The sequence below is a fragment of the Megasphaera sp. An286 genome (assembly GCF_002163455.1).
Taxonomy (GTDB): Bacteria; Bacillota; Negativicutes; order Veillonellales; family Megasphaeraceae; genus Megasphaera; species Megasphaera stantonii.
The window spans coordinates 57,672-139,167 of record NZ_NFIY01000005.1 but is presented as its reverse complement, the minus strand read 5'-3'; the positions used below and the strand labels follow the sequence as shown (position 1 = coordinate 139,167).

Annotated in this window: 67 protein-coding genes and 1 other annotated feature (1 of these 68 running past the window's edge); of the genes, 63 read left to right on the top strand and 4 right to left on the bottom strand. The window is 52.9% G+C overall.

Annotated features, from left to right (window positions below; translation table 11 throughout):
- From B5F80_RS04115 to bcp, 11 genes are all read left to right on the top strand, one after another.
- Positions 1–1,216 (top strand): outer membrane insertion signal (locus tag B5F80_RS04115; RefSeq protein ID WP_239386300.1); only part of this gene is annotated, 1,216 nt, incomplete at its 5' end.
- 424 nt (positions 1,217–1,640) lie between these two features.
- The gene (locus tag B5F80_RS04110) at positions 1,641–3,011 is read left to right on the top strand and encodes an S-layer homology domain-containing protein (protein ID WP_087477552.1); all 1,371 of its coding nucleotides are present in this window, start codon (positions 1,641–1,643) and stop codon (positions 3,009–3,011) included.
- Positions 3,012–3,266: 255 nt separating this feature from the next.
- A complete protein-coding gene (locus B5F80_RS04105) occupies positions 3,267–4,547 on the top strand; it encodes a glycosyltransferase (protein ID WP_087477551.1) in 1,281 nt (426 codons plus the stop codon).
- 83 nt (positions 4,548–4,630) lie between these two features.
- Positions 4,631–5,389: a glycosyltransferase family 2 protein gene (locus B5F80_RS04100; protein ID WP_087477550.1), complete on the top strand. Its 759-nt coding sequence runs from the start codon at positions 4,631–4,633 to the stop codon at positions 5,387–5,389.
- Positions 5,390–5,403: 14 nt separating this feature from the next.
- The gene (locus B5F80_RS04095; RefSeq protein ID WP_087477549.1) at positions 5,404–6,537 is read left to right on the top strand and encodes a glycosyltransferase; all 1,134 of its coding nucleotides are present in this window, start codon (positions 5,404–5,406) and stop codon (positions 6,535–6,537) included.
- A 5-nt stretch (positions 6,538–6,542) separates the two neighbouring features.
- Positions 6,543–7,718 carry a glycosyltransferase gene (locus tag B5F80_RS04090; RefSeq protein ID WP_087477548.1) on the top strand — a complete coding sequence of 392 codons (1,176 nt, stop codon included), beginning with the start codon at positions 6,543–6,545 and terminating at the stop codon, positions 7,716–7,718.
- A 30-nt stretch (positions 7,719–7,748) separates the two neighbouring features.
- Positions 7,749–8,897 carry a glycosyltransferase family 4 protein gene (locus tag B5F80_RS04085; protein WP_087477547.1) on the top strand — a complete coding sequence of 383 codons (1,149 nt, stop codon included), beginning with the start codon at positions 7,749–7,751 and terminating at the stop codon, positions 8,895–8,897.
- Positions 8,890–10,149: an O-antigen ligase family protein gene (locus B5F80_RS04080; RefSeq protein ID WP_087477546.1), complete on the top strand. Its 1,260-nt coding sequence runs from the start codon at positions 8,890–8,892 to the stop codon at positions 10,147–10,149. Before B5F80_RS04085 ends, B5F80_RS04080 begins: the two co-directional genes overlap by 8 nt.
- Positions 10,136–12,196: an LTA synthase family protein gene (locus tag B5F80_RS04075; protein WP_204246339.1), complete on the top strand. Its 2,061-nt coding sequence runs from the start codon at positions 10,136–10,138 to the stop codon at positions 12,194–12,196. The genes B5F80_RS04080 and B5F80_RS04075 overlap by 14 nt, the downstream gene beginning before the upstream one ends.
- Before the next feature lie 123 nt (positions 12,197–12,319).
- Positions 12,320–14,161, top strand: a complete 1,842-nt coding sequence (locus B5F80_RS04070) for an LTA synthase family protein (protein WP_204246338.1) — start codon at positions 12,320–12,322, stop codon at positions 14,159–14,161.
- Positions 14,162–14,174: 13 nt separating this feature from the next.
- On the top strand, positions 14,175–14,630 hold the full coding sequence (bcp, locus tag B5F80_RS04065; RefSeq protein WP_087477543.1) for a thioredoxin-dependent thiol peroxidase: 456 nt from the start codon (positions 14,175–14,177) through the stop codon (positions 14,628–14,630).
- 51 nt (positions 14,631–14,681) lie between these two features.
- On the opposite strand, the gene lgt is transcribed toward bcp, so the two are convergent.
- Positions 14,682–15,479 carry a prolipoprotein diacylglyceryl transferase gene (gene lgt / locus B5F80_RS04060; protein WP_087477542.1) on the bottom strand — a complete coding sequence of 266 codons (798 nt, stop codon included), beginning with the start codon at positions 15,477–15,479 and terminating at the stop codon, positions 14,682–14,684.
- Between the two features lie 141 nt (positions 15,480–15,620).
- Here lgt and B5F80_RS04055 point away from each other — a divergent pair, with 141 nt between their 5' ends.
- The 10 genes from B5F80_RS04055 (at position 15,621) to B5F80_RS04010 (ending at position 29,673) form a co-directional block, all read left to right on the top strand.
- The gene (locus B5F80_RS04055) at positions 15,621–17,306 is read left to right on the top strand and encodes a glycosyl hydrolase family 18 protein (RefSeq protein ID WP_087477541.1); all 1,686 of its coding nucleotides are present in this window, start codon (positions 15,621–15,623) and stop codon (positions 17,304–17,306) included.
- 84 nt (positions 17,307–17,390) lie between these two features.
- Positions 17,391–19,868, top strand: coding sequence for a leucine--tRNA ligase (gene leuS, locus B5F80_RS04050; RefSeq protein WP_087477540.1), 2,478 nt, complete (start codon positions 17,391–17,393; stop codon positions 19,866–19,868).
- 74 nt (positions 19,869–19,942) lie between these two features.
- A complete protein-coding gene (locus tag B5F80_RS04045) occupies positions 19,943–20,557 on the top strand; it encodes a CoA pyrophosphatase (protein ID WP_087477539.1) in 615 nt (204 codons plus the stop codon).
- A 386-nt stretch (positions 20,558–20,943) separates the two neighbouring features.
- Positions 20,944–22,086, top strand: coding sequence for an acyl-CoA dehydrogenase (locus B5F80_RS04040; protein WP_087477538.1), 1,143 nt, complete (start codon positions 20,944–20,946; stop codon positions 22,084–22,086).
- Between the two features lie 88 nt (positions 22,087–22,174).
- Entirely contained in the window at positions 22,175–22,978 is an 804-nt protein-coding gene (locus tag B5F80_RS04035) for an electron transfer flavoprotein subunit beta/FixA family protein (RefSeq protein ID WP_087477537.1), read from the top strand.
- A 22-nt stretch (positions 22,979–23,000) separates the two neighbouring features.
- Positions 23,001–24,020 (top strand): electron transfer flavoprotein subunit alpha/FixB family protein, encoded by a 1,020-nt coding sequence (locus B5F80_RS04030; RefSeq protein ID WP_087477536.1) that lies wholly within the window; start codon positions 23,001–23,003, stop codon positions 24,018–24,020.
- 157 nt (positions 24,021–24,177) lie between these two features.
- Positions 24,178–24,395, top strand: a binding site (T-box leader).
- A 33-nt stretch (positions 24,396–24,428) separates the two neighbouring features.
- Positions 24,429–26,336, top strand: a complete 1,908-nt coding sequence (gene thrS, locus B5F80_RS04025) for a threonine--tRNA ligase (protein WP_087477535.1) — start codon at positions 24,429–24,431, stop codon at positions 26,334–26,336.
- A 236-nt stretch (positions 26,337–26,572) separates the two neighbouring features.
- Positions 26,573–27,907: an S-layer homology domain-containing protein gene (locus tag B5F80_RS04020; RefSeq protein ID WP_343224275.1), complete on the top strand. Its 1,335-nt coding sequence runs from the start codon at positions 26,573–26,575 to the stop codon at positions 27,905–27,907.
- Between the two features lie 111 nt (positions 27,908–28,018).
- On the top strand, positions 28,019–28,888 hold the full coding sequence (ylqF, locus tag B5F80_RS04015) for a ribosome biogenesis GTPase YlqF (protein ID WP_087477534.1): 870 nt from the start codon (positions 28,019–28,021) through the stop codon (positions 28,886–28,888).
- Entirely contained in the window at positions 28,885–29,673 is a 789-nt protein-coding gene (locus B5F80_RS04010) for a ribonuclease HII (protein ID WP_087477533.1), read from the top strand. The genes ylqF and B5F80_RS04010 overlap by 4 nt, the downstream gene beginning before the upstream one ends.
- An 88-nt stretch (positions 29,674–29,761) precedes the next feature.
- Here the strand turns inward: B5F80_RS04010 and B5F80_RS04005 are convergent, their stop codons facing one another.
- Complete coding sequence (locus tag B5F80_RS04005; RefSeq protein ID WP_087477532.1) at positions 29,762–30,715, bottom strand: magnesium transporter CorA family protein; 954 nt, start codon at positions 30,713–30,715, stop codon at positions 29,762–29,764.
- Between the two features lie 304 nt (positions 30,716–31,019).
- Here B5F80_RS04005 and B5F80_RS04000 point away from each other — a divergent pair, with 304 nt between their 5' ends.
- The 7 genes from B5F80_RS04000 to B5F80_RS03970 all read left to right on the top strand — a co-directional run bounded on the left by B5F80_RS04000 (position 31,020) and on the right by B5F80_RS03970 (position 41,789).
- Positions 31,020–31,706 carry a DUF554 domain-containing protein gene (locus tag B5F80_RS04000; RefSeq protein WP_087477531.1) on the top strand — a complete coding sequence of 229 codons (687 nt, stop codon included), beginning with the start codon at positions 31,020–31,022 and terminating at the stop codon, positions 31,704–31,706.
- Between the two features lie 41 nt (positions 31,707–31,747).
- Positions 31,748–35,293, top strand: a complete 3,546-nt coding sequence (gene smc / locus B5F80_RS03995) for a chromosome segregation protein SMC (protein ID WP_239386301.1) — start codon at positions 31,748–31,750, stop codon at positions 35,291–35,293.
- A gap of 2 nt (positions 35,294–35,295) precedes the next feature.
- Complete coding sequence (ftsY, locus tag B5F80_RS03990; RefSeq protein ID WP_087477529.1) at positions 35,296–36,240, top strand: signal recognition particle-docking protein FtsY; 945 nt, start codon at positions 35,296–35,298, stop codon at positions 36,238–36,240.
- A 12-nt stretch (positions 36,241–36,252) separates the two neighbouring features.
- Positions 36,253–36,735 (top strand): YhcH/YjgK/YiaL family protein, encoded by a 483-nt coding sequence (locus tag B5F80_RS03985; protein WP_087477528.1) that lies wholly within the window; start codon positions 36,253–36,255, stop codon positions 36,733–36,735.
- A 145-nt stretch (positions 36,736–36,880) separates the two neighbouring features.
- Positions 36,881–37,462 carry a TetR/AcrR family transcriptional regulator gene (locus B5F80_RS03980; RefSeq protein WP_087477527.1) on the top strand — a complete coding sequence of 194 codons (582 nt, stop codon included), beginning with the start codon at positions 36,881–36,883 and terminating at the stop codon, positions 37,460–37,462.
- Positions 37,459–38,625, top strand: a complete 1,167-nt coding sequence (locus tag B5F80_RS03975; protein ID WP_087477526.1) for an efflux RND transporter periplasmic adaptor subunit — start codon at positions 37,459–37,461, stop codon at positions 38,623–38,625. Before B5F80_RS03980 ends, B5F80_RS03975 begins: the two co-directional genes overlap by 4 nt.
- 11 nt (positions 38,626–38,636) lie before the next feature.
- Positions 38,637–41,789, top strand: a complete 3,153-nt coding sequence (locus B5F80_RS03970) for a multidrug efflux RND transporter permease subunit (RefSeq protein ID WP_087477525.1) — start codon at positions 38,637–38,639, stop codon at positions 41,787–41,789.
- A gap of 218 nt (positions 41,790–42,007) precedes the next feature.
- Here the strand turns inward: B5F80_RS03970 and nadE are convergent, their stop codons facing one another.
- Positions 42,008–43,909, bottom strand: a complete 1,902-nt coding sequence (nadE, locus tag B5F80_RS03965; protein ID WP_087477524.1) for an NAD(+) synthase — start codon at positions 43,907–43,909, stop codon at positions 42,008–42,010.
- A gap of 208 nt (positions 43,910–44,117) precedes the next feature.
- Between nadE and B5F80_RS03960 the strand changes: the two genes are divergently transcribed.
- From B5F80_RS03960 to B5F80_RS03910, 11 genes are all read left to right on the top strand, one after another.
- Positions 44,118–45,875: a B12-binding domain-containing radical SAM protein gene (locus tag B5F80_RS03960; RefSeq protein ID WP_087477523.1), complete on the top strand. Its 1,758-nt coding sequence runs from the start codon at positions 44,118–44,120 to the stop codon at positions 45,873–45,875.
- A gap of 3 nt (positions 45,876–45,878) precedes the next feature.
- A complete protein-coding gene (locus tag B5F80_RS03955; protein ID WP_087477522.1) occupies positions 45,879–46,832 on the top strand; it encodes a TIGR01212 family radical SAM protein in 954 nt (317 codons plus the stop codon).
- Between the two features lie 77 nt (positions 46,833–46,909).
- On the top strand, positions 46,910–47,812 hold the full coding sequence (locus B5F80_RS03950; protein WP_232818723.1) for a PhoH family protein: 903 nt from the start codon (positions 46,910–46,912) through the stop codon (positions 47,810–47,812).
- A gap of 14 nt (positions 47,813–47,826) precedes the next feature.
- A complete protein-coding gene (gene ybeY / locus B5F80_RS03945) occupies positions 47,827–48,300 on the top strand; it encodes an rRNA maturation RNase YbeY (RefSeq protein WP_087477520.1) in 474 nt (157 codons plus the stop codon).
- Complete coding sequence (locus B5F80_RS03940) at positions 48,300–48,698, top strand: cytidine deaminase (RefSeq protein WP_087477519.1); 399 nt, start codon at positions 48,300–48,302, stop codon at positions 48,696–48,698. The genes ybeY and B5F80_RS03940 overlap by 1 nt, the downstream gene beginning before the upstream one ends.
- 9 nt (positions 48,699–48,707) lie before the next feature.
- Complete coding sequence (gene era / locus B5F80_RS03935) at positions 48,708–49,610, top strand: GTPase Era (protein WP_087477518.1); 903 nt, start codon at positions 48,708–48,710, stop codon at positions 49,608–49,610.
- A 12-nt stretch (positions 49,611–49,622) separates the two neighbouring features.
- Positions 49,623–50,963 carry a hemolysin family protein gene (locus B5F80_RS03930; RefSeq protein WP_087477517.1) on the top strand — a complete coding sequence of 447 codons (1,341 nt, stop codon included), beginning with the start codon at positions 49,623–49,625 and terminating at the stop codon, positions 50,961–50,963.
- Positions 50,950–51,678 (top strand): DNA repair protein RecO C-terminal domain-containing protein, encoded by a 729-nt coding sequence (locus tag B5F80_RS03925; RefSeq protein WP_087477516.1) that lies wholly within the window; start codon positions 50,950–50,952, stop codon positions 51,676–51,678. Before B5F80_RS03930 ends, B5F80_RS03925 begins: the two co-directional genes overlap by 14 nt.
- Positions 51,679–51,805: 127 nt before the next feature.
- A complete protein-coding gene (locus B5F80_RS03920) occupies positions 51,806–53,143 on the top strand; it encodes an MATE family efflux transporter (protein WP_204246337.1) in 1,338 nt (445 codons plus the stop codon).
- Positions 53,144–53,174: 31 nt separating this feature from the next.
- Positions 53,175–53,576: a CGGC domain-containing protein gene (locus tag B5F80_RS03915; protein ID WP_087477515.1), complete on the top strand. Its 402-nt coding sequence runs from the start codon at positions 53,175–53,177 to the stop codon at positions 53,574–53,576.
- 302 nt (positions 53,577–53,878) lie between these two features.
- Positions 53,879–54,994 carry an alanine racemase gene (locus B5F80_RS03910; protein WP_087477514.1) on the top strand — a complete coding sequence of 372 codons (1,116 nt, stop codon included), beginning with the start codon at positions 53,879–53,881 and terminating at the stop codon, positions 54,992–54,994.
- Between the two features lie 76 nt (positions 54,995–55,070).
- Here B5F80_RS03910 and B5F80_RS03905 read toward each other — a convergent pair whose 3' ends face one another.
- The gene (locus tag B5F80_RS03905) at positions 55,071–56,627 is read right to left on the bottom strand and encodes a nitrite/sulfite reductase (RefSeq protein WP_087477513.1); all 1,557 of its coding nucleotides are present in this window, start codon (positions 56,625–56,627) and stop codon (positions 55,071–55,073) included.
- Between the two features lie 250 nt (positions 56,628–56,877).
- On the opposite strand from B5F80_RS03905, the gene secA reads away from it, so the two are divergent.
- The 24 genes from secA to B5F80_RS03790 form a co-directional block, all read left to right on the top strand.
- Entirely contained in the window at positions 56,878–59,352 is a 2,475-nt protein-coding gene (secA, locus tag B5F80_RS03900) for a preprotein translocase subunit SecA (RefSeq protein WP_087477512.1), read from the top strand.
- Between the two features lie 87 nt (positions 59,353–59,439).
- Positions 59,440–60,577, top strand: a protein-coding gene (gene prfB / locus B5F80_RS03895) for a peptide chain release factor 2 (RefSeq protein WP_239478010.1) whose coding sequence is annotated in 2 segments (ribosomal slippage) — positions 59,440–59,511 and positions 59,513–60,577 — 1,137 coding nt in all. Because the reading frame shifts where the segments join, the coding sequence is not laid out codon by codon here.
- Positions 60,578–61,264, top strand: a complete 687-nt coding sequence (locus B5F80_RS03890) for an LmeA family phospholipid-binding protein (RefSeq protein WP_087477510.1) — start codon at positions 60,578–60,580, stop codon at positions 61,262–61,264.
- Between the two features lie 13 nt (positions 61,265–61,277).
- On the top strand, positions 61,278–63,335 hold the full coding sequence (locus B5F80_RS03885) for a DUF5693 family protein (RefSeq protein ID WP_087477509.1): 2,058 nt from the start codon (positions 61,278–61,280) through the stop codon (positions 63,333–63,335).
- The gene (gene csaB, locus B5F80_RS03880; protein ID WP_087477508.1) at positions 63,328–64,464 is read left to right on the top strand and encodes a polysaccharide pyruvyl transferase CsaB; all 1,137 of its coding nucleotides are present in this window, start codon (positions 63,328–63,330) and stop codon (positions 64,462–64,464) included. Before B5F80_RS03885 ends, csaB begins: the two co-directional genes overlap by 8 nt.
- A gap of 38 nt (positions 64,465–64,502) precedes the next feature.
- Positions 64,503–65,189 carry a cell division ATP-binding protein FtsE gene (gene ftsE / locus B5F80_RS03875; protein ID WP_087477507.1) on the top strand — a complete coding sequence of 229 codons (687 nt, stop codon included), beginning with the start codon at positions 64,503–64,505 and terminating at the stop codon, positions 65,187–65,189.
- Positions 65,179–66,066 (top strand): permease-like cell division protein FtsX, encoded by an 888-nt coding sequence (ftsX, locus tag B5F80_RS03870; protein ID WP_087477506.1) that lies wholly within the window; start codon positions 65,179–65,181, stop codon positions 66,064–66,066. The genes ftsE and ftsX overlap by 11 nt, the downstream gene beginning before the upstream one ends.
- Before the next feature lie 3 nt (positions 66,067–66,069).
- Positions 66,070–67,263, top strand: a complete 1,194-nt coding sequence (locus tag B5F80_RS03865) for a M23 family metallopeptidase (RefSeq protein ID WP_087477505.1) — start codon at positions 66,070–66,072, stop codon at positions 67,261–67,263.
- 12 nt (positions 67,264–67,275) lie between these two features.
- Positions 67,276–68,430, top strand: coding sequence for a S41 family peptidase (locus B5F80_RS03860; protein ID WP_087477504.1), 1,155 nt, complete (start codon positions 67,276–67,278; stop codon positions 68,428–68,430).
- 181 nt (positions 68,431–68,611) lie between these two features.
- Entirely contained in the window at positions 68,612–69,883 is a 1,272-nt protein-coding gene (gene obgE, locus B5F80_RS03855) for a GTPase ObgE (protein WP_087477503.1), read from the top strand.
- Positions 69,884–69,897: 14 nt separating this feature from the next.
- Complete coding sequence (locus B5F80_RS03850; RefSeq protein WP_087477502.1) at positions 69,898–70,191, top strand: YhbY family RNA-binding protein; 294 nt, start codon at positions 69,898–69,900, stop codon at positions 70,189–70,191.
- 12 nt (positions 70,192–70,203) lie between these two features.
- Positions 70,204–71,334 carry a glutamate 5-kinase gene (gene proB / locus B5F80_RS03845; protein ID WP_087477501.1) on the top strand — a complete coding sequence of 377 codons (1,131 nt, stop codon included), beginning with the start codon at positions 70,204–70,206 and terminating at the stop codon, positions 71,332–71,334.
- A gap of 12 nt (positions 71,335–71,346) precedes the next feature.
- Complete coding sequence (locus B5F80_RS03840; protein WP_087477500.1) at positions 71,347–72,594, top strand: glutamate-5-semialdehyde dehydrogenase; 1,248 nt, start codon at positions 71,347–71,349, stop codon at positions 72,592–72,594.
- Entirely contained in the window at positions 72,594–72,755 is a 162-nt protein-coding gene (locus B5F80_RS11340) for a hypothetical protein (RefSeq protein ID WP_162860315.1), read from the top strand. The genes B5F80_RS03840 and B5F80_RS11340 overlap by 1 nt, the downstream gene beginning before the upstream one ends.
- On the top strand, positions 72,742–73,383 hold the full coding sequence (gene nadD, locus B5F80_RS03835) for a nicotinate-nucleotide adenylyltransferase (RefSeq protein ID WP_087477499.1): 642 nt from the start codon (positions 72,742–72,744) through the stop codon (positions 73,381–73,383). Before B5F80_RS11340 ends, nadD begins: the two co-directional genes overlap by 14 nt.
- Positions 73,341–73,943 (top strand): bis(5'-nucleosyl)-tetraphosphatase (symmetrical) YqeK, encoded by a 603-nt coding sequence (gene yqeK / locus B5F80_RS03830; RefSeq protein WP_087477498.1) that lies wholly within the window; start codon positions 73,341–73,343, stop codon positions 73,941–73,943. Before nadD ends, yqeK begins: the two co-directional genes overlap by 43 nt.
- On the top strand, positions 73,936–74,943 hold the full coding sequence (locus tag B5F80_RS03825; RefSeq protein WP_239386299.1) for an LCP family protein: 1,008 nt from the start codon (positions 73,936–73,938) through the stop codon (positions 74,941–74,943). Before yqeK ends, B5F80_RS03825 begins: the two co-directional genes overlap by 8 nt.
- A 27-nt stretch (positions 74,944–74,970) precedes the next feature.
- Positions 74,971–75,348, top strand: a complete 378-nt coding sequence (rsfS, locus tag B5F80_RS03820) for a ribosome silencing factor (protein ID WP_087477497.1) — start codon at positions 74,971–74,973, stop codon at positions 75,346–75,348.
- 1 nt (position 75,349) lies between these two features.
- Positions 75,350–76,216 carry a S1-like domain-containing RNA-binding protein gene (locus tag B5F80_RS03815; RefSeq protein WP_087477496.1) on the top strand — a complete coding sequence of 289 codons (867 nt, stop codon included), beginning with the start codon at positions 75,350–75,352 and terminating at the stop codon, positions 76,214–76,216.
- Positions 76,217–76,382: 166 nt separating this feature from the next.
- Positions 76,383–77,423 carry a rod shape-determining protein gene (locus tag B5F80_RS03810; protein WP_087477495.1) on the top strand — a complete coding sequence of 347 codons (1,041 nt, stop codon included), beginning with the start codon at positions 76,383–76,385 and terminating at the stop codon, positions 77,421–77,423.
- A 2-nt stretch (positions 77,424–77,425) separates the two neighbouring features.
- Positions 77,426–78,346, top strand: a complete 921-nt coding sequence (mreC, locus tag B5F80_RS03805) for a rod shape-determining protein MreC (protein ID WP_087477494.1) — start codon at positions 77,426–77,428, stop codon at positions 78,344–78,346.
- On the top strand, positions 78,343–78,852 hold the full coding sequence (mreD, locus tag B5F80_RS03800) for a rod shape-determining protein MreD (RefSeq protein ID WP_087477493.1): 510 nt from the start codon (positions 78,343–78,345) through the stop codon (positions 78,850–78,852). The genes mreC and mreD overlap by 4 nt, the downstream gene beginning before the upstream one ends.
- 16 nt (positions 78,853–78,868) lie before the next feature.
- Positions 78,869–80,740, top strand: a complete 1,872-nt coding sequence (gene mrdA / locus B5F80_RS03795; RefSeq protein WP_087477492.1) for a penicillin-binding protein 2 — start codon at positions 78,869–78,871, stop codon at positions 80,738–80,740.
- A gap of 39 nt (positions 80,741–80,779) precedes the next feature.
- On the top strand, positions 80,780–81,496 hold the 5' portion of the coding sequence (locus B5F80_RS03790) for an AAA family ATPase (protein ID WP_087477491.1). Its footprint extends 288 nt past the window's final position; the window shows 717 of its 1,005 coding nt (coding positions 1–717); the start codon lies at positions 80,780–80,782; its stop codon lies off the right edge, out of view.

The following is an 81,496-nucleotide window of genomic DNA, read 5'->3' as shown; positions in this document are numbered from 1 at the left end:
AGGCGTCATCCAGGGCGTAGACGGCGAATACTTCCAGGGCCAGCGCAACATCACCCGTTATGAAGCCGCTGAAATGGTAGCAAAAGCTATGGCTCACATGGACAAAGCTACGGTTGAACAGCGCGCTTTGATCAACAAATTGGCTGATGAATATGCTGACGAACTGAACAACCTCGGCGTTCGCGTATCGAACCTCGAAAACAAAGTCGGCAATGTTAAATTCACTGGCGATGCTCGTCTCCGTTATTTGTACCAGAACGGCGTAAAAGATAACGATGATTCTTGGCAGTATCGTATCCGCCTCCGCGGCACAGCTACGATTAACGACCGCACGACGGCTACGTTGGGCGTAACGACTAACAACCAGGGCTTCGGTGATAATGGCAGTGCTCAGGAAGACGAAATTGCAGCTGATATCATTAAAGTAGACTACAACTTCGGTAGCCCGAACTGGATGTTGACTCTCGGCCGTGATACGGACTGGATGCTCGGCGGTTCCAACTCTTACGGTTATCAGTATGGCGATACGATTGATCTCGCGCAGTTGAAATATAACAACGGCAAGATTGGCGTAACGGCAGCCTATGGTAAGTTGAAGGAAGGTAGTGGATTCTTCGCGGGTGGTCTTGATGACGCAGATGAAATGGTTGATGGCGTCAAGATGGCTTATGGCGAAGTAGAAGGTTACTTCGGCAATGGTTCTGCAGCTGGTGTATATTATGCAAACTTTAATGGTGGAGATTGGTTTGGTACTCAGACCGATGAAGGCATGGTATGGGATCGGTTTAATGGCGACGATCTTTGGGGTGCATATGCCAGCGTAAACTTTGGTTCCAAGTGGAATGTCCTCGCTAACTATGAACACGTTAACCTGTTAGATGGCCGTGAAACCATTACAGGTGATGATAGCGCTGACGTATGGATTGGCAAGTTGACTTATGGTAAAGCTTCTATGGCTCAGCCGAAATCCTGGGATATCTGGGTTGAATACATCGACGCTGAAGATGGCGCATTCCTCGGTGGTTCCACGAACTCTTGGAGATTTGGCAACTACATGGATAACATGACGTCTTGGGGCGCAGGTATCGACTATGTATTCGCTAAGAATGCTATGTTCAGTGTAATGCAGTCCTTCGCAACGGATACCAAAGATGGCGAAACAAATAACGATTTGGAAAAAGAACAGACTCGTGCTCAGTTCCAGTTCGCTTTCTAATTTCATCTTTTAAGAAACAATCAAAGGCCGCCCGGAAACGGGCGGCCTTTTGTTTGGTATTGATGTATATTCTTAAAACAAAACCATGGATATGCTGCAAAGGAATGTGTGAAAAAAGTTAAAGATAGTACAAGTCTATCTTGCTTATGAATAATTTTCTTGGCCTGTATAGTTAAAAAATTACTTTTTGATTTACCATTTTTTGACAAAGTAAAGATTTTCTGGTAAAATACTAATTAGAGTTGCGGTACAATCGGTTGTAGGCGTGGCTCGTATAGAGTGAAACATGGTACAATGTGAGGCAGTAAAAGAGAGGAAACTAGGACAACTCGCCAATGACCCCTTACAGCGTATATGGGACGCTCGATTGTAACGGTGTAAGACGTGTATATCACAGTTTTTATCGAAAAGAGGTCATTTCACAATGAAAGCAAAAGTATTAGCAGCATTGGCAGCAACGATGGCAGTAAGCGCAACGTGTGCATTCGCAGCTAACCCGTTTGTCGACGTACCGACGGACAGCTGGGCATACAAATCCGTAGTAGAATTGGCTGACGCAGGCGTCATCCAGGGCGTAGACGGCGAATACTTCCAGGGCCAGCGCAACATCACCCGTTATGAAGCCGCTGAAATGGTAGCAAAAGCTATGGCTCACATGGACAAAGCTTCCGTTGAACAGCGCGCTTTGATCAACAAATTGGCTGACGAATATGCTGACGAATTGAATAACTTGGGCGTTCGCGTATCGAACCTCGAAAACAAAGTCGGCAACGTTAAATTCACTGGCGACGGCCGTCTCCGTTATCGTTATCAGGGTGGCGAAACTGGTAAGAAAAATGATAATTCTTGGGATTATCGTATTCGTCTTCGTGGCGCTGCTCAGGTTAACGAACGCACAACGGCTACGTTGGGCGTAACAACGAATAACCACAGCTTCGGCGAAAATGGCAGTGCACAGGACGACCAGATTGCAGCCGATATCATCAAAGTCGATTACAATTTTGGCGGTAAAAACTGGCTCCTCAGCCTCGGTCGTGATGCTGACTGGAAACTCGGCGGTCCTCGCTCCTATGCTTATCAGTACGGTGATACCTTCGACCGCGCTGAATTGAAATACCAGAACGACAACTTCGCTGTAACGGCTGGCTATGGTAAATTCAAGGAAGACGGCGGTAACCTGTATCATGGTGGATTCGCTGGACAAGATAAAACTGAAGACGATTTAGGTTTTGATGGTTTGAAGATGGGCTACGGCGAAATCGAAGCTTTCTTTGGTAACAATTCTGCTGCTGGTGTGTACTACAGCCAGTTTAATCGTAGTGGAGATAATGATTTGGGCAATGCTTCGGCTGAAGAATACACTGCAGATAACCTCTGGGGCGTATATGCGAATGTAAATATTGGTTCCAAGTGGAATGTTTTGGCTAACTACGAAAGCATTGATAAGAGCGGCACAAGCTTGACAACCGGCAATGACGTAAGTGATCCGGACGTATGGATTGGCCGTGTAATGTACGGCAAAGCTTCCATGGCTCAGCCGAAATCCTGGGATATCTGGGTTGAATATATCGATGCTGAAGACGGCGCATGGCTCGGCGGTTCCACTGGTTCGTGGAGAAACTTCGGTTCCCTTGATAATATGTCTTCTTGGGGCGCAGGTATCGACTACGTCATCGCTAAAAACCTCAAGTTCAGCTTCATGCAGTCCTTCGCTACGGATATGAAAGATACGCCGACTGATAAAGGTCAGACGGATGACGAACTGACTCGTGCAGAAATCACCTTCGCATTCTAATTGAATCCTTAGGTTATACACAAAAGACTACTCAGCAATGGGTAGTCTTTTTGTTTTGTCTTTATTGAATTTTGCTGCAGGTATTGATACAATGTACATAAATGTGAAAGTGTAATATCCCTAACGGCATTTTTTGGTAATATGATGAATGGACATAGGAAAAAGTTCTTTAGGCGTCGTTTTAGATTTTAAATGCTGGAACTAGTAGTGTTGTTTTTATCTTTCCAGTAAATTTTTGGTATAGAGGGTATCAGTATGAAAAAAATCATGTTGATTGATGAATTTAAGCTGGTGAATTATGCAGGCGGCATCGAGCAGGTGGTCTGCGGCTTTGCAAATGACTTTGTGCGGCGTGGATATGACGTAACGCTAGTTTCTCTGGATCGGGAAAAGGGAGTGCCGTTTTTTCCACTGGACGAAAGAGTTTCTTTTATTAATTTGTGCTATGATATTGGCGGCCTATACTTTACGCCTGCATATTTTTGGTCAAAGCTGAAAAAAGAATTTGTTCGTCTCTTGTATGGCCCAGGTTTGATTTCTAAAGGAAAGAAAGTGAGAGATCCTAAAAAGGAATACTACTATAATGAATTTGAGCGGCGCTTGGCATTAGTATTTGCCAAAGATATGCCGGATATTATCCTGACTTCCAGTGCGACAAGTACGGCTATTGTAATGAATATTTTGCACAACAAATTTAGTGCCCCCCCCGTGGATAAAAATATTTTATACAGAGACAATGTGTCTTATGCTGTCCGAAACGTAAAAAAGCCAATGATTGTTACTATGTGCCATATCAATGTCAGTAATGCTATAAGAAATGCTACGCCAATTCAAATTCATGCTTGGAAAGAGTCAGCTTGCGTATCTGTTTTGATGCAAAGCTATGTCGAACAGATGAAGCGTATTGGCATATCGTCTGTGTACTGGATGCCTAACGCGGTAAATCAAGTGTTCTTTGACAGGCGAGCTGATTTATCTGTTTGTCACCACAAGATTGTTTGTGTAGGTCGTATAGAAGAACACCAAAAAAGACCGCATTTGTTAATTCAAGCTTTTGGGAAGATTGCGAAGCGATATCCTGAATGGAGTCTTCATTTATATGGCGAGCAAAGCAATGCTCATTATGTAAATCGATTAAAAAAATTGGCAGATGAATATCAGGTGACTGACAGGGTGATTTTTGAAGGACCGAGCAATGCAATTGTCGATCATTTGCAAGAGGCCGATATCTTTGCATTTCCCAGTTCCGTTGAGGGGTTTGGCATTGCCTTAGCCGAAGCGATGGCAGTAGGGCTTCCTGCCATAGGGTATCGCTCTTGCGGTGCGGTAAATGAATTGATTATAGACGGAGAAAATGGCTTTTTATGCGATGATGGAGTCGATGATTTTGCCAATAAGTTAGCCATGCTCATAGATAACCAGGCGTTGCGGATTCAGATGGGAGAAAAGGCGCGCCAATCCATGCAGATATATTCACCTCAGCGTATTTGGGATAGATGGGAATCTTTATTAAACTCTCTAATTGCAACGCATTAGAAAGGGCTCGAAAGAGCCTTTTTTGGTTTTAACTTACGTGAAGAAATGATATAATATCTTATATAGCAGAAGAGGTGTTGTATATGCCGAAAATTACCGCATTAATTTTAGCGAAAAATGAAGAAAGCAATATTCGCGACTGTATAGAGAGCGTGCAGTTTGCCGATGAAGTATTAGTTATTGATGATTTTAGTACGGACAGCACGAAAGAAATTGCCGAGAGTATGGGCGCAAGAGTTTTGCAGCGCAGCATGAACGGCGATTGGGGAGGCCAGCAAACCTTTGCCATCCAGAATGCGGCGAGCGAATGGGTGTTATTTATTGATGCCGACGAGAGAATTTCAGGGCCGCTGGCCGAAGAAATTTTAGAGGTGGTAAAGCGAGGAGAGAAGTGCGCATATTGGATTATGAGGGAAAACAAATTCCATCATAACCAGGCAACGCACGGCGTATTGCGCCCAGACTATGTCAATCGTTTATTTCCGGCAGCAGGATCATACGTAACGGGATATGTTCACCCGACGATTGTAACGCCATATCCCAACAAAAAATTGAACCATATCATGTACCATTATACATATGATAATTGGGATCAGTATTTAAATAAATTAAACAATTATACTCGATTGGCTGCGGAAAAATACAAAGAGCAAAATAAGAAATGCAGCTTTATAAAGGACGTAATGTTTCGCCCCCTATGGGCGTTTATCAAAGTATATTTTCTTAATTTAGGCTTCTTAGATGGCAAAATGGGCTGGGTATTATCGGTAAATCATTATTTTTATACCATGAATAAGTACGTCAAATTATATTATCTGTATAAAGACAATGGTAAGTTATAGTGTGAGGAAAAGATATGCGAGTAGCTATTTTGGAATCAATTGTCATGCCGGCTGGACATGAAGTTGAATTTGATAGAATTTTAGTCGATGAGTTAAAACGCCAGGGCCATACGCCTGTATTTTTTGTGCCTGAACGTTTTCCGTTCAAGCTGGATTATCATTGCGATGTCGATTATTTAACCGGCGGAGAGGTTGTTACCTATGCGGGTGCCGGCAAATTGAAGAAGATATTTCTCTCTATACGCAGAGAACGGCGGAGAATTGCCTGGTTTAATTCGGCGTATGAAAAAGCCTGCGCAGGAGCCTGCGACGCGATTATTATTCCTACGGGCACATGGCGATACATCCGCACGGTATTGAATAGTAAGCTAAAAGATTCTCCTGTACCCGTATATATGATTTTTCACGGGATTAATCCGCATGAGCAGCCGAAATTTGAAAAGCAGGCGCGCCGTGTAGAAGCGTATAAGCAAGTTCATTTGAAGGTCATCACTTTGCGGGATGATTTCCAGCATAGCGGCCTTACGAACGTCGATTTAATTGCGCCGCCTGTGTTCAAGCCTCAGGATATGCCTGTTGATACATCTCTGCATATTACGCCGCCTGTCAAAATTGGCTTTTTCGGGCAATTCCGCAAGGAAAAGAACTTAGGCTTCTTTTTAGACGCGTTTACGAAAGCGAAATTTTCTGTGCCAGTAGAGCTTATCGTCCAGGGGGCGACGGCGAAGCCGGAAGATGGAGAAATTTTTGATAATTATGCCAAAGAATATGCAGATTATAAAAATATTACTTTTTGGCATAAAAATCTGATTGGTTTGGAATGGCAAACAGCGCTGCTCAGCGTTGATGCCATCATGATGCCGTATGCAGCTGAACGATATCGGTATCATTGGGGGGCCATGTTGTTTACGGCGATCGGTTTTTACAAGCCCGTATTAGCGTCGCCGGAATTAAATCCGGAAGTATTAGCACAATATAAAATAGGCATGGCAGTAGATTTACGTTCTGTCGATTCTTTTGCAAGGCAGTTGGAACAATTTGTAGAGGATTTAGTAAAGAATGCTTCACTGTATAGAAAGAATTTGGAGTTGGCTAATGCAGCGTACAGTCATGAAGCGCTGGTTCAGAATATATTGCGGCGAGGTTGATATACATGAAGATTTTGTTAGCTAATTTAACCAAAATGGTAGATGATAGCGGCGGGCTGGCCAAAGTAACCTGTGAATTTGCTAATGAGATGAAGCGACGCGGGCATGAAGTATCGCTCGTATATAGCGATGTGCAGACGGGAGATTTTTATTATCCGTTGCATGCCGGCATTCCAACAATGGATATTCGTCATTACAAAGGACAAGAAATACCATATCCGTGGTATTTAAAGATAAAACGGGAGTTTTTCCGTATGTTTAGCAAACAAAAAGCAAGAACGGTTAATAATGACTTTGCAGAAGCGTACTTATTGCAAAATTTGCGGGATGTATTGGAAACGATTCAGCCGGAAGTCATTGTTTCTTTTCAACCGGCAGCTAGCAAGATGCTGCTTTGCGATTTAAAAACGACAATTCCTGTCATTACGATGAGTCACGGCGATCCGGAAGATTATTTTCATATTTATCCTAAAGAAGAAATTCCCGCTCTTGAAAAAAGTGCTGTCTGCCAAGTATTGCTGCCTTCCTTTGCGCAGCATATCCTGACGCATCTGCCGAATGCCAAGACCGTAGTTATTGGAAATGCTATACCCCAATATGAGGAACAAGCTGATTTGATGGCGGAGAAAGACCAGTATAAAATTTTATTTTTAGGAAGATTGTCGAAAAACCATAAACGTCCGCATTTATTAATTGAAGCTTTTGCGAAGATTGCCGATGAGTTTCCGAATTGGATTGTAGAGTTATGGGGGGCAGAAGACGGAAAAGCCTATTATAAAGAACTGCAACTCATGATAAAAAAATATGGATTAGAGAACCGCGTTTTTTTAAGAGGTGCTACAAAAAATGTGGCAGCTGTTTTAAAAGAAGGCGATATCTTTGCCTTTCCCAGCGCGTATGAAGGCTTTGGCCTTTCTTTAGGCGAGGCTATGAGTATGGGCCTGCCGGCTGTAGGATATCGGAACTGCAGTGCTGTTAATGAATTAATTCAAGATGGCAGAACCGGTTTTTTATGTACAGACAATTCTGGTGATTTTTCACAAAAATTGTGTATATTGATGGAAGATAGATTATTGAGAGCCAAAATGGGTTCAGCAGCTAGGTTGTCAATGAAAATATATGCGCCTAATATCGTGTGGGATAGTTGGAATAGTTTATTACATAAGGTAGTTCATTCATAAGGTTATTGTTGTCATGTCAAGGAGTAAAAAATGAAGGTTGGAATATTTATAAAAAATTATGCCGTAGGCAAGCGTTTTGATAAATCTGGCGTCCCCAATAAAAGCGGCGCTGAATTTCATGCTGAAAATCACGCCAAACTTTTATTAGAAGCCGGTGACAGCGTCTTTATCATGACAAAGAAGAATAATTGGCTGACAAAGGGGCGCGAATGTATTGATAATATTGATGTCGTTCGGTTGCATGCCCCTGTTCGATGGATGGAATCTGTAATTAGGTTATTGACTACCCATTCGAATACAGATTGTATTTATATATTAGGTACGCCCAAATTTTCCGTTTGGGCTATTTTATGGGCTAGATACATGCACAAACCGACTACCTTAGTTTTAACTAGTAAATCAGAAATTTTCAATAAAAAGGATGGATGGCGGTATCGCATATTTGCTGCATGTGATAATTATATTGCTATTAGTCGTGAAATTGCTCATGGACTTATAGAAGCAGGCGGCGTCTCTAAAGAAAAAATCCATATATTACCGCAAGGCGTTGATACTACTGCACGATTTTTTCCTGTTACTCAAGAACTTAAAACTCTGTTAAGGAAACAGTATAATATACCTGTTAATCGACCGATTGTTTTGTTTTGTGCGCGTGTCGTACCGAATAAAGGTATACGCATAATGCTGAAGGCTTGGGAGATTGTTCATAAAAAGTCTCCTAATGCGATTTTGTTAGTGGTTGGTGGGGGGATTACTGACTTAATTGATGAAATTAAGACCTTTGGGAAAAATTGTGCTGATGACAGTATTATTGTTACAGGAGAAGTAGACAGAACTGATGATTACTATAAAATGGCCGATGTTTATTTTTTTCCATCAGAATTTGAAGGACTGCCTACGACTTTAATGGAAGCTATAGCAACAGGACTTCCGTGTGTAGCATCAGATATTGGCGGGAACGAAGATTTGATAAAACCAAGTGGTGCAGGGGTATTGATTGATAAATTCGATTTTGAAACCTTTGCTAAAGAAATTTTGTTTTTGTTAGAACATGAAGAACAAAGAAATGCATATTCTAAATGCGGAAGAAGATATGCTGAAAAATACTTAGATTGCCATTTGTTATTCAGTTCATTGCGTAAGATTTTATTGAATGACTTGGAGCATTTAGATGAATAATTTGTGGTCAAGTATTTCTTTGAAAAAGGAATACATAGAAAAAGGAATAGTATTTCTAATAGTTTTTTTCTTGTCAGGAAATATATCTAATGCTCCTATTAGTATTTCTATGGGTCTTGGGGGCGCGTATATTATCTATGATTGCATAAGGAATCGGAGTCTTAAACGTTTTTTTTGTCCCTTGAAGATATGGCTGGGACTAGGAATTTTTTTAGGAACTGTTCTCTTAGCTTCTATTTTGTTGTTTGATATTTCTAGTATTAGAATTGCTGTTAAGTATGTTTACTGGTCTCTTCCTTTTATTTTGATAATATATTTTTCCAAACAGGTGGATACTAAATATGCGGCTATTTGGGGAGTTGCTTTTTCTATTTTTATTACAAGTATATATTCTTTTTATCTGTACTTTTCATTGCCATATGATGCGGCATTACCTTATGGCCGAAGAATTGGCGGATTTGCTGCAAATCCTAATTTCTATGCGGTTTTACTTGTTGAAACACTCCCTATTTTAATTTTATCAATCTGGGATGAACGAATTAAAAAATCTAAAGTTTGTATAGCTGTTTTTGCTGTAATTGGCATATTGGGTGTAGGAGCGCTGCTTTTGACTGGCTCTAGAGGAGGAATATTAGGATTTACTGGTGCTTTTATTATTACGCTTTTTGTTTTTTGTGCTTTTAAGAAACGAATAAAAATGTTTATACTTATTGCAATGGTGGTTTTGGGTGGGATTTTAGTTATTGCGAATATAGGATTGGCAGGCGGTACCGTTCGTTCTTACGATATGGAAAGAGTCTATTTACTAAAATCCAGTATAGAGATGTGGACGGATCATAAGATAATAGGCGTTGGATTAGATAATTGGGCGGATGAATATCAGCAGCACTATATCCAACCAGAAGCGAAAGAACCCAATCTAGTGATCCCTCATAATACCATTGCTTGGTTCTTTTCAAGTACAGGAATTATTGGTGGGATAGGGTATTTATTTTATGTTATATACGTATTGTATATCATGTTAATGTACATAAAAAAGTATGGAATGAATTATTATATTTTGGCAGGCATATGGCTGTGGCTTGGTGTAAACTTACATGGTATGGTAGATGTTGGTATTACTATGAAAGGATCAGCACGATTAGCGGCCTTAGGTATTGGACTTATGATGGCGGAGATTTTAAAACAAGAGGCCTTTACTAAAAAAGATAGAATATATACTTGTTTAAAAGGAGTAGATGGGAGAAAATAAGATGTTTGAATATTTCTATTTTTCTATTCAACAAGACATAAAATTATTCTTTTTGTTTCCAGTTCTCTGTGCTATTTTTCGAAGCGTCTTCATATATATATATAATCCGTATCCGTCTTTTAAGGGAAAAGGGGTTAGTCTTTTTGAATGTTTTAGATATGGCTTTTGGTGGGGAATGGATTTTAACGCCTACATGTTTTTGATTCCATTAGTATGTATCTCTTTACCTGCGGCGTTTTTATCTTTTTTTGTAATTTATGGAGATATCTTGCGTAGCGTTATAGGCGTGATATATGCAATTATTCTTTATGCAGCATTTATGGGAAAAATGATTTTTTATCGCCATTTTCATGATACTTATAATTACCTCGTTCGTATGGGTAAGAATGCAGAAAAACACAATTTAGTTGATATCTTTTTTAACCAAGATCATGGGTCGGCTATTTTATTGGGGTATATTCCCTTTATCATAGTTATTTCCTTAGCTTGTTGGGGTATTCAACAATTACCGTCTATTCCTTATCCTGTATTTGATTCCGTTATTTTCCAATATGCTTTCAATGTGCTAGTATTTTTGGGGTGCATTATTGGTTTTTATTGGTTTCGCTTTGGGGGAACCTTAAACCATCGGAATAAGCCTGAATGGGATACGATTCCTTCTATTGTGAAAGAAGATACGTTTTTAGCAAGAGCCTGCATTGATGATCTTGTCGCATTAAAATTGGTTTATAAACGTCCGATAACAGAAGAATTGCAACGCAGCGATTCGGAATTAAAAGTGGCTATATCTCGTATCGTTCCAGCTGAGCATCTTAAGGATTGGGAAGACTTTAGGAATCCGGTATATGCCTTCCAGCGCATAACTAGAGGCCCGCTTATCAATAAACCTAAACACATTTTTTTTATCGTAGGAGAAAGTGTGCCGCAATGGGCGATGGATCCGATGTACGGGGATTTACATGTTCTCGATGGAAGCCGTGCAATAGTAAAAGATATTCATACGGTTTATTTAAATAATTTTCTGCCGGCAGGAAATGTTTCGCGTCCTTCTATTGTGTCGCTTATGACAGGGATTTATGATGCTCAATTAGAGCTGAATGAGAATGAAGCTTTTTGGCATGGTACGTTGCCGACCACTTTTGCAGGACAGATGAAAAAGTTAGGTTACCAGACGATTTATTGGTATGGCGGTAATGCATCGAATGGGAATTTTAATCATTTTGGAAAAGCCCAAGGATTTGATCGTGTGGAAAGTGCGACAAGCTTTTGCGGAGACGATGCGCCGCGGACATGGGTTGGTGTATATGACCATGTATTTTTGAAAAAAGCTGGTGAAATGATAAAAACACTGGACCACCCTACATTTCATTTTATATATACTACGTCAAATCATGGGCCATATAAGATTCCTAGTCATATCTTAGACTTTCATTCAAATGACTTATTGGCACATGTTGGTGAGGATATTCGAAATGATAAAGAGCGATGTGATGCATTAGCAACGGCATATTATGCTGATCAGGCTGTTTTTAATTTTATTAAGGAAATGAAGGGGTGTTTTCCTGATAGTTTATTTATTTATACAGGGGATCATTCCGCTTTATATGCTACTTTAAGTAATTCATCATTGGTTCCGCGGGACTATAGCTTTAGAGAATTGTACTGCACCCCTTTGCTTATTAATCATCCTCAGCTTTCTAAAAATTTGTTTGGAAATAATACTATTGGTACACATTTAAGTATTATACCAACGGTTATAGAGTTAATTGCTCCTAAAGGTTTTACATATTATTCGCTGTATCCTTCATTGACAGAAGAGCAGCCAGATGGCCTGGTTACCCCTAAACAATGGATAACTCCGAACGAGTTAGGCGAAATTGCTTCAAAAAGAGCTGAAACTCTGGGTGAGTCCACTCCTGAAGAAAAAGAAAAGTATGAAGTGAAAGATGATACCTATATTACGCAGGCATCTGATATGGTATCATTGACTGCGTGGATGATCAGGCATAGAGACACGTGTCTGGATGCTATTGAGAATGGAGAGTAGAATCCAATAAAGATAGTTGTGGTTAAATTTATAAGAATGTCTTTGAGGTGATTTGCGTTGCAGCGTTTTTTGCATTACATACAGCAGGACATAAAATTCTTTATATATTTAGAATGCCTGATTATGGTATTTCGTATTGCTTTTTTAATGGTCTATTCTAACCAATTATCTGACGTAACTGTGACAGAGACCTTGAATGCTTTATGGCTCGGCTTGCGTATCAGTTTAAAGACGACGGCGTTTTGGACGGCGTTTTCGCTGCTGTTTGCAACTTGTGTCGGAACGTTTTGGCGCAAATGGCCGGCTGATAGGATTCGTGTGGTGTTAGGCAGTATTGCTGTGTCTGTGATGACGCTACTGTTTATGATACGGATTCCCTATTATCAGGTATTTCATAATACGTTTGATATTATGGTATTTAACGGCATGAAGGATGACCGGCAGGCTATTTGGCAGACTATGGTTGAGCAGTACCAGTTGTGGCCCCGGTTCATCGGGGCTGTTGTGCTGGCAGCTGTGTGTATTTGGGTATGGAAGCGTATTGCTCAAACGAAAACATGGCAGCCGCAGCGTCATGTTCGCCTTATTACGGCAGCAACTATCGTTTTGCTCCCGGTCTTCGCCGTGTTTTGCAGGTTTGGCGGCGGTTTCAGTATGGATTCCGGCGTGCCATGGGAAAGTGCGGCCCGATTTAAAAATCATTTATTAAACGAAGCAGTCTTAGATGACGGGCAAGCGCTATACCGGGCTCGCGCTATGCATAAGCGGGCTAATGAAACGGCATTGCGTCCTATTACGGTAGCCGAGATGCGAGAGGCGATTCTGCGTTTGGGAGGGAATCCTCAGGCCAAGACGATTGACGATGCCTTTTTGCGGCGTACGCAGTCTGTGCCGCTAGCCCGGAAGCCGCGGCAGGTAATCATTATTTTGGGTGAAAACTACGCCGTATGGCCCTTGCTGCCAGAGTATCGTCCGCTGGGCTTGACCAAGACGGGAGAACGGCTGGAACGTGACGGCGCATATACATATCATTTTTTAGCTAACGGCAATGGAACGATGACGTCGCTGAACGGATTTTTGACGGGCTTGCCTGATGTTGGGATTTATTCTAATTACGTTATGGGAAAGAACGGTGATGTAGATCAGCTGGGTATTGCGCCGCTTATGAAGCAGATGGGCTATAAAACGGTATTTTGGTATGGAGGGATGAAAAGCTGGCAGGATATTGGCGAATTTACGCGTCTGGAAGGCTTTGATGAATTTCATGGCGCCGACGAAATGAGCTCGCAGGACGGTAAATCTTCCTGGGGTGTGTCGGATGAGGCCTTGTTTCAAGCTGTTCGGGAGTATATGGAACACGATGATGGCATGACCTTCCACTTTATTTTGACAACAACAAACCATCCACCTTTTGCGTACGACGTAGATTCCAAGGGGTTCCCAAGAGAAGAAGTGTCAGCGAAGTTGCCTCCGGCGATTTCTAACAATAAAGAAACTGTTGATCAATTAGGTCATATTTGGTATGCTGACCATGTAATGGGATTGTTTATCGACGAGGTAAAACAAATGGAGCCTTCGGCTTTGTTTGTCGTGACTGGAGACCATGCGGAGCGCTTTAATTTTGCTGCTGACGTATCCCTCATGGAATTGAGCGGTATTCCGTGCTATTTTTATGGTGACGGCCTGACGAAAGAGGTGATTTCGCCGGATGTAGCGGGCAGTCATCTGCAGATTGCGCCGACCTTGGCTGAGCTGATTTTGCCGACGGGCAGTTTGTATGAATCCATCTTACCGCCGCTGATGAAGTCGAATCGGGCTTTTAATCATCGCCTAGTGATTGAGGACGGCGTTATGCAGGAACAGAAGAATTTAGCTGATGAAGAGTTCAAGGCTTATATTGAAGCTGCGCGGACCGTAGCTATTTGGCGGATTACAAAAGGAAACAATATCTCAGAATCAGAATAGAGGAGGCAGGAACATGTTAGAAGTAGGGACGAAAGCGCCGGCGTTTACCTTGCCGGACCAGAATGGCACTATGGTGTCCTTGAGCGATTTTGCCGGGAAGAAGGTCGTGCTGTATTTTTATCCTAAGGATAACACGTCGGGATGTACGAAGCAGGCCTGCGGATTTGCTGAATTGTATCCCCAGTTTGAGGAAAAGGGAGCTGTCGTACTGGGCGTCAGCAAGGACAGCGTGGCGTCGCATAAGAAGTTTGAGGAAACTTACGGCCTGCCCTTTACGCTGTTGTCCGACCCGGAGCTGACGGTGATTCAGGCTTACGACGTGTGGGTGGAAAAAAGCATGTACGGCCGTAAGTACATGGGTGTCGAGCGCTCGACCTATTTAATTGACGAAGACGGAGTCATCGTCAAGGCCTTCGGTAAGGTACGGCCTGGCGACAATCCGAAAAAGATGCTGAAAGAAATAGAGTAATGTAAAAGGAAGCCGGCTGCGGGATGCAGACCGGCTTTTCCTATGCACATATTATGAGTTTTGGATGCTGTCTTTGGTGTCTGTTGTGCCTTTCCACTGGAGAAGCACGAAGATGATGAAGGCGGCAGCAAAGGCGACGATGCTGGTCAGCTGGGCTGATTTGAGGCCCAGAGTCAGATTGACGTAGTCGCCGCGCAGAAATTCCAGAAAGAACCGTTCCGCTGCGTAAAGCATAACGTACAGGCAGAAGACCTGTCCTTTTTTATGGGGAAAACAGCTGTAGAACAATAAAAGAATGAATACGAGGACGTCGAGCTGGCCTTCCCAGACTTCTGCCGGCCATAGGGGCTGGCTGCCGTAGGTTCGATAGGCCAGGGTCGTTTCGGGATAGACAATGCCGAAATTTCCGCCTGTGGGATGACCGAAGGCATCGCCGTTCATGAGGTTGGCCATGCGGCCGACGGACTGGCCGAGAATGATGGCCGGTGCGATGAGGTCGGCAAAAGCCCAGGTGTCGATGTCGTGGCGGCGCGTGTACCAGTAGCCGGCGACAGCTCCGAATACCAGGCCGCCCTGGATAGCCATGCCGCCCTGCCAGACGAAGGGGATTTCCAACAGGTGGTTGTGATAATAGGCCCAGTCGAAGAAGAAGACGTCCCAAAGGCGGCCGCCGACGATGCCGGCTAGGCCGCAGCAGAGGGTAAAGTCGAATATGTGGACGTGCCAGCCCCGGCCATCCCGCTTCGTGATGTAGTAGGCTGTAATGCCGGCGGAGATGATGCCGAGCATAAATAACAATCCGTAGGCCCGGATTGGGAAATCGCCGATAAAAAAGAGATATTGATGCAATAGAATAGCCTCCTTTGATGTTTTATACTTTCTCTTTATGGTATAATAGCCATGCAGTATACCTAGAGAGGAAAATTGCATTTTTTTCATTATACCTGATTTCAGAGAAATTTCCACCTGTTTTGCAAAAGGAGGGTGTCTATGAAACATACATCGCGGCTGCGGACGCTGTGCCTGGCGTCGCTGCTCGCCGTGTCTCTTCAAGTTGTCGTGGCGGCGTCCGGCGGAGAGGCCGTATCGGAACAAGCCGTGTCGGACCGCGGGCCGTGGGCTGCCATTCCGCGGGCAGCCATACCGGCAGCGGCGGAACATCCGGCGTCTATGGCGATTCGGGAAGAAGAAGGCCGCTGGCTCGTATCGGAAAAAGCTTTGCAGGAGTATGGCCTGTACAAGGCCGATGCCAAGAAGGGGACGTATTGGCTGCGACTGCCGCCGGCAAAGGATGGATCCGTCTTATGGAAGGATATGCAGGCGGCGCTGCGCCTGCCTGCGCGGCAAAGTGACGGCGAAACGAGTCTGAATATACGCCGTATTTATCGCACGATGGGCCTTTCCCTGACGTGGGAAGAGGGGAAGCGGGAGCTGATGCGGCCTGTGTCTCCTACCCGTCTCGCTCCGATGCTGCGTCCTTTGGGTGACAGCCATAGAGCGGCGGAGGCAAATACTAAAACAGATAACAAAAAAGAGAAAAAAAAGGACAAAAAGAGCCGGAAGAAGCTGGCACAGGAACGGAAGATGGGAGTAGTCTTGTTTTGGGATCCTCTCATGCAGGGAGATGAAAACCTGCCGTCCCTGGATACGGCGCAGCCCGTCATGTCGCCCTGCGCTTTCCGCCTGACCGATCAGGGCGTAGCGCTGCGGCACGATGATTTCGCCATGCTGGCCGACGCTTATGCTGCGAAGGGCTACGCCATGTGGCCCCTCATTGACAATAATTTCGACCCGGCCCTGACCCATGCCGTATTGAGCGACGACAAGCTCCAGGATACGATTATTAAAGAACTGATAGGCTATGCACTGCTGTACGATTTCAAGGGCTACAATATTGATTTTGAAAACATCAACTATGATGATAAGGACAGGCTGACGGCGTTCGTAGGACGCCTGAGCCGGGCCTGCCGGGCTTATGGGCTGAAATTGTCCATGGATGTGACTCCTATATCGAACAGCATGAACTGGTCCCGCGTATACGATCGGGCGGCCTTAGCGCCGCATCTCGATTACCTGATGATCATGGCCTATGACCAATTCAGCCGTACGAGTGACATAGCTGGCCCCGTAGCATCGTATCCTTGGGTAGAAAAAGCCGTGCAGAACGTGACGGCTATCGTGCCGGCGGAAAAGGTTGTCCTGGGCATGCCGCTGTACATGCGCCTGTGGTATGAAACGACGGAAGAACAGGACTTGCCTCTGGATATCAATGAATGGCCGCCTGTTGCCGGGACGGAGGGAGCGGCTGAGAAGAACGCTGCGGCAGAGGTTTTGGCGCCGCAAAGGAAGAACGAGGCGAAGGGCAAGACGGCCGTTTCCAAAGAGGCGAAGCCGAAGAAGCCGGTGCTGCTGGTACGGACGCTGCCCATGTCGGCCAGCGGACTGCTGCTTGAAAAATACAAGGACTACGTTACGTGGAACGACGAGCTGGGCCTGTACTACATGGATTTGCCCCTGACGACGGGCCGGGTCCAGGTATGGTTTGAAGATGAAAAGTCCTTGACGGAAAAAGCTAAATTAATTACGAAATACAACCTCGGCGGCGCAAGTTTTTGGAGAAAAGGCTTCGAAGCGCCCCATTTTTGGCAGAGTTTTGCTCCGCAAGAATTGACTTGACGGCACGGGAACACTATAATAAGAAGAAGACCCTGCAGCAGCGCGGCACCGCCCACTGTACGCAGCGATAGGAGGCATAAGTAATTGGAAAAATATATTCCCCAAGAAATAGAAAAGAAATGGCAGCATAAATGGCTGGAAGACAAGACAGACCGTTGCCCCGACGACAACGGCAAGCCGCCGTATTATGTACTGGAAATGTTTCCGTATCCTTCGGGCAATCTCCATATGGGGCATGTCCGCAACTACACCATCGGCGACGTCATCGCCCGCTACCGCCGCATGAACGGCTACAACGTCCTGCATCCCATGGGCTACGACGCTTTCGGCATGCCTGCTGAAAACGCGGCTATCAAACACGGCACGCCGCCGGCAGATTGGACGTTCAGCAATATTGAAAACATGACACGCCAGCAGAAGGCCCTCGGCCTTTCCTATGACTGGGACCGCGAAGTGGCTACGTGCCATGAAAAATATTATAAATGGACGCAGTGGATTTTCGAGCTGCTGTACAAGCGCGGTTTGGCATACCGCAAGGAAGCCAAGGTAAACTGGTGCGAAAAGTGCAACACCGTACTGGCTAACGAACAGGTCATCGACGGCTTGTGCTGGCGCTGCGATTCGCCTGTCGTCAAAAAGGATCTGAAGCAGTGGTTCTTCAAAATCACCGATTATGCCGACCGCCTTCTCGACGATTTGAAGCTCCTTCCCGGCTGGCCGGAACGGGTTAAAACGATGCAGAAAAACTGGATTGGCCGCAGCGAAGGGGCGGAATTTTCCTTTGAAATCCCGGAAATCGGCAAATCCATTCCCATGTTCTCTACCCGCGTGGACACGATTTTCGGTGTTACGTACATCGTGCTGGCTCCGGAACATCCCTATGTAGAAGAGCTCATCAAGGGCCGGGAAAACGAAGCGGAGCTTCGCGCCTTTATTACGCGCATGAAGAACATGAACGACATCGAACGGACGTCGAACGACGCCGAAAAAGAAGGCATGTTCACCGGCGCTTACGCTGTCAATCCCCTGAATAACGAACAAGTGCCGATCTGGATTGCCAACTACGTCCTGGTAGATTACGGTACGGGCGCTGTCATGGGCGTTCCGGGCCACGACCAGCGCGACTGGGAATTCGCTAAGAAATTCAACCTGCCTATCCGCTTAGTCGTACAGAATAAAGATATGAGCCTCGATTTGAATACGATGGAAGGGGCGTACCACGACCCGGGCGTTCTGGTCAACTCCGGCGAATTCAACGGCCTGACTGACGAAGAAGGCCGCAAAGCCATTACGAAATGGCTCGTCGACCACAACCTCGGCAAGGGCACGGTCAACTTCAAGCTCCGCGACTGGCTTATTTCCCGTCAGCGCTATTGGGGCGCGCCGATTCCTATTATTTACTGCCCGAAATGCGGCGAACAGCTCGTGCCGGAAAATCAGCTGCCGGTTAAGCTGCCGACGGATGTCCAGTTTACGGCCGGCGCCGTATCTCCCTTGGCGACGAGCGAAGAATTCGTTCACTGCACCTGCCCGAAATGCGGCGGCCCGGCGACGAGAGAAACCGATACGATGGATACCTTCGTCTGCTCGTCCTGGTATTTCCTGCGCTATACCGACGCCCGCAACGACGAACAGGCCTGGGACCCGAAAAAGGCCAACCACTGGATGAATGTAGACCAGTACATCGGCGGCATTGAACACGCGATTCTGCACCTGATGTACTCCCGTTTCTTCATGAAGGTCTTCCACGACGCCGGCCTCGTCGACAATGTAGAACCGTTCGAACGCCTTCTGACCCAGGGCATGGTCCTCATGGACGGCAGCAAGATGTCGAAATCAAAGGGCAACGTCGTATCGCCGGAAGAAATCCTCGCCAAATACGGCGCTGATACGGGCCGGCTGTTTATCCTGTTTGCCGCGCCGCCGGAACGTGACCTCGAATGGTCCGATCAGGGCGTAGAAGGTTCGTACCGTTTCCTCAACCGAGTATGGCGTATCGTCCACCAGTACATTGACCTGGCTAAGAACGGCGAAAGGGACCGCGATTTGACGGAAGCAGAAAAGGCGCTTCGCCTGCAGGAACATAAAACCATCGCCAAGGTGACGGAAGACGTCAAAGGCGTAGACGGCGACTATGCGCTGAATACGGCTGTCAGCTCAATTATGGAGCTGGTAAATGCCATGTATGCCTATGTCGGCGCCAATACATCTATCCGCAGCGACGTTGCCTTAGAGGTCAACACCAATCTCTTAAAGCTCCTGGCTCCCTTTACGCCGCACATTACAGAAGAATTGTGGCAGATTGCCGGCTTTGAAGGCAGTGTTCACGAACAGGATTGGCCGGAAGTAGATGCTGGCGCTTTGGTCGTCGATGAAATCGAACTGCCTGTCCAGATTAACGGCAAGGTACGCGAACGTATCACTGTTCCCGTTGAAATCGGTCAGGATGAATTGAGGGAAAAGGTATTGTCTATGCCGCGTGTCAAGGATTTCACTGACGGCAAGACAATCGTTAAATTTATCGTTGTACCTAAAAAAATCATCAATATCGTCGTAAAATAAAGGCGGCAATATATGAAGTATAGAGGAGGATGTCTGAACGGCATCCTCTTTTTTTTGCAATGAGGAGGAAGGTCATGGATGAGTTCAAGCCCTGGCCGGAAAGAATTGTCCGGCAGAATCCCTGCATGAATACAGTGCTTTGCGCTGTACTGGTACCTATTGTACGCATTGACGGTGAAGAGCATGTAGTCTTTGAGGTGCGGAGCAGCAAGTTGAGCTGGCAGCCCGGTGATATTTGTTTTCCCGGCGGCGTCATAGAACAGCGTGACGCCAGTCCTCTGGAGGCGGCACTGCGGGAGACGCAGGAGGAATTAGGCGTAGGATTGCCGCATATCCGGGTCTGGGGGCCATTGGATTACGTAGAATCGCCTGTAGGTGTGAAGATATATCCCTTTGCGGCCCAGCTGGATACGACGAATTTCGTTGTCAGCCGGGGAGAGATAGACCATCTCTTTACGGTGCCTTTGGCATGGTTTAGCGGCCGTAAGCCAGAGGTTGCCCAGGTTGAGCTGGCTACGAGGCCGGGGCCGGGATTTCCCGCCGGTCTGCCCGTGTCGGGACAGGCAGGGTGGAAAAAGCGCAGCACATATAATGTGCTCTTTTACTATTATAAAGAATACAAAATTTGGGGAATTACGGCCCAGATTCTTGACAACTTCCTGGGGATTCGTGCTATAATAAACACATAGCTTTCCTTAATTTTCGTATGACGTATAATTTATCATGCGTAATGTTAAAAGTGGAACAAGCACAGTGCTGCACTGCCTTTTCGTCTGCCGAAGCACGGCGAGACGATTAGCACATTTATCTTATAGGTTGAATCATTCCGGCATTTGTCAAGGTAATTTTTTAATTTTTTTCTAAGTAGTCCTAAAAAGTCTGGATACACGACAAGGATTACAAAATGGCATAATTATATTGTTCCTTAAGTGACATTTGCTATTGATTTAACATGTGAAAAGTTGTACAATTCAGGTGTAAGCACTTAAAGGTTGTGTATATGTGCCCCAAACAGTATGCACTGCACGGGAATGTTTCACTATTCACACTATTATTTAAGGAGAGTGGAAGTATCATGAATTTTAATTTAACAGATGTACAACAGGAATTTGTAAGATTGGCTAAAGACTTTGGCGAAAAGAAATTGGCCCCGACGATTACGGAACGCGACCATCAGGGCATTTTCGATCGTGCTCTCGTTGACGAAATGCTCGGCCTCGGCTTGGCTGGTGCTTATTTCGAAGAAAAATACGGCGGCGCTGAATGCGACGTATTGAGCTACATCCTGGCCGTTGAAGAATTGGCTAAATACGATGCTGGTATGTCCATCACCTTGTCCGCTCATGTATCCCTCTGCATCAACCCGATTTGGCAGTTTGGTACGGAAGAACAGAAAGAAAAATACCTGCCCGGCTTGATCGAAGGCACGAAACTCGGCGCATTCGGCTTGACAGAACCGAACGCTGGTACTGATGCTTCCGGCCAGCAGACCGTTGCTACGAAAGACGAAAACGGCGACTACATCCTGAACGGCTCCAAAGTATTCATCACCAACGCCGGCGAAGCTGACGTTTACATCGTATTCGCTATGACCGATAAATCCCAGGGCACGAAGGGCATCAGCGCCTTCATCATCGAAAAAGGCTGGGAAGGCTTCACATTCGGCAAGAAAGAAGACAAATTGGGCATCCATACTTCCCAGACGATGGAATTAGTATTCCAGAACGTAAAAGTTCCGAAAGAAAACCTCCTCGGCGGCGAAGGCAAAGGCTTCAAAGTTGCTATGATGACCTTGGACGGCGGCCGTATCGGCGTTGCTGCTCAGGCTCTCGGCATTGCAGAAGCTGCTTTGAACGATGCAGTTGAATACTCCAAACAGCGTGTTCAGTTCGGCAAACCGCTTTGCAAATTCCAGTCCGTTTCCTTCAAACTGGCTGACATGAAGATGAAGATTGAAGCTGCTCGTAACCTCGTTTACAAAGCTGCATTCAAGAAACACGAAGGCCAGCCGTTCACGGTTGACGCTGCTATCGCTAAGAGATTCGCTTCCGACGTAGCTATGGAAGTTTCCGTTGAAGCTGTTCAGATCTTCGGCGGCTATGGCTACAGCGAAGAATATCCGGTTGCTCGTCATATGCGTGACGCTAAGATCACTCAGATCTATGAAGGCACCAACGAAGTTCAGTTGATGGTAACATCCGGCGCTTTGTTGCGGTAAGCAATTTTTAAGGTTTATGATACGGGCTTGGTCTGAAAAGACCAAGCCTGTTGAATAAAAAGATACTTTTTTTAGGAGGCAAACGTAAATGGAAATATTGGTATGTGTCAAACAAGTTCCGGACACAGCAGAAGTTAAGATTGACCCCGTAAAACATACCGTCATTCGTGCTGGTGTTCCTAACATTTTCAACCCCTTTGACCAGAACGCTTTGGAAGCAGCTTTGCAGTTGAAGGACAATCAGGGTGCAAAGGTTACTGTCCTTTCCATGGGTCCCCCGCAGGCAAAAGACGTATTGCGCGAAGCTCTGGCAATGGGCGCTGACGACGCTTATCTCCTGACAGACCGCAAAGTTGGCGGCTCTGATACATTGGCTACAGGTTATTGCTTGGCTCAGGCTGTTAAAAAAGTTGCTGAACTCAAAGGCATCGAACAGTTCGATATCATCCTTTGCGGCAAACAGGCTATCGACGGCGACACGGCTCAGGTTGGCCCGCAGATCGCTTGCGAACTCGGTATTCCTCAGATTACATATGCTGCCGAAATCAAAGTTGAAGGCACGACTGTAACGGTTAAACAGCAGAACGAAGAAGGCTACATCGTAACGGAAGCTCAGTTCCCCGTTTTGATTACAGCCGTTAAAGAATTGAACGAACCGCGCTTCCCGACCATCCGTGGTACGATGAAAGCAAAACGTCGTGAAATTCCTGAATTGTCTGCTGCTGACATCAACGCTGACGAATCTCAGATTGGTTTGAGCGGTTCTCCGACAAAAGTTCGTAAGATTTTCACACCGCCTCAGAGAACACAGGGTCTCGTTATTAACGAAGAAGACGCCCAGGTAGCAGTAGATCAGTTGATGGCTAAATTGACTGAAAACAAAATCATCTAATTTCTAAGGAGGAACAGTGAAAATGGATTTAGCAGAATACAAAGGCGTATATGTAATCGCTGAACAATTCGAAGGCAAATTACGTAACGTATCTTTCGAACTGTTGGGCCAGGGCCGTAAATTGGCTGACGGCATCGGTGACGAAGTAGGTGCGGTACTGATTGGTTATAACGTAAAACCGTTGGCACAGGAACTCATCGCTCATGGCGCTCACAAAGTATATGTATATGACGATGAAAAATTGGCTAACTACAACACAACGGCTTACTCTAAAGTTCTGTGCGACTTCTTCCATGAAGTTAAACCGAACGTATTCCTCGTAGGCGCTACGAACATCGGCCGCGATCTCGGCCCCCGCGTCGCTAACTCCCTGAAAACGGGCTTGACGGCTGACTGCACGGGTCTTTCCGTTGACGAAGACGGCAAGACGATCGTTTGGACTCGTCCGGCTTTGGGCGGCAACATCATGGCTGAAATCATTTGCCCGGATAACCGTCCGCAGATGGGTACTGTTCGTCCGAACGTATTCAAAAAACCGGAAGCTGATCCGAGCGCTACAGGCGAAGTTATCGAAATGGAAGCAAAACTTTCCGACGCTGACTTCATGACGAAATTCGTTGAACTCATTAAAATGGGCGGCGAAGGCGTTAAGATCGAAGAAGCTGACGCTATCGTTGCCGGCGGCCGCGGCATGAACGGCGCTGAACCGTTTGTTGACGGCGGTATCCTGAAAGAATTGGCAGACGTATTGGGCGGCGCTGTCGGCGCATCCCGTGCAGCTGTTGACGCTGGCTGGATCGACGCTCTCCATCAGGTTGGCCAGACAGGTAAGACTGTTGGCCCGAAACTCTACATCGCTTGCGCTATTTCCGGTGCTATTCAGCACTTGGCAGGCATGACGGGTTCTGACTGCATCATCGCTATCAACAAAGACGAAGATGCTCCGATCTTCAAAGTTTGCGACTACGGTATCGTTGGCGACGCTTTCGAAGTAGTTCCCAAACTCACAGCAGCTATTAAAGCAGCCAAAGGTATGGCATAATACCTAGATTTCCATAAGCCTAAAAAAGGACTGTCTTCGGGCAGTCCTTTTTACGTAGCTGCAGTTCTTTAAGTTCTTAATTTGAAGTAAAAAAAGACTAAAGTTTCTTGACAAGGTACATCGTACGTCGTATAATTTACGCATACATAGAAATATGTAACAAGCCTTGAAAAGGACATGATATTTTCAGCGGCTTTATCAGAGAGGGGCATAATTGGTGTGAGTGCCCTTAAAGCGTGAAAGTGTTACCCCCTTGGAGCTAATCGCCGGAAGTTGCAGTACGGCGGTTCGGTCGCCACGTTATAGCGTTTGAGTACATCGGTATTTTACTGATGAACTAGGGTGGAACCACGTGAGCATGCTCTCGTCCCTTGAGGACGGGAGCTTTTTTATTAAGGAGGATGTATTATGGCAGAATTAGTGTTAAAAGACGGCAGCAAAAAAGTATTTGCCGACGGCATTTCGTTGTATGATGCCGTAAAAGAGCTGAGCAACAGCTTGGCTAAGAAAGTATTGGTAGCGAAAGTCAATGGAGACGTAACGGATTTGCGGGAAACCATCGTCGACGGTTCTACCGTTGAATTCCTGACTTTTGACGCCCAGGAAGGGAAGGACACGCTCCGCCATACGGCATCCCATATCATGGCGCAGGCCGTTCAGCGTTTGTTCAAGGATGTTAAACTCGCTATCGGCCCGTCCATCGAAAACGGTTTTTACTACGATTTCGATACGGAACACCGGTTTACGCAGGAAGATTTCGCCTCCATCGAAGCAGAAATGGAAAAAATCGTCAAAGAAAATCTCGCTTTGACGAAAGAAGTCGTATCCCGCGACGAAGCGCTGAAAATGTTTAAAGACGCCGGTCAGGACTACAAGGTAGAATTGATTGAAGACCTGCCGGAGGGCGAACAGATTTCCTTATACCGCCAGGGAGATTTCGTCGATTTGTGCGCAGGACCGCACTGCGAAACGACGGGCCGGGTCAAAGCTTTTAAGCTGCTGACGGTGGCCGGTGCGTACTGGCGCGGCGATGAACATAATAAGATGCTTCAGCGTATTTACGGCACGGCTTTCGAAAAGAAAGACGACTTGGATGCATATCTGCACATGCTGGCTGAAGCGGAAAAGCGTGACCATCGTAAATTGGGCAAGCAGCTCGACTTGTTCAGCTTCCACGAAGAAGGCCCGGGCTTCCCGTTCTTCCACGCAAAAGGCATGGTTCTCCGCAAGACGCTGCTCAAATTCTGGTATGAACTGCACGATGAAGCGGAATACGACGAAATCAGCACGCCGACGATCCTGAGCCGCCACCTGTGGGAACAGTCCGGTCACTGGGATCATTACCGCGATAATATGTACTTCACGACTATCGACGACGAACCGTACGCGATTAAGCCGATGAACTGCCCCGGCGGTATCCTCGTATATAAGAGCGACGTCCATAGTTATCGCGATTTCCCCATGCGGATGGCTGAGTTAGGCCTGGTTCACCGCCATGAGCTCCACGGCGCCCTCCACGGCTTGTTCCGCGTTCGCTGCTTCACCCAGGACGACGCCCACATCTTCATGCTGCCGAGCCAGATGGAAGAAGAAATTTCCGGCGTTATCGACTTGTTTGACAAGGCTTACAACGTATTCGGCTTGGAATACCGCGTCGAATTGTCCACTCGTCCGGAAGACTCCATGGGCTCCGACGAAATTTGGGAATTAGCGACGAGCACCCTGCGCAAGGTATTAGAAGACAGAAACATTCCGTACCAGGTCAACGAAGGCGACGGCGCTTTCTACGGTCCGAAGCTCGACTTCCACGTCAAGGATTCCATCGGCCGTACTTGGCAGTGCGGTACGATCCAGCTTGATATGCTCATGCCGGAACGCTTCGACATGACTTATGTCGGCGAAGACGGCCAGAAGCATCGCCCGGTCATGGTACACCGTACCTGCTTCGGCAGCATCGAACGCTTCCTGGGCATCCTCATCGAAAACTATGCTGGAGCCTTCCCCGTATGGCTCGCTCCGGTACAGATCAAATTCCTGCCCATTTCCGATAAGCATTTGGCCTATGCTTTGGAACTGCGCAAGAAATTCAAGAAACTGGGCATCCGCGTAGAAGTAGACGAAAGCAACGAAAAGATCGGCTACAAGATTCGCAAGGCTCAGATGGAAAAGGTTCCGTACATGGCTATCATCGGCGACAAGGAAATCGAAACGAATACCTTGTCCCTCCGCGACAGAGCAAAAGGCGATCTCGGCGCAAAACCGGTCGACGAAGTCGTCGCTCATATTCAGGAACTGACGGCTACGCGCAAAGGATAATAGCATAGGATATACGTTAGGGCGTGCCCGTGCAGGGCATGTCCTTTTCCTATTACAAAACGGTTCGTCTGGCCATACTTTTTCTCATTTCATAGTTGACAAGATCGGATATATCAGGCAAAATAAGTAGCGTTGTGTCTTCATAGGGCGTACAAGCCGCGTGGCATGCGACGGCTGGAAATGCTGCGTACGGAGTGGAGATAGAACGCACTATACGTTTGAAATGAGGGTTATACATGATGAAGAAACTAATCGCTATGGCGGCGGCCAGTATCCTGACAATGGGCATGACGAGTGCCGGTGCTGCCAATCCCTTTGCCGACGTGCCTGCCGACAGCTGGGCTTACCGCTCTGTGGCGGAGCTGGCTGAGGCCGGCGTGATTCAGGGCGTAGACGGAAATTATTTTCAGGGAAACCGTTCCATTACGCGGTATGAAGCGGCTGAAATGGTCGCTAAGGCCATGGCTCATATGGACAGGGCGTCGGTAGAACAGCGGGCCGTGATTCACAAGCTGGCCGACGAGTACGCCGAAGAGCTGAACCGCCTCGGCCTTCGCGTCGCGGCTTTAGAGAACAAGGTCGGCAATGTGAAGTTCAGCGGCGACGCCCGCTTCCGCTATCGCTATCAGAATTCTGCAGGCAGCCGCGTCGGCAAGGAAAATGACGATTCCTGGGATTACCGCATCCGCCTTCGCGGACAGGCACAGCTCGACGAACGGCTGAAAGCCACCGTAAGCATCAGCTCGGACTGGCAGAGCTTCAGTGAAAACGGCGCGGTCAGCGGCGGCACGAACGACGCCTTTGCCGACGCCCTCAAAGTCGACTACGAGACGGATTCCTTTTATCTGAGCCTCGGCCGGACGGATATATACAAGATCGGCGGCCCGCGCAGCTATGGGTACACGTACAGCGATATTTTCGACCGTGCTGAAGGGCAATACCGTACAGATGCTTTTGCTCTTACGGCGGGCTACGGCAAATTCAAAAAGGGGAATGTCATGGCCGGCAGCGTCCAAGGCGATGATTCCATCAACGGCGTAAAGACCGGCTACGGCGAAATCGAAGCTTTTTTTGGCAGCGATTCGGCTGCCGGCGTATATTATAATGATTTCAATACGACTGGGAACGGAGAAGCCAACAGGGATTTTAACGCCGACTCCTTATGGGGCGCCTATGCCAGCGTCAACATCGGCTCGAAATGGAATGTATTGGCTCAGTATGAACGCACGAACTTAAACCATGATACGAAATATACGCACGACGACGGCTCTGCCGACTTGTTCATCGGCCGCCTGATGTACGGGAAATCAAGCATGGCAATCCCGAAATCGTGGGATATCTGGACGGAATACATCGACGCAGAAGACGGTACCTGGCTCGGCGGCTTTACGACGTCGTGGCGCTTCGCCTCGCAGATGGACAATCTGACGTCATGGGGCGTCGGCGTCAACTATGTATTTGCCAAGAACGCCATGTTCAGCGTCATGCAGTCCTTCGCTACGGAAGCCAAGGCCGGCGGCATGGCTGATCCGGAAGAACAGACGCGGGCAGAATTGATTTTCGCATTCTAAGCGGAAGAACCCGGCGCGGCGGACAAGTCGCGCGAAGGCCGGCTGCCAGTTGACGGCAGGGACAGAATCTCCTACAATAGAAACGAAACACAGACAAAAGAGAGGTACGTTATGATTATCAACTGGTATCCCGGCCACATGGCGAAAGCCAGGCGGCTGATAGAAGCAAATCTGAAGGTCATCGACGTTGTCATCGAGCTCGTCGACGCCCGCATCCCCATGAGCAGCACCAACCCCATGATAGCCAGCCTCATCGGCCAGAAGCCGTCGGTCGTCGTCATGAACAAGGCCGACTTGGCCGACCCGGACATGGTCAGGGAATGGGTACAGTATTATAAGGAGCAGGGACGCATCGTGCTGCCCTTAAACAGCAAGGATGGCAAGGGAGTCAAGCAGCTCGTCGCCTTGGTGCGCAAGCTGGCCGAGCCCAAGCTGGCCCATTGGCGGGCCCGGGGGCTGAAGAACCGTTCCGTGCGGACGATGATTCTCGGCATTCCCAACGTAGGCAAGTCGACGCTCATCAACAAGCTGGCCCGGCGCAGCGCCGCCAAGACGGCCGACAAGCCGGGCGAAACGAAGGGCAAGCAGTGGGTTCACATCGGCGATCAGCTCGACCTTCTCGACACGCCGGGCGTATTGTGGCCTAAGCTGGAAAATCAGGTCAGCGCCTATCGGCTGGCCGCGACGGGGGCCATTTCCGACACGGTATTCGATATGGAAACGGTCATTACCCAGCTCATTGAAGAATTGAGCCGGTTTTACGTCGACGAGCTGCTGGCGCGATTTAAGCTGGACGCGTTGGGCGCCGCGCCCTTGGAAACGATTGAAGCTATCGGACGCAAGCGGGGCTGCATCGTAGCAGGCGGCGTCGTCGACATGGAGAAGACATATAAGCTCATTTTGAAGGAATACCGAGAAGGCAAAATCGGCCTGATTTCCCTGGACCGCTGCGGCGAAGATTTTGGGGGCGGCGAATCATGATCGACATCGGGCAGTTAAAGACTGCCGATATTAAAGCCCTGCTGGAACAGAATCCTGCCGACATCATGGCCCTGCTGCAGGCGATGAAGGAAGACCGCCGCCTTTCCGTGCAAAAATTGGCGGATACCTATATCCGCCGCAAGATGAAGGAAGAAGCCGAACGGGAACGGGTTATGCACATGTATTCCCTGGAAACGGCCTATTATAACGACGGCATATACCACGTCGCCGGCATCGACGAAGCCGGACGAGGCCCCGTGGCCGGGCCGGTCATGATAGCCGCCGTCATATTGCCGCCTTACTGGGAATGTCCCGGATTAAACGACAGCAAAAAGCTGTCGGCGGCGAAACGGGACGCATTGTATGATAAAATCATGGCCGAAGCCGTGTCCGTGTCGTGCGTTGCCAAGTCGGAGCAGGAAATAGACGCCCTCGATATTTATCACGCTACGATGCAGGGCATGTACGAAGCAGCGGCCAGTCTTGCCGTGCCGGCTGAAGCCGTCCTCATTGACGCCATGCCCTTGAAGGACCTGGCGGTGCCGCATCAGTCCGTCGTCCACGGCGACAGCCAGAGCGCGTCTATTGCGGCGGCTTCGATTATCGCCAAGGTGACGAGGGACCGGGTCATGATGGAATACGACGAGGCTTATCCTCAGTACGGCTTTGCCGTCCATAAAGGCTATTTGACGCAGCGCCACATCGACGCCATACGGCAGTACGGGCCCTGTCCTATCCATCGGCGCAGCTTTGAGCCGATTAAGAGCATGACGGCAGGACAATAATTTACTTTTGAACACAAAAAAAGCTGGTCATCACCGACTGCCTGTTTCGGCAGCGGCGAGGCCAGCTTTTGCAGTATACAATTGTTTGTCAGAATAAATCCTTTCGCCACAGCATAAAGACGGCGCAGAGGGCACAGAAAAAGGCGATGGCAATGACGTATACGAAGCCCATGACATTGTTGGCAAAGGGCAGGGGGACGTTGATGCCCCAAAAACTGAAGATGATCGTCGGCACGGCCAGGATAATCGTGATGGATGCCAGGAATTTCATGACGATGTTCAGGTTGTTGGAAATGATAGAGGCAAATGTATCAGACATGCTCATGAGGATGTTGGAGTACATTTCAACCATTTCGATAGCCTGCTTGTTTTCGATGATAACGTCTTCCAGCAGGTCTTCGTCTTCTTCGTACATCTTCAGCAGGTGATGGAGAGACGTGTTGCGGCGCAGGCGCATGAGACGCTCCATGACGATGCCGTTGCCCCGCAGGGCCGACGTAAAGTAGGTCAGGGACTTCTGTAATTCCAATAAGAGGAAGAATTCCTTGTTGCGCATGGAATGGCGCAGGATATCTTCGATATCGTCGGTGCGGTGGTTGATCTGCATCAGGTATTTTAGGAACAACGTGGCCGAGCGATAGAGTATCTGGAACAAGAAACGCGTTTTTTTGAAGGTATAAAACAGAGGATATTTATTTTCCGTGAACGCGCGCATGACTTCCGTTTCCTGGATGCACAGGGTGATGATGAAATCGGGCGTGATAAAGATGCCCAGCGGCAAGGTGTCGTAGCTGTCCGTTTCCAGAATAATCGGGATGTTGATGACGACGAAGATGTAGTTGTCTTCTAATTCTACGTGAGAACGTTCTTCCGTATCCAGAGCGGTCTTCAGCACGTCCGTCGGGATTTCCGTTACCATCGATACGAGCTGTAAGTCTTCCGAATCGGGATTTACGACGTCGATCCATGAGCCTTTTTCCGCAGACACCAGGGAAATATTATTTTCCAGGTGGCCGTTATTGTGTTTGTATACTTGAATCATGGCGCTTCTCCGTTTCCTCTTAGTTTAGCGGACTTTCGAATCCAAATTCTAATATAATCATAAATATCTATCAAGTCAAGGGAAAGGGGCAGATTTTAAACGAAATGAACTGTAAATTTAGGGTAAACGGGGAAATGGAAGAGGCTGGCCGTCCGCCGCGGCGAAGGCAGAGAATAGACTACACGAACAAGAGAGAATTTGTTATAATGAGTAAGTATATCTTTTTGCAAGACGCGCCGCGAGGCGAAGGAATTCGAAAGATACGTACAGAGAAGCTGCGGAAGCAGCAAAAGGGGGATATATTGTGATTGCTGTAATTATCAACGGGGCAGCGACCGCTTTGGGCGCCGTGCTGGGCGTCATATTGAAGAAGGGCGTGCCGGAGCACGTATCGAAGGCCGTCTTTTCGGCCATCGGTCTGTGCCTGGCCGTCATGGCGATTCAGGGCGCCATTCAAACGGAAAACATACTGCTCATGGTGTTGTCCATCGCCATCGGCGTGGCCGTTGGGACGGTGTTGGCTATCGAAGACCGGATGCAGTCCTTCGGCCTTTGGCTGCGGAACCGCATGAAAGCCGGCGGCGATTCGAACTTTGTCGAGGCCTTCGTCACCTTGTCGGTCATGCAGGTCGTCGGCGCGATGGCTATTTTAGGGCCTATTCAGGCAGCTCTTTTAGGAGATACGACGCTCTTATATTTGAAATCTACCATTGACGGCATATCGGCCTTTATTTTCGGAGCGTTGTATGGAGTGGGCGCCGTGCCGGTAGGCATCGTCATCATCGTATACGAGCTGGCCGTGTATGCCGCGGCGTCCCTGCTGTCGCCCCTCATGACGCCCGATGTCATCCGCGAGCTCAGCGCCGTAGGCAACGTCATGATCCTGGCTATCGCCTTGAACATGATGGGCTTGACGAAGCTCAAGGTGGCCGATTATACGCTGGGTATGGTTGTTCCTATCATATATTATAACCTTATTGTATTGTTTTAAGAAAACTGCCGCGAGGAAAGAGGAACGGTCCATTGCGATTAGTGAAAATGGAGCTGCGGGGATTTAAATCCTTCGCAGACAAAACGACACTGGTATTTGACAAAGGCATAACAGCGATTGTCGGGCCGAACGGAAGCGGCAAGAGCAATATTTCCGACGCCGTCCGCTGGGTCATGGGCGAGCAAAACGTGCGCCAGCTCCGCGGGCAGAAGGCGGAAGACGTCATTTTTGCTGGCACGGAAAGGCGGCGGCCCCAGGGGGCGGCGGAGGTGTCGCTGTATTTTGACAACAGCGACGGCACGCTGGACGTAGACTTTGCAGAAGTCGTCGTGACGCGGCGTCTGTTCCGATCCGGCGACAGCGAGTATTACATCAACAAGCGTCCCTGCCGGATGAAGGACATTCACATGCTCTTTGCCGATACGGGCATCGGGCAAGATTCTATGGCCGTCATCGGGCAGAACCGTGTTGACCGCATCCTGAACAGCAAGCCCGAAGACCGGCGCATTATCTTTGAAGAGGCGGCCGGTATCAGCCGCTATAAGGGCCGCAAGCAGGAAGGCCTGCGGAAAATCGCCGAGACGGAGCGAAATGTCGAGCGTATCCGCGACATGATGGCCATGCTGGAAGACCGCCTGGGGCCCATGAAGGAACAGGCCGAAACCTTGCGGACCTTCCGCGAATTAGACGCAGAGCGCATATCCTACGAAGGGACGCTGACCCTGCAGGAACTGCGCAACTGCGAACGGCTGCTGGAAAAGGCGGAAAACAACCGCCTGGCCGTGCTGACGGAACGGCAGGACGTCGTGAAGGCGTTGGCCGAAGCCGAAGAGAAGCGCAGTACCCTGATGGCCGCTATGGAGCGGGAAGGGGAGACGATGCGGCGACTCGACAGCGAAGCCCGACAGGTCCATACTGAACTGGACGGCATGAAAAGCCGCCGCGAAGCTTTCGTCCAGCGCAAGGAAGCGCTGAAGGAAAGGGGCACGGAGCTGGATCGGGAAGAACGGGACTGGCAGAAAAAGAAGGAAGACGCTGCTAAGCGCGGCCTGGAGCTGCAGGAATTGTCGGCTCAGAAGACGGCGGAGCTGGCTGCGGCCAGGAAAGGCCTGGCCCTGACGCAGGCCCTGTTCGGCAAGGCGGAAGAGCAGGCCCGTCAGGCTGCGGCTGAGCTGGAAAAGGTAACTGCGTCTAATTCGGACCGCCAGCAGAAGCTGTTTGTCCTGCGGCGCGATGCAGAAGAACTGCGGCGGCGCCTGCAGGAAAATGGAGAACGCTGCGATGAGCTGCAGCGGGCCGTAGGGGCGCAGCAGGCGGCGCGGAAAGAAGCCGAGCGGCGCTGCGGCGACGCGGCGGCGCAGGAAGAAGCCCTGCGGCAAGAAGCGTCAGCGGCTGAAGGGGCTGCAGCGTCCAGCCGCAGCCAATGGGAAGAAGCTGCGCAGGCGCTGCAGCGCATAGAAGATACGTACCGCCGCCAGCGAGGTCAGGAAGACGCGCTGGCTCAGCGCATCCGCGTGCTGGAAAGTATGGAGCAGGAGCACGAAGGGGCAGGCCGTCCGGCTAAGGCCGTTTTGGACGCCAAGACAGGCTGGAGACGCCAGGTGTGCGGCCTCGTCGGAGAACTGTGCCGCATACCGCCGGCCTACGCCGCGGCGCTGGACGTCGCCTTAGGCGCGGCGTCCCGGTACATCGTGACAGAAGACGAACAGACGGCGAAGGCGGCCATTGCCTATTTAAAAGACCGCCGAGCCGGCCGGACGACATTTTTGCCCCTCGATACGGTGAAGGAACGCCGGCGGACCCGTGACGAAGAAGCGGCAGCCCAGGAGCCGGGCATCATCGGATTTGCCAGCGATATTTTGACCTATGACGCGGCCTATGCCGGTATTTTTGCGTCGCTTTTGGGAAAGACCCTCGTCGCCGATTCGGTAGACGCCGGTTCCCGGACGGCGCGGAAATATGGATACAGGCTGCGCATCGTCTGCCTGGACGGCACACAGTTCAACGCTGGCGGTTCTTTGACCGGCGGCAGCCTGAAGGCCAAGGAAGGCTCCCTGATCAGCCGGCGGGCTTTGCTGGAAGACTTAAAGGAACAGGCCGTCCAGCTTCGGGCGGCCAAGGAACGGACGGCTGCCCAAGGGCGCGAGACGCGCTGCAAAGCAGACGAGCTGAAACGAGCCCTTGACGAACAAGACGAGCGGAGCCGCGCGCTGCAGGTAGAGCTGCAGAAGCGGCAGTGGCAGGCTGCGTCGGCTCGTCAGGAAGCGGAGAAAGCGCGGAAAGAACTGCAGCGCCTCGACGGGCAGGCAGAGCAGCTGCAGCAGGTGCGGGCTGATATGCAGGCCGAGCTGGTGCGGCAGGAAGAGGCGTTGGCCATCCTGGAACAGACGCCGGCAGAAAATACGCAGGAATTGGAAGCGGCGCGGACGGCGGCCTTGCAGGAAGCGGAGGAATGCCGTCAAACCCTTACGGAGCGGCAGATTGCCGTGGCGACGCTGGAAGAACAGGTACGCCAGGCGGGAGAGCAGCTGCGCCGGCACTGCGAAGAAACGGCGCAGCATGGCCGCGACGGCGAAGGGCTGTCCGACCGGCGGCGCGAATGGCAGGCCCGCTTGACGGAAACGGAAACGCTGCTGCAGGAATTGACGGAAAAGGTTGCCTTGAAAGAACGGGAAACGCAGCAGAAGGATGCGGAAAAAGAAGGATTTTACCGCGACAGGGAAGAAAACTTCCGGCAAAGCCAGACGCTGGAGCAAGCCCTGACGGAGCTGCGGGAACGGGAACGGCTGTGCAGCGAGCGCCTCAGCGCCGCCAACGTGCAGCTGGAAAAATACAGCGGCGACATACGCCGCGGCGAAGAACTGCTGGCCCTGCAGGGCCTGACGCGGCAGGAAGCGATGGAACGGCGGCGCGACGGCTCGCTGAAAGAGCTCCACGACCGCGTGGCCGACTTGAAGCGGCGCATTGCTGAGCTGGGGCAGATCAACGGCAACGCTGAGGAAGAATACCGGGCGGCACTGGCGCAGCAGGAATTTTACCAGAAGCAATGCGCCGATTTGCAGGAATCGAGGGCCAAGCTGGAAGACATCGTCGCCGAAATCGACGACGCTATGACGGCCCAGTTCCGTCAGGCTCTCGGCGAGATCGGCGGCCATTTTCAGCAGATTTTCAGCCGCCTCTTCGGCGGCGGCCAGGCTAAGGCCGTGCTGACGGACGAGCAGGACGTGCTGAACGCCGGCATCGAGATCATGATTCAGCCGCCGGGAAAGAAAAAGCAGCAGCTGTCCTTGTTGTCCGGCGGCGAACGGGCTCTGACGGTCATCGCCCTGCTCCTAGCCTTCCTGGCTTATCATCCGGCGCCGTTCTGCCTCGTCGACGAAGTAGACGCGGCCCTGGACGAGGCCAACGTCGAGCGCATGGCCCGCTATTTGAAAAATTACAGCGGCGCGACGCAGTTCATCGTCATTACGCACCGCCGCAAGACGATGGAAGCTGCCAATACGCTGCAGGGCGTGACGATGGAAGAACGGGGTGTATCCCGGCTATTAACTGTTAAAGTAGACGAACTCTTAGAGAAAGGAACGTAATCATGGGCTTTTTTTCAAAATTGCGCAAAGGTCTGGAAAAGACGAAGAAATCATTTATTCAGAATATTGAAACGGTCGTCCGCGGCTACGCCAAGATCGACGACGAAATGTACGAGGATTTGGAAGCGGTCATGCTGACCAGCGATATCGGTGTCGAAACGACGGATTACCTGCTGGGTAAAATCAGAGAAGGCGTCAAATCGAAAGAGATTCGCGACGGAAACGACGTCGTTCCTTATTTGGAAAAATGCGTTGTCGAGCTGTTGGAGGAAAACGCCGAGCCCATGCCGGACCGGACGGGGACGACGGAGGTCATCTTCATCGTCGGCGTCAACGGCGTCGGCAAGACGACGACTATCGGCAAGCTGGCCAAGTATTACACCCAGCAGGGGAAAAAGGTCATGCTGGCCGCCGGCGATACGTTCCGCGCCGCTGCATCGGAGCAGCTGACGATTTGGGCCGAACGGAACGACGTGCCTATCGTAAAGCATCAGGAAGGGGCCGACGCGGCGGCCGTCGTGTTCGACGCTACGGCTTCGGCTAAGGCCAGGGGCATCGACGTACTCCTCGTCGATACGGCCGGACGGCTTCACACGAAATCAAACCTCATGGAAGAGCTGCGGAAGATGGCCCGCGTGGCCGGCCGCAACATCGACGGCGCGCCTCATGAAACGCTGCTGGTCCTCGACGCGACGACGGGACAGAACGCCGTCAGCCAGGCCAAGCTGTTCGGCGATGTCGTGCCCCTGACGGGCGTCGTGCTGACCAAGCTCGACGGCACGGCCAAGGGCGGCATTATCTTGTCTATCAAGCGGGAATTGGGCGTGCCTGTCCGCTGGGTCGGCGTCGGCGAAGGTGCTGACGACCTGCGGCCCTTCGACGCGGCTCAATTTGCCGATGCGCTGTTCGATAAAAACGTAACGCAGCGGGAACAGGAAGAAGACTAGGAGGGACGAGCTATGTACGTAGGTAACTTAAAGCAGTGGGAAAAAGAAATTCCGTATGTGCCGGCGGGTTTAGCCCGGTGGATAGAAAAGCTGGCGTCATACGATTTGGCTTCGCTGGCACCGGGCCGTCACGACTTGGGCGACGGCAACTACATGAACGTCGACGTCGGCGAAACCCATCCGGCGGCGGAGCGGACGATGGAAGCCCATCGCGAGTACATCGACATCCAGACGGTCATTGAAGGAGACGAAATCATCGGTTATCAGCCCATTCGCAACGCCGGCGCCGTCGTGGAAGACCGCTCGGCGTCCGATGCCTGGTTTTATAATCCCCGCATTGGCGAAGATACGGTAATTCGCATGGTCCCGGGAACCTTCGCCGTCTTTACGCCTGCCGACGGCCATCGCTGCCTCTGCGCTCCCGACGGAGAGGGGAAACCGATTAAAAAGGCCATCATGAAAATACGCATTGCGTCTTTGGGAAAGACATACTAACGGATGGCCGTCGGAAACTTAAAAAGAAATAAAAGTTTTCATCACCCAGATAATTTCTATTGACTAATAAGATAGAGTATATTAAACTATAAATTGGTACTGAGTTTTCATTTTTAGTTTACTACACTACATAGGATGTGTTGAAATGGCGGCAGATATTCGAGAAAAGATCATTGCCGAAGCTTTGCATGAAATCAACCGCCGCGGTGCGGATTTTCATATGGATGATTTGGCTCGAAACCTTCGCATCAGCAAGCGCACGCTGTACGAGCATTTTTCATCGAAGCAGGAAATTATTGAGAAATCGATGCTTTCTTTAATCGACGACATACATGAACAGCATGTGGCCCTGCTGGCGAATACGGAGATGACGACGGAAGAAAAAATCATAAACTTCTTCAACGTAAAGACGCATTATATCTCTGTCCTTTCCGTTCGCAAGACCGATGAAATCCTGCGCAAGATGCCCGAGGTCTGCGCCGCGCTGGAAGAACGGCGCCGCATGGATTGGGCGCTGCTGAGCCAGTTGTTCGAACAAGCGCAGCAGGAAGATTCCTTTAAGGAAGTCGATAAGTTTCTTCTGATTCACATGCTGCACAGCGCTTCCGATGATATATTGGAATACTTCGACGAGTCGGAACATGAATCTTCTTTTTCCGAATATATGGAAAAATGTATCCGTGTAATTTTATACGGAATAAAAAGACAGGAGGCAAGTAACGAATGATACACAAACATAAGGTATTCACGATGGGCGTGACGGTGCTGACTGTCGCGTCGTTATTGGCAGGGTGCGGCTCTCAGGAGGCCGGGCAGAAGGCGCCTGTCGCCGTCAATACGTATAAGGTAACGGCGGAAGACACGCCTGTGCGGGCCGAGTACAGCGGCACGGTCATTGCGACGGATAAGGTTCCTGTACGCGCTAAGATTTCCGGCCGCGTCGTTGAAAAATACGTGCAGGGCGGCCAGCAGGTCACGGCGGGGCAGCCTTTATTCCGTATCGACAGCCGCGAATACGATGCGGCTTTGGAAAACGCCAAGGCCAACCGGGCTCAGGCTGCGGCCAATCTGGCCAATCAGCAGCTCAACCTGCGCCGGTATCAGCAGCTGGTCGAGCAGGACGCGATTTCCGTTCAGACACTGACGGATCAGGAAGCGGCGACGCGGCAGCAGCAGGCTGTGCTGGAAGCCAACGACGCGCTGGTGCAATCTGCTCAGGATAACGTCGACGATACGATCGTATACGCTCCGTTCAGCGGCAAGCTCAACGTCGACGACGTAGCCGTCGGCACGTACGCTACAGCCGGCCAGACCGACTTGGTGACGATTTCTACGTTAGATCCTGTGTACGTAGAATTCTCCGTCAGCGAAGCGGAATACCTGCAGATGATGAAGAAGCGGTCGGACGAACCGGGCAGCTGGGGAGACCATCTGCAGCTGCGCCTGAGCGACGGCTCTATGTACGCCTATGAAGGCCACGTCGTGCAGATTAACCACGGCATGGACGGCAATTCCGGCTCCATCATTATCAAAGCGCAGTTTGAAAATCCGCAGAACCTCCTGATTCCGGGCTTGTACGCTACCGTCGTTTCTGACACACAGGTACAGCAGCACGCCGTCATGGTTCCGCAGCGTGCCGTACAGCAGACCCTGGGCCGCTACTTCGTCTCAGTCATCGACAGCGAAGGCAAGGCGCAGAATAAGCCCGTTACGCCGGGTCAGAAGGTCGGCAAGTTCTGGATTATCAACGAAGGCATCAGCGACGGCGACCTCATCATCGTCGACGGCTACCAGAAAGCTACGGGCGGCGCGACGCTCGATCAGCACTTGCTGACAAAAGCCGAAATTGAAAGCGGCTCCGATATAGCTGTGAAAACAGAAAGTAAATAGGGGGCGAGAGAGTGATATCAAAATTCTTTATTGACAGGCCGATCTTCGCCATCGTCATATCGTTGATCATATCGATTGCTGGTCTCTTGGCGATGATGTCCCTGCCTGTCGCAAAATATCCGAACGTTACGCCTCCGCAGGTCAGCGTGTCCGCGACCTATACAGGCGCTAACGCCGAAGTTATCAGTGATACCGTCGCCAGCGTCATCGAACGCCAGATGATCGGCGTCGACGACATGGTAAACATGTCCAGCTCCAGTAACGACAGCGGCCGGTATTCCCTGACCGTCCAGTTCGAAACGGGCAGTAACGACGACATGGACACGGTTAATACGCAGAACCGCGTCAGCCAGGTTCAGGCGACATTGCCGCAGGAAGTTACGGCAACAGGCGTTACGGTCCAGAAATCGACGAGTTCTACGGCTATGGTTTTCGCCTTGTATTCCCCGAACGGTACTTATGACGCCACGTTCATGAAGAACTATGCAACGCAGTTCTTTATGGATGCCTTGAAATCCGTTTCCGGCGTCGGCAACGTCGAAGAATTCGGCTCTGACTACGCCATGCGTATCTGGATGGATCCGCTGAAGATGAATATCCTTCAGGTTACGCCGACGGATATTATTTCCGCTATTGAAGGCCAGAATATTCAGGCTGCCGTCGGCTCCATCGGTTCGCAGCCGACGACAAACAATCAGACGTACCAGTATACGATGCGCGCTGAAGGCCGTCTCCAGACTGCCGAACAATTCCGAGATGTCATCGTCCGTACCAATCCGGACGGAACGATGGTTCGCGTCGGCGATGTCGCCACGGTAGAATTGGGTGCAAAGGATTATAACGTGGAAGGCAACTTCAACGGCCAGCCTCAGGCCGGCTTCATGGTCAGCCTGACGTCAGACGCCAATGCTATGCAGACTGTAAGCGGCGCGCGGGAAGTATTGGAAGAAGCTAAAAAATCCTTCCCATCCGACTTGGATTACCGTATTATTTACGACAGCACGAAGTTCGTATCGGCGTCTATCAACGAAGTTATTCACACCTTTGTGGAAGCGCTGCTCCTCGTAGCGGCTATCGTATACTTGTTCCTCCAGAGCGGTCGGTCGACGCTGATCCCGCTGATCGCCGTTCCTGTATCGCTGCTCGGGACCTTTGCCTGCTTTACGATTTTAGATTTCTCCATTAATACCCTGACCTTGTTCGCCATGGTTTTGGCCATCGGCCTTCTCGTCGACGATGCCATCGTCGTTATCGAAGCTGTCGAATATGAAATCAAGTACAACAACAAGGGGCCGAGGGAAGCGACGATCATCGCCATGCAGAACGTACAGAACCCGGTTATCGGCGTTGCCTGCGTACTGGCGTCCGTATTTATCCCAGTCGGCTTCCTGAGCGGCATGAGCGGTATTTTGTACCGGCAGTTTGCCTTTACGATTGCTATTTCCGTGGCCATTTCGGCCTTCGTCGCCCTGACGCTGACGCCGGCCATGTGCGCCTCTATCCTGAAGGTTCATAAACCGACGGAAAATCCGAAAGGCATCTTTAAATTTTTCCAGCAGTTCAATCGTGCTTTTGAACGCATGACGAACTGGTACGGTATCCGTCTGGTGCACTTGAACCGGCGCATCAAGTGGAGCGTCGCTTTCCTGATTATGATTTCCGGCATTTCCGGATTCTTGTTCACCATCATTCCGACAGGCTTCGTGCCTTCGGAAGATAACGGCTTCGTCATCGTCAGCACGACCTTGCCGGAAGGCACGTCCCAGACGATTACCAAGCAGATTGCCGTCGATTTGGGCAACTGGATTGAACAGCAGCCCGGCGTTACGCAGTCCATGAATATCGTTGGCTACAACATGCTGGCCGGCGGCGCTAAGACGAATGGTGCGACGGCTTTCGTCGGCATGGAAGACTGGGATCAGCGTAAAGATCCGAGCATGTCCGTCGACGCGCTGGTAGGCAAGATCATGGCGCACGGCGCGCAGATTCCCCAGGCTTCGGTCGTCGCCATCAACCCGCCGCCTATTGACGGCATGGGCATTTCTGCCGGCTTTACGCTGCACATCGAAAACCGCGGCGGCCACACGACAGACGAATTGATGGAAACGGCCAATAAGTTCATCGCCGAAGCGGCGAAACGGCCGGAAATCGGTTCCGTCTATACGGCCTTTTCCAACGATACGCCGGGGTATTACCTCGACGTAGACCGCGACATGGTTGCCAGAGAAGGCGTATCCATGAGCTCTGTATACCAGACATTGCAGTCTTTCTACGGCTCGTACCAGATCAATGACTTCACTATTTTCGGACGTAACTTTAAGGTCGTCATCCAGGCGGCTCCGCAGTTCCGCGAAACCGTCGACGGCAACAAGAACCTCTACGTCCGCAATTCCAATAACGAGCTCATTTCCGTGGCCAACTTCGTACGGCCCCGTCCGATTGGCTCGGCTTCTATTATCACTCGTTTCAACGACTATCCGGCCATTAAGATCATGGGCGCTCCGGCTGCCGGCCAGAGCTCCGGCGATGCGCTGAAAGCCCTGCAGGAAGTCGCCGCCGATACGCTCGGCGAAGGCTACACCTATGAATGGGCCGACATGAGCCGTGAAGAAGTCGAAGCCGGCAACAAGACGATTTACGTCTTCGGTCTGGCTATCCTCTTCGTATTCCTCGTATTGGCAGCCTTGTACGAAAGCTGGAAGGTACCTTTCGCCGTACTGTTCAGCGTGCCGGCCGGCTTGTTCGGCGCGACGCTGTTCACGTACATCTTCGACCAGACGAACAACATTTACTTCCAGATCGGTATTCTCGCCGTTATCGGTTTGGCGGCTAAAAACGCCATCCTGATTATCGAATACGCTAAAGTCCGTGTCGATGAACGCGGCATGGATCCCGTATCGGCAGCGATTGAAGCGGCGAAGATTCGTCTCCGTCCTATCGTCATGACGTCCCTGGCCTTCGTCGTAGGCTCTATCCCGTTGGCTCTTGCTACGGGCGCCGGCGCGGCATCCCGTGTCACCATGGGTATCGTCGTCGTCTTCGGTACGTCTATGGCGACGATTCTGGGCGTATTCCTCATTCCGATGCTGTTTATCCTCGTTGAAAAAATCGGCCATCAGCCGGTGAAGAAGAAACAGACCATCGGCAGATTAGGTGATATGTAAGAGTATTGTATCTGCAGCTTCCCTTTTGACTGGAAGGGCGATACTGGATTTACGTTTTTGGCTCAGCGGTGCTGCCTTGTGCAGCACCGTTGGCTGAAAGCGCAGAAAAGGAGTTCTCGTGGGTATGTTCCCGTGAGAACTCCTTTTCTGTATGCTCAATACGGTGTACGACAAAAAGCCGCATCGCTGCGATGCGGCTGTATGCGTCGTATATGCAGTTATCTGCCTTGCAGCAGTTTTTCTTTTAATTCCAAATAGCGCGTCGTATAATACGGCTTGAGCTGCGATTCCCGCAGGTCGTTGCCGAAGGAACGGCGGCTGACGGATAAGATTGGCGGGCATTGAATGCGCTTGGCGACGGCAAAGCCGGCGATGAGGCGCCACCATTTTTCCAAGTCGGCGATGAAGGACGCCGCGTCGGGAAAGAGGTCGCGCACCTTGATGGGGCAGCCGATGTGTTCTTCCAGCGTGCCGTCGGCATACCATTGGAGAATCGACTCCGGCGTCGCCCGCTGCCACCGTTCGATGAAGGCGGCGAAGAGGTAGTCGTGATAGGGATACACCAGGGGGTCGCCCTGGCCTTTGGTGATGTCCTGATTGGAAGACAGCTCGGCGCTGGGGACGATGTCGATAGAGCCGCGGGGAATGACTTCCCGTTTGAACACTTCGTCGTTCAAGTACCGGGCCAGGTCGTAGACCTGATGCTTCCACAAATCGGCCGTCGCGGCCAGGAAGCCGGCGCTGTCGCCGTACAGCGTAGCGTATCCGACAGACGATTCGGCCTTGTTGGCGTTGCAGGTGAAGACGCCGCCGAAAGCGGCTGCCGCTGCGGCCAGAATACGGCTGGAACGGTCCCGGGCCTGGATGTTTTCTTCAATGAAGCTGGTCATCTCCAGACGGCCTGCTTCGACGTCGTTTTTATATAATACGGCGTCGCTGAATTGGCGGCGCGTCAATTCCAGGCTGTCCTGTACGGGAATGACCGTATACAGGCAGCCCAGGTTATCGGCTAACTCCTTAGCCAGGCCCTTGGTCATTTCCGAGTTGTAGCAGCTGGGCATGTTGACTAAGAGGATGTGTTCCGGCGGAAGGACTGTGGCGTATAAGGCGGCGTTGACGGCCGAGTCGATGCCGCCCGATACGCCGATGACGACGTGATCCAGGCCGAGGGAGCCCATAAAGGATTTCAGGCCGTAATGCAGGCTGGCGTAGATGTCGGCCGTGCTGCCGCGCTGTTCGTTGACGTGGACCGGCGACGTGAAGACGTGGTTCTGCTCGTCGTATTCGACGATGGCCAGCTCTTCGCCGAAGGCGGCGCATTCGTAGTGAAGGCGGCCGTCCTTGTCGTAGGCGCTGCTGGAACCGTCGAAGGTGTAGACATTTTTGCCGTTGTTCTGGATGCCCGTGCAGTTGACGTATACGGCGGGCTTGCCGATTTCGCCGATGGCCTTGCCGAACAGGCGGTGACGCCGCTCCGTCTTGCCCTGCGTAAAGGGAGAGCTGGAAATGTTGACGAACAGGTCGATATCGTACGTATTGCCTAAGTACGACATGGGCTTGAAGGGATAGTTGTCGTCCCAGCTGTCTTCGCAGATGAGCGGGCCTACGCAGAGCTTCCGTCCGTCGGCGAAGGCGATGTGGACGGGCGACAAAAAGTCTTCCGGAAAGGCGCGCCGCTCCTGGGCCACTTCCATGAGGGATGTGAAATAGCGGATGTCGCTGAACTCCCGGTAGTTGGGAAGGAGCGTCTTGATGTAAAACGGATAGGGCGACCGTTCCGGCGACAGGAGCTTGCCGTCGCTGGCGATGAACATGGCGTTGTACTTGCGGGTCCGGCCGTCTAAGTTGACCCGGCCCGGTTCCTTGGCTACGTTGCCGTAGACGACGGTAATTCCTTCTGAAGCGGCCTGGATTTCTTCGCCGAAGCGGACGCAGTCGTCGATGAAGTCGGGCTGATCCCAGACGTCGCCGATAAAATAGCCCGGAATCGAAAGTTCCGGGAAGATAATCATGTCGCAGCCCTGCTGCTTAGCCTTGGAGATGGCTTTTTTCATGGCGGCGGTATTGAAGCGCGGGTCGCCGGCATGTATATCAAGCTGGGCGAGAGCAATTTTCAGCATAGATATGCCTCCCTGATAAATAATTTCATACCTATTATTATACTCCATAGGCGCCATTGTGAATAGAGAGGGCGGAAGATACGCCGCGTATGCCCGACAGGTCTAAGGCGACTGTGCAAAATCGCATAGCCTCATAGGGTGCGAAAAGGAGCGGCATGTAGTATAATTGTAGTGATATTACTTTCTGACTGAAGGAAAGAAGACTTACATGAACACGTTATTGACTATCTTAAACGCCAAGTTCATCCATTCCTCCCTGGCGCTGCGCTGCCTTTATACGGCGTGCCGCCGGCAGGGCGTCGCGGTGAAGACGGCGGAATATACGATCAATCAGCATGCCTATGACATTCTGCGCCGCATTTCCAAGTTCGACGCCGATATCATCGGCTTTTCCTGTTATATATGGAATATCGAAATGACCTGCCATATCATTTCCCTCATCAAGCAGGTGCGGCCGCAGACGATCGTCTTTGTCGGCGGGCCGGAAGTGTCCTATACGGCAGAGGAGATATTGCGGGACCATCCCGACATTGATTACGTACTTCAAGGTGAGGGAGAAGATATGGTGCCGGCCTTTCTGCAGGCCTTAGCGCGAGGCGAAGACGGGACGGCTGTACCGGGCGTTATGGGACGAGTCGGAGGCCAGATTCAGGGCAGTGATGCCTATCAGGAAGTGGCCGAGCTGGACCGTCTGCCCTTTCCCTATGAGGGGCAGGATTTTTCCCTGCTCGACCATAAGATCATGTATTACGAAAGCTCCCGCGGCTGCCCGTTTCACTGCCAATACTGCCTGTCGGGCATGAACGACGCCGTCCGCTTCCGCTCCGTGCCCCTCGTGCTGCAGGAGCTGGAACAGTTCGTCGCAGCCGGCGTGCATCAGGTCAAATTCGTCGACAGGACCTTCAACTGCAATCCGGCCCACTACCGGCCGCTGCTGCGCTATATGATTGGCGTGATCGAAGATATCAACTTCCATTTGGAAATCGAGCCGGGCCTGCTCATGGACGAAGACCTGGAGCTGCTGGCAGCGGCTCCTAAAGGGCGCATCCAGCTGGAGATGGGCATTCAGTCGACCCACGAGCCGACGCTGCAGGCTATTCGGCGGCACAACGACTGGCCGCGCATCGAGCATATTATGGAACGGCTCTTGGCATGCGGAAACATCCACCTGCATCTGGATTTGATTGTCGGTCTTCCTTATGAGGATTTCAGCCGCCTGCGCCAGTCGTTTAACGATATATACGCTCTCAGGCCCCACAAGCTGCAGATTGGTTTTTTGAAGCTCCTCAAGGGCTCGGGCATCCGCCGCGATTACGGCGGCGACTACCGCTATGACCCGCAGGGGCCTTACGAAGTGCTGGAAACGACGTGGCTGCCTTATGAACGGGTGCGGTACATGAAGGTCTTTGAGGACGTTTTTGAACGAACCTATAATTCGGGAAAATTTACCTGCCTTTTGTCCTATGTATCCCGAATCTACGCCCGGGATTATTTTGCCTTGTACGAAGGCCTGACCGATGAATGGCTGGCCCTGGGGTACGACGAGCAGGCCCTGTCGGACGAGGGGCTCTGCCAGTTCTTGTGGCATTGCTGCCGGGACAGGCTGGGCCTGACGGAAGAGCAGCAGGCTGTCGCGGCGGACTTGCTGGCCCTGGATATGCAGGTATGCTTCCAGTTCCGCTATCATGCCGGCTTTTTGGGCTGGCAGGAAGCCCCTCGCGAAGAGACGGACGCCATGTTCCGCGACGAGGAATGGCTGCGCCAGTATGTGCCCGATTACGTTTTCACGAGCTGGCGCGACGTCAAGATGCGCTGCCGCATCTGGCCCGTCGGTAGGGATACGCTGGACGAGCTGCGGCGCTATACGGCCGTTCCCGAAGGAGGAGCCTATGTTCTGGCAGAAAAACGAAAGGGCGGCGTATCGTGGCAGGTCGTGCCGCCTAAACACAGTACAGGGGAATTATAAGATATGAACGAACGATATAATGTATATTCGACGTATTTGAAAGAACGGTACGGCGAAAAGGTATATAAGCTGCCCATCAGCATTCCCGATACGTGCCCGAACCGCGACGGCACGCTGGGCACGCGAGGCTGCGCCTTCTGCGGCTCCATCGGCGCAGGGTATGAAAACCTGCCGGCCGACATGACCATACAGCGGCAGATAGAGGCCAATATCGCCCATATCCAGCCTAAGTATAAGGCCAATAAATTCATCGCCTATTTCCAAAATTTCACCAATACCTATATCCGGCCCGACGTGTTCCGCCAATACCTCATCGAAGCCTGCCGGCCCGACATCGTCGGCATCGCCGTCGCGACGCGGCCGGACTGCGTCAATACGACGTATTTTGATATTATGGCGGAAATCAAGGAGACCTACGGCGTAGATATTCTCGTCGAGTTCGGCTTGCAGACGGTCAACTACAAGACGCTGCAGAAAATCAACCGGGGCCACACGCTGGCCGAATACATCGACGCCATGATGATGATACAGGCCTATCCCTTCCGCAACTGCACCCACGTCATATTGGACTTGCCCTGGGATACGATGGAAGACGTCGTCGAGACGGCCAAGATTATTTCCGCCCTGCCGACGCACGAAATCAAGCTCCACGCCCTGTACATCATCAAGAATACCGTCATGGCCGACTGGTACAAGGCCGGGGAGATACAGCTTATTTCCGCCGAGGAATACGTAGATCGCGTCGTGACCTTTTTGGAATACACGCGGCCGGACATCGTGTTCCAGCGGCTCATCGGCCGGGCGCCGAAGGAGGCGACGGAATTTGCCAACTGGGGCATGGGCTGGTGGAAAATCCGCGATATGATCGACGCTGAGCTCGCGCGGCGCGACACCCGTCAAGGAGCGAAATGCACGTACCTTCACGGAAAAGCCGTGCGGAAATTTACAGATTACTAACAAAGGGGACATGACCATTGCCTATGGAAAAACGATTTATCTTTTCGGACTTGTCCGAGGCCAAAGCCGTGCTGGGCATGAAGGACGAATTTTTAAAGACCATACAGAAGGAATTTCCTGACTGCCGCATTGCCTCCCGCGGCGACGAAGTGATTATCGTCGGCGGCGAGCCCGGCGTCAGCCAGGTGGAGACGGTGCTGCGCACGCTGCGGTACCTGTACCGGGAAAATACATACATGACGACGCAGCACGTGCGCTACTCGTCGTCGCTGATCAAGCAGGGAAAGGAAGACCTGCTCCAGTCTATTTACGGCGACACGGTCAGCATTTCGGCCCGGGGACGGCTCATCAAGCCCAAGACGGCGGGACAGAAGCAGTACGTCGATTCCATACGGAAAAATCTCGTGACCTTCGGCATCGGCCCGGCCGGCACGGGCAAGACCTACCTGGCCGTAGCCTTGGCGTCGTATTATTTGAAGAACCGCGAAGTAGAGCGGATTATCCTGACCCGCCCGGCCGTAGAAGCCGGCGAAAAGCTGGGCTTTCTGCCCGGTGATTTGCAGGAGAAGATCGACCCGTACCTGCGGCCCCTTTACGATGCCCTGGCCGATATGTTCGGTTACGACCAGTTCCAGAAAATGGTGACCCGCAATATCATCGAGGTAGCGCCGCTGGCTTACATGCGCGGCCGGACGCTGGAGGAATCGTTTATCATCCTCGACGAAGCGCAGAATACGACGAAGGAGCAGATGAAGATGTTCCTGACCCGTATGGGCAACCATTCCCGCGTCGTCGTCAACGGCGACGTCACGCAGATAGACTTAGTAGACCGCAAAATGTCCGGCCTCATCGAAGCCCAGAAGGTTCTGCAGAACGTCCGCGGACTGGGCATGGTGTACTTTACCGACGAAGACGTCGTCCGTCACGACATGGTCGGGCGGATCATACGGGCATATGAAGATTTCTATAAAAAAGAATAGAAAGGTGGACCAGTATGAATATCAACATCAACTACGAAGACCCGTCGTTCCAGAACGACACGTACGAACAGGTAATCGAGCAGGTATGCCAGGAAGCGGCACTCGTGTACGGCTTGGGGCCTAACGCAGAAATCAGCGTTCTCTTGTGCCACAACGAATACATCCACGAGCTGAACAAGCAGTACCGCCAGATTGACCGTCCTACAGACGTCCTGTCCTTTGCCCTGAACGAAGGGGAAGACGACGGCTACGACGGCCCCGACGCGGCCCTTTTGGGCGACATCGTCATTTCCCTGGAAAAGGTGCAGGAGCAGGCCGAAGAATACGGCCATTCCTTCGAACGGGAGCTGGCCTATTTGACGATTCACGGCATGCTGCACATCCTCGGCTACGACCACATGGAGCCTGACGACAAAGCGGAAATGCGCAAGGAAGAGGAATTTATCCTCCACCGCCTGGGTTACGTCCGTCAGGGAGAAGAATTATAATGGACGGGGAAACCGTCCGCCTGCTCATCGAAGCGGCGAAAAAGGCCAGGGAAAGGGCTTATGCCCCGTACTCCCAGTTTTACGTCGGCGCGGCGGCTCTGGGAGAAGACGGCGTTATATATGCGGGCTGCAACGTAGAAAACAGCTCGTACGGCTTGTCGTGCTGCGCCGAGCGGAACGCCATATTCCGCGGCGTCGCCGCCGGCTGCCGGAAGTTTGAAGCCGTTGCCATTGTCGGCAACGCTGATGATACGATGCCCTGCGGCGCGTGCCGGCAGGTCATGGCCGAATTCGGCGTGTCTTACGTCGTCGCGACCTGCGCCGACGGCGCCTACCGGGTACTGGCCCTTGAGGATTTGCTGCCCTTTGCCTTTACACTACAGGAAGAAACGGAATAAGGAGTATATATGGAAGAAAAAACTACGTTTAAATCGGGATTCGTCGCCGTCGTAGGTCGACCGAACGTCGGCAAGTCGACGCTCATCAACCGCATCATCAAGCAGAAGGTATCTATCGTGTCCGATAAGGCTCAGACGACACGCAACCGCATTTTGTGCATTCACACTGACGAAGACTGCCAGATCGTGTTTCTCGACACGCCGGGTATTCACAAGCCGAAGCACAAGCTGGGACAGTTCATGGACGAAGCGGCCTACCAGTCCCTCAAGGACATCGACGCCGTGCTGTTTCTCATTTCGGGCAACGAAAAGAAGGGCCCCGGCGACATGTTCGTCCTCGACAAGGTCAAGGACGCCGGCGTTCCCGTATTCCTCATCATCAACAAGGTCGATTTGATGAGCAAGGAAGAGATTTTCCAAAAAATTACGGAATACAACGCCCTGTATCCCTTTGAACAGATTATCCCCATATCGGCCCTGAACGGCGACAACGTGGACGCCGTACTGGACGAGCTGAAAAAGATACTGCAGGAAGGGCCGAAGTATTTCCCCGACGACATGATTACGGACCAGCCTGAACGGCTTCTCGTCGCGGAAATCGTCCGGGAAAAGCTGTTCCGCTGCACGCGCGACGAAGTGCCCCACGCCATCGCCGCCTACGTGGAAGAGATGAAGCCCCGCGGCAGAAACAAGGTGTACATCCGCCTGACGATTTACGTCGAACGGGATTCGCAGAAGCGCATCGTCATCGGCAAGAACGGCTCGGTTTTGAAGGAAGTGGGCGAGCAGGCTCGCCGGGAAATCGAAAACCTGCTGGGGTCGTCCGTATTTTTGGATATTTGGGTTAAAGTAAAGCACGACTGGCGCAACAAGGCGTCGGCCCTCAGCGAGTTAGGCTATAAGAACGAATAGGAGAGATGACTTATTGAACCGCAACTATTGCTGGAATGTTTTGTGATTTACTGCGTATGCGTCCTTTGCAGCGCCGTCTGCGTTACGGGGAAGTTTGCCTTCGCTCAGCTGCGCCGCGAATACATCGAAGAATTGGTGGAAGACGGCGACGAGAGCGCCAAGCCCCTGCTCAAGCTGTACGATAACCCGACCTTGTTTTTAGGCACGGCCCAGCTGGGCATGGCCCTCTTCGGCCTTGTCGGCGGCGCGACGATCTATTTCGCCTTGTATAACGGATATGGCCAGTTTGTGCAGTACGCCGGCGAAGCGTGGATTGTCTGGGCGGCCTACGCCGTCGTCTGCGTCGTCCTGTGCGGCATCGCCTGGGTATTTGGCGAGCTCATTCCCAAATCCATCGGCCTGCAGCGGGCAGAACGGAGCCTGAAAACGATCCGGCCGCTGATACAGCCGTGGAGCCGGCTGCTTTACCCGCTCATCTGCCTGGGCAACTGGCTGGGCAAGGCCATTCTCCGCGGCCGCGATCTCGAGGTGACCAATGAAATCGACATGGCCCACTCGGAAGATGAAATCCGCATGCTTGTCACGGCCAGCCACAAGGAAGGGAAGATCGACCAGGTAGAAAGCGAGCTCATCGGCAACGTCTTTGATTTTGCCGACCGGCTGGCCCGGGAAATCATGATTCCCCGGCAAAATATCGTCTGCCTGTACCTGGAAGATACGATGAGCCAGCACATCGCGACGATACGCCAGTCCCGCCATACGCGGTATCCCTTGTGCGAAGAAGACAAGGACCATATTTTAGGGCTGATACACATCAAGGATTTGATGGATTTGTACATGCACAAGCAGACCAACCTCCGCCAAATCAAGCGGCCTATCCTGATGGTTCCGGAAATCATGCCGGCGTCTAAGCTCCTGCAGCTCATGCGGGCCCGGCGGACCTATCTGGCTATGGTCGTCGACGAATACGGCAGTACCGTCGGCCTCATCGGGCTGGAAGATATCTTGGAAGAGCTGGTCGGCAATATTAAGAACGAGCACAGCATGGAAAAAGAAGAAATCCAGCCTTTGGCAAACGGTGCCTATGAGTTTGCCGGCACCGTATTGCTGGAGGACGTAGAAGAGCTGCTTCACATACCTGTCGAAGAAGACGTCGATACGGATACCATCGGCGGCTATGTGTTCAACGTGCTGGGCCATACACCTGTCGTCAAGGAAGAGGCCATTATCGGGACCTATCGCTTTGTCGTATTGGAAATGCAGCGGTTCCGCATTGCCCGCCTCAAGGCCATGCCCATACCGCCGGAAGAATTGCCGCCGCCAGAGGGGGAAGGGGAGCATGATAAGGAGTAACCATATATTCCGCCCGGTCCGGCCGTACGACGGACTAATCCTTCAAGTTCAGAAGCGGGGAAAGCAGCGGATCTTGTCTGTCTTTACCCGGCAGGAAGGGCTGCTGCGGCTGTTTGTATCCGAGCGGAGCCGCGGCCGCAGCGGCTCCGGGGCTTTTATGCCTTTGGGGGAGATTACCTTTGATGCGGCCGAGCAAGGCGATATCCTATCCCTGCGGGAATACGAATGCCGGGGAAACGAGGCCATGATGAACCTGACGTGGGATCACTACGTGTATTCGCAGATCTTCGTCGAAATGGTCCTGCACCTCATACCGTACCGGCAGGTCGACGGCGGCGTGTACGGCCTGCTCCTGCGCTACAGCCGCCTGTTGGCGGCCAAGGACCCGCGGGTCCTGACGATTATCGCCGGCTGGCAGCTGGCCGGACTGGCTGGGTTTTATCCCGATGTCGATACGGTGCGCGTGTTTTCGTCTCCCTATGGTCAGGAGGGCTATTACTTCGGCGACGAAGGACTGGCGGACATGCAGGAAGAGAAGCTGACGCCGGAGATCCGGCAGCTTTGGAAGCGCCTGCTGCAATACCGCTGGGAGCGGGAGGAGACGCTGCGCTTCAGCGCGAAGGGCTTAGCGGCACTGGAACGGCTGCTGTACAGCTACGTCGAGCAATGCAGTGAAAAAAAGCTGCAATCGTTAGTATTGCTGGCGCGTCCGTAAGAACGGTGAGAAAGAATACTCTTTCGACGCCGTTCTTTTTGTTTTTCTTGTCTTTTAGCCGGCCTATGGTATAATAAGGCTATTATTTTTTTTTGCGCCTATCATGGCGAAAGATAAAGGAGGGCATATGGTCAAAAATATGACGGCAGGCAGCCCCATACGCCTGATCTTGTCTTTTACCGTTCCCCTGCTGATTGGGAACGTATTTCAGCAATTTTATAATATTGCCGACATCATCATCGTCGGACGGACCATCGGCGTCCATGCCCTGGCGGCAGTCGGAGCGTCGGGACCGTTGTTTATGGCCCTGCTGGGCCTGACTATCGGCCTGACGTCGGGATTTTCCGTCGTTACGGGGCAGCGCTTCGGGGCAAACGACGACGAAGGCGTGCGCCGTTCCGTCGCCATGTCGGCTATGCTGGCCGTCGGATTGACGGTCTTGCTGACGACGATTGCGGCCTGGCAGATGCCTCTGCTCATGGAGCTCATGAATATTTCCGACGAGCTCTACGCCGATTCGTACAGTTATATCATCATCATTACGTACGGCATCGTCGCCATGATGATGTACAATCTCCTGGCTTGTATCTGCCGGGCCTTAGGCGACAGCCGTACGCCCTTGTATTTTCTCATCTTGTCGTCTGTCCTGAACGTCGTTCTGGCTCTGGTATTTATCATGCAGTTCGGCTGGGGCGTGCCCGGTTCGGCTATCGCCTTGGTCATTGCTCAGGGTGTGTCGGCCTTGCTGTGCTTCTGTTATATGCGCCGCCGCTTCCCCATGCTGCGACTGCGCCGCGGCGACTGGGCCTTCGACAGGGAATTTGCTTGGCAGCACCTGCGCCTGGGCCTGCCCATGGCCATGCAGTTCATGATTATTTCCCTGGGAATTTTAGCGATTCAGTCGGTCTGCAATACCTTTGGCCCCGAAACCATTGCGGGCTTCGTTTCGGCGACGCGGATTGAACAGCTGGCGCTGCAGCCTATGATTTCCTTCGGTATCGCCATGGCCGTCTACTCGGCGCAGAATTACGGCGCTCAGAAATACGACCGCATCCGCAAGGGCGTCCGCCAGTGTTCCCTCGTGTCGCTGGGCTTCTGCCTGTTTGCCATTGGGGCCATGCTGTTTTACGGGCAGGAGCTGATTTCCGTCTTTACGGCAGAGCACGACGACCTGCTCCTGCAGCAGGCCATGCTGTACTTGCACACGTCTGTGCCCTTTTATATTTTTCTCGGGCAGATCTTTGTCTACCGTAACGCCTTGCAGGGCATGGGGATTTCCAGCGTGCCGCTCATCAGCAGCATCATCGAGCTGGTGTTCCGCGGCTTGTCGGCCTTCGTCTTGGCCGGTATGTGGGGATTTTTCGGCATCTGCTGCGCCAGCCCGATCTGCTGGGTCGCGGCCTGCCTGTTTACGGCGGGAAGCTATTTCTACGTGCAGCATACGATGCGAAATCTCAGAAGGTAGTTGTGTAGTTGTTTTATGAGGAGGAATGGATATGAGCAAGCTCGTCGTCGTCATTCAATGTCATTTGGTCATGAACCGCTGCAGCGGCTATCCCTGCATGGATGCATTTTACAAGCGAGAAGGCGCTTTTGCGTCCTATGAAGAAGACGTCCGCTACATGCCTGTTACCTGCGGCGGCTGCTGCGGCGCCGAAGTAGCGGCCAAGCTGGAAAACCTGACGAAGCATTTAAAGCGCCGCGGCGAACGAAAGGAAGACGTCGTCATCCATTTCGCTTCGTGCGTCTGTTCCGATAACTCCCATCGGCCGCCTTGCCCCCATTTGGATTACATGCGGCAAATCGCAGAGCGCAAAGGCTATTCCGTCGTCCTGGGCTCGTATATATCGAACGCGGCGACGAAAAAGCGGGAAGCTGGGATTTATAAAACGTTTTAATATAGATAGAACAAAACAGAGCAGAGCAGCGGAAGATGCAATAGCAATGGCTGCTCTGTTTTTTTCTAGATACAATATATTTTTATTAAGTTTAATTTTATTTAATTAATAATTGACAAATGAAATTATATTTAATATAATCGGCTTAAATAAAATGTGCTTAAAAAATGACTAGGAAAAACTTGCCTTAGTGTAGAAGGGCTGTATTGACAGCACATTTACGGTTTAACAAAAAATAATTGATTACATTTTTTACTGTATTTGTACAAGAAGGATTTGTACAAGAAGGGAGATATGTGAATATGAAAATTGATCAAGTGTATACGCCGGCTATTTTGTTGAATTTGGATTATATGGAACATAACCTGAAGAAGTACGCTGACTTGGCTGCGGCGCATGGAAAGCAGATTTGGCCGATGGTCAAGACGCATAAGAGCACGGAACTGGCGTTATTGCAGCAGCAATATGGTTGCACGGGATTTTTGTGCGGCACGCTGGACGAAGCGGAAGCCTTGTGCGCCGCAGGCATCCAAAATATCATGTATGCCTATCCCGTAGCGACGAACGTGTCTATCGATCGGGTCATCGCCTTGTCGCAGAAGTGCAATTTTATCATCCGCATTGACGGGGAAGACGCGGCTAAGGCAATTCAGGAACAGGCGGCTAAACAGGGCGTTTCCGTGCAGTACACGATTATTGTAGACAGCGGCCTTCACCGCTTCGGTGTGGCTCCCGATAAGGTCGTTCCCTTGGCCGACGCGTTGAAAGCCTGCGACCATCTGGTATTTAAGGGGATTTCTACCCATCCGGGCCATGTATACGGCGCATGCAGCCATGAAGATCTGGCAGGCTATTGCGAAGATGAAGCCCGCAGCATGGCAGCGGCGGCAGAAGCGCTGAAAAAGGCAGGCTATACTGTGGATATCATTTCCAGCGGTTCTACGCCTACCTTTGCCCAGAATATTGCCGACGAGCACATCTCCATCTATCATCCGGGCAACTACATCTTCAACGATACGATTCAGTTGTCTACGCAGACCGCTTCGGAAGAAGAATGCGCGCTGTACGTACTGGCATCTGTCGTGTCCCATCCGTCGGAAGACTTGTTTATCTGCGATGCCGGCACGAAATGCCTGGGGCTCGATCAGGGAGCCCACGGCAATACGTCTATCGTAGGGTACGGCACGGTCAAGGGCCATCCGGAGTTATGCGTAGACGGGCTGTCAGAAGAAGTAGGGAAAATTCACGTCAATGGAAAAACTGATTTGAAGGTCGGCGATAAGATCTGCATCATTCCGAATCACTCCTGCTCGACGGCGAACTTTACCAATTACTTCATCGGCGTCCGCGGCGATGAGGTAGAACGGCTCGTCGAAGTGGATATCCGCAGCAACGCGACGAAAAAGAATGTAAAATAATCATGCCGAAGGCAATATAAAGAAGCCGGGAGAGCCCATTCGTTTGGGTTCTCCCGGCTTTTGCCGTTTAGATATGTTATTCGAAGGAAGAAACCAGCGACGCAAACTCATCGGTATGGGCTCCGTACCATTCGTCAAAGGTTTGCCCCTTGGTTTTCAGCGTTTCGGCCAAGGCCGTCAGGAAGGCAGGGATGTTGTCTTCCGTAATGACGCCGATTTGCGTGCCGAAGCGTTCCTGCGTCGGCGTCGCATAGGTGCCGCCGGCAAAGACCGTAAAGGCCGGCTTCATATCGCCGTCCACTTTTTTAACTGCGCCGCGCAGGCCGATGGCGCCGATCTGTTGGGCCGCGCACGACGAGGGACAGCCGGAAATATGCAGCTTGGGCAGGTACGACGTGTCGACGCCGCTGCCGCGCAGGGCCTTGACTGTGCGCAGCCACATGCCGTGGGAATCGCGCAGGCCTTGCTGGCAGATGGCCGCGCCGATGCAGCAGACCGATTTTTCAAAGGTATTTTTCGCCGTGTCCTCTTCGGTGATGGCGGCGAAGGCGATGGCTTCTTCCGCGGTCAGGTTGACGGCGTAGAGCGATTCGTCCGTGTTCAGGCGGAGTTCTGCATCTTCAACGTCAGACAAGAACTGCAGGGCCTTCTTGAATACGGTCATGTCCGGCGTGCCGCCGAGGGGATGATATTCTACGTAGTAGAGGTTATCCTGCTTCTGGCTGTGGATGCGGGCGATGTTCGGCTTGGCCGAGGACGGCGCCTTCTTGGCTACGACGTATTCCTGAGGAATAAAGGAGAGGTCTTTTTCCTGCGATTTTTCCAGGAAGGTCTGGAAGGTCTTGCAGAATTCTTCGTCGCCGAGATTGACTGGCATGAAGCGGGAACGGGCTCTGGCTCTGTTCTTATAGTCGCCGTGGGCCATGAACATTTGGGCGAAGGCGTCGATATAATACAAAATTTTTGTCGGCGCGACGTCTTCGCCTACTTTGACGCCCAGGCGGGGATTGGCGGCCCCCAGGCCGCCGGCAGCATAGACGTCGAAGGTACCGTTTTTCTTGGCTAAGAAGCCCAAATCCTTGAAGGTGGCGTGGCTTTCGTTGTCCGTGCCGTTGGAAAAGGCGATTTTATATTTCCGCGGCAGGTGCAGTTCCGGAATGATAGTGAGGACGTACGAGGCTGCTGCGTCGACGTAGGGCGATACGTCGAAGAATTCCTTCGGGTCTACGCCGCGGAGCGGGCTGGCCGTGATGTTGCGGGGGTTGTCGCCGCCGCCTCCGATACAGTAAATGCCGTGCTCCAGGCATTCCTTATATAAGGATAAAATAGATGGGCCGTCCATCTTGTGATACTGAATGGCCTGGGCTGTCGTGAAATGAGCCAGCTGCACGTGATACGTATCGATGGCCCGGGCTAAAAAGGCAATCTGGTCCTTTGTAACGCGGCCGCCGGAGAACCGCATGCGCAGCATGCCGCTGTTGCCGCCCCGTTCGGCGTAGCTGCCGTATTTTCCGGAAATGCCCTTATATTGGCCTGCCGGAAGTTCCTGGCGGAAAAAAGCCTGACAGGCGTCTTCAAATTCGGGATATCTGTCTTGAAAGGTCTTTTTTGTTTCTTCAGAGATGGTTATCATATATGCCCTTCTTTCTAAGAGATAACTAGTCATATCCACATAAAATCGATGCAGGTGATATGGGTACACCTATATTGTACCAGAAAATCATGTATAGAATAAGTAAAAAATGTAAAAAGATGAGGCGCAGAGGGAACGATGAGAGGGGGAAAGGGCAGAATGTATTGTCATTTAGGGCCTGGTTTGATAAAATATACAATTGAATATAAATATGTATCAATAACTTAGTTGCAATTGGAGGGCTTATTACGTGTTTAATAAAATAATGCAGAGACTGCTCGGCAATAATACCGAACGCGAATTAAAGAAGATGTGGCCTATCGTCCATCATATTAACGATTTAGAACCGAAGCTTACGGCCTTGAGCGATTCTTCGCTGCAGGAGAAGACCTTTGAATTCAAGCGCCGCCTGGCCGAAGGGGAAACGCTGGACGATATTCTGCCTGAAGCCTTTGCCGTCGTGCGCGAAGCGTCGCGCCGCGTCCTCGGCATGCGCCATTTTGACGTGCAGCTTTTGGGCGGCATTGTCCTGCACCGCGGCGACATTGCAGAAATGCGTACGGGCGAAGGCAAGACCCTCGTCGCAACGCTGCCCGTCTACTTAAACGCCCTGACCGGCAAAGGCGTCCACGTCGTCACGGTCAACGACTATTTGGCCACACGCGACAGCGAAGAAATGGGTCAGATTTATAAGTTCCTGGGATTGTCCGTCGGCCTTATCGTCCACGACCTGACGTATGAACAGCGCCGCCGCGCCTATAATTCCGATATTACGTACGGCACGAATAACGAATTCGGCTTCGACTACCTGCGCGACAACATGGTCATCAGCAAGGACCAGATGGTACAGCGTCCCCTGAACTACTGCATCGTCGACGAAGTGGACTCCATCCTCATCGACGAAGCCCGTACGCCGCTTATTATTTCCGGACCGGGAGAAAAATCGACGGACTTGTACTATACGCTGGCTCACATCGTCAAGACCTTTGAAAAAGAAGACTACACGATGGACGAAAAGCAAAAGACCATCGCGCCGACGGAAAGCGGCGTCGCCAAGGTCGAAAAGATGCTGGGCATTAAGAATATGTTCGACAACGACCACCTCGATTTGAACCACTTGGTCATTCAGGCCCTGCGGGCCCGCTTCATGATGCACCGCGATAAGGATTATGTCGTCAAAGACGGCGAAATCGTCATCGTCGACGAATTTACGGGCCGCCTCATGTTCGGCCGCCGCTACAGCGACGGGCTCCACCAGTCCATCGAAGCGAAAGAAAACGTCAAGGTTCAGGGCGAAAGCAAGACCTTGGCGACGATTACCTTCCAGAACTACTTCCGCATGTACGATAAGCTGGCCGGCATGACCGGTACGGCTAAGACGGAAGAAGACGAATTCAATAAGATTTACAAGCTGGATGTCTACGTTATTCCGACGAACAAGCCGGCTATCCGCAAGGACCTGCCCGACGTCATCTACAAGACGAAGCACGCCAAATACCGGGCCGTCGTCCGGGAAGTCAAAAAGCGCCACGAAACGGGCCAGCCGATCCTCGTCGGCACGACGTCTATCAGCCAGTCGGAAATCATCAGCCAGCTTCTGAAAAAAGAAAACATCGTCCACAATGTGCTGAACGCCAAGTATCATGAAAAAGAAGCGGAAATTATCAAGGACGCCGGCCAGATGAACATGGTCACCATTGCGACCAACATGGCTGGCCGCGGCACGGACATCAAGCTCGGCAAGGGTGTAGCCGAGCTGGGCGGCCTGATGATCATTGGTACGGAACGGCACGAAAGCCGCCGCATCGACAACCAGCTCCGGGGCCGCGCAGGCCGTCAGGGCGACCCGGGCACGACGCAGTTCTTCCTGTCTCTGGAAGACGACCTCATGCGTATTTTCGGCTCGGAAAACATTTCTAAATTCATGGACAAGCTGGGCATGGACGAAGACGAACCGATTACCCATTCCATGATTACCCGCTCCATTGAAAAGGCTCAGAAAAAGGTCGAAAGCCACAACTTTGAAATCCGTAAGTACGTCCTCGAATACGACGACGTCATGAATCAGCAGCGTGAGGTCCTGTACGGGCAGCGCCGCAAGGTCCTCGTCGCCGAATCGCTGCGGGACACGATCTTGGGCATGGTCGATGATATTATTCTCGACGGTCTGGACCGGTATGCCGACGAAAAGCTCTATCCGGAAGAATGGGATTTTGCCGGCCTCCTGGCTCAGATGGAACAGTACTTCGTGCCCAAGGGAACTGTAACGGTAGAAGAACTGGAAAACCTCAGCCGCATCGAAGTACAGGAAAAGCTCAAGGACATTGCCGTCGCCTTGTACGACGAACGGGAAAAGGAAATCAGCGCCGAAACGATGCGCGAGCTGGAAAAAGCCATTATGCTCCGCGTCGTCGACAGCAAGTGGATGGATCACCTCGATGCCATGGACGCCTTGAAGGAAGGCATCAACCTGCGGGCGTACGGCCAGAAGAATCCTCTGGTCGAATACAAATTCGAAGCCTATGAAATGTTTGAAGAAATGATCGATTCCATCAAGCGGACGGTCATTACCTTCCTCTATCACATTCAGGTAACGTACAGCAAGCCCGTTCCCAAGGCGGAAGACCGGCTCCAGGGCGCGACGGAAGTGCACGAAGAAAGCAAGCCCGTCAGCCGCGAGGATATCGAACGGGAAGAACAGAGAAAGCAACAGCAGCAGGACTAAGGCTGAAATGCAGAAAAAGAAAGTAAATTCTCTGTAAAAAAGAGAATGCCTGTGATATAATCGGTAATTAATGTTGATATATGAAAGATGGTGATACTTGTGCTATTAGAAGAATTGCGTAAGCCTTTGGAAGATTTGCAGAATAGAATACAAGAAATCGGGGATTCACTTTAGCTTACCTCGAAAAGAAGAACGAATTATGAATCTGGATATGCAGATGAGCGATCCGGACTTTTGGAATGACCCGGAAAAGGCCAAGGCTATTTCCCAGGAAGCGACGCAGCTGAAAGCCGAAGTCGAAGGCCATAAAGAGCTGGTGCAGCGGGTGCAGGATGCCTGCGACTACCTGGAGCTGGCTATGGAAGAAGGCGATGCCGATTTGGCTGGCGAAATCGAAAAGCAGTATAAGGAACTGGTAAAAGACGTAGAAAAGAGGGAAATCCTCCTGCTTCTTTCCGATGAATACGATACGTGCAACGCCATCGTCACCTTCCACGCCGGCGCCGGCGGCACCGAAGCCCAGGACTGGGCGCAGATGCTCATCCGCATGTACATGCGCTGGGCCGAGCGCAACGGCTACCGCATCAACGTCATGGATATGCAGCCCGGCGACGAAGCGGGCATCAAGAGCGCAGCCTTTACGATTGAAGGCGAATATGCCTACGGGTATTTGAAGTCGGAAAAAGGGGTGCACCGCCTGGTCCGCATTTCCCCCTTCGACGCGGCGGCGCGCCGCCATACGTCCTTTACGGCCGTAGACGTCATGCCCGAGCTGCCTGACGACGTAGACGTAGAAATCAATATGGACGACGTCCGCGTCGACTACTTCCGCGCCTCCGGCGCCGGCGGCCAGCACGTCAACAAGACCAGCTCGGCCGTCCGCATGACCCATATGCCGACGGGCATCGTCGTCCAGTGCCAGAACGAACGGTCCCAGCTCCAGAACAAGGAAATGTGCTTGAAGTACCTGCGGGCCAAGCTCTTTGAATTGGAACGGGAAAAGCAGGAAAAACTGAAAGCCGAAATCGGCGGCGTCCATCAGGCCATCGAATGGGGGAGCCAGATACGCTCGTACGTATTCCATCCCTACAACTTGGTCAAGGACCACCGCACCGGCGTGGAAACGGGCAATATCCAGGCCGTTATGGACGGCGATTTAGATATCTTCATCGAAGGCTATCTGCAGCAGGAAAAGGATAAGAAGATTTCAAGACAGGATATATAAATGAAAAAGCTAATCACACTTTTGATCATCGCGGCGGCGGTTCTCGTCGGCGTCAACGCCTTCGGCCCGAAGACGGCGGAAGTGGCTCTTCATTACGCCTTGTCCCAGAAGATGGACCTCAAACCGGAAGACGTGCGCGTCGAGGCCTCGCCGGGCATGAAGGTGCTCCTCGGCGAGCTCGATGCGGTCAGCGTCCACGGCAAGGCCTTCCGCGTCGGCGGCCTGATGTTCGACAGCTTTGACTGCGACCTGCAGGGCGTGAAATTCAGCCCGATGGACGCCTTGCTGGACCAGCAGATGACCCTGGCTTCCGCCGCGCACGGCGAAATGTCGGCGTCCGTGAGCAGCAATGAGCTGCGCAATTTTTTAGTGGAAAAGGTAGACGGCCTGAAGGACGTGTCGGTCGTCTTTCTGGGCGATACGATTGAAGTCAGCGGCTCGGCCAAGCTGGGCGGCCTGCTGAACGCCCGGGCGGTTATTCACGGCCGCTTCGGCATGGATGAGAAAAAGCTCATGTTCATTCCCGACGACGTCACCGTCGAGGGCTTCGGCATGAAATACCGCGCCCGCGGTCTGGGCAGCGCCGAAGTGTACGATTTCAGCGAATTTCCCCTGGGAATCGTACCGGATAGCGTGATGATGCACGGCGACGTGCTGACTATACACGGCCAGACGGCCGCTCATTAAGTAAGGTGGAAACATGGAAAAACAACATCGCTACAGCAACATGCTGATGATTGCCGCCGTGCTCATCGGCCTCCTTTGCTCCATATACATGTGCGTCCAGCGCTACGCCGTGGAAGAACGGACGATGACGATCGAGCAGGCTATGGATTACGACGCCGTCGTCAGCATGGTCCGCAACGACGGCTATGACGTCGGCGAGGCGCTGGAAAAATTCCGGCAGGCCGGCATTACGAGCTTTACCATATACGACACGACGCTGAACAAGCTGACCCAGCGGGGCGACATATCGCTCATTACGCGGCTGGGCTTCCAGCTGTATTATCCGCAGCTGCAGATCGGCGATTTGTCTTATGATTATTACGTCGTCGGCCAGCCTAAGGACAAGGAAGACCCGTACTTCGACGAAATTGCGGCAGACCTGAAGACCCGCCTCGGCGCGGACAGCGTCAGCGTCATTGCCAATTCCCAATACCGCATCTTAGGCCTGCGCGGCTCCATGCCGGCGTTGGGTGATACGAATCTGGGAATCTTGTCGGCCGACGCCAAGGCCATTGCGGCCCGCGGGTTCCACGTCATCCTGCGGCCGACGAATTACAGCAACGTATCGAAAGAGCAGATTGATCAGTTTTTCCAGCGGGCCGCGGATATTCCCGACGTGTCGGGCATCATGTTCGTCGGCAAGGAAGTGCTGGGCTATACGCCGGACAAGGAGCAGCGCAAGGCGATGCTGGCTGTGACGGCGGAGCATATGAAGGCCCAGGGCCTGCCCTTTTACATGATCGAAGCGGCCAACCAGCTGCAGTACGACCGTCAGGACGGCATGTATGATTTGGCCGATCTCCTCGATTATCAAACGGTGCGTATCTACGCCATGTCTAAGGAAGAACTGGAAAAGATTACGCCGGAAGAAGCGGCCATGCGCTTTTACATCAGCGATTTGGAACGCAACGTCCGCGTCAATTTATATCCCCTGTATAAAAAGCCCCTTCACGGCATGAACCTGACGGAGACGAATCTGTCCTATATTCAGGAAACGTCCCGGAAATTGAAAGACCGGGGCTATGCGCTGGGCAGGGCCTCTATTATGGAAGGGTATTATCCCAACGCCCTGCTGCTGGCCGTGACGGCCGCGGCCGCGGCCTGCGGGTTTGTCTTCGTGCTGAACCTGTTCATTCCCTTATCGGAAAAGGTAAATTATATTCTCCTGGCGCTGGCAGTCGTCGGCGGAGCCGGGGGAACGGCTCTGTTTCATAGCGCCCTGTTCCTGCAGCTCATGGCTATCGGCTGTGCTGTCGCGTCGCCGACAGCGGCTATGCTCCTCCTGCTGGATTGGTGGAGAAAGAAGCCGATAGACGCGCCCCTGGGGTACGGACGAGTCGTCCGCGACGGCGCCGTCGGCCTGACCTGCGCCGTGGCCATCGCCATGATCGGCGGCTTGTATATTGCGGCCATGCTTGGCAATATCCGTTTCTTTATGGAATTTGATTTTTACCGCGGCGTCAAGCTGACCTTCATGCTGCCCATCCTATTGGTAGCCGCAGGCTATTTGCTCCGCTTCCCCCTGTGGGGCCGGACGATCGCCTCGCCGCAGGATTTTGCGGCTTTTGCGAAGGACTTCCTCAATATTCCCATCAAGATGGGGACGCTCATCCTGTTGGGCATGCTGGCTATGGTAGCTTTCATTTTCGTCGGGCGGAGCGGCCATACGGCAGGCGTTCCCGTGCCCGATTTTGAAGTAGCGCTGCGCCGGTTTCTGGAAAATGCCATGTACGCCCGTCCGCGGGAAAAGGAATTTCTCGTCGGCCATCCGGCCTTCTTCCTCATGGTCGCCGCCATGTACCGCAAATGGCCGCAGATACTGCACTTCCTGTTAGTGCTGGCTGCGACGATAGGCGTCGGCTCCATGGTCGAAACGTTCGCCCACATCCGCACGCCCTTCCTGATGTCCTTTATCCGGGGCATCGACGGCTGGCTGCTGGGCCTGCCCTTAGGCATCATTGGTGTCTGCGGCGTTGCCTTCCTCGAGTACATTACGAATTGGCTGGGAAAGCGGGTGAAGCCCCGTGAGTAAGGTCGTTATTTCCGGCTATTACGGATTTGCCAACGCCGGCGACGAGGCCATGCTGTCGGCTATTATCGGCTCCCTGCGGGACATCATGCCCCACGTGGAGATTACGGTCATTACGGGCAACTGCCAGATGACCCGGAAACATCACAACGTACATACAGTTCACCGCATGAACTTTTTCGCTATCGCAGCGGCTATTCGCCGCTGTGATATTCTTATTAGCGGCGGCGGCAGCCTGCTCCAGGACGTGACCAGCACTCGCAGCCTCTACTATTATCTGCTGGTCATGCGCATCGCTTTGTTTTTCCATAAGCCCGTCATGCTCTATGCCCAGGGCATAGGTCCCGTGCGGGGCGAAAAGGCCCGGCAGGCCGTGCGGCAGGTGCTGCAGCAGGCGACGGTTATCGGCGTCCGCGACAGCGAATCGAAGCGGGAGCTGGCGTCTTTAGGCGTGACGGCTCCGCCGGTTCACGTCACGGCCGACGCCGTCCTTTCCATGCATCCCGTCGATAAGAAAATCGGCTTTTACTTGCTGAAAAAAGCCGGCGTCACAGGCATCCGGACCCGCGTCGGCGTCGCTGTACGCGACTGGCAGGGGATGAGGGGGTATAAAGAAGAAATTGCCAAGGCCGCCGACGAGCTGCAGCGCCGTCTGGATGCCCGCATCATCTTCATTCCCATGCAGTATCCCGCCGACGTCAAGGCCGGCGAGGATATTGCCGCCATGATGGAAACGGAAGCCGTCGTCCTGCGGGAAGGCTATAATACGGTGGAATTCATGTCTCTCATCGGCTGCATGGACGCCGTCATCGCCAACCGCCTGCACGCCCTGGTGTTCGCCTCCCTCATGGAGGTGCCTGTGACGGCTATTTCCTACGATCCGAAGATAGACAGTTTTATCCAGCTCATCGGAGAGAAGCTCTGCGGTACCGTCGAGACGGTTTCCGCCGGAGATCTTGTCGCCGACGTGACGAGGAAGCTGGCTGCCGGAGGCATTGCGCCGGACGTGAAGGCGCGGCTCAATCACCTGCGCCGCCAGTCGCTGCGCAACGCTTATTTGGCCCTGCGGATTATCGAAGGAAAGGACAGTTTGCGGGCTCGCCTGAAGAGCAGAAATACGGACGGCCGTTAGGGCCGCAGTTTGCACAGATACTTGGAAAGAGGTTTCCCATGATTGATTTCAAAGACGTATCAAAAGTATATGAAAATGGTTCCGTAGCCTTGAGCCATGTGTCGCTGCACATCGGCAAGGGCGAATTTGTATTTGTCGTCGGCGCCAGCGGCGCCGGCAAATCGACGTTTATCAAGATGCTGTCCCACGAAGAACTGCCCAGCCAGGGCTCGGTCTTCGTCGACGGGATAGAAGTCAATAAGCTGCCTAAGAGCCGCGTGCCTTATCTGCGGCGCAAAATGGGGATCGTCTTCCAGGATTTCCGCCTCCTGCCCAATAAGACGGCTGCGGAAAACGTGGCCTTTGCCATGGAAGTTATCGAATCGCCGCGCAAGGTCATTAAAGAGCGGGTGCGGACGGTCCTAGACTTGGTCGGCTTGCTGAGCAAGGCCGACGACCTGCCGCAGAATCTGAGCGGCGGCGAGCAGCAGCGCGTGGCTATCGCCCGGGCAATCGTAAACCGCCCCCTGCTGCTCATTGCCGACGAACCGACGGGCAACCTGGACCCGGACACGTCTAGGGACATTATGGAAACGTTTAAGAAAATCAACCATATGGGCACGACAGTCCTCATGGTTACTCATGATAAGCAGATGGTCGACTTGATGAACAAGCGGGTCATCGAAATCGTCGACGGCAAAGTAGTCCGCGACGAACAGAAGGGAGGATACGGCGATGAAGATTAGAACGATGCGCTACTTCGTGTCCGAAGCGGTCAAGTCTTTTTGGCGCAACAGCTTCATGACCATCGCGTCCATTGCGACGGTCGCCTTGTCCTTTTTCATCTTAGGTGTATTTACGATTATCGTCGCCAATTTGGATCACTTTGCAGAAAATCTGGAGAGCCAGGTGCAGATCAGCATCTATTTAAAGGACGACTTGACGACGGACCAGGTCATGAGCGTCGGCCGCCGGCTGAAAGCTCTGCCTGATGTCAAGGAACTCAGCTTTACCAATAAAGATCAGGCCATGGAAAAGCTGAAGGAACGGATGAAGGACCAGCCGGGCATCCTGAACGCTCTGGAAGGGAAGAACCCTCTGCCCAGCTCGTACGAGCTGACCTTCACCAATCCGGAAGCCGTTAAAAAGACGGCGGCTATTGTCGCCGAATATCCGGAAGTCGAAAGCTCCCATTACGGCCAGGAAATCATCGAGCAGCTGTTTCAGATTACGGCCGTCGTCCGCTGGGGCGGCATCGCCTTGATCATTCTCTTGACCTTTGCGACGCTGTTCATCATTTCCAATACGATTCGCCTGACCGTATTTGCCCGCCGCAAGGAAATCGGTATCATGAAATACGTCGGCGCGACGAACTGGTTTATCCGCTGGCCCTTCCTGCTGGAAGGCCTGTTCCTGGGCTTTATCGGCGGCGTCATCGCCGACCTGGCCCTGCTGCAGTTCTATGAATTCATTACGGTGACGATTCACCGTACTCTGGCGTTCCTGCCCATGGTCGGCATGTACCCCTTCATGTATCAAATGGGGGGCGTCCTCCTGCTCATCAGCATGGTCATCGGGGCTATCGGCAGTACGATTTCGTTGAAGCGGTATATGAAGGTGTAAGGTATGGTTACGTTTACGAAACAGAAAAAATACGTAGCTGCCATGGTCATATCGGCCTTGCTGAGCCCGTGCTTCGCGTCTTTCGCCGAAGACGAGGATTTGCAGAACCAGCTGGCCGACGTGCAGCAGCAGATGGCGGAACAGGAACAAAAGAAAAACGAAGCCGAAGCGGTCATCGGCAGCGTCTTTGAAAAGCTGCGGGTCATCCAGGAAAACCTCGACGCCGCCGAAGCGGAATACAAGTCGATTTCCGACCAGCTGGCCCAGACGGAAGCCAAAATCAGGGATACGGAAGCCCGGCTGGCGGCCGAACAGGCTAAGCTGGACAAGCGTCTCGACGTGTTCAGCGTCCGCATCCGCGATATTTATATGCACGGCCAGCTCAATTATCTCGACGTTATTCTGGGAGCCAAGGACTTCAATGACTTTGCCAACCGCGTCGAATTGCTGCGCCGGGTCGTCGCCGCCGACATGGAGCTGATTTCGTCCATTCGGGAACAGCGGGATATCATCCATCAGGCCCGGCAGGAACTGGAAGCGGAACGGCAGCATCAGGTACAGCTGAAGGCCGAAGCGGAACAGAAGAAGGCTGAAATTGAAGAACATAAGAAGGAACAGCAAGCTATTCTGTATCAGGCTGAAAACGATAAGGCCACGGCAGAAGCGGCTTACCGCGAATTGGAAGCGTCTTCAGCAGCCATCGGCGAAATGCTCCGCCAGCGCGCGGCCGAACGGGCGGCAGCGGCAGCGGCCGCGGCGGCCCAGCAGTCGTCGGGAGGAGGCGGATACACGAGCTATCAGCCCGTCAGCGGATCCGGCGCTATGATGTGGCCGGTCAACGGCGTCATTACGTCCGAATACGGCTACCGCGTCCATCCTATTTTCGGCTCGACTATTTATCACAGCGGCATGGATATCGGCGTCGATTACGGCACGCCCGTAGCGGCTGCCGACAGCGGCTACGTCGTGGAAGCCGGCTGGATCAGCGGCTACGGTTACGCCGTTATCATCGATCACGGCAACGGCCTGTCGACCTTGTACGGCCACAACGAATCCCTGGCCGTATCGGCCGGCCAGTCTGTCTCTAAAGGGCAGACCATCGCCTATGCCGGCTCGACGGGCAATTCGACGGGGCCGCACGTTCACTTTGAAGTGCGTTCCAACGGGGACCCTGTAGACCCCATGGCCTACTTATAAGGCGGCGCTGTGATGAAAGAGTCTATGAAGCGTTTTTTTCAGGAAGCAAAGCCCTTTTTCCAGTGGATTACGACGGTCGTCGCCTCAGTTCTTCTTCTGCTGGCCGCCTTGTCGTACGAACTGACAGGCGATTATATGGGAATTTTTAAATTCTTCCGCACCATTGCCGTCGTAGAGGACCATTATGCCGGCGACATCGACAAGAAGGCCCTGCTCGACGGGGCCATGAAGGGCGTCGTAGACACTCTGGGCGACAAGCATTCGACGTATTTGACCGGCGACGAATTCAAGATGTTTACGGAGCAGATGACTGGCTCCTATGCCGGCATCGGCGTGTACATCAGTAAGGCCGACGAAGGCGTGTTCATTGCCGGCGTCATCGACGGCAGCCCGGCCAGCGAGGCGGGACTGCAGCGGGGCGACGTCATCATGGCTATCGACGGCCAGCCGACGGCGGGAATGGAGCTGGAAGACGTATCCCTGTCCATCCGCGGCCCGGAAAATACGTCCGTCGTCCTGACGATCCGCCGCGACGGCGCCGACAGGGACATGACCTTGATACGCCGCAATATCCACATGCAGACGGCAGCCGGCGAGATGATCGAAGGGACGGATATCGGCTACGTCCGCATCGCCTTGTTCAGCGAGGACACGGGACGGGAATTTACCGAAGCCTATCAGTCCCTGCGGGCCCAGGGCATGAAAAAGATGATTCTCGACCTGCGCAATAATCCCGGCGGGCTAGTCGACCAGGCGACGCTGGTGGCCAGCAACTTCGTGCCGAAGAACAGCGTCGTCGTGTCCTATACGAGCAGCGACGGCCAGGAAGAGCAGTTCGTCGCCGACGGGACGGACGAGGTCATTCCCCTCGTCGTGCTGGTCAATGAAAATTCGGCCAGCGCGTCGGAAATCGTCGCCGGCGACGTGCAGGACTTGCAGCTGGGGCCCATCGTCGGCGTCCGCACCTTCGGCAAGGGAACCGTCCAGGGCGTCTATCCCGTTACGAAGGACGACGCCGTAAAGGTCACCGTAGCCAAGTATCGGACGACGAAGGGGCGGGAAGTCGAAGGCAAGGGCATCGAGCCCGACGTCGTCGTGCCCCTGCAGCCGAACGATCCCGTCGACTATCAGCTGGAAAAAGGGCTGGAACTATTGCAGAAGCCGTAAACGAATTGAATTTCTTGGGCAAAATGACTTTACAGACGAGCCGTTTTGCTTTAAAATTTGAACAGTACCGTTTTAAGTGTATATAGCAGGACAGATAGACAGGAGACATGGTATATGTATGCTGTGTCTCTTTCTGTATATAGCGTCCTTTTCAGACATTTCGTATTCAATGAGGTGAATTATGTTTATCGATAGAGCCAGAATTTTTGTGCAGTCCGGAAAAGGCGGCGACGGCATGAGCAGCTTCCGCCGCGAAAAATTTGTCCCCAAGGGCGGCCCTGACGGCGGCGACGGCGGCCACGGCGGCAACGTCGTCCTCGTAGCCGACCGCAACGTCAACACCCTCGTCGACTTCCGCTTCCGCCGCCTGTTCAAGGCCAAGCCCGGCGGCAAGGGCCAGGGAGCGAACTGCTACGGCCGCAACGCCGAAGACCTGCTCATTACGGTTCCTTTAGGCACGATCGTAAAAGACGAAGAATCGGGCCAGATCATCGCCGACCTGAGTCATGACGGCCAGCAGGCTGTCGTAGCCAAAGGCGGCCGCGGCGGCCGGGGCAACTGGCATTTCCGCTCCAGTTCCAACCGCACGCCGACCTTTGCCGAACGGGGCGAACCGGGAGAAGAACGGTGGCTCCGCCTGGAACTGAAGGTATTGGCTGACATCGGCCTGTTAGGCTATCCCAGCGTCGGCAAGTCGAGCATCCTGCGCAAGGTATCGGCAGCCCAGCCGGAAGTGGCGGCCTATCATTTTACGACGCTCAACCCCATTCTCGGCGTCGTCGACCTGAGCGATCACCGCAGCTTCGTCATGGCTGACATTCCCGGCCTCATTGAAGGAGCCAGCGAAGGCGTAGGCCTGGGCCACGATTTCCTCCGCCACATCGAGCGGACGAAGATACTGGTCCACGTCCTCGACGTGTCGGGCATGGAAGGCCGCGACCCCATTGAGGATTACGAAAAAATCAACGAAGAGCTGCGCAAATACAGCGAAAAGCTGTCGCGGAAAAAACAGATCATCGCGGCGAATAAAATCGACATGCTCGGCGATTCGGACAATCTGGAACGGCTGAAAGCTTACATGGACGAACGGGGACAGGAAGTATATCCCATCTGCGCCATGACCGGCGAAGGGCTGGAAGTCCTCCTCGAACGGCTGTGGGATTTGCTGGAAACGTACGTCGAAGAGCCGGAAGAAATCGCCGAAGAAGTCGTCTACAAGGCGCAGGACAAGCCGGATTTCGAAGTCAAGCGGGCTGACGACGGAGCCTTCGTCATTACAGGGCCCCGCATTGAAAACCTCGTAGCCATGACGAACTTCGACGACGACCAGTCCCTGCGCCGTTTCCAGCGCATCTGGCGCTACATGGAGCTGGATAAGCTGCTGAAGGAAAAGGGCATTTGCGACGGCAACACCGTCCGCATCTGCGAAATGGAATTTGAATATCACGAATAAAAGGAGCAACGAGAGTGAACAATAAAGATAAGAAGAAATTAAAAGCAATGGCCAGCCTCATGCCGTCGGTCGTGCAGATCGGCAAGGAAGGGCTGAGCGACGCCGTCATCGACAGCGCCAGGGCGGCCATTACGGCGCGGGAGCTCATCAAAGTCCACGTCCTGAACAACGCCAATCTGGACACGCGGGAAACGATGGAAGACCTGGCCGATATGCTGGGCGCCGAGCTGGTGCAGGTCATCGGCCACTACGGCGTATTGTTCAAGAAAAAAGACGAAAAATCGCACTTCGATTTTATTACGATGTAAGGTTGGGATAACATGGCCGGTAACCGGGAATTGCTGCAAAAGAAAAATCGCATTGTCGTCAAGGTAGGGTCGAGCACCCTGACCCATGAGACAGGGAAGCTCAACTACCACCGCATCGAGCGGCTGGCAATGGAAATCGCCGATTTGGCAAATCAGGGGAAGGAAATGGTCCTCGTGTCGTCAGGCGCCGTCAGCGCCGGCATGGGGCCGCTGGGGCTGTCGGCGCGGCCCAAGACGATCCGCAAAAAGCAGGCTGTCGCCGCCGTCGGGCAGGGCGTCCTCATGCACACCTATGAAAAGATGTTCCGCGAATACGGGCAGAACGTCGGTCAGGTACTGCTGACGCGCATGGACGCCCAGGACCGCAAGAAGTTCATGAATTCGCGCAATACCTTGCTGACGATGCTGCAGATGGGCGTCATCCCCATCATCAACGAAAACGATGTCGTAGCCATCGACGAGTTTAAAATCGGCGACAACGACACCTTGTCGGCTATGGTCAGCAATTTCATCGAAGCCGACTTGCTCATCATCCTCTCCGACGTGGACGGCCTGTATACGGCCAATCCGCAGACCCATCCCGAGGCCCGCATCATTCCCGTCGTGACGGAGGTAGACAAGCACGTTTACGATATTGCCGGCGGAGCCGGCTCGTCTATCGGCACGGGCGGCATGTACACGAAGATACAGGCCGCATCCATCGCCACCTCGTCGGGCGTCGACATGGTCATCGCCTCGGGCAGCGAAGACGGCGTCCTGCGCCGCATCTGCCAGGGCGAGGACGTCGGCACTTGGTTTACGGCCAAGGATTCGAACCTGCATACGAAAAAGCGTTGGCTCCTGTCGGGAGGCAAGGCCCGGGGCAGCCTTATCGTAGACGGCGGCTGCCGCAACGCCCTCGTCGAGCACGGCTCCAGCCTGCTGCCCGTAGGCATCGCTGCTGTAGAGGGTGAGTTCCACGAAGGAGACATCGTCAACGTCATGTACGAAGGCCTCGTCATTGCCAAGGGCATCGTCAACTACAACAGCGAAAGCGTCGAAGCCATCAAGCGCCATAAGACCGACGACATCACCAAGATTCTCGGCCACGAAGGCGTATATGAAGAAGTCATTCACCGCGACAACCTCGTCGTCATGCAGTGAGGAGGGATTGCTATGGAATCAGAAGTATTAGTCAAAGCCAGAGCGGCTAAGGCCGGGGCTCAGGAGCTGGCCCTGGTCGGTACGGATACGAAAAATAAAGCCTTGGCGTATTTAGCCGACGAGCTGGAACGGCAGGCCGCCTATATTATAGAAGCCAATCATCTTGATATTGCCGCGGCACGGAACAACGGCATGAGCGAAGCCATGCTGGATCGTTTGAAGCTGACCGAACAGCGGATTCACGATATGGCTGCCGGCGTGCGCCAGGTCATCGAGCTTCCCGACCCGGTCGGCCGCTGTCTGGCAGAATGGGACCGGCCCAACGGGCTGCACATCTGCAAGGTGACTGTGCCCTTGGGCGTCATCGCCATCATTTACGAATCGCGGCCCAACGTCACCGTCGACGCCGCGGCCCTGTGCATCAAGTCGGGCAACGCCTGCGTTCTCCGCGGCGGCAGCGAGGCCATTCATTCCAACACGGCTTTGGTCGCCGTTATTAAGGAGGCTCTCAAAGCGGCGGGCCTCAATCCCGACGTCGTAGGGCTGCTGGAAAATACAGATCGGGCCTTGGTAAAGGAACTGCTGACCCTGCGTCAGTACATCGACCTGGCCATTCCCCGCGGCGGCGCCGGCCTCATCCGCATGGTCGTCGAAACGGCGACGGTTCCCTGCGTCGAAACGGGAAGCGGCGTCTGCCACGTCTACGTCGACAAGGACGCCGACCTGGACATGGCCGTCCGCATCATCGAAAACGCCAAGGTGTCCCGGCCGTCTACGTGCAACGCCATGGAAACGCTGCTGGTTCATGAAAGCGTATTGGCCCCGCTGATGAAAAAGCTCGTGCCGGTCATGAAGCAGGACTGCGTCGAAATGCGCGGCGACGACTTGGCGCGCAGCGTCGACAGCGCCGTCCTCGCCGCAGAAGAAGTCGATTGGGAAACGGAATACAACGCCCTCGTCATGTCTATCCGGACCGTATCATCTCTGGACGAAGCGCTGGCTCACATCCGCCGCTACAGCACGCATCATTCTGAAGCCATTGTGACGGACAATCCGGAAACGGCTGAAGCTTTTCTGCGCAGCGTCGATTCGGCGGCAGTGTACGTCAACGCATCGACGCGGTTTACCGACGGCTTTGAATTCGGCTTCGGCGCAGAAATCGGCATCAGCACGCAGAAGCTGCACGTCCGCGGCCCCATGGGGCTGGAAGCCCTCGTATCTTATAAATACGTCGTCCGCGGTCAGGGCCAGATCCGGTAATGAAGCGTGTCGTACAGGCCTACATGCGGACGCTGCGGCAGTACCTGTCAGCGCCGAAGACTCGCTACGAATACAAGCACTACGCCATCTGGCTGTTGTTATACGGCCTGACGCTGGCGCTGGTGTGGGGAGGAATTTATCTGTACCATGGAAATCACTAGGCTGGGGATCATGGGGGGAACTTTTAATCCCATTCATCTGGGACACCTGATGATTGCCGAAGAAGCGCGGCAGACCTTTCATCTCGACAGGGTGTTGTTCATCCCTTCGTACATAACGCCCAATAAAAATATAGACGGCGCGACGGCGGAACAACGCCTGGCCATGACCAGGCTGGCGACGGCCGACAATCCCTATTTTGCCGTCAGCGATTTGGAAATACGCCGCAAGGGACGGTCGTACACCATTGATACGCTGCGGTTTTTAAAGGAATTTTACGGCCCGTCGTATATTTTGTATTTCATATCGGGAACCGATACGATACAGGATCTGCCGCAGTGGTACAAGCCGGAGGAAATCCTCTCGCTGTGCCAGTTTGTCGGCGCGACGCGGCCTGACGGCACGCAGTCCATCGGCCAGGTCGTCGAGCATTTCGGCGAGCTGGGAAAGCACATTTTAAAGCTGACCGTGCCGACTATGCAAATCTCTTCGACTGAACTGCGGCACCGTATACGCAGCGGACTGTCCGTCCGATACATGATGCCCAAAGTCGTTATAGAATATATCGAAAAACATGGAGTATATCAATGTACAGCGAAGAACTCAAGACAACCATTAAAGAACATTTAAAAGGGACGCTGAGCACGCACCGGTACCAGCACGTGCTGGGCGTGGCCCAGGCGGCGCGCCAGCTGGCCGAGAAGTACGGCGGCGATGCCGATCAGGCCGAGGTCGCCGGCCTGCTGCACGACGCGGCCAAGCAGATGGATCTGCCGGCTATGCAGAAGCTGGCCTGGCGTAGCTTCGGCAGCACCTTGCCCGATACGGTCGTATCTATCGGCAGCCTGCTCCACGGCTACGCGGCCGTGACCATAGCCCGGGAACAGTACGGCATCGACGACGCCGACCTTTTAGCGTCCCTGGCCCATCATACGACCGGGGCCGAGCATATGAGCCTCTTGGAAAAAATTATTTTTATGGCTGATTACATCGAGGTCAACCGCGATTTCGACGGCGTGGACAAGCTGCGCCGACTAGCTGCGGAAGACTTGGATAAAGCCGTGCTGGCCGGCTACGATTCGACCATATTCCATCTGCTGGAGCAGGGCAAGACGATTTACGTCGGCACGGTGACCAATCGGAATGCCCATATTTTATCGATGAAGAAGGATCGGACCCATCATGGATAAGAAGAAATGGTTTCACCGTCCGAAAAAAAAGCATACTATGCCGGGCGAACGGGAGCGGCGCAGAAAGCTGCTGCACCTGCTGGCGGGCATCGTCGCCGTTGCGGCCGTTCTGTTCTTGTCCGTGACGGCGTGGCGGCACTACCAGACGTCCCGGGCCGAACAGTTTCAGAACCGCCTCGACGCCGTGCAGAACGGTGCGTCAGGGTCCTTTGAGCAGATCAGCCCCGATACGCCCCTGTACGTACTGGTCATCGGCCGCGACGGCAACACGCCGCAGCAGGTCAACTTCGTCGGCCTGGCGGCAGTCAATAAGGAAAAGAAGCATATCGACTTCATTATGCTGCCGGACAATACGAAGATTGAAGGCCGCAAGGAAAAGGGGATTCAGGAGCTCCAGGACGTGTATACCGAAGGCGGCCGGACCCTCGTTCAGGCCGTCGTGGAAGACATGTTTCACATTCCCGTTCCTTTTTATGTCGAATTTTCCGAAGATACCTTCGTGAAGATGATCGACATGAGCGGCGGACTGCCCATGTATGTGGAAGAAAACATGTACCACGCCGACGAAACGGGCGCGACGGATATCAACCTGTTTCAAGGGTATCAGACCCTGACAGGGCAGGAAGCGGCGGGCTACATGCGCTACATCGACGAAGACGGCTACCTGTCGCGAACCCAGCGGCAGGAACGGCTGGTCAAGCTGTTTTACGCCGACCGGCAGCAGCACTTCGGTATTTCCAACATGCTGTTTTTATACCGCTTCTGGAACAACGTAGATTCGAATATTTCCGCAAAGGATATAGCGGCCCTGGCCTTCAGCTTCCGCCACGTGCCGGCTGAAGACATTCATTTTTATATTTTGCCCGGCGAAAATACCAACGACGGGGCGACAGGCGGCAAAACGCTGTGGAGCTACGACCCCGTAGAAGGGCAGAAAATCATCGGCGCGACGAACAACGCCATCGCGCCGGCGCCCGAACCGCCCAGCAACACGCCGTAAGGCAGAGTCAGAGAAGGAGAACACAGAATGCCAATTACCATAAAGACAACGAAAGAAGAAAGAGAACTGAAAAGCTATGAAATTGCGGCCCAGGCCGCTAGTGACAAAAAGAGCTGGAACATCGTCATCCTCGACATGGAACAGTCGTCCATGATGGCCGATTATTTCGTCATCTGCAGCGCCCGCAACAACAAGCAGGCCCAGAGCATTGCCGACAACATTGAAGAAGAAATGGAAAAGCATGGCTACGACGTGCGCCACGTCGAAGGCTACCGCGAAGGCAAGTGGATACTCATCGACGCCGGTGAAGTCGTGGCTCACGTATTTGTCGAACAGGACCGCAGCTACTATGATTTGGAAAACTTGTGGTGCGACGCCGAACGGATTCCGTTCGAAGGTGAGTAAGATGCAGGTACTGCAGGAAAACAGCATTGCCACGCTGGAAGTATTGCGCGCCAGCGACATGGGCGTATTTTTAAACGGCGGCACGGGCAATACGAACGACGACATACTGCTCCATAAAAATCAGCAGACCGAAGAGGTCCATGTCGGCGACAAGGTTACGGTCTTCTTGTATCATGACCCGTCGGGCCGCCTGACGGCCAGTATGCGCCTGCCGAAAATCAAGGTCGGCCAGATCGGCTATGCGCCGGTCATCAACACGACGCGCTTCGGCGCCTTCGTCGACGTCGGTACGGAGCGGGGCATCTTCATGCCCTTTGCCGAAATGAAGGGACGCCCCAAGGAAGGGGAATACGTATGGGTTAAGCTGTATGAAGACAAGTCCCATCGCCTGGCCGTATCTATGGAAGTAGAAGACGAAATGCGCCGGGCCTCCAGGGCGGCGACGGACGCCAAGGTCGGCGACTGGGTCGAAGGGGCGGTCTACAACATGACCGACCAGGGAGCCTACCTCATGACGCGGGAACGGTGGATCGCCTTTCTGCACCGCAGCGAATTCAGCGGCCCCATCCTCATCGGCCAGATGGTCAAGGGGCGCATCACGTACCTGCGCGAAGACGGCCGCATCAACATTTCCCTGCGCCAGACCAAGGAAAACGCCATCAATCCGGACAGCGAAAAAATCCTGGCCTTCCTCAAGCAGCGGAAGGGAAAGATGCCCTACGGCGATAAGACGGCGCCGGCAGTCATCAAGACGAAGTTCGGCCTGAGCAAGGCCGCGTTCAAGCGGGCCCTGGGCCATCTCATGAAGGAACAGAAGATCTACCAGCAAGAAGGCTGGACGTACTTAAAAGAAGACACGGAAGAATAAGACGCGGCGCGGCGCTGAAACCGGACCCGGCAGAGGGAAGGCTTTCGACGCCGCCTTTGTTTTGGCCTGCGCGGCCGTCGGTGATTTTGATGAAAATATAGTGCGAAAATCGCCTTGGTGTGCTAAAATATGAAGATGATTACATAGTATAGGAAAGGGTTTTGGCATGGCTTCGATTTTTTCTCCATTAACTAAAAATATAGGTATTGACTTGGGAACGTGCACGACCCAGGTCTACGTAGAAGGGCGGGGCGTCGTCTTTTCCGAGCCTTCCATCGTGGCGACGGACGAGCGGAACCGCAAGCTCGTAGCCATCGGCAACGGGGCGGAAAGCATGCTGTCGAAGTCGCCGGAAACGGTGAAGATCCATCGGCCCCTGCTGAACGGCGTCGTCGCCGACTACGGCGTGACGCGGACGATGCTGGGCTATATCCTCAGCAAATGCGTCCGCAGCGTCCAGCGCCTGCGCATCATGGTCGGCGTGCCGGCTGCGGCGTCCAACGTCGAAAAGAGGGCCGTCATGGAAGCCGTCTATCAGGCCGGAGCCAAGGAAGCCTACCTCGTCGACACGGCCGTTGCCGCGGCCATGGGCGTCAACATGCCCGTATACGATCCCGTAGGCAACATGGTCGTTAACATCGGCGGCGGCACGACGAATGTGGCTATCCTTTCCTTGGGCGGCATCGTCGTGTCCAAGTCCATTCACCTGGGCAGCCTCGATTTCAATGAAGCGATTAAAGATTACCTGCGCGGCCAATACGATATCGTCACCGACGACATGACCATTGAAGAGATGAAGATTACCAACGGCTCGGCTGTACTGCCTCTGGAAGACCGGGGCTATTACTTCACAGGCCGGGGCCTCGACGACGGACTGCAGAAGGAATGCGCCGTCCAGGCCAGCGAGCTCTATCAGGTCATCGGCAGGCCCCTCATGAAAATACTCGACTTGGTGCGGTCGGCCCTTCAGGAAACGCCGCCGGAGCTGTCGGCCGATATTATGGAGCACGGCGTCGTGCTGACTGGCGGCGGCGCCAAGCTCAAGGGCATGGAACAGCTCTTTTCTCAGGAACTGGGCGTTCCCGTCGTCCTGGCCGCCGAGCCGGAGCTGGCCGTCGTGCGGGGCATCGGTATCGCCGTGGCGGAACGGGAAAAGCTGGCCCCGGTCATTGAAGGAGCGCAGCGCATTTATAGGAGGAGATTTTAAAATTGTTTTCGTTAGGTAAAAAAAGCGTCGTCATCGTGCTGATACTCTTTGTCCTCATCGCCGTCGTCGGCTGGGCCTGGCGGCAGCGCGAATCGCTGCCCTTCGTAGCCAAGCCGCTACAGATGGCTGCGGCCCCCTTTGAATACGGGGCGAGCCGTATCATGAATTCCTTGGCGTCGGCTTTTCACATCGTCGATATTAGTTTAAAAAACCGCATTGAATGGGAAGCGCTGGAACGGGAAAACGCCGAGCTCAAGAGCCGCACCGTCGACTACGACGAGCTGGTGGCCGAAAACGACCGCCTGCGTCAGCTCCTCGACTTCCGCGCATCCCACGGCCAATACCAGATGGTTGCCGCAGTCGTCATTTCCCGTGATTACGGTACGTGGAGCAACACGATGATCATCGACGCCGGCACGAACGAAGGCGTCGCCAAGGACATGCCCGTCATTACGCCGAGCGGCGTCGTCGGCTTCATCAGCGAGGCCTATCCCCATTCGGCCCGCGTCCAGCTACTGACGGACCCGCGCACCAGCATCGGCGCTATCGTACAGCGGCCGGAATCGCGCGTATCGTCCGTCGTCCGCGGCAACGGCAACGTGCCGTCGGAACCGCAGTTCGTCAACATCGCCAAAGACGCGGATATTCTGGAGGGCGATACCCTCGTCACGTCGGGCTTCGGCTCCATTTATCCCAAGGGATTGTACGTCGGCACCATCGTGTCGATTCACCAGAACGACAACGATTTCGTCAAATACGCCGTCATCCGTCCCAGCGTCGACTTCTCCAAGCTGGAAGAAGTATTCGTCATCTTGAAATCGTCTGATACCGGTTCGTACGACAAGCCCGGCGTCGCGCCGAAGCTCGTTCCCCAGACGAACCGCGATAAAGTAGAAGGAATCAAAGGAGCGGCAGCCTTATGAAAAAGCTGAGTTGCCTTATGACGGCGTTCATCGTATTCATCCTGCAAAGCTCCGTCCTGCCCTTTGTATGCGACGGCATTACCCAGCCGAACCTCGTATTTCTCTTCGTCGTCCTCATGGCCCTTCATCATGGCCAGCGCGTCGGCGTCGTTACGGCTCTGATAGGCGGTGTCTGCCAGGATGTAGTAATCGGCAATTTCCTGGGCCTCCACCTGCTGCCGTATCTCGTCATCGCCTTTGCCTGCAGCTACATAGGCCGCGGCATCGACAAGGACCAGTGGATATTGACGGAGCTCATCGTCCTGGGCGCGACGGAGTGCTGCCTGATTCTGACCTGCGCCGTCCTGTTTATTTCCGGCCAGTTCATCAACGGGGCATCCTATTTGTTTGAATTCAGTATTCCCATGCTGGCGTACCACGGCATACTGGCCCTGCCGGTAGACCGCGTCGTCTGGCGGCTGCGCCGCGACGAGTTGTACTACGGCCACATGGGATATCGTTGGTAGATGGAGGAACGCGCAGATGCTTGAAGCGTTAATGAAAAAAAAGAGCGATGACGGCCGCTTCCGGTATTTGTATTGGGTCATCATCGCTATCTTCGCCATACTGGTCTGCCGGCTGGCTTATTTGCAGCTCGTAGAAGGGGAGTATTACCACTCCCTGGCCGAAGGAAACCGGCTGCGGGCCGTCCCCATCGCGGCCATGCGCGGCGTCATGTACGACCGCAACGGCCAGATTCTCGTCGGCTCGCGGCCCAGCTTCATGGTGACCTACGTACCGACGAAGGACGGCATGTCCGACGCGGAGCTGAACGAATTGTCGCAGCTGCTGAATATCCCGGAAGCCAAGCTGCGGGAAAAAATAGATAAAGTAAAGAGCTCTTATATCCCGACGGTCCTGGCCAACGACCTGACCCAGGATATTGTCACTAAAATTGAAGAACGGCGCAACGAGCTGCCGGGGATTTCCATCGACGTCCAGCCGATCCGCTACTATCCGTACAACGAAATGGCCGCGCAGATTTTCGGCTACGTCGGACAGATAGACGAGGACGACCAGAAGCGCCTCGAAGGGCAGGAGGGCGTGTCCAATATCACTCAGATCGGCCGGGCCGGCCTGGAAGCGTACTATGACGACCTGCTCCGCGGCAAGGACGGCGGCCGGCAGGTCGAAGTCGACGCTACGGGCAGTCCGGTCAAGGAAATGGAACGAAAGAATCCCGTAGCCGGCCACAATATTCACTTAACTATCGACCTGAACCTGCAGCAGGCGGCAGAAAAGGCTATGGATGCCCAGATTGCCAACGGCATCGGCACGGCTGGCATCGCTATGGTCGCCCTGGACCCCAATACGGGAGCCGTGCTGGCTATGGCCAGCCGCCCGTCGTACAATCCGAACTGGTTTACCCGGGGGATTACGGAAGCCGAATGGTCCCAGATCAACGACAATCCCTATCACCCCATGGAAAACCGGGCCATTGCCGGCGAATATCCGCCGGGTTCGCCCTTTAAGATCATTACTGGCGCCGCCGCCCTGGAGCTGAAAAAGGTTACACCTGACGAATTGATTTTCGACAGCGGCCGTCACTGGCTCGTAGACATGCGCAACGCCGGCGGCGAAGCCCTGGGCTGGATTAACTTTACCGAAGCCTTGTCCAAGTCGGACAACGTATATTTCTATGAAATGGGCCGGCGCGTCGGCATCGACAAGCTGGCGGAATACGCGGCCATGTTCGGCATGGGCAAGAAGACGGGCATCGACCTGCGCGGCGAATCGTCGGGCCTCATTGCCAGCGAGAAATACAAGATGGACACCTTTGGTGAAGACTGGTATCTGGGCGATACGTTCAACTCGGCTATCGGCCAGGGCTTCCAACTCGTCACGCCACTCCAGGCGGCCCTGATCGTCAGCGAAGTGGCCAACGGCGGCATCCAGTACCGCCCCTTTTTGGTCAGCCGCATCGATAATCTCGACGGCACGCCTTATAAGATTTTTGCGCCGGAGCAAATCGGCACCCTGTCCATTTCGCGGTCGACGCTGGATTTGATCCGCGAAGGCATGCGCAACGTTACGGAAGAGGGGACGGCGGGATATATCTTTGCCGATTTCCCAATCCAGGTAGCCGGCAAGACCGGTACGGCCGAAAACTACAGCGGCCAGGACCACGGCTGGTTCGTGGCCTACGCGCCCTTCGACCATCCGCGCATCGTCATCGCCGTTCTCGTCGAACAGGGCGGGTACGGTTCCAGCGCGTCTGCGCCGATTGTTAAGGAAATGCTGGAAGAATTTTTCCACGTCGGCAAATACGCCGCCGGCATGCCGAAGGACGAAGAGAAGGACCAGAAGGCAGGCGCCGACGGAGCGGCGGCCCAGGACGCCGAGCCGGCAGAATAGGATTTGTAATTTCGTATTGTACAGAAAGGAGTCGTTCTCATGTCAACCATCATAGCTATCGCCTCGGGTAAGGGCGGCGTCGGCAAGACGCTGGTCACGGCCTCCCTGGCTATCGCCCTGCAGCGCCGCGGCCATTCCGTACTGGCCGTCGACGCCGATATGGGCCTGCGCAACTTAGATCTCATGTTTGGCATGCAGGACGACGTCCTGTACGATATAGGCGACGTCATCAAGGGACGCTGCCGCGCCGGCGAAGCCGTCATGACTGTTGCCGGCAAGCTGGACTTTTTAGCGGCCAGCCAGAAGCATACGTGGGAAAAAATCGACGCGCCGACGTACCATTATATCGTCGAAACCTTGTCTAAAGACCACGACTATACCCTCATCGACTGTCCGCCGGGGCGGGGGCGGGCCTACAAGGACGCCACGGCCATTGCCGACCGCATTTTCTTCGTCGTCGAGCCGACGTGGTCGTCTATGCGCGACGCCGCCCGGGTCATGCAGTTCTGCAACAAGCGCAAGCGCTTCAATTACGACGTGCTGTTCAATAATTTCTACAGCGGCGTACCCGGCTATGTGCCGGTGCAGGATATGCTGCAGATTTTAAATCCCGAAACCGTCGCCGGCATTCTGCCTCACGACCCGGCGGTGCACCGGGCTGCCCACGAGGGCTGCCTCCTGCACGCGGCGGAGACTCCCTTCATGAAGGCCCTGGCTCAGACAGCGGCCTACGTCGAAGGGGAAGCGGCTCCGGAC

Coding starts and splice junctions, on each gene's coding strand:
- B5F80_RS04010 (WP_087477533.1), top strand. CDS start 28,885: ATGATCGACATCGGGCAGTTAAAGACTGCCGATATTAAAGCCCTGCTG.
- rsfS (WP_087477497.1), top strand. CDS start 74,971: ATGCCAATTACCATAAAGACAACGAAAGAAGAAAGAGAACTGAAAAGC.
- mrdA (WP_087477492.1), top strand. CDS start 78,869: ATGCTTGAAGCGTTAATGAAAAAAAAGAGCGATGACGGCCGCTTCCGG.
- B5F80_RS03940 (WP_087477519.1), top strand. CDS start 48,300: ATGGACGGGGAAACCGTCCGCCTGCTCATCGAAGCGGCGAAAAAGGCC.
- B5F80_RS03985 (WP_087477528.1), top strand. CDS start 36,253: ATGTACGTAGGTAACTTAAAGCAGTGGGAAAAAGAAATTCCGTATGTG.
- B5F80_RS03960 (WP_087477523.1), top strand. CDS start 44,118: ATGAACACGTTATTGACTATCTTAAACGCCAAGTTCATCCATTCCTCC.
- ybeY (WP_087477520.1), top strand. CDS start 47,827: ATGAATATCAACATCAACTACGAAGACCCGTCGTTCCAGAACGACACG.
- nadD (WP_087477499.1), top strand. CDS start 72,742: ATGGAAATCACTAGGCTGGGGATCATGGGGGGAACTTTTAATCCCATT.
- thrS (WP_087477535.1), top strand. CDS start 24,429: ATGGCAGAATTAGTGTTAAAAGACGGCAGCAAAAAAGTATTTGCCGAC.
- B5F80_RS04080 (WP_087477546.1), top strand. CDS start 8,890: ATGAATAATTTGTGGTCAAGTATTTCTTTGAAAAAGGAATACATAGAA.
- B5F80_RS03980 (WP_087477527.1), top strand. CDS start 36,881: ATGGCGGCAGATATTCGAGAAAAGATCATTGCCGAAGCTTTGCATGAA.
- B5F80_RS03925 (WP_087477516.1), top strand. CDS start 50,950: ATGATAAGGAGTAACCATATATTCCGCCCGGTCCGGCCGTACGACGGA.
- era (WP_087477518.1), top strand. CDS start 48,708: ATGGAAGAAAAAACTACGTTTAAATCGGGATTCGTCGCCGTCGTAGGT.
- B5F80_RS04045 (WP_087477539.1), top strand. CDS start 19,943: ATGGATGAGTTCAAGCCCTGGCCGGAAAGAATTGTCCGGCAGAATCCC.
- B5F80_RS04085 (WP_087477547.1), top strand. CDS start 7,749: ATGAAGGTTGGAATATTTATAAAAAATTATGCCGTAGGCAAGCGTTTT.
- B5F80_RS03815 (WP_087477496.1), top strand. CDS start 75,350: ATGCAGGTACTGCAGGAAAACAGCATTGCCACGCTGGAAGTATTGCGC.
- B5F80_RS03915 (WP_087477515.1), top strand. CDS start 53,175: ATGAGCAAGCTCGTCGTCGTCATTCAATGTCATTTGGTCATGAACCGC.
- B5F80_RS04090 (WP_087477548.1), top strand. CDS start 6,543: ATGAAGATTTTGTTAGCTAATTTAACCAAAATGGTAGATGATAGCGGC.
- B5F80_RS04070 (WP_204246338.1), top strand. CDS start 12,320: ATGGTATTTCGTATTGCTTTTTTAATGGTCTATTCTAACCAATTATCT.
- B5F80_RS03955 (WP_087477522.1), top strand. CDS start 45,879: ATGAACGAACGATATAATGTATATTCGACGTATTTGAAAGAACGGTAC.
- B5F80_RS04075 (WP_204246339.1), top strand. CDS start 10,136: ATGGGAGAAAATAAGATGTTTGAATATTTCTATTTTTCTATTCAACAA.
- B5F80_RS03890 (WP_087477510.1), top strand. CDS start 60,578: ATGAAAAAGCTAATCACACTTTTGATCATCGCGGCGGCGGTTCTCGTC.
- B5F80_RS04055 (WP_087477541.1), top strand. CDS start 15,621: ATGAAACATACATCGCGGCTGCGGACGCTGTGCCTGGCGTCGCTGCTC.
- B5F80_RS03860 (WP_087477504.1), top strand. CDS start 67,276: ATGAAAGAGTCTATGAAGCGTTTTTTTCAGGAAGCAAAGCCCTTTTTC.
- mreD (WP_087477493.1), top strand. CDS start 78,343: ATGAAAAAGCTGAGTTGCCTTATGACGGCGTTCATCGTATTCATCCTG.
- obgE (WP_087477503.1), top strand. CDS start 68,612: ATGTTTATCGATAGAGCCAGAATTTTTGTGCAGTCCGGAAAAGGCGGC.
- bcp (WP_087477543.1), top strand. CDS start 14,175: ATGTTAGAAGTAGGGACGAAAGCGCCGGCGTTTACCTTGCCGGACCAG.
- ftsX (WP_087477506.1), top strand. CDS start 65,179: ATGAAGATTAGAACGATGCGCTACTTCGTGTCCGAAGCGGTCAAGTCT.
- B5F80_RS04105 (WP_087477551.1), top strand. CDS start 3,267: ATGAAAAAAATCATGTTGATTGATGAATTTAAGCTGGTGAATTATGCA.
- B5F80_RS03825 (WP_239386299.1), top strand. CDS start 73,936: ATGGATAAGAAGAAATGGTTTCACCGTCCGAAAAAAAAGCATACTATG.
- B5F80_RS04110 (WP_087477552.1), top strand. CDS start 1,641: ATGAAAGCAAAAGTATTAGCAGCATTGGCAGCAACGATGGCAGTAAGC.
- B5F80_RS04005 (WP_087477532.1), bottom strand. CDS start 30,715: ATGATTCAAGTATACAAACACAATAACGGCCACCTGGAAAATAATATT.
- B5F80_RS03910 (WP_087477514.1), top strand. CDS start 53,879: ATGAAAATTGATCAAGTGTATACGCCGGCTATTTTGTTGAATTTGGAT.
- B5F80_RS03975 (WP_087477526.1), top strand. CDS start 37,459: ATGATACACAAACATAAGGTATTCACGATGGGCGTGACGGTGCTGACT.
- B5F80_RS03905 (WP_087477513.1), bottom strand. CDS start 56,627: ATGATAACCATCTCTGAAGAAACAAAAAAGACCTTTCAAGACAGATAT.
- B5F80_RS03950 (WP_232818723.1), top strand. CDS start 46,910: ATGAAGGACGAATTTTTAAAGACCATACAGAAGGAATTTCCTGACTGC.
- B5F80_RS03840 (WP_087477500.1), top strand. CDS start 71,347: ATGGAATCAGAAGTATTAGTCAAAGCCAGAGCGGCTAAGGCCGGGGCT.
- B5F80_RS03885 (WP_087477509.1), top strand. CDS start 61,278: ATGGAAAAACAACATCGCTACAGCAACATGCTGATGATTGCCGCCGTG.
- B5F80_RS04030 (WP_087477536.1), top strand. CDS start 23,001: ATGGATTTAGCAGAATACAAAGGCGTATATGTAATCGCTGAACAATTC.
- B5F80_RS11340 (WP_162860315.1), top strand. CDS start 72,594: ATGAAGCGTGTCGTACAGGCCTACATGCGGACGCTGCGGCAGTACCTG.
- ylqF (WP_087477534.1), top strand. CDS start 28,019: ATGATTATCAACTGGTATCCCGGCCACATGGCGAAAGCCAGGCGGCTG.
- B5F80_RS03810 (WP_087477495.1), top strand. CDS start 76,383: ATGGCTTCGATTTTTTCTCCATTAACTAAAAATATAGGTATTGACTTG.
- proB (WP_087477501.1), top strand. CDS start 70,204: ATGGCCGGTAACCGGGAATTGCTGCAAAAGAAAAATCGCATTGTCGTC.
- ftsE (WP_087477507.1), top strand. CDS start 64,503: ATGATTGATTTCAAAGACGTATCAAAAGTATATGAAAATGGTTCCGTA.
- B5F80_RS04020 (WP_343224275.1), top strand. CDS start 26,573: ATGATGAAGAAACTAATCGCTATGGCGGCGGCCAGTATCCTGACAATG.
- B5F80_RS04095 (WP_087477549.1), top strand. CDS start 5,404: ATGCGAGTAGCTATTTTGGAATCAATTGTCATGCCGGCTGGACATGAA.
- yqeK (WP_087477498.1), top strand. CDS start 73,341: ATGTACAGCGAAGAACTCAAGACAACCATTAAAGAACATTTAAAAGGG.
- nadE (WP_087477524.1), bottom strand. CDS start 43,909: ATGCTGAAAATTGCTCTCGCCCAGCTTGATATACATGCCGGCGACCCG.
- B5F80_RS03865 (WP_087477505.1), top strand. CDS start 66,070: ATGGTTACGTTTACGAAACAGAAAAAATACGTAGCTGCCATGGTCATA.
- B5F80_RS04040 (WP_087477538.1), top strand. CDS start 20,944: ATGAATTTTAATTTAACAGATGTACAACAGGAATTTGTAAGATTGGCT.
- B5F80_RS04100 (WP_087477550.1), top strand. CDS start 4,631: ATGCCGAAAATTACCGCATTAATTTTAGCGAAAAATGAAGAAAGCAAT.
- B5F80_RS04035 (WP_087477537.1), top strand. CDS start 22,175: ATGGAAATATTGGTATGTGTCAAACAAGTTCCGGACACAGCAGAAGTT.
- B5F80_RS03920 (WP_204246337.1), top strand. CDS start 51,806: ATGGTCAAAAATATGACGGCAGGCAGCCCCATACGCCTGATCTTGTCT.
- ftsY (WP_087477529.1), top strand. CDS start 35,296: ATGGGCTTTTTTTCAAAATTGCGCAAAGGTCTGGAAAAGACGAAGAAA.